Source organism: Nocardia inohanensis NBRC 100128, from assembly GCF_001612945.1.
In the GTDB taxonomy this organism is placed as follows: Bacteria; Actinomycetota; Actinomycetes; order Mycobacteriales; family Mycobacteriaceae; genus Nocardia; species Nocardia inohanensis.
This window is the reverse complement of record NZ_BDBK01000001.1, coordinates 171850-285226: the sequence shown is the minus strand read 5'-3', so window position 1 is coordinate 285226 and position 113377 is coordinate 171850. Positions and strand designations below refer to the sequence as shown.

Below are 113377 nucleotides of genomic sequence, written 5' to 3'. Positions count from 1 at the left end.
GATTCAGGTCCGCCACTTCGGCGATGGGCGTGGAGGCCCGGAAATACTCGACGAAGCCCGGGGTTTCGTGCACCAGCCGCGAATACGCTTGGCGGGCAAGCTCGGCCAGCTCGTCCAGCACCGCGTACGCGGGTTCGGCATCGTCACCGAGGCCCTCCACATCCAGCAGGGTGGATTCCAGGGTGCCCGCGACCAGCGCCTCCAGATTGCGGAACGCGGTGCCCGGGTCGGCGTACTTGGTCGAGATGACCTCGCCCTGTTCGGTCAACCGCAGCGAACCCCGCACGGCTCCGGCGGGCTGGGCCAGGATGGCGTCGTAGCTGCGACCGCCGCCACGGCCGACGGTGCCGCCGCGACCGTGGAAGAGCCGCAAGCGAATTCCGGTCTTGCGGGCGGCGTCGACCAGGTCGAGTTCGGCGCGGTACAGCGCCCAGTTGGCGGCCAGATACCCGCCGTCCTTGTTGGAGTCCGAGTAGCCGAGCATGACCTCCTGCTGCATGCCGCGCGCGTGCACCAGCCGCTGATAGGCGGGGACTTCCAGTGCGGCGGAGAGGATTTCGGCGCCGTGCCGCAGATCGTCGATGGTTTCGAAGAGCGGCACCACACCCACCGGGCTCGACGGCGCGGTCTCGCCGTCGCCTGGATCGAGAATGCCCGCTTCCTTCAAAAGCAGTGCGGCTTCGAGCATATCGCTGACGGAGGTGCACATGCTGATGATGTAGTTCGGCACGGTGTCCGGCCCGAGGTCGTCCAGCGCGGCCTTGGCGGCCCGCACCACCCCGAGTTCCTTGGCGGCCAGTTCGCTCAGCTTCGCATTGGGTCCGACCAGCGGCCGGCGCGTGGTCAGTTCGGCGGCGAGCAGTTCGACGCGCTGCGCCTCGTCCAGCGACGCGTAGTCGGAATGCACTCCGGCCCAGGCGAACAGCTCGGCCACCACCTGCTCGTGCATCTCCGAGTTCTGCCGCATGTCCAGGCCCTGCAAATGGAATCCGAAGGTTTCCACCGCGCCGCGCAGCGCCGCCAGCTGATCGTCGGCGAGCAGTCCGTCGCCGGAAGCTCGCATTGACGCGTCGACGATATTCAGGTCCGCGAGGAATTCCTCCGGCCCCGCATAAGGTTCGGCGGCGACATCGATACCACCGGGCAGGGTCTCGCCGAGCGACTGCCGCGCCGAGGCGCTCAACCGCGCCCGGATGCCGCGAATGGCCCGCCGGTACGGCTCGTCGGCGCGCTGCGGGGAATCGTCGAAGCCGGCATCGGCCAGCGCCGCCAGTTCCGGCGTGACCGGCACCAGCCGCGCCGATTGGGCGAGCGATTTCTCCAGGTCCACCAGCATTTTCAGGTAGCGTTCGAAGGCCACCGTCCCCGCGCGATGGGTGGCGCGGTGCACCACTTCGGCGGTGACGAAAGGATTCCCGTCGCGGTCGCCGCCGATCCACGATCCGGGGCGCAGGATCGGCCGGGCCAGCAGTTCGTGGGTGGGCCAGCGGTCGCGCAACGCCGCCCGCACCTGACCGTTGATCCGCGGGATCACATCGAAGAGGGTGAGGTCGTAGTACCGCAGCCCGACCTCGATCTCGTCCTGAATGCGCAAGCGCGCCAACCGGATCAGCGCCGCCCGCCACAGCGCGAGCACCTGCCGCCGGATGTCGGTCTCGATCTCGGCGAACTCGGGTTCGTGCTCGCCATAGCGCTGCCGTCGCCGCATGAGTTCCGCGATCCGTGACTGCACATCGAAGATGGTGCGCCGCCGCGTCTCGGTCGGATGCGCGGTGATGACCGGTGAGACCAGCGCGTCGGCCAGCAGCTCCGCCACCTTGTGCCCGTCCGGTCCGGCCGCGTCCAGCTTCCGGTAGGTGGCCGCGAGGCTGGAGTCCTGCGGCGGCTCCCCCGCCGCCACGTGCACCGCCCGCCGCCGGTCCCGTTGCAGGTCCTCGGCCAGATTGGCCAGTAGCAGGAAGTGGCTGAACGCCCGGATCACCGGGATGGCGGTGCGGATGTCCACATCGCGCAGCATGTCGGCCACGGCGCTGCGATCCACCTCCGAGCGTCGTACCTTGAACGCCTCGATGCGCACGCGTTCGATGAGGTCGAAGACATCCGCGCCCTCATGATCACGAATGGTGTCGCCGAGAATGCCGCCCAGGAACCGGATATCGTCGCGCAGCGGCGCGGTGGCCGTCTCGATCTGCTCTTCTCGCAATCCCATCGCCTCTCCATACCGGCGGAACTTCCACTGTCTCAACACCTGTGGGCGTGTGACGGCCCAGGTGGCGGATCTCTCAGCCCATCCGGCGCGGACCGATGTCGAACCGGCTGGGTTCCGGGCCGATCCGCACCCGGCCGTACAGCACCGCCGCACCTTCCGGGGCGGCCATGATCGGTTCGCACAGCAGCTCGCGCACCTCGGGCAGGTCGTCGCAGAGCGCCGAAATCCGTTGCGCCAGTTCGGCCAGCGCGGCCCGGTCCACCGGTTTGCCGAGCTCGCGGCCCGCGACCGTGCCCGAGAGCAACGGGGCCGCGCGCGGTGCGTCGATCAGCTCCGCCGATTCGGCCTCGGTCAGCGGCAGCGCCCGGTACACCCGGTCGCCGAGCAGATCGATGATGGTGCCGGAGAGGCCGAAACTGATCACCGAACCGAAGGACGGATCGTCCTGGACGCGGAACATACAGCCGACGCCCTTGGTGGCCATGCGCTGAATGTGCACCGGGTTGCCGGAGATCTGGGCCAGGTCGGTGTACGCGCGCCGGACCTCGTCCGAACGCCACAGGTCCAGGCGCACCCCGGTGAGGTCGGGGCGATTGCGCCACATCTCCCCCGTCGCCTTGGCGGCCACCGGGAAGCCGAGATCCTCGGCGGCGGCCACGGCGGCGTCGGCGTCGCGGGCCTCCCGGAATTCCACGATGCCGATGCCGTAGCAGCCCAGCAGTTCCGCCGCCTGGAGATCGGTGAGCCAGTGCGCGGCGTCCTCGGACATCCACTCCCCCACCAGTTCCCGGGCGCGCGCGGTGTCGAGGCCGTCCGGGCGGGCGACCGGGGAGATGGGGCGGGTGCGCCAGTCGGCGTAGCGACGCACCCGGGCCAGGGTGCGGGCCGCGCGCTCGGGGTCGCCGAAGGCCGGGATGGAGCCGCGTTCCAGCATGCCGCCCGGCCCGCGGGTGGCGAGCAGGTTCGGCATGCCCTGGTCGGCGACGAAGGTGGTGAGCACCGGTGTGGCGGGGTCGGTCAGCGCGCCGGCGCGGATCGCTTCGGCGAAGGAGGCGACCGCGGTGGGCACCGGGGGTGAGTAGATGACGATGACCGCGTCCACGTCCGGGTCGGAGACCGCCGCGGCCACCGCCGTCAGATAGTCGGCGGGGCTGCCCTGCGGGCCGAGGTCGATGGGCTCGCCGACCTCGAGTCCCTCACCGCGCGCCGCGTCCACCGCGAGCCAGCTCAGCGCGGCGCTGTTGCCGATCACCGCGGCGCGGCGGCCGGCCGGCAGGGGTTGATAGGCGAGCAGCATGGCGCAGTCGAAGAGCTCGGTGATGGAATCGACCTGGATGATGCCCGCCTGCGCGAACAGGTTGCGCACCAGTGCGCGATCCAGGTCCGGTTCGCCGTCCACGCGGCCCCCGTGGCGGCCGCTGTTCACGGCCACAATGGGTTTGGAGTGCGCGACCCGGCGCGCGATGCGGGAGAACTTGCGCGGGTTGCCGAAGGTCTCCAGGTAGAGCAGCACCACATCGGTGTCGGGATCGTTGTCCCAGTACTGGAGCAGGTCGTTGCCGGAGACGTCGGCGCGGTTACCGGCCGAGACGAAGGTGGACAGGCCGAGCTGGCGGGCGGCGGCCTCGCCGAGGATGGCCGCGCCCAAAGGCCCGGACTGGCAGAAGAATCCGATGCGCCCGCGCCCCGGCAGTACCGGCGCGAGGGTGGCGTTGATGGCGACCGCCGGATCGGTATTGGCGATGCCGAGCGCGCTGGGGCCCACCACCCGCATGCCGTGGGCGCGGGCGGCGTCGACGAGTTCCCGTTCGGCGGCCCAGCCGCGCGGCCCGGTCTCGGAGAATCCGGCGGTGAGCACCACCAAACCCTTGACGCCCTTGGCCATACAGTCGTCGAGCACCGAGCCGATCTCGGTGGCGGGCACCGCGATCACCGCCAGATCGACCTCGTCCGGGATATCGCGCACCGTCGGGTACGCCCGCACGCCCCGTACCGAGGTGCGATTGCGGTTCACCGGAAACACCGGTCCCGGAAACGATCCGGAGAGCAGGTTGGCCAGCACCGCGCCGCCCACCCGCCCCGTGGACGGCGTCGCGCCGATGACCGCCACCGATTTCGGCGCGAGCAGATTCCCCACACTGCGCGCCTCGGAGGCGCGCTCCCGCGAATCCCGCACGGACTGCAAGGCTTCGGTGGGGTCGATCGCGAATTCCAGATGCAGCACCGAGCCGTCGCGGCTGCGCTCCACCTGATATCCGGCATCCCGGAACACCTGCACCATGGCGTTGTTCTCGGCCAGCACCTCGGCCACGAAGCTCTCGATATCGTTCTCCGCCGCCGCACCGTTGAGATGCTCCAGCAGGATCGATCCCAGCCCGCGCCCCTGGTGCTCGTCGGCCACCACGAACGCCACCTCGGCGGCGCGCGGCCCGGGCCGTTCCGCCAGGAACTCGTAGCGCCCCACCGCGATGATGTCGTCGCCGAGCTCGATGACCAGCCCGACCCGATCCCGATAATCCACGTGCGTGGTGCGATACAGATCCTTCGGCGTCATCCGCGGATACGGCCCGAAGTACCGCAGATAGCGCGTCCGATCCGAGAGCCGGGAATGGAACCGCTCCATCCCTGCTGCGTCATCGGGAGTGATCGGCCGCAAACGCACCACCCCGCCGTCGGAGGCCAGCACATCCGCGAACCAATGCTCCGGCGGCGGAGGCGGATTCACCGGCGTCCCCGGCAGATCCACCGTGGGAACAAGGCTCCCCGCGGCGGACACCGCCCCGGCAGGACGGGGGCCGGGCTCGGCCGCCGGACCACTGGGGTTCGCGGGCGTGCTGCCGCCGGTGGGCGCGCCATCGCCGGGCGGGCGGGTGGGGTCAGTCACGGGGATCCTCCGGATCCAGGCCGAGCAGACCGAAAGTCGCTCGGCGCGTTGCCAATACGGATGTGTCGAGGGCGCGGCGCGCGCGGTCGGCGCGGTCGTCGCCGGTTTCGCGGCCGCCGCCGGGGCCGTCCCAGCGGTCGAAGTCCACGGGTGCGCCGTCGCCCATGGTGCGGGGCGGCGCGATGGTGGGGGCATAGGCGGTGACCTGGTCGGTCCAGTCCGGGGGGATGGGGGTGTCGGGGTCGATATCGCTGTCCAGGGCGGCGGCGAGCAGGTGGGTCCAGGCGCGGGGGACGACGCGGATGAGCCCGTAGCCACCGCCGCCGACGGCGAGCCAGCGGCCTTCGGCGTAGCGATCGGCGAGGTCGCGCATGGCGATGAAGGCCGCCCGCTGACCGTCCACGCTCAGTTCCAGATCCGCCAGCGGGTCCTCGCGATGGGTGTCGACGCCGCACTGGCTGATCACGATCTGCGGGCGGAACGCCGCCAGCGCGCCGGGCGCGATCGCGTGGAAGCCGCGCAGCCACAACTGGTCCCGGGTACCCGGCATGATCGGGAGGTTGATCTTGGTGCCTTCGGCCTTGCCGCCGCCGGTCTCCTCCGGCCATCCGGTGTTGGGCCACAGGGTCGCCGGATGCTGATGGATCGAAAGGGTCAGCACCCGTGGGTCTCCGTAGAACATGCGCTGCACGCCGTCACCGTGGTGCACGTCCACATCGAGGTAGGCGATGCGGTCGAAACCGTTCTCCAGTAGCCACGAGATCGCCACCGCCACATCGTTGTACACGCAGAACCCGGCCGCGCTGTCCGGCATGGCGTGATGCATGCCCCCGCCGATGCTCACCGCCCGCCGAGTCCGCCCCGCCGCGATCTCCTGCGCGGCCGCCAGGGTTCCGCCCACGATGACCGAGGCCGCCTCGTGCATGTGCGGGAACACCGGATTGTCGGCCGACCCCAGCCCGTAGGGCGGATTCAACGGCACCGCGCCGTTCGGCGGCACCGCGTGCTTGACCGCCTCCACGTAATCGTGGGTGTGCACCCGCAACAGTTCGGAATCCCCGGCCGCCGCCGGCGCGAGCGTCTCCACCCCGTCGAGCAGCCCCAGCCCGCGCGCCAAAGCCATGGTGAACTGCAATCGCACCGGGCGCATCGGATGCTCCGGCGTCCAGGTGTAGTCCAGGAACCTGTCGGTCCACACTACGGTTCCGTCTCGACCCACCGCGCCAGCCATACCTGCCACGCTAGTGCGTACCGGGCGCTCGTACTCTAGTGACACCGCGACGCCGTCATACCGGGGCGAAGGCGCTGTGACCCGAGAAACCCGAGGGGAACACGCAGCCCGTCCTCGGTGTTGTCTCCGTGTTCGCGAAATATGCTGTCGCCCGGTGCAGCCGCCGTGCATGGGTAGAATTCGTGCCGACGAAGGGGTTAACAGGTGAAGGATCTGGTCGACACCACGGAGATGTATCTCCGTACCATCTACGACCTCGAGGAGGAGGGCGTCACGCCGTTGCGCGCCCGTATCGCCGAGCGTCTGGAGCAGAGCGGGCCGACGGTCAGCCAGACGGTGGCGCGGATGGAACGTGACGGTTTGCTGACCGTTGCCGGTGATCGCCATCTCGAACTGACCGACAAGGGCCGGGCCATGGCGGTCGCCGTCATGCGCAAGCATCGGCTCGCCGAGCGCCTGCTGGTCGACATCATCGGATTGGACTGGCAGAACGTGCACGCCGAGGCGTGCCGCTGGGAGCACGTGATGAGCGAGGAGGTGGAGCGCCGCTTGATCCAGGTGCTGAACAACCCCACCACCTCTCCGTACGGCAATCCCATTCCGGGGCTGGACGAGCTGGGCGTGGTCGCCAGCGCGAGCGGCGAGGAGAAGCTGGTGCGGCTGTCGGATCTGCCCGCGGGGCAGACCGTGGCGGTCGTGGTGCGCCGGCTCTCGGAGCACATCCAGACCGACCCCGAGGTCATCAATCAGCTGCGTGAGGCCGGTGTAGTGCCGGACGCGCGTGTGACCGTCGAGACCAAGCCGGGTGCGGTGATCATCTCGGTGCCCGGTCACGACGGGTTCGAACTGTCCGACGAGATGGCGCACGCCGTCCAGGTGAAGTTGGTCTGATACGTGAAGCTGCTGGTTACCGGAGGCGCGGGCTACGTCGGTGGCGTCTGCGCACAGGTCCTGCTCGAAGAAGGCCACGAGGTCGTGGTCGTCGATGATCTCAGCACCGGCAACGCCGACGGCGTGCCCGCCGGGGCGAAGTTCGTGGAGGGCGATATCGCCACCGCGGGCGTCGAGCTCATCGAGGCCGAAAACTTCGACGGGGTACTGCATTTCGCGGCGCAGTCGCTGGTGGGAGAGTCGGTGGTGGCGCCGGAGAAGTACTGGCACGGCAATGTGGTCAAGACCTTGGCGCTGCTGGAGGCCATGCGCGCCGCCGGCACCCCGAGGCTGGTGTTCTCCTCCACCGCCGCGGTGTACGGCGAGCCGGAGCAGGTGCCGATCGTCGAGACCGCGCCGAAGCTGCCGACCAACCCCTACGGCGCTTCGAAGCTGTCGATCGACTATGCCATCACCTCGTACGCGGCGGCGCACGGGCTGGCGGCGACCAGCCTGCGCTACTTCAATGTGGCCGGCGCTTACGCCGGGCTCGGCGAGAACCGTGTGGTGGAAACCCATCTCATCCCCCTCGTCTTGCAGACGGCGCTGGGCCATCGTGAGTCGATCTCGGTCTTCGGCACCGACTACCCGACGCCGGATGGTTCGGCGGTGCGCGACTACATCCACATTCGTGATCTGGCGCAGGCGCATCTGCTCGCGCTCGCGCAGTCGCAGCCGGGTACGCATCGCATCTTCAATCTGGGCAGCGGCACCGGTTTCTCGGTGCGCGAGGTCATTTCGGCGTGCCGCCGGGTGACGGGCCTGCCCATCGCCTCGGTCGACGCGCCCCGCCGCCCGGGTGATCCGGCGGTGCTGGTGGCCTCCAGTGAGCGCGCCACCACCGAGCTGGGCTGGCGGCCGGAGCACACCGATCTCGACGAGATCGTCTCCGACGCCTGGGATTTCCTGCGCCTGCTCGGCGACCGCGCGCACAGCGCCCGCTGAGTCATCCCGAGCGTTTGCTGTCGAAGCAGGTCGCGAGGTTGACGCCGAGATCGGCGGCGGCCTCGCGACCGGATTCGGCCAGCCGGCGCAATCGGTGCGGCCGCATACCCGATTGCAGACCGGCATCCAGCAGCACCGCCACTTTGTGGGCCGGATCGCAGCTCAGCGCCGCCTCGAGGGCCACGCCCGCCAGCGGACCGTCCCCGCGCGCATAGGCGTGATAGGCGAGCAGCGTCGCGGCATAAACCCGATCCGCATCCGGTAATGCCCGGGTGAGTTGCAGCCAGAGCGCTTCCGCGGCATCGGCGTGCGGATCCTCGATGAGCGCGAACATGACATCCCGCACCGTCGAATCCCGCAGCGCCACAGCCACTTCGGCGAGCTCGGCCGCCCCCGGCAGCGCGCCGGCCGCCATCGCGGCGATCGCCTGCACCACCCGCCGCAGCGCATCGCGCGTGAACCGCTCGGGATCAGCGCACCGCAGCGCCCCGGCCGTTCGCGCGGCCGCGGTCTCCTCCTCCCGCGCCAGCTCCCGCGAAACCCTTTCCCGCAATTCGGCATCCACCGCCACCGACGCGGTCAGCTCATCCCGCGACCCGCGCATCGGCCGTCCCTCCAGCACCTGCCGCAGGGTGACCAGCGATGCCGCCGGATCCGGTTGTGTGCCCCGCCGTCCGGGCCCGTTCACACTCCACCACGCCTGCTCGGCACCGATCTCCCGCACCGCCCATGCCCCGGCGAGCGGCACTCCGTCGGCATCCAGCCGATGCTCCAGCGCCGCAATCAGATTCCCGTGCTGCCGTGCCCGCACTCCCCGATGCCGCCGCCCCGGCACCGTGGCCCGATCATCGACGATCAGCGCGATCGCCGAGACGGCTTGCCGCTGTGCACACAGCCGCGCCACTCGATCCACCATCTCCGCCGTGGCGACCCGCCCCTGGCTCTCGAGATCCATCCGGGCCACCACATCCACGGCCGACGCAGGGCCGCCGTCGATTTCGGTGCGCAGCACGGTCACCACCAGCGACCGCTCCGGCATGAATCCCAGCATCGCCGGCACCGCCGCGATGAACTCCCCCGGATCCCGCAACCGCGGTTCGAGATCACGGGGTGACGGGCCAGGCAGGTCGGGCGGGCCGAGGATGGGCTGCGAGCCGGGGGCCGGGGGCGTGGGTTCGGTCGGTGTCGTCATGGCATCGAGGGTGCGCCGGGCCCGGCGGCCGACTGCGAGGGTGACCTGGGATTTTGTTGCGGCTGTGGAGAGTTCGGCGCGCCGGGGACAAATCGGTGTGGCGTCAAGCTTCGAGGCCGGTGTTTGTCGGTGGGCGGTGTTATCTTGCGCGCTCGGCGATAGCCCCACGTCATGCGTGAAATGCATGGCTATGCAACGGTTTTCATTTCTGCCGACCGGTCGGTGCCGCGCTGTTAGAGTCCGCCGAGGTACTCATCGGGAGTACCGGAAGGAAGTAGTACACGCAGATGAAGAGCACCACATTCACCGGCGTCGCGGCCGCCGCCCTGGCAGCGGTAGCCGTGCCCGTCGCCCTGGCCCCTGCGGCTTCGGCCACCACCGAACAGGTCCGGGTCGACAATGTCTCCGCCGGCGAGACCTGCGCGGTGGGCAAGGCCTGCTATGTGCGGGTGCGCCTGACCGGCGACAACCGGCTCGACGATGTCACCATCACGGTGAACGGCACTGTCATCGGTTATGCCGTGCCGGCGCAGGAGACCTGGGACACCGGGGCGGCGACCGCCGAGGTCACCTGGGTGCCGTCGGATTACGGGAATTTCACGATCGTGGCGCGGCAGGGTAGTTCGTCCGCGTCGGTGAATTACGAGCTGAAGCGGCCGGCCGCGCCTTCGACCGGATCGTTCGGGCTGGGCTGAGTCCCGCCGGAACCGGGCTGGGCAGAGCCCGAGTTCCGCGTACCCCGGGCCCTGCCTTCGCATCCCGCTCCCCGATCGCCACCCCTAGGCGGGGCGGGCCTGCGCGAGCATCTCCAGATAGTGCGGGTTGGTCATGATGCCCAGCACATTCCCGAACGGATCCACCACCGATGCGGTGACGAAGCCGGTCCCCGCGCCGCGCTCGGTGATCGGTTCGAATTCCTTCGCGCCCGACTCCAGCAGCCGCGCGAACGCGACCTCGATGTCATCGACGTGCCAGTTCAGGATCTGACCGCCCGGCAGATCCGGCCGGCTCGGCGCGTACTTGCGGTTGATGATGCCCAATTCGGCCTGATAGTCGCCGATGCGGAACTCGTAGTAACCGCCCGGCACCTGGAAATACGGCGGCACGCCCAGCAATTCGGCATACCAGTCCTTGGCCGCCTCGAGGTCGTCGGCGTAGTAGTTCACGGTCGCCATGCCACGCAACATCGTCGTTCTCCTTCAAGCTCTTCCGCTGTGGATGTATCCAGTCTCGCGCTTAAAGTGCGCAACGAATGAGCACTTTTACCGGCAGAATTCCCGAGTATGCGAGCGGATCGATTGGTGGCGACGCTGCTGTTCATGCAGCAGCGCGGACGCGTGACAGCGGCCGAGGTCGCCGCGGAGCTGGAGATATCGGTCGCGACGGCCCGCCGCGACCTGGAAGCCCTGTCCACCGCCGGGATTCCGGTGTATCCGCAGCCCGGCCGAGGCGGCGGCTGGCAGCTGGTGGGTGGTGCGCGCACCGACCTGAGCGGCCTCAACGCCGACGAAGCACAAGCCCTGTTCCTGCTGCTCGGCCCGGTGACCACCGCCGCCCCGGCTACCAAATCCGCCCTGCGAAAGCTCCTGCGCGCCTTACCCCAAACCTTCCGCGACGAAGCCCAGGCCGCCGCCGACGCCGTCGTGGTCGATCCCGCCCGCTGGGGTGAACGCGACGACCAGCCGCCGCCGCTGGTCGCCGAATTACAACGAGCCGTGGTGCGCCGCCGCAAGATCCGCTTCGACTATCGAGCAGCCCGCCGCGACCAGCGGAGTCAGGACGAGCACCGGGTCGGCGAGGGATCTGTCGGTCGGGTCGCCGATCCGTGGGGCCTGGTCGACAAGGACGGCATCTGGTATTTGGTCGCCGGTACCGAGCGCGGGCAGCGGACCTTCCGGGTCGATCGAATGACGGCGGTCGAGGTGACGGGCGAAACCGCCCGGCGCCCGGCCGAATTCGACCTCTCCACGGCGTGGTCGGCGGTAGTCGAGGAGGTCGAGCGGCATCGATCCACGCTCGCGGCGAGCGTGCTGGTCCCGCCGGAGTTGCTGCCCGTGCTGCGCCATCAGCAGGGCCGCCATTGCGAAGTCGACGGTCCGATCCCGGACGGGCGAATCCTGGCTCGTATCACCGCCCCGACACCGACCATGATCGCCCAGCAACTCGCGGGCTGGGGTGCGGCGCTGGAGGTGACCGGTCCGGATTCGGTGCGTGCCGAACTGGCCCGGCTCGGTGCCGAACTCGTCGCACGCTACCGGCCGAGCTGAGCCGCAGCCACGCTCCGGCACCCGTCCGCACGCCGCTGACCACCGGTTTCCTTGCCAATGATTCCATCGGCTTGCGGCCGGTGACCCACGCCGCTAACGCTGCCTATTCATATCAGAACCGAATCACCTTGCAGCACTTTCGAATTCACCAAAATGCCTGGTCCGGCGCTGGTACCGTCCGCCCCGGCGCCCCTCCCCGGCGCCGGAAGGAAGTAGGTAATGACGAAGTCCCTATTCACCCTGGGCGCGAGCATTCTCGGCGCGCTGGCCGCTTCGGCGCTCGCCGCCGCCCCGGCTTCGGCCAGCATCGAAAGCATCGCGGTCACCGGCACCTCGCCGGGTTCCTGGTGCAAGACCGACAGCGGCGGTTGCTCCATCGTCGTCGAGCTCAGCGGCTCCTCGAAGTACTCCGACGCGGAATTCCTGGTCGACGGCGTCTCGCTCGGCACCGCGCCCGCCGTCACGGACCTGCTCGGCAAGACCACGGCAACCAAGGCGTGGAACCCCACCGAGTCCAAGATGTACACGGTGCAGGTCAAGCAGAGCGGGTCGATCTCGACCATCACGTATCTCGTGGGCAAGGGCAACGGCAGCACCGGCGGCTGCTGGTGGATGCCGAGCGGATCCTCGATGCCGGGCTCGGCGGGCACCGGTTCGGCCGGATCGGGTTCGGGCGGTAGCGGTTCCGCGGGCTCGGGTTCGTCCAGTGGATCGGTGAACACGGGTTCGTCCAGCGGCTCGGCCTGCTAGTCGGGTGACCGGGAGCCGAGAGGGTGAACAGGGGTCGGCTCCCTTCCGCGCGATCTCAGCCCTTGCGCACCTTGCTCACCGCGGTGGTGAACAGCGAATCCAGCGCTTCGGCATCGCTTTTGCCGTCGCTGAAGGACATGTAGGTGACATTGATCCGCACATCCCCGACCTGCCCCAGCAGCGTCTGCATGCTGCGCGTGGTGCCCGCCGAGCCGCCGCCGGAGCGTACGGTGCGGCGCAGCGCGATGGTGTCGTCGGCATCCAGCGGCGGCGGCGGATCGAGTTCGGTGGTGATGGTGGCGCTGGTTCCCGAGTGCCCCACCTGCACGGTTCCACAGCGCTGCAATTGATCTCGCAGCCCCGACAGCGACTGGTCGCTGCGGGTCAGTTCGACGGTGAGCGTGGCCCGGGTCGCGTCATCGGTGCCGACCATCACGGCGGGCCCGGCGGCCGGCGCGGCCGGCGCGCACGTACTCGGATCCACCTGCGCCCCCGGCAGTACGCCGTCCAGATCATTGGCCGCCTGCGTGGCGGTTTCGGCGGTCAGGGTGACCGCGGGGTACCGCTTCGGGAATTTCGAAGCGTCCGGCAGCAATCGAGCCAGCGAATCATCCACCTGCGCGGCGGTCACCGGCCCGCGCGCCGACACCGGCTGTCCCGACACCTCGGTCCCGCAGGCGGCGAGCAGACACCCGAGCACGGCGGCTCCCACTGCGCGTACGGGTTTGCGGGACAGGCTGCGAGCGGGTGTGCGGCTGGCTGCCGGCGCGGGCGCGGAGCACCTCGGCGCGAGCACTGAGACCAGCCGCGGACCCGGCGAATCCGGCGCGATCACGTGTCCACTATGCCGAATTTCGGCTGTTCACACCGAATGCCACGCCGCGCGGCGAGTCTTCGGAATGCGGGCTCGCAACACCCGGGAATGCGGGTACCCCACCGGTGTGTTGCAGCCGTGGTGCGGGCAGTGCACGAGCTGCCGAGGCATGAGGGACAATATGAATGGTCCGGTACCGCGCCGAGAGCGAGTAGGCAGTCGCGGCAGATGGGTCGCCGCGTTCCTCGCACCGCGAGGCGGACCACGCAGGAGAGGAGTACGCGATGGCGGACTACGAGTCGCGCATGTATGAGCTGGAGTTCCCGGCTCCCCAATTGTCGTCCGAGGACGGCGCCGGCCCGGTGCTGGTGCACGGCCTGGAGGGTTTCACCGACGCGGGTCACGCGGTGCGCCTGGCCACCACTCATCTGCGGGAGAGCTTGGAGGCCGAGCTGGTCGCCTCCTTCGACATGGACGAGCTGCTCGACTACCGGTCGCGGCGTCCGCTGATGATGTTCAAGACCGATCACTTCTCCGATTACACCGAGCCCGAGCTCAATCTGTGGGCGCTCAAGGACACCGCCGGAACCCCGTTCCTGCTACTGTCCGGGCTGGAACCGGATCTGCGGTGGGAGAAGTTCGTCACCGCGGTGCGGCTGCTGTCCGAACAGCTCGGGGTGCGCCGGACCATCGGTTTGAGCGCGATCCCCATGGCGATTCCGCACACCCGCCCGCTCGGGGTGACCGCGCACGCCAGCGACAGCGACCTGATCGGCGAGCATCAGCGCTGGCCGGGTGAGCTTCAGGTGCCGGGCAGCGCATCGTCGCTGCTGGAGTACCGGATGGCTCAGCACGGCCACGAATCGGTCGGCTTCTCCGTGCATGTCCCGCACTACCTCACCCAGACCGCCTACCCCGAGGCCGCGCAGACGCTGCTGGAGAACGTGGCCGAGAACGCGGGCCTGGAACTGCCCCTGGCCGCGCTGACCCAGGAGGCCGCGAAGGTGCGCGAACAGGTCAACGAGCACATCGCCGGCAATTCCGAGGTCGAGACCGTGGTGGCTGCCCTGGAACGCCAGTACGACAGCTTCGTCACCGCGCAGGAACGCCAGTCCAGCCTGCTGGCCAGCGAGAACGAACTGCCCACCGGTGACGAACTGGGCGCGGAGTTCGAGAAGTTCCTCGCCGAGCAGGCCGGCTTCAACGACGGCGAAGGCGACGCGCCCCTGCGCTAGCCGGACGCGCAGCGCACCGATACCGGCCGCTGATCGGCGGCCCGGTAACGTTGGGCGACGTGCAGCTGTCCGAATTGGTTCCCGACCGTGCCGTGCCCGATGTGGATCCCGACTGGCTGTACGAGACATTCGCGGAATGGGCCGAGGGCGAGGGCTTCTCGCTCTACCCGGCCCAGGAAGAAGCGCTGCTCGAGCTGGTGACCGGGGCGAACGTCATCCTCAACACCCCGACCGGTTCGGGTAAATCGATGGTCGCCCTGGGCGCGCATTTCGTGGCGCTCAACAAGGGCATCCGCAGCTACTACACCGCACCGATCAAGGCCCTGGTCAGCGAGAAGTTCTTCGCGCTGTGCGAGGTGTTCGGCGCGGACAAGGTCGGCATGGTGACCGGCGACGCGGCGGTGAACCCGGACGCGCCGATCATCTGCGCGACCGCCGAGATCCTGGCGAACCTGGCCTTGCGCGAGGGCGCGAACGCGCCCGTCGGCCAGGTGATCATGGACGAGTTCCACTATTACGCCGATCCGGATCGCGGCTGGGCCTGGCAGACGCCGCTGATCGAATTGCCCAATGCCCAATTCCTGCTCATGTCGGCCACTCTCGGCGAGGTCGACTTCTTCGCCGAGGACCTGACTGAGCGCACCGGGCGGTCCACCGCGATCGTCTCGGGTACGGAACGTCCCGTGCCGCTGAGCTTTTCCTACGTTCGCACCCAGATCACCGAGACCCTCGAGGATCTGGTCACCACCAGTCTCGCGCCGGTGTACGTCGTGCATTTCACCCAGGCCGCCGCGATGGAACGCGCGCAGGCGCTGATGAGCGTGAACATGTCCTCCAAAGCCGAGAAGGAGGCGATCGCCGAGGCGCTGGGCGAATTCCGGTTCGCCACCGGATTCGGTAAGACGCTCTCACGGTTCATCCGGCACGGTATCGGCGTGCACCACGCGGGCATGCTGCCCAAGTACCGGCGGCTGGTGGAGAAACTCGCGCAGGACGGGCTGCTGAAAGTGGTGTGCGGCACAGACACCTTGGGGGTGGGTATCAATGTGCCCATTCGCACGGTGCTGCTGACCGGGCTGACCAAATACGACGGGGTGCGCACGCGGCGATTGAACGCCCGTGAATTCCATCAGATCTCGGGGCGGGCAGGCCGCGCCGGATACGACACTTTGGGCACCGTGGTGGTGCAGGCTCCCGAGCACGAGGTGGAGAACGCCCGGCTCATCGCCAGAGCCGGTGACGATCCCAAGAAGCTGAAGAAAGTCCAGAAGCGCAAGCCGCCCGAGGGTTTCGTGTCCTGGTCGGAGGAGACCTTCGATCGCCTGGTCGCGGCCTCGCCCGAGCCGATGCAGTCGCGATTCAACGTCACCAACGCCATGCTGCTGAATGTGATTGCGCGCAAAGGCAATTGCTTCTACGCCATGCGGCATCTCCTCGAAGAGAATCATGAACCGCGCGCCGCGCAGCGCAAACACATTCTCAAAGCGATCCGGCTGTATCGCGCGCTGCGGGACGCGGGTGTGGTGCAGCAGCTCGACGAGCCCGACGAATTCGGCCGGCACGCCCGGCTCATGGTGGATCTGCAACGCGATTTCGCGCTGGATCAGCCACTGTCCCCCTTCGCTTTGGCGGCCTTCGAACTCCTGGACAAGGAATCGCCGACCTACACCCTCGATGTCATCTCGCTGATCGAATCCACCCTGGAAGATCCGCGCCAGCTGCTCATGGCCCAGCAGCACAAGGCGCGCGGGGTGGCGGTCGCGGAAATGAAGGCCGACGGCATCGAATACGAGGAGCGCATGGAACTCCTCGAAGAGGTCACCTGGCCCAAACCCCTGGCCGAACTCATCGAACCCGCCTTCGAGACATATAAGGGCGGGCATCCCTGGGTCTCGGAATTCGAGCCCTCCCCCAAGTCCGTGGTGCGGGAAATGGTGGAGCGCTCGCTGACCTTCGCCGAGTTGGTCTCGCAATACGAGCTGGCGCGCTCCGAAGGCGTGGTGCTGCGCTATCTCGCCGACGCCTATCGCGCGCTGCGCCGGACTGTGCCGGAGCAGGCCCGCACCGAAGAACTCGACGACATCACCGAATGGCTGGGCGAGCTCATCCGCCAGGTCGACTCGAGCCTCCTCGACGAATGGGAGCAGCTCACCAATCCGGGCGCGGAATCCGACGATCAGCAGGTCGCTTTCGGCGCGGAGACGGTCCGGCCCATCTCCGCCAACGAGCGCGCCTTCCGGGTCCTGGTGCGCAACGCCATGTTCCGCCGCGTCGAGCTGGCCGCGCTGCAACGCTGGGCGGCCTTGGACGAGTACGAGGACAACCTGGACTGGGAAACCGACCTGGCTCCTTATTTCGCCGAGTACGACGCCATCGGCACCGGACCGAACGCGCGCGGCCCGAAGCTGTTCCAGGTCGAGCAACGCCCCGGCTTCTGGCATGTGCGCCAGGTGCTCGACGATCCCGCCGGTGATCACGGCTGGTCCCTGAACGCCATCGTCGACCTGGCCGAATCCGATGCGGCGGGCGAAGTGGTCTTCGACGAACTGAGCATCACCGCGGGCTGATTCGCCCGGTTCCACCACAGCGCCGTCCCACCGGGGCGGCGCTGCGCGTTCACGCTTTCGTCAGATCCAGCACCGGATTACTGCACCGTCCGGGCGGTACCGTGACGAAGTCGACCGGCCGTCGGTTAGTTTTCCGCGGCCCGGCACGTGTAGTGTCGCCCCCTGTTGCCTATCGCCGCCTCAGCGCCCGATCGAAAAGAGTTCCCTTAGATTGACCGGCCGAAACCTGCCCGAATCGCCCTGCCTCGTCGTCGACCTGGACCGGGTGCGCGCGAACTACCGCGCCCTGCAAGCCGCGCTGCCGCAAGCGCGAATTCGCTTCGCCGTCAAGGCCAGTCCGCTACCGGAGATCATTCGGCTACTCGATGACGAGGGCGCGGAGTTCGACGTCGCGTCCATCGGAGAGATCGAACTCTGCCTCGCGCAGGGCGTCGACCCGGCCGTCATGTGCTACGGCAATCCCATCAAGAAGGCCGCGCAGATCGCCACCGCTTATGCGCTGGGTGTGCGGCGCTTCGCCTTCGATACCGAGGACGACGTGCAGCGCATCGCCGAGCACGCGCCCGGGTCCGAGGTGGAGTGCCGGTTCCTGGCTTCCGCGCCGCAATCGCAGACGCCGTTCGGGACCAAGTTCGGTTGCGCGCCGGGCGAAGCCGTGCACCTGCTGGTGCGGGCGCGCGATCTCGGGTTGCAGGTCGCCGGGCCGTACTTCCACGTGGGATCGCAGCAACTCGATCCCATCGCCTGGCAGATCGGCATCGAGCAGGCCGGGGCCATCTCGGAAGCGTTGGCGGTCAAGGACATTCCGGTCACCTCCGTGAATATCGGTGGCGGCCTTCCCATTTCGTACGCCGACCCGGCTCCCGGTGTCGGCGAACTCGGTGCGGTGATCGCGGCAGCGGCCGCCGCCCATCTCCCGGAACACACTGCGCTCGTCGTGGAACCCGGTCGCGCCCTGGTGGGCAATACCGGTGTGATTCACGGCGAAGTGGTGAATGTTCGCCGAGCGCCGGACGGGCGGCGCTGGATATACCTCGATATCGGCCGCTACAACGGCATGGCCGAAACCGAGAACGAGTACATCGCATACCGTTTCCAGACCGATCGCGATGACGATCCGATGGACGAAGCGGTAGTCGCCGGGCCGACCTGTGACGGCGACGATGTACTGTATCAACGCACACGGGTCCTTCTTCCGACCACGTTGCGAGCCGGTGATTCAATTCGAATCCTCGAAACCGGTGCTTATACGGCGAGCTATTCGTCGGTGTCCTTCAACGGTTTTCCGCCTCTGACTGTTCATGTCATTGGCGCTGAGCGAGAGTGAGTTTAGCCATGACGGCAGAATTCACCGGCTGGCATGTGCTGGCCGAGTTCGGTGGTGTCGACGCTGATCTCTGCGACGACATCGAACGACTCGAAACCGCGCTTCGAAAATCGTTGGTCGCCGCGGGGGTGACCATCTGCGATGTCGTGCGCAAGAAGTTCGAGCCGCAGGGTGCCACCATCCTGGCTCTACTGTCGGAGTCGCACGCCTCGATTCACACCTACCCGGAATCGGGTGACATCTTCGTCGACGTGTTCACCTGCGGCAGCATCGGCGCCGGCGCTACCAAGGCCGTCGAACTGCTCAAGGACGAGCTGTCGCCGAAGTCGGTGAACATGGAGGTCATCCAGCGCGGCCACAACGCTCGCCGGATCCACGAGCCGGTCGGCGAGGGCCTGACCCGGGTGTGGAACATGTCCGACGTCATCGTCGACACCAACACCCCGTACCAGCACATGGTGATCGCGGAGACCGAGCAGGGCCGGTCCCTGTTCTCCGACGACGACCGCCAGTCCACCGAGTTCTCGCAGCTCACCTACCACGAGGCCATGCTGGTCCCGGGGTACGCGCTGGCCGAGAAGCTGGAGAAGGTCCTCATCATCGGCTCCGGTGAGGGCGTCGCCTCCCAGATGTCGGTGGCCGCGGGCGCTTCGCTCGTCGACCACGTCGACATCGACCAGCTGGAGGTGGAGCTGTGCGCCGAGCACCTCCCCTACGGCTACACCCAGGCCGACCTGGCCGAGGCGGTCGCGCAGACCGGCCCGATCAAGATGCACTACGCCGACGGCTGGGACTTCCTCGCCAAGGCCGAGGCAGCCGGGGTCCGCTACGACCTCATCTGCATCGACCTGCCCGATGAGCGCGTCGAAGACGCCCAGCACAACCGTCTCTACGAGGACGACTTCCTCAACCGCTGTAAGGCCCTGCTGTCCGAAGGTGGCGTCCTCGCCGCCCAGGCCGGCTGTCAGACCATGTGGCGCAACGAGACCCTGAAGCGTTCGTGGACCCGCTTCCACAACCTCTTCGAAACCGTCGTCCCCTACGTCTCGGACGAGCACGAGTGGACCTTCATCTTCGGCACCCCGAAGGCCCTCGAGGACCCGGTCGCCAAGATGACCACCACCCTCTCGACCCTGCCCTACAAGGCCGAGACCATCGACGAGCGGGCCCTGGTCCGCGGCGCCATCGAACCGCACGCCCTGCGCGTCGGCGTCAACGCCTAGTCGATACCGTTCCCCCGCAGCGCCCCGCACGAATTCGTGTGGGGCGCTGCGCTTTTCACCCATGCGAACCATCAGGAAAATCGGATGAACCACGGTCGGGTACGGCACGGGCCCGGATCGGCCTGCACTCCGGCGGATCGGGATTCCTTCGTGGCGGCGGCCGGTGCCGGGAAATTCGACTCCCCGGTCACGATTTGATTTGCTCGAAAGTAACGAGTGGGACGCAGGCGCGATAATCGACCCAGAACAACACCTACTCAGGAGGTCGAAATGCTATCTGCGAAGCGGATTGCTGCCAGCGTCTTCGTTGCCACCGCGACCGCGGGTGGCATGCTTGCCGGTGGCGGGTCGGCCCAGGCCGACGTACCGGTGTGGCAAGCCAACTGTCACGTGTACAACATCTTCAATACCGGCGGGATGGCCAATTGCGAGCTGCCCACTTGGCATCAGGTGAAGCTCACGTGCGTTGCCTGGCCGGTGCCGTTCACCTACTGGAAGTACGGCCCGATCCAGTACGGGCAGAACCAGTCGTGGGCCAGCTGCGATTCGCTCGGCGCGCTGGTGAACGTCGAGGTCATCCAGGCGTAGGCCGGATGGGCATGAGTCTCCCCTGGTCGTCGGCGTCACTGTCTGGGACAATTCTCTTCATGTGGCGGACATTGGCGCGGCGGCCGGGGGATGTTTTGCGGGCTCGGATGGAGTGGGGGATTCGGGACGAGTGCTCGGTGCTGGTCCACGCGCCCGTGGGAACGGTGTGGGAGATGATCTCCGATGTCACGCGCACCGGCGGATGGAGTCCGGAAAACCGTGGGGCGCTGCGTATTACGGGACGCACGGAACCGCTGCCGGGGAGCTGGTTCCTCGGGTTGAATCGCATCGGGCCGGTGCCGTGGGTTACCCCGTGCGAGGTGACGGTGGTCGATGCGCCGCGGCAGTTCGAGTTCCGGGTGTACGGGATCGGCACGTGGTGGGGGTACCGGCTGCGGGCGGTGGACGGCGGCACGCTGGTCACCGAGTACCGGGATTGGCCGGACTCGTCCTTGCTGGCCAAGATGCTGCGCTGGTCGGGGCCGATCGGCAAGCCGCGCGACAATCTCGCCCTGGCGAACATGTCCCGTTCACTGCACCGGCTCCGCGAGGTCGCCGAAGCCGGCCGGCGCGCATAGCCGGGCGATCGGCGCTACTGCGCAGCGCGCAGCTCAGCCGCGAACGCGTAGTCCCGCCGCCAATCCTGGCCGGTCGGAGCGAGCACGACCCTTTCGACTCCGGCAGCCTCGTACGCGGCCAGTTCCTCCGCGGCCTGCCGCGGATCCGGCGACAATGCCGGGGCGACAACGCTGACCGCCGGCGCAGGCCGCCGGTGCCGCTCAGCGAGTTCACGCAACTCGCTCATGAGGCCCGGTAGCTGGTCCAGACCCGGATTGATCGGCATCCACGCATCACCGTAGGCGGCGGCCCGACGCCGCGCCCGCGCACTGTTCCCCGCGATCAGCACCGGCGGCATCGGCGCACCCGGCGACAATGCGACCTCCACTCCGCTGTCGAGCGTAACCGTCTTACCGCCAACCAGTTCCGGCAGAATCGCCAGCGCACGATCGGTCCGAACCCCGCGCTCCTCGAACGGCACACCCGCTGCGCGCCAGCCGATATCACCGTGCGCGGGATTCCCGGTTCCGACCCCCAGCAACAGCCGCCCATCCGAAATCTGTTGCAGCGTGGCGATCTCCTTCGCCGCCCACGCGACCGGTCGCAACGCCACCAGCATGGAGAGGAATCCGACCCGAACCCGGTCGGTCACCGCCGCGGCCGCGGCGAGCGCGACCACACTGTCGAGCATCGGCGCACTCGCCACGAGATGATCTGTGACCCACAAGGATTCGAGCCCGCCGGCCTCGGCCGCCCGCGCGCTGTCCCGCACCTCCCGCCCACCGGACGCAGCCGCATCAGGTCCCGAAGTGGGCAGAAATACGCCGATCCGAACTACCACGATTGCCTCCGCTTTCACGAGCCGTTGATTCGCCACCAACGCTAAGCCGCGCGCCCGAGCGTTCCAATGTGCGATTCGCTCGGCATCATGCCCGAGACGCTTACCCCGGGAATCGGAGTTTTGCTCCACTCCGACCGCTCTTCCGTCAGAAAAGTGATCGCAGGCAGGGTTTAGTGGAGCAAAACTCCATGGGCCGTCGTCGCCCGAGGGTTGACTTGGAGTGCGCTCCAAGTCGTAGCGTCGATCGGGTGAGCACGGCTCACGGCAAGCATTCCGGCACTACCAGGAGGACCCTCGAATGATCGCGACCAGGAAACTCGGCAAACTGACCGTGGGCGCGCAGGGACTCGGATGCATGGGCATGAGCTCCGCGTACGGCGTGCACGACAACGACGACGAATCGATCGCCACCATCCATCGCGCACTGGATCTCGGTGTGACACTGCTGGATACGGCCAACGTGTACGGCCCGGAAACCAATGAGCGACTGGTGGGACGTGCGATCGCGGACCGCCGCGACGAAGTGGTACTGGCCACCAAATTCGGAATCGTCTGGGGCGAAGGCGGTTCCATGGGCGCCCGCGGCGACGCGGCCTACGTGAAGCAATGCGCCGACGAATCCCTCTCCCGGCTGGGCGTCGACCATATCGACCTCTTCTACCAGCACCGAGTCGACCCGAATGTGCCCGTCGAGGAAACCTGGGGCGCACTGTCCGAGCTGGTACAAGCCGGAAAGGTCCGCTACCTGGGAATCTCCGAAGCGTCCGCGGACACCATCCGCCGTGCCCATGCCGTCCATCCGGTGACGGCCCTGCAATCCGAATGGTCCCTCTGGACCCGCGACATCGAAACCGAAATCGTCCCCGCCTGCCGCGAATTGGGCATCGGCATCGTCCCCTTCTCACCCCTCGGCCGCGGCTTCCTCACCGGCGCGATCACCTCAGCCGCAGACCTCCCCGAAGACGACATGCGCCGTCGCCTCCCCCGCTTCGCCGACGGCAACCTCGACCAGAACCTCGCCATCGTCGAAACCCTGCGCACCCTAGCCGAGGAAAAAGGCGTCACCGCAGGTCAATTGGCCCTGGCCTGGGTCCAGAGCCGAGGCGACGACGTGGTCCCGATCCCGGGCACCAAACGCCGCACCTACCTGGAGCAGAACACCGCAGCCACCGAAATCACCCTCACAACTGAGGATCTCGCCCGAATCGAGGCCGCCGCCCCCGCCGATTCGGTGGCCGGCGCGCGGTATCCGGAGGAGCTCGCCCGCGCGGCCGGAAAGTAACCGCGCCGACCTCGGCGCAGCCCTGGGTATGGCCGGTCTGCTTGCCGCTCTCGACGAACTGGCCCCGGAACCGGGTAGCCGCTGGTCAGAGCGGGCTAACATGTACTACGACCTCGTGTGGTCAACGCTGTCCGGTACCGCCCGTTCCGCATTGGAGGCAATGATGACCACGTCTCAGCGTGAGTTGCGTTACCACATCGAAGGCTGCTCCGACGTGGCCGAATTGGAGCGGTGGACCAGGCGGGCGGCGGTTGCCGAATCCATCGCGGAAGTATTCGCCTGACGGGGTTGGAGTATCGCGGGCATGCGGATTTCGGTTGCGGCGGACGAGGACGCCGGTGTGGCGGGGGCGGTCGTGGCGGAGCTACGGGAGCGCGGGCACGAGGTGATTGTGCACGGTGCATTGGCTCCTGGTGAACGCGACGACTGGGCGTGGGCGAGCGAGCTCGCGGCGCGGGACGTGGCTGAAGGCCGGGCAGAGCAGGCCGTGGTGTGCTGCTGGACGGGCACCGGTGCATCCATTGCGGCCAATAAGGTTCCGGGGGTGCGGGCAGCGCTGTGCGTCGATGGCTATACCGCGGGCGGGGCACGAAAGTGGAACGATGCGAATGTGCTTGCTTTGAGCCTGCGGCTGACGTCACGGGCTCAATTGGGCGAGATCCTCGATGCCTGGTTCGCGGGTACGCCGAGCACCGATCCCGTCGATGCCGCGAATATCGCGCATGTCGACGGGATCGGTTAGTGGCGGCGAGGAGTCGTCAATCCTGGGCGAGGTGCGCGTATTCGGTGCGTAGTTCGCGTTTGAGGATTTTGCCGCTCGGGTTCTTGGGCAGCGCTGTCGCGAAGGCGATGTGTTTGGGGACCTTGTAGCCGGCCATGCGCTGTTTGCAGTGGGCGAGAACGGATTCCGTGGTGGGCTGGGTGCCGGCGCGCGGGACGATGATCGCGGTGACGGCCTCGATCCAGTGCGGGTGCGGGAGGCCGACCACGGCGGCCTCGGAGACGTCGGGGTGCTGGTAGAGGATTTCCTCGACCTCGCGGCTGGCCACGTTCTCGCCGCCGGTTTTGATCATGTCCTTTTTGCGGTCCACGACGCTGAGGTAGCCGTCGGTGTCGAGGACGCCGAGGTCGCCGCTGTGGAACCAGCCGTTGCGGAAGGCTTCCGCCGTCTTCTCCGGGTCGTTCCAGTAGCCGAGCATGGCGTGCGGTGAGCGGTGCACGATCTCGCCGACCACGCCGGGGGCGAGGGGCACATCATCGTCGTCGACCACGCGGGTTTCTACGTTCAGGCCCGCGCGTCCGGCGGATCCGGGTTTGGTGAGCTGGTCTTCGGGGGCGAGAATCGTTGCGAGCGGGGCCAGTTCGGTTTGGCCGTAGAAGTTGGTGAGAGCGACGCCGGGGAGGCGCTGGGCCAGTTCCTGGAGGACTTCGACCGGCATGATGCTCGCGCCGTAGTAGCCCTTGCGCAGGGACGACAGGTCGTAGGTGTCGAAGTCGGGGTGGCGGAGCAGGGAGACCCAGACCGTGGGCGGGCAGAAGAGTTTGGTGGCGCGTTCGGTCTGCACGGTGCGCAGGATGGTCGCGGGGTCGGGGCCTTGCAGCACGATGCTGGTCGCGCCCAGGTAGATGTCGGGGGTGAGGAAGCAGTGCAGCTGGGCGCAGTGGTAGAGCGGGAGGGCGTGGATTTCGATGTCGTCGGCGGTCATTCGGCCGTCGATGACGGTGGTGACGTATTGGGAGATGAGGCTGCGGCTGGAGAGGGTCGCGCCCTTGGGGCGGGACTCGGTGCCGGAGGTGTACATGATCTGGATCGGGTCGTCGTCACCGACGTGCACTGCCGGTTCCGAGGCATCGGGGTGGGTTTCCCAGGCCGACACGTCTTCCCAGTTCGCGGCGGCGGGCGCGCCGGACAGGGCGATCCAGCCGCGTAGTCGAACGGTATTGCCGTCCAGCTGTTTCAGCGCCGCTTCGGCTTCGGCGGCCAGCGCGTCCTCGGCGACCAGGGCGATCGCGCCGGAGTGCTGGAGGATGTAGGCGACCTCGTCGGCGGTGAGCATGAAGTTGATCGGCACCGAGATCGCGCCGAGCCGGGCCAGTGCGAAGTACAGCAGCACGAACTCGCGGCAATTGTGCGAGTAGAGGGCGACCCGATCGCCCTGTGTCACACCGCGATCGGCGAGGCTGTGCGCGACCCGGTTGACGGCGGCGTCCAGCTCGGCGAAGGTTTCGCGCCGGTCCCGCCAGACCAGCGCGGTTTTCTCCGGTTGCCGGGCGGCGCTGCGCCGCAACAGATCCCCGAGGGACTGGCGGCGCGCGGCCGCGACGGTACTGGTGGGATCGGAAGGCACGGCGTTGTCCATGCGATCACGTTCTACCGCACGAATGTGTCCCGTGTCATAAAGTCCCGGTCAGCAAGACCAGATCCCGCCGCCAGGCCGCGCACTTCTCGGCGTATCGGGGCAGGTGATCGGCGGCGAAGGCGACCGCCGACCAATCCTCGGGCAGTACCTCGGCGATCCAGGAGTAGGTCCACGCGTACACCTCGCGGTCGCCCGCGTGCACCGAGACCGGAATCAGGTCGTATTCGTCGTCCTCGAACGCGTCGAGCACCCGCCATTCGCCGGCGGTGAGACCGGTCAGCAGGAAGCCCGCCGTCGACCCGCTCGAAGCCGACACGAGTCCCGGATACGCCCGGCCTGGCAAGGCCGCCGCCCGCCGTCCCGGCAGCACCGCCGGGGTGAGATCGGGTGCGCGCCCGAGCAATTCGACGAGCACCTTCGGGAATTGCAGGGTCCCGTAGACGAACAGCGCGTCCTGCGCGTGCGGCAGCCGGCGTCCCCAGCGTCGATCCGAGGTCACCTGTCCACCGACCGCGCCAGGATCGCCCCGTCGTGCGAGTTGATGATCTCGATCTGATGGCCGTGCGACCGTTTGAGCTCGCTCAGCCGCCGCTGATTCTCCCGATAGGTCTCCCCCAGTACCGCATTGGTCTCGTACACCCGCCACCAGAACGGTGTGCGCGGCCGCACCGGATCGATGGAGCTCTCCACGAAGAACGCGTCACCCGCGTGCAGCAGCCAGCCGTCGCCGGTATCCACGGCCACACCGGCGTGCCCGCGCGTGTGGCCGGGCAGCGGGATGACCAGGATCTCCGGCGGCAATCCGGGCAGATCGCGCACGGCCCGGAAACCGAACCATTCCTCGCCGCCGGCGACCTCGTTCACCATCCACTTGGGTCCGTGACCCCAGTGCGCGGCCCGATAGCGCGTCTTCTCCGACAGCGACGGAGTGGCGGTGGCCGCGCGGAACTCCGACCCGTGCACGTGCACCGTCGCCTCGGGGAAGTCCGCCAGGCCGCCGGAGTGATCGAGATCGAGATGGGTCAGCAAGATATGCCGCACATCGCGCGGGTCGTAGCCGAGCGCTTCGATCTGCCGGATCGCGGTCTGCTCCTCGGAGAGTTTCGCGCCCATCAGGAAACGGCTCGGGCCCAGCATCTTTCCGGGCTGCCGCACGCAGCCCAGTCCGAACCCGGTGTCCACCAGGACGAGTTCGTCACGGGTCTCGATGAGCAGGCAGTGATCGCACACGCCGAAGGACATGGTGCCGCAGTTCAGATGGTGAATCCGCATGGCCCGAGCGTCTCAGAAGGTGCTGAACCGGTCAATTCACCGGAACTCTCACAGGGCGTTACCGGAACTCTCGTGGACTCTCAGGGGCGTTGCCCCTGAGCCCCAACTGCGCAGAGAGTGCGTGGAGAGCGTCGCCCCTTCACCACTCACTGCGGCCGGTTGGCGCGGAAGATGGTGGCGAGGTGCTCATAGTCCTCGGTGCGGGCGGTGGAGGCCCGGAAGGCGAGGCCGAGGGTGCGGCCGGGGGCGGGGGCGGCGAAGCGGGCGACTTCCAGAGTGCCGCGCGAGGTTTCGGCGGCGACCGCCATTTCGGGGATGAGGGTGACGCCGAGATCGCCTGCCACGCACTGCACCACGGTGGCGAGGGAGGCGGCGCGGGTGTCGCCGACGGTGCTGGGGTGGGCGTCGTTGGAGCGGCACAGCTCGAGGGTCTGGTCGCGCAGGCAGTGGCCCTCATCCAGGAGCAGCAGCGGGAGGGTGTCGAGGTCGGCGGCTTTCAGGTCGTCGCGTCCGGCGAGCTGGTGGCCGCGCGGGACGACGAGGACGAATTCCTCGGTGTAGAGCGGGATTTCGACGAGGCCGGAGGCGTCGGTGGGCAACGCCAGCAGGGCTACGTCGAGCACCCCGGAGCGCAGGCCGTCGAGCAGCCGGGCGGTCTGGTCCTCGATGACATGCGGCACCAAGGCGGGCAGCTGGGTGCGCAGTTCCGGGAGCAGGGCGGGCAGCACGTAGGGGGCGACGGTGGGGATGATGCCCATGCGCAGCGTTCCACCCAGCCCGGACCCCGCCGCGGACGCGACAAAACGGTCAGCGGCTTCGAGGGTCGCCATCGCTTGCGGCAGAAGCCGTTTCCCGGCGGGCGTGACCAATACCCTTCGCGTGCTGCGTTCGATCAACTGAAGCCCGAGTCCGTTTTCCAGTGATGCCAGAGCCTGCGATAACGTGGGCTGGCTCACGCTCAGCCGGGCCGCAGCGGTACCGAAGTGCCGGTATTCCGCGATCGCTACGAACGCACGCAGCTGCGACAGGGTCGGCTGATAAGTTTGATCAGTCACGCCTATCAGTATAGTGCGACCGATCACCTTTACCTTTTACCGAGGTATAGGCATGATCGTTTGCAGAAGTCACGACACGATCGACACGACTACGAAGAGGAGCAAGCATGGCCCTGCTGACCATCGGCGACCAGTTCCCCGCCTACAACCTGAAGGCTGTCATCGGCGGTGATCTCTCGAAGGTGAACGCTCAGCAGCCCGACGACTACTTCACCCAGATCTCGAGCGACGACTACGCCGGCAAGTGGCGCATCGTGTTCTTCTGGCCGAAGGACTTCACCTTCGTCTGCCCGACCGAGATCGCCGCGTTCGGCAAGCTGAACGACGAGTTCGAAGATCGTGACGCCCAGGTCCTGGGTGCGTCCGTGGACAACGAGTTCGTGCACTTCCAGTGGCGCGCACAGCACGAGGACCTGAAGACCCTCCCCTTCCCGATGCTGTCGGACCTGAAGCGGGAACTGGCCACCGCCACCGGCGTGCTGAACGCCGACGGCGTCGCCGACCGTGCCACCTTCATCATCGACCCGAACAACGAGATCCAGTTCGTGTCCGTGACCGCGGGTTCGGTGGGCCGCAATGTGGACGAGGTGCTGCGCGTGCTCGACGCCCTGCAATCCGACGAGTTGTGCGCCTGCAACTGGAAGAAGGGCGACCCGACCATCAACGCCGGCGAACTGCTGACCGCGTCGGTCTGAGTCCCGTTCTAAGAGGAGCTGTTTCGCTGTGACCATCGAGAACCTGAAGAACTCGCTACCCGAGTACGCCAAGGACCTCAAGCTCAACCTGTCCTCGATCGCGCGCACCACCGTGCTGAACGAACAGCAGCTGTGGGGCACCCTGCTCGCGTCGGCCGCCGCCACCAAGTCGGCGACCACGCTGCGGGAGATCGCGGAAGAGGCCGCCGACACGCTGTCGGCGGAGGCGTACAACGCCGCCCTGGGCGCGGCCTCGATCATGGGCATGAACAATGTGTTCTACCGCGGCAAGGCGTTCCTGGGCGGTCGCTACGACGACCTGCGTGCCGGACTGCGGATGAACATCATCGGCAATCCCGGTATCGACAAGGCCGATTTCGAGTTGTGGTCCTTCGCGGTCTCCTCGATAAACGGCTGCCAGCACTGCCTGGAGGCGCACGAGAACACGCTGCGGGAAGCGGGCGTTTCGCGTGAGGTGATCTTCGAATCGCTGCGCGTGGCCGCCATCGTGGCGGGTGTGGGTCAGGCTGTCGCCTCGACCGAGGCGCTCGCCACCGCGGCGGTCTGAGCCTGCGCTGAGCCGTCAGGGGCCGTGCACCGGAATCGGTGCACGGCCCTTTTCGTGCATTAGCCAATGGTTAGCGGCAATCGGGTCACCGGTCGGCAACAATGCCCGGATCGTCCGGATTACGCCCATAGACTCCCCCGCATGCCGCGTTCCCGGACCGCTTCCCGTCGCCGCTGGAACAAGCTCTTCGCCACCGCGGTGGTCTTGATCGCGATCGGTGCGACCGGAATGGGGCTGTGGCTGAATCACACCGAACCGCGCCGCACCGAGCAGCCGCCCGCCGCCGATCCGACCGGTACCCCACTGCCCGATACCGAGCGCGCCCGCGCCGATCTGGACCGGCTCACCGTCGCTTGGAATCGCAATTGGGAATCCTATGATCGCAATGCCTTCGGCCCCGGCTGGTCCGGGCGGGGCGGGGAACCGGAACTGGCGAACGGGTGCACCGCGCGCGAGGACGTGATGAAGCGGGATCTCACGGAAGTCCGGCTGGCGGAGAGCAATTCGTGCCTGGTGCTCTCGGGCACGCTGCTCGATCCGTACAGCGGTGAACGGCTGCCCTACAACCGGTTCAAGGCATCGGATATCGAGATCGATCACGTGGTGGCCCTGGGTGACGCCTGGCGTTCGGGCGCGTCGGGCTGGAGCGCCGGGCAACGCGAGAGCTTCGCCAACGACCTCGGAAATCTGCTGGCCGTGCAGAAGCAGGCGAACCAGGACAAAGGCTCGAAGACCCCGGACCAGTGGCGGCCGCGGGAGGCCTACTGGTGCGATTACGCCCGCCGCTGGGTCGCGGTGAAGGCGCGCTGGCAGCTCACCGTGCAACCCACCGAGAAGAGCGCCCTGGCGGAGATGCTCGACAGCTGCACCCCGCGCGCGATCCGGTAACCATGGGTAAGCTCGGGACCCATGGGCTTACCCGAAAGCGACGGCGCACAGGTCGAAGTGGTTCGCGTGTTCACCGATCCGGCCGGACGGTTCGGCAATCCACTGGGCATCGCCCGCGCGAGCGAGGTGGCCGATGTCGATCATCAGGCGCTGGCCGCCCGCGTCGGACACAGCGAGACCGTGGTGGTGGATCCGCCCGCCGACGACCGCGCCCGCATGCGCATCTACACCCCGACCGTGGAGCTGCCCTTCGCCGGGCATCCGAGCGTCGGCGCCGCGTGGTGGCTCAGCGATCAGCGGACCCCGGTGCGCGTGCTCGACGTGCCCGCCGGACCGGTCGAGGTCGAGATCGACGACAGCGGGCTGACCTGGGCCCGGGCCCGCGCCGAATGGGCGCCCGCGTTCGAGTTCCACGAATTCGCCGACGGTGACGAGATGGCGACCCTGGATCCGGCCGATTTCCCGGAGGGTGCGCACTATGTGTGGACCTGGACCGATGAATCGCGCAGCGCGGTCCGGACCCGAATGTTCGCTCCCGCCATGGGAATCGCCGAGGACCAGGCCACGGGTGCGGCGGCCATCGCGCTTACGGCGCGGCTCCGGCGCGGACTGCACATCACGCAGGGGCTGGGCTCGCAGATCTTCACCCAATGGGACTCGGACGGCTGGGTGCGCCTGGGCGGGCGAGTGGTCGCCGACCATCCGGTCGTGCTCTGAACCGGCGGATCAGCGGGATCGACCAGGGCGCGAACCCGCCCAGCAACAAGAGAACCAGCCAGGGCAGCCGCCACCACCAGCGCACGCCCGACTCCATCGGGGTCAGCGGTGCGGTGGTGAACGGGCGGGCGGTGGCGGACCACGCCACGAACGCATCGCCGATGGGCAGCAGGCCGAAGGCATAGCGCTTACTGCCCGGCAGGGTGATCGGCAGACCGAGCAGCTCGCCTTCGGAACCCAGTGCGGCAGCGAGACTTCCGTCGCCGTTGACGCGCGCCGTGCCGAGCGCCACCACGGTGGACGACAGGCTGATGCCCGCCACCAGCGGGCCGGAGTCGATGTCACCGGAGCCTTGGTTCCCCTCCGGATATTCGCGCACGGCGGGACCGAAACCTGCCGGGTAGGAGAGGAATCGGTCGCGGAAGCCGGCGTACTGCGCGCGGGCGAACTCAGTGTCGATGTCGGGCAGGAAACGATCGATCACCGCCAGCGAAGTCGCCCGCGCACCCTCCAGCAGCCTCCCCTCGTCCGCCGAAACCCGGTGCGGCACAAGACCGGTATCCGGATCGAGCCGAGCCTTGACGGCATCGAGCCAGGACCTCGTCACCGAATCGAATCGCGGCGTGAGCAGATGGTCGTGCAGCCGAAGCGAGGCAATCGCGACGGTCGAGTCCACCGGCCAGGCTTGCCCCGGATACGCCTGTAGGAAGGGCGTTTTCGTAGATCCGGTGAACGCCGCCGCGATTTCGGCGCTCGTTTCGCCGAACCGCCGCACCTCCTCGGCATCGCTTGCCCCGGAGAGCGATACGACTCCCCCGCGCAGCCAGTTCGTCCATCCCGCCCAGAACACCCCGTAGGCGGGTTGCAGCCGCGCACTGAAAGGCGCACGCCCCCGGTCGGATTCGAGCCGGTCCAGCGCCCACCGCGCTTCCCGCAATGCCTCCTCCCGATGCTCCGCGGACGCTCCGGCCTGTACCCAAGCCAGGCCGTAGAGCGCGTGCGCGAAGAAGTACCCCTCGGGAAACTGCGTCTGCGCCGATTCCCCCGCGCCGTCGTCCAATGCCGAACGCAGGAAAGACAATTGCCGCCAGGTCCCCGCCGGCTGCTCATCCGTTCCGGGCTGGGGCCACAGGAACCGTGTGGCCGCGACGAGCACGGCCAGCGTCACCACCAGTCCACAACCCCGCAGCAGCCCGCGCACCAGTCGCCCGCCCACACCCAACCCCCATCGCGTTCCGAACCGCCCCGACGGTACTCAGCGGTGCGTCAGCTCGCGACGCCTTATTCGCCGCTCGATCGCGGCGATCCGTTTCCCGGCAAGCGGATGCGTCCCCTGCAACGGGTGCAGCAGCCGCGCGAGGTACCGCTCCAGACCCGGCTCGTTCAAGAATTCTCGCTCCACCGGCAGCTCGGAGTATTCGAGATGCTTGCTCAACGCGGGTCCGTATCCGACATCCACCGTCACCTGGTCCGAGATGGATTCCAGGCGTCTATGAGTGACCTGCCGGATGATCGGGGATACGGCCGCGAGCGCCGCGAGCAGCAACGCCGTTCCGGTCCCGACCGGCTGTCCGACCAGGCAGGCGAGGTATGCCAGCGCCGACCATTGCACGAATGCCGGCGGTAGCCACGCGATCGGGTCGTCGAAATCCTTTCCGAACAGCCTCCCCAACCACAGGACGGGTATACCGGGTAGGGCCAGCACCGCCCACAGCGGGAACGCCGTCGCCCTGCTGAGGGTCCGCAGCCGGTGACCGTGCCGGTCGAAGTAGTGCCCGAGTTCATGAGCCAGGACCGCCCGCATCGCATCGGGTGACAGCGTGCGGACGGCCTTGCGCGAGATCGTGACCAGGCCACCGTTCGCCGCCGCCGTCACCCGGTCCTCGTCCGTCACCATCAGCCCCGGCGCGGCCCGCGGGCGAATGCCGGTGAGCTGTCGGACATCCCGCCAGGCTTCGTCCAGTGCCAGGGTGGACCCCGCGGGTAGCTCCGGCAGGTGGCGACCGGCTCCGAAGAGCATGGCGAGGAACAACAGCCAGAGCACAACCAGCGACCACAGCACGATCAGCACCAGCACCACGATGCGGCCGAGGTGATGGTCGAGCCAGCGCAACAGCAGCACGTTGAGTACCGCTGCGGGCAGATTGGCGGCGACGACGACGATCGTGAGCAGCAGGCCGCGCAGACCTACCCACCATCGGTAGACGGCACGACGAGCCGGGCTCGCCGATTCGAGCCGGGGCGGGGTCATGACTGCGGGCCTCGGTCGGATCTGGACTCGCGCAGGCGAATTCGAGCTTCGACGGCCGCTGTGCGCATTTCCGGTTGCGGATGGGTCGCCGTCGCCAGCTCGCACAGGCGGAGAAAGCGGCCGGTCAGGCCGCCGGTGTGGATGGGCGGCCAGGGCGAGCCGGGCGGGTCCTCGGCGCGAAAACGCAGATAGACCAATAGATCCGGGCCGTAGCCGAGGTCCGCGGCGACCCGGTCGGCCACGGTTTCGCCGTGCCGGTGCAGGGCATGGCGCAGGATCGGTTCCAGGGCGGCCAGGGTGATCAGGGTGCAGGCGAGCGAGACGCCGAGGATGTGGGCCACCACGCCGGTGAGAAGGGCGCAGAGACCTGCCTTGCGGAACATTCGGACTTCGATCGCGTAGCAGCCGGCGTCCGGCAGCAGGTACAGCCGTTCCAGCCATCCTATGCACGAAACAGCCAATGCCGCAGTCATTCTCACCGGGAAGCTGAGAGCGGATGCGAGCAGGCGCAGCCGATCGCCGGTGCGGGCGAGGTAGTGGCCGAGTTCGTGCGCCAGCACGCCGCGCAGGGCCCGGGTACTGAGGGTGCGGGCGGCCTCGCGGTCAACCGCGACCACGCCGCCGACGACGAAGGCTTCGGTGCCGCCGCGTTCGTGTTCGTTGACCCACAGCGAGTTTCGCCGGGTCGGGGTCAGGCCGGCCGCGGCAAGCACTTCCGGCCAGATCCTGGCCAGTTTGGCCGGGTCTTCGTCGCCGGGTGGGCGCAGGAACAGCCGGGCGGCGGTGCTTGAATTCAGCAGCAGCAGTGCCACGGCGGCGACGGCCCACAGACCGAAGAGCGCGTACGCGACGCGGTGACCGTAGCGGTCGCCGATCCGCAGGATGACCAGAACGGTGAGTGCGGCGGCGGGCAGCGCCATCGGCAGGGCGAGTGTCGCCGAGAGAAATCCGCGTATCCGCAACGACATTCGATAGCCGGCGAGCCGGCGGCGGCGTACTGATCTTCGTCGAGATCGAAACATGAGCAATCCCCCCGAAATCCACAGTGCCATCGGTCTCGGCGAGCGGACCGGAAGGTTCATAACGGTTCGGCGGGGATATGGAAACGCGGGTACGCGGGATGGTTGCGGGCGGAAAATCGGTTGCCGTTTCTGTCGGTGGGCGATGAGATTCTGGGTACCGCGACGTCTTCATCGGCAGTTGCCCGTATTCCCGATCGGAAGGAAATCTGCCGTGGAAACCACTACCGGACCCGCTGTGTCCGGGCTTTCCACCGGACCCCTCGCCGGGCGGCGAGAGTGGATCGGGTTAGGTGTGCTCGCTCTGGCGTGCCTGGTCTATGCCATGGACCTGACCGTGCTGCACCTGGCCGTTCCGCAGATCAGCGCAACCTTGCACCCCACCGGCACCGAATTGCTGTGGATCATCGATGTCTACGGGTTCATGCTGGCGGGTCTGCTGATCACCATGGGCACCCTCGGTGACCGGATCGGGCGACGGCGACTACTGATGATCGGGGCCGCGCTGTTCGGGGCGGTGTCGGTGCTGGCGGCCTTCGCACCGAGCGCGGAGACGCTGATCGCTTGCCGGGCGCTGCTCGGGATCGCGGGGGCGACCATCGCGCCGTCCACCCTGTCATTGATCTTCAATATGTTCCGTGACGCGCGGCAACGTTCGCTCGCGGTCGGCACCTGGGTCACCGCGTTCTCCGCCGGTGGGGTGGTGGGGCCGCTGCTGGGCGGGCTGATGCTGGAGCACTTCTGGTGGGGGTCGGTGTTCCTGCTGGCCGTGCCGGTCATGGTGCTGCTGCTGGTGCTCGGGCCGCGGGTGCTGCCGGAGTTCCGGGACGATAATGCCGGGCGGCTCGATTTGACCGGTGCCGCATTGAGTGTGGTGACGATGGTCGCGTTGGTGCTGGCCATGAAGAAGGTGGCGCAGGACGGGTTCGGGATGGTGCCGCTGCTGGCGGTGGTCGTGGGTGCGGTGGCGGGGACGCTGTTCGTGCGGCGGCAGCTGCACCGGGCCGACCCTATGCTCGATCTGCGGTTGTTCCGGCTGAGCACCTTCCGGACCGGGTTGTCGATCAATGTGATCGCGGTCTTCGTGATGTTCGGGTACTTCCTGTTCGTCGCGCAGTACTTCCAGCTGGTGCTCGAGATGTCGCCCACGCAGGCCGGATTGGCGATGGCGCCGTCGAGTGCGGGGTTCATCGTGGGATCGCAGGCCGCGCCGCGGCTGGTGCGGGTGATCCGCCCGGGGTATCTGATCGGGATCGGAATGACCGTCGCGGCAATCGGATTGGCGCTGCTGACGGGACTATCCGTGCACGGGACGCCGACGTTGGCGATCGCGGCGTCACTGCTGGTGGCCCTGGGGATGGCCCCGGTGTTCGGGATCACCACCGAGCTGGTCGTCGGTTCCGCTCCGCCGGAGCAGGCGGGGGCGGCGTCGGGACTGTCCGAGACCGGGGCGGAACTCGGTGGGGCGCTGGGTATCTCGATCCTGGGCAGCATCAGCATCGCCATCTATCGATCAGATCTGAACGACACGCTGCCGCACGGGCTACCCGGTGCGGAATCCATTCGCGACACTTTGGGTTCCGCCGTGGAAACAGCGGGCACCCTGCCCGGCCCACTCGGCTCGGCGGTGCTTCAGGCCGCCCGCGCAGCCTTCATGCACGGCGTGCACATCACCGCCGGTATCGCGGCCGCGGCGGCTCTGGTCATCGCGGTCCTGGCCGTGGCCAAGCTGCGGCAGATCCCGGCCGGGGAGCTATCCGGCGCGCACGACCACCAGTAGCGGGCCCTCACCTGGGGTACGAAAGCGGCCCGGACACATCGTGTCCGGGCCGCCGCACCGGCTGATTCGCGCCTACGCGTCGAGGGCGCGGGCGAAACCGGCCGCCATCTCGGCGACCTGCTCCTCGGTGATGACGAAGGTCGGGGAGATCTGCAATGCGCCCTGACCGGCGGCGCGAGTGGAGATGCCGTGGGCGCGCAGGGTTTTCACCATGGGCAGCGCTGCGGCCGGATCGGCGAGCTGGACCGCGGCGACCGCGCCCAGACCGCTGCGGACCTCGGCGACGCGCGGGTGCGCGGCGAGCGGCGAGAAGTGCTCGTGCAGCAGCGATTCCAGGTTCTTGCTGGCATCCAGGAGGTGCTCACGCTCGATGATGTCGAGGTTCGCCATGGCCGCGGCGGCCGCGCCGGCGTGCCCGCCGTAGGTGTAGCCGTGCCGGAACCAGACGCCGCCGGAGTAGAACGGCTCGGCCACGCGCGGGGCCACGAAGACCGCGCCCATCGGGACGTATCCGGAGGTGAGGCCCTTGGCGGTGGTCATCAGATCCGGTTCGAGGTCGAATCGCGAAGAGGCGAACCAGGATCCGCCGATGCGGCCGAAACCGGTGACGACCTCGTCGGCCACGAACAGGATGTCGTTCTCGCGGCAGATGCGGCGCACCTCGGTCAGGTAGCCCTGCGGCGGCAGATAGACGCCGCCCGCGCCGATGATCGGCTCGGCGAAGAACGCGGCGATCCGGCCCGCGCCCACCTCGTCGATGAGCGCCTGCAACGAGGCCGCGTCATCCCACGCCACGGTGCGGGCATCGGCCATGAACTCGCCGGTGTAGCCCTCACGGTTGACCGGGATGCCGGCCAGCGCGGTGCCCGCGACATGCATGCCGTGGTACGCCTTCTGCCGGCCCACGATCAGGGTCTTCTCCGGCTTGCCCAATTCGTTCCAGTAGCGGCGCGCCAGCTTGGCGGCGGTATCGATGCCGTCGGAGCCGCCGGAGGTGAACAGCACCTTGCTGCCGGGCACGGGGGCGATCCCGGCGAGCCGCTCGGCCAGGTCACGCAGCACCGGGGAGGCCAGGTCGCCGAAGTTGGAGTAGTGGGCGATATTCGTCAGCTGCGCCGCGACCGCATCGGCGATCTCGCGGCGGCCGTGCCCGACATTGGTGAACCACAGACCGGCGGTGGCATCCAGGTAGCGGGTGCCCGCCTCGTCCCAGATATACGCGCCGTCACCGCGCGCCACCACGAACGCGCCATCGCGCTCCACCGCACCCATATCCGCGAAGCCATGCCACAGCGAACCCATCCCGCACCTCCGTCACACCGACACCAGCCCGCCCTGTCACGCGAGCCGACCTCCCTCCATCACACCATCACAACCGTGAGCAGCGCGAACGACCCCCGACTTCGCAGGTCCCGCCCGCGCCTCGGGAAACGGCCGCGACCACGCCGTACCCGCCACACGACCGCCGTCACCGCCCGCTACGCCGTAATACGATTCACCCCGCCGCGACCGCGACGAGCATGAGCGCCGTGCCCAGGTCCATGACGACGTGCGGCACCACGGCCAGCGGACCCGCGCCGACCGGGTGCGGGAACAGGTGGCGCAGTGCCCGTCGCGCACCGGGCACCGCCATCACCACCGCGTCCACCGCGAACACGCCCGCCAGCGCCAGCATGACGCCGGGTGCGGGCCCGCCGGAATGCCCGTGCGCGCCGTGCCCGCTCATGGCGTACCACATGACGGCAGCCGCCAGCACGTGGTAGCCGAATGCCGCAACCCCAGCTCCCGGCATTCGAACCTCGTTGCGCCACTGCACGATCCGACCCAGCAACAGCATCCCGTACACCACGGTCATGGCGGTCAGCACCCCGCGCACCGCGTGCGGGTCCGCCGTGGCCGGAAACACCAGCATCGCCACCATCACCAGGCACATCATCAGGTGTGCCGCATCGGATTCCCGATCGCTCACCCGCACCGCCGCCAAGCGCGCCAGCACGATCATCGCCGCGAAACCGAAGGCGGCGACCGCCACCCAGCGCACCATCCCGTACTCCTGTAGGAATACCGCCACACCCACCACCTCTCAGCGCGGTGACCGGACACCCCCTCCATGCTCGCATCGCCACCGCCGGCGGGGCCCGCCTTTTCCCTGCCGAAAGCACTCCGTGACACCGCCACTACCGGGCCCGGTTTCCGCCCCGGCGAGACGGTGGCGCCGGCCGTGACGGATAAGACGACCGATTCGCGCCCCGGAAACCCTTGCAAGCCTTCGGTCTTGTGACCCACGATCCAGCCGACCCGTTGACCGAACTGAGAGCCGGCCTCGACCTGCTGCGTTTCTCGGTGGACGCCGCGAATTCGACGATGAAGGGCATCTTGCAGGAGATGCGCGCCTTCGATGCCCGGCTGCGCGCCCTGGAGGCCAAGACCGGCGACCTGCCCGACCGGACTTGACCTTCAACCTGCTCGAAGCCCGATCATGACCGGGTGCCCAATTCCGAGTTGATGCCGATCGGTTCGTTCGCCCAGCGCAGCGGGCTGACCGCGAGCGCCCTGCGCTTCTACGCGGACTCCGGTCTGCTCCCACCCGCCGCGACCGACGAGGTCTCCGGGTACCGCTACTACAGCCCCGACCAGGTCGAGCGGGCTGTCACCCTGCGCCGTCTCCGCGCGATCGATATGCCCCTCGCGGCGGTCGAGACGGTCCTCGACACCGGCCCCGGCGAGGCGATCCGGCTGATCGACGAACACCTCGCCAAAGTCGCCGAGGATGCCGCGCGGGCGCATCGCACGGCCGCCGCCGTCAAAGCCGGTCTCGCACCGGACCACACGCAACCCCTCGCCGCCCTCAAGGGCCCGATCCTGGCCGCCGCCGTCGAACAGGTGCTGACCGCCACGGCGGCCGACGCCGAATTCCCGGTCCTCGGCGGATTGCTGCTGGAGGCCACGCCCGAAGCGATCACCTTGACCGCGACGGACCGCTTCCGCCTCGCCACCCGGACCCTGGTCCCGATCGAACCCGCCGATCGCTCCTGGTCGGCGACCATCGACGGGCGAGATCTGCGCGACGCGATCCCCGAAATCCGCCGCGCCACAGTGGTTCATCTCGAAACGAACCGCCACGGCATCGTCCTGCGACCGGAAAACCGTGCCGTGCAGCACTGCCGCCTGCTACCGGAGACCTTCCCGGATTATCGCGCGATGCTCGCCGCCCTCCCCGAAGTCACCACTCGCGCAACGCTTTCCAAGGACCTCCTGCTGCGCGCCCTCGAAGGGCATTCCGGCGACCGCGTCCGCCCGCTCCCGGACCACGACGTGTGGTTCGAGGTGATCACGCTGTATCCCGCGATCAGCACCGCCCTGGGCCCGGACGTGATGATCGACCTGCGCGGCCCGGACCGGCCGGCCACCATCCGCTCCGCCGACCACGGCGACCTCACCACCCTGGTCATGCCCACCGAACCGGAACCCGTGCCGTAGGTCTCGCGAACGACCCGCCTGGCCGGATTTGTTGAACTGGTAGGGACAATTTCCAGATACGGTCGAGCGGCATCGCCATCGCGGGAGGGAGCTCGGCAGCATGAGTGGATTCGGAAAGCGGGACGGGTGGAACACGGCCGCGCCCCTGGGGCCGGAATCGTTGACCTGGAAGCATTTCGGGGATATCCGGTCGATGCTGATCCTGGGGCGAGCGGGCACCTTGCAGAATATGCATCCGGTGCTGGATCAGGCGCTGCGGGAGCATTCGAATTTCTTCACCGACCCGATGGACCGGTTCGATCGGTCGATCAAACCGATCCACGCCATGATCTACCAGCCGCGAGCGAGTGAGAATGCCGCCACCGTGCGCGATTTCCACAAGCCGATCAAGGGTGCGGACGAACGCGGCGGGCGGTATCACGCGCTGGATCCGGACGTGTTCTGGTGGACGCACGTGACCTTCTACGAGTCGATCATCGCCACCCAGGAGTTCTTCGGGACGCCATTGAGCGCGGCGGAGCAGGAGCAGCTGATCGCGGAGGGGCTGACCTGGTGGCGGCTGTACGGCATGAGCGAACGCCCGGCCTTCGGAGATGCGGAGAATTACCGGCGGTATTGGGAGTTCATGTGGCGAGAGGTATTGGAGCGCAATGCCACGACGAAGTTCGCCGCCGGGATTCACCTGGCGAAAGTCCCTGCACCGAAGGGGATTCCGCATGCAATCTGGAGGGTGATGCGCTTACCGGTGATGGGCATCGGCGTGTGGATCTCCAACGCCACCATGCCGCCCGAGGCCCGGAAGATACTGGGCTGGAAGTGGTCTCGCCTGGATCAAGCCGCCTTCGAGGTGTTCCGGCGCACGGTGCGAATCGGCTGGGAGCTCGCGCCGGAGCGCTTGCGCTATCTCCCGGACTCGTGGGCCGGGATGCGGCGATATCGCACCGATCCCGCTGCCTACCTGGCGGATTCAGCGCATACGGAAGACCGGGCCGTGGGGGCGGAAGGGTAGCCCGGCACCGGCCGGGATCAGGAAGGCGTGCTCGCGGCGGATGCGCACCACATCGCACATGCCGTCGGTGATGACCAGCACGGGAGCGTCGGCGGGAAAATCGTCGGCGCGCTCGAGCAGCCGGATACCGGGTTGCAGGATGGTGCCGCCGCGCCCGCGAACCCTTACGCGGGAGGCGATTTCGTCGACCGGAAGGTACCCGGCGTCGTGGGCGGCGGCATCGCAGAAGACGACCCGGGCGCGCGGCACGTCACGGGCGCGGGCATAGGCGGCGATCGCGCCCAGCCCCTTGCCCATCAGCTCCGCCGACATCGAGCCGGAGGTGTCGAGGACGACCCCGAAGGTCGGCAGGCGGACCGACTCCTCGGGGCGCGTCCAGGCGGGGCGCGGAATATCCGGCGTGGACGACTGACGACGGGAAGCGCGGGCGTAGCTGCGATGCTTTTCGACAGCGGGGACGTGTTCGTCGAACCACTGCGCCAGCTGCGCATCCCACGGCAGCGGCGGCTGATCGAGGGCACGGATCTCCTGCTCCAGACCGGCGGGCAGCAGGCCGCGGCCGCCGGACTGGTGGTAGGCCAGCCCGGTGGCGAGCGCATTGCGGTAGTAGTCATCCAGGTTCAGATAGCGGCCGGGCGCGTCGCCGTGCGGCAGCGGTTCGCCGAAGATATCGCCGCGACCGCGACCGCGCAGGGTGGCGAGCTTGCGCAACCGGCGCAGGTCACCGGCGATGCGGTCGTAGATCTGTTCGGCGGAGAGACCTTTCAGCTCCGGGTCGTAGAGCAACCCGGACGGCAGCTCGCCGACGCCCATCTCGACCAGCCAGCCATTGACCACGTAATCGCAGGCGACATTGAAAAGGTAGTGGTCGCGCCAGCCCGCGCGTTCGCCGTGCCGCAATGCGGCGTGCAGCATTTCGTGGGCGAGCACGAAACGCCATTCCTCATCCGAGAGGCCGGCGTACGGGTTGATGTAGATCTCGGCGGCCTCGGCATTGACGGCGGCGATCGAAATATCCCAGCCGCGCGCCACATCCGGATCGGCGACGATCTTCATGCCGGCGGCCAATCCGCCCAGCAGCGGATACGAGGAGACGAACCAGTTCAGCGCGCGATCCCAGATCCCCAGGTGCTGCTGCTTACCGCGGGTGACATCGCGACCCGCGGCTGCCAGGGCAGCGCGAGCGGCCTCGCCGATACCGGTGGCGAAGCGGGTGCGATGGTCGGCGTGCTTGGCGGTCTCGGGGGTCCCGATGAAGAAGTCCGGGTACGCGTCGCAGCGGTACGCCTCGGGAACGTCTGTGTTCCACCAACGTTCGGTCAGGGCGAGCTCGTCCGTTCCGCCCGGCGGCGGCGGCAGCGGCACCGGCGGGCGGCCCAGTTTCAAGGTCAGCAGATACTGGTCGATCAGCGCGCAGCAGGCCGCCCGGTAGATCGCATGCGGCTGCCGGGGTGCGTGCAGCCGGCTGCGCGCATGGGTGTTCTCGGCCAGCACCCGCTCCGGAATCCCACGCGGATCCAAGTGCCCGAATCCCGCGTGCAGCAGCAGATGTGCGAAGACCCAGGCCCAATCCTCGCTCGTGCCACGGATTTTCGGGTTGACCATGATGGACCCGGCCGGGTGTATCACCGCCCACACCTGCGGCGGCAGCTCCTCCACCTCGTAGGTGCCGTTGCGCAGCTGCCGGAAGATCGGGTTGCCGTGCACCAGATCCCAACCGGCCCGCCGGTTCTCCACCCACGGGTCGGCCGCCCGGCGTTTACGCGTGGAACGTCCAGCCACGTCTACCGCCGAGCCGCCAGCCGCGGCAGATCGCGGGTGACCTCGACCAGGAACCAGGACGGCAGCACCGGCATGCCGTCGTCATCGGAGGCGATGACCAGCTGCGCGCACTCCACCGAGATCTCGGCGAGCTCGGTGAGCATCGTCTTCGACCGCAGCACAAAGCGTTTCAGGCCGGCCGAGACGTGTTCACGGGACGCGGGCAGCTCCTTGATCAGTCGCGCGCGGAAGGTCTCGGACAGGAAGTACAGCAGATCCCGGTCGGCGGGCTCACGCGGCCAGGACGCGTCGCCCTTGATGACCGCCTCCAGATCGAAGGCGTGCCGCACCGTCTTCACGAACGCCCGGAACGCGGAAGCGTGTGCGGTGCTGAGGGTTCCGGATGCCAGCACCCACAGGGCGGTGTCGTCGACGCCGTCGCCGTAGGAGTGCAGGGCGTCGGAGAGCATGTGCCAGCCGCGCGGGGTGGAGAACGGCTGCTCGGTCTTGGGCGGCGCGGACCACAGGTGGTCGGGGCGCTGCACGATGTATTCGATCACCCAGGGGTGAATGTCGTTGCCCGCGGCCCATTTCAGCCAATCGTCGACATCGGCGCGCAGATGCACGTGCACCATGCGATTCACCAGCGCGGAGGCCATCGGCCGCGCCAGCGCATTATCGGTGGCCCGGTTTCCCGCGCCGATCACCACCGACCCGGCGGGCAATTCGTAATTCCCCACCCGGCGATCCAGGATCAGCGAATAGAACGACTTCTGCACCTCGGCGGGCGCGGCATTCAACTCGTCCAGGAACAGCACGTACGGTTCGGCCCGGGCGATCATCTCCGGCGGCGCGAACCGGCTGCGATCGGCCACGATCTGCGGCACCCCGATGAGATCCTCCGGCGCGAGCTGCGTTCCCAGCAGGGTCACGCACTCCAATCCGAGCGCATCGGCGAATGCCCGCACCAGCGAACTCTTTCCGATTCCGGGAGCCCCCCACAGAAATACCGGCCGCACCACCGCAACATGCAACAGCAACTCCGGCAACTGATCCGGGGTCACCGCGACAGTCGCTTCCAAACGCTTCCTTCCAGCTTCGACCAGGTGCGTTCAGGGTAGGGATCCGGCCGGAATGCCCGCCAGCGATTTTCGGTTTGCATCCGGTACCCGGGTACGGGCTTAGCATCGGAAGACAAAGGGGCGAGCAAGGCGGAGGTGCAGGTCATGACCGGTGAGACGGGTGCGGCGAACTGGGTGGCGGTCGATGCGTGCACCCTGCCGAGCGCGGCGCAACCGCTGCGAGTCGCCGAATTCGACGAGCTGTTCGCGAACGCGCTGCGCGCCGTGCAGCGGGTCTCCCCGACCCGGCTGCGACTGCGGCTCGACGCCGCGGCGGAGTCCGAGGCCCGGCAACTGGCGGGCCGCGAGACCGCGTGCTGCTCGTTCTTCACCTTCGAATTCAGCACCGGCCCAGCGGGTTCGATATGGATGGAGATCGAGGTACCGGCCGCCCGCACGGCGGTACTCGATGCTTTGGCGACGCGCACCGCGGCGGGGATGCCCTGATGAGCGGGCTGCGGAGCGGTCAGCTGGCGGCGGCCGCGGGCGTGAACATTCAAACCCTGCGCTACTACGAGCGGCGCGGCCTGCTCGCCGCGCCGGAACGCTCACTCGGCGGCCATCGGCTCTATCCGGAGCAGGCCGTGGGCTTGCTGCGCACCATCAAAGCCGCCCAGCGCCTCGGCTTCACCCTCGACGAAGTCGCGGACCTGCTCGAAACGGGCCGGTTCGCCGCTCGCCGCTCCCCCACCCCGGGCTTGCAGGTCAGCGCCAGAACCAAACTCGCCGAGATCGACGCGAAGCTCGCCGAGCTGACCGCCGTGCGCGACACCCTGCGCGCCGCCCTGGAAGCCGGTTGCGACGATCTGCTGGAGTGCCGCGAAACCCCCGGCTGCCCGGTGCCTTTCACCGATCGGTGAGCAGATTCGAAGCCGATCCCGCCGTCCGCGAAGCTGCTCGCCGCGAGCTCGGGCAAGGTCCCCGTTAACCTGACGGCATGCGTATCGTGCTCGACGATCTGAGCGGACCGGAGGTTATCGCGCTGCTCGAAACCCACGTGGCGGAGATGCTGGCGAACTCACCCGAGGAGAGCATGCACGCGCTCGAGGTGGCGGAGTTGCGGAAGCCGGAGATCACGTTCTGGTCGGCTTGGGACGGTGACGAGCTGGCCGGGTGCGGGGCCTTGAAGGAATTGGATCCCACGCACGCGGAGATCAAGTCGATGCGGACTGCCGAGAGCTTCCGAGGGCGAGGGGTGGCATCGCTGTTGCTGCGGCACATTCTGGAGCAGGCCCGGGATCTGGGATACCAGCGAGTCAGCTTGGAGACCGGCGCTGCGGAGTTCTATCAGCCCGCGATCCGGTTGTACGAGCGGTACGGGTTCGAGCACTCCGGGCCGTTCGGCGACTACGCCGAGGACCCGCACAGTGTGTTCATGAGCCGGACGCTGCCCTGATCAGGCCGCGGCGCTGCGGCGGTCCCGCCAGCGTTTCGCCAGGTCACCCAGGGCGATGACGGCGATGGTCAGCACCACGAACGCGACCACCAGCACGACCAGTCCGATGGTCATGGACAGATAGCCCTGGGTGCGGGGATCGATGAACGGATACGGATACCAATCCACGATCGGCCCGCGGATCAGCGTGTACACCCCGTAGGCGATGGGATAGGCCAGCCAGACTCCGGCCAGCCGCGCCGTCACACCCAGGCTCACCGGCACCAGCACCCAGTCGATGAAGAGCACCAGCGGCATCACCCGATGCAGGACGTCATCGGTCCACTGATGCATGACGCCCACGGCCACGTTCTGCAAGAGCAGGGCGTAGACGATGCCGGTGATGACTATGTACAGCGTGCCCGCGCCGCGAATCAGCTGCCAGCGCCGGCCCTGCGGATCGCGCAGGGCGATGACCAGCAGCACCGCGATCGCGATCAGGTTCGACTGGATGGTGAAGTAGCTGAAGAAGTTACCGATGGTGCCGCCCGCGGCCAGATGCGTGGCGGTCCAGACGGTGGCCGCGATATCCAGGACGGCGGCGGCGAACAACAGCGCCCGGCCCCACAGCGGATGGACCGCAACCTCGCTCATGCAGCCGATGGTCGCATACGGTGGCGAACTTTCGGCGAATCGCGGTCCGGCGTGGTGTCGGCCACCGGGCGGACCGGCCGGGCCGCGGCTTCGCTAGGCTTGACGATGCAATGACCAGGACCGCCGCCACTTTTCGCGACCTTCGTACCCGCCTGGCCGATCTCTCGATCCGCGACGAACACCGTTTGCGTCGGCGGCTCGACAAGGCCCGCGGCTCCGACCTCACCCAGCTCGAAGGCGAAATCGATGCCGCCGCGCAGCGCGTGCAGCACCGGCGCGCCGCCGTGCCCGCCATCAGCTATCCCGAACAGCTGCCGGTCTCGGCGCGCCGGGACGACATCGCCGAGGCGATCGCCGCGCACCAGGTCGTGATCGTGGCCGGTGAGACCGGCTCGGGTAAGACGACGCAGATTCCCAAGATCTGCCTGGAGCTGGGGCGCGGGATCCGCGGCACCATCGGGCATACCCAGCCGCGGCGATTGGCGGCCCGCACGGTGGCCGAGCGGATCGCCGAGGAGCTGGGCACCGAACTGGGCGATGTGGTCGGCTATACGGTGCGCTTCACCGATCAGGCGTCGGATCGCACGCTGGTCAAGCTGATGACCGACGGCATTCTGCTGGCCGAGATCCAGCGCGATCGAATGCTGCGGCGCTACGACACGATCATCATCGACGAGGCGCACGAACGCAGTCTCAATATCGACTTCCTGCTCGGATATCTGAAGCAGCTGCTGCCGAAGCGGCCGGACCTGAAGGTGATCATCACCTCGGCGACCATCGATCCGGAGTTGTTCGCGCGGCACTTCTGCGATGAAAAGGGTTCGCCCGCACCGATTGTCGAGGTTTCCGGGCGCTCGTATCCGGTGGAGATCCGGTATCGCCCACTGTCGTTGGAGCTTCCGGTCACCTCGGAGGATCCCGACGACGAGGACACCGAGATCGTCGACCGCGATCCCACCGACGCCATCGCCGATTCGGTGCGCGAGCTCCAGGCCGAGGGCGACGGGGACATCCTGGTTTTCCTCTCGGGCGAGCGCGAGATCCGCGACACCGCGGATTCGCTGCGCGACTTGCGTTTGCCGCGCACCGAAATCGTCCCGCTGTACGCGCGGCTGTCCGCCGCCGAACAGCACCGGGTGTTCGAGGCGCACACCGGCCGGCGCGTGGTGCTCGCGACGAACGTGGCCGAGACCTCGCTGACCGTGCCCGGCATCCGCTACGTCATCGATCCGGGCACCGCGCGCATCTCCCGCTACTCCATGCGCACCAAGGTGCAGCGGCTGCCCATCGAACCGGTGTCGCAGGCTTCGGCGCGGCAGCGCTCGGGTCGCTGCGGTCGCGTCGCGGACGGTATCGCCATCCGGTTGTACTCCGAGGACGACTTCGAATCGCGTCCGCAGTTCACCGAACCGGAGATCCTGCGCACCAATCTGGCCGCGGTCATTCTCCAGATGACCGCGCTCGGGCTCGGCGATATCGAGAGCTTCCCGTTCGTGGAGGCGCCGGACAACCGCGCCATTCGCGATGGCATCGCGCTGCTCGAGGAGCTCGGCGCACTGGGCCGCAAGGACGACGACCGGGCCGACCTTCCCGACGCCGGGCTGGTTCTCACGCCCATCGGCCGCGAAATGGCGCAGCTGCCGGTGGATCCGCGGATGGCCCGCATGCTGGTGGAGGCGCAGCGCGGCGGCTGCCTGGCCGAGGTGCTGGTCATCGTCGCGGCGCTGTCCATCCAGGATGTGCGCGAACGACCGGTCGAGCATCAGCAGGCCGCCGACACCAAGCACGCGCGGTTCACCGTCGAGGGCTCGGATTTCCTGGCCTACCTGCGTCTCTGGGACTATCTGGGCGATCAGCGCAAAGCCTTGTCGTCCAACCAGTTCCGGCGCATGTGCCGGGACGAATTCCTGCACTACCTGCGCATTCGCGAATGGCAGGACCTGCACGGGCAGCTACGCACCATCACCCGCGGGCTGGGCTGGCACACCGACAGCTCCAATACCGAACGCTCCACCCTCGATTCCGATTCGCTGCCTTGGGATATCACCTCGATCCATCAGGCGCTGCTGGCGGGCATGCTCTCGCATATCGGCGTGCGGGAGGCCGAGACGCGGGAGTTCCTGGGCGCGCGCAATGCCAAGTTCATGATCTTCCCCGGCTCCTCGCTGGCCAAGAAGCCCCCACGCTGGGTGATGGCCGCCGAACTGGTGGAGACCTCGCGGCTGTGGGGTCGCACCGCGGCGCGCATCGAACCGGAATGGGCCGAACGCCTCGCCGGGGATCTGGTGAAACGCACCTACTCCGAACCGCATTGGTCGTCCAAGCGCGGTGCGGCGCTGGCCTACGAGCGGGTCACCCTGTACGGAATTCCCCTGGTGACGCAGCGGCGCGTGGATTTCGGGCGGATCGATCCGGAGCTTTCGCGCGAGCTGTTCCTGCGCCACGCCCTGGTGCAGGGCGAATGGCAGACGCGGCACGAGTTCTTCGCCCGCAATCGCGAATTGCTCGAAGACGTGGCCGATCTGGAGCATCGCGCCCGCCGCCGCGACATCCTGGTCGACGACGAGGTGCTGTTCGAGTTCTACGACAAGCGAATTCCGGCCGATGTGGTGTCGGTGCGGCATTTCGACAGCTGGTGGAAGAAGGCGCAGCGCACCGATCCCGCGCTGCTGGACTTCACCGCCTCCACCATCGTGAACGAGGATGCGGCGCTGCTGGATCCGACCGCGTACCCGGACAGCTGGCGGCAGGGCGAGCTGACCTTCCCGCTCACCTACCAATTCGAACCCGGTCAGGCCGATGACGGTGTGACCGTGCATATTCCGATCGCGCAGCTGGCGCACGTGCGGGCGGTCGGGTTCGACTGGCTGGTGCCCGGAATGCGCGAAGAGCTGGCGGCGGCGCTGATCAAGACGCTGCCGAAGCAGTTGCGGCGCATGGTGGTGCCCGCGCCGGACTTCGCGCAGGCGGCCCTGGCCCGGTTGACGCCGCGCGCGGAACCGCTGCGCATCGGGCTGGCGCGGGAGCTCTCGCAGCTCGGTTCGGTGACGATCACCGCCGGTCAGCTGGATCCGGCCGGGCTCCCCGACCATCTGCGGATGACCTACGCCGCCGTCGACGCGGCCGGGGAGATCGTGGCGCGCAGCAAGGATCTCGCCGAGCTGAAAACCAAGCTGGCCACGCAGGTCTCGAAGTCGGTGGCGCGGGCGAACAACGCGGCCGAACGCGCGCCGGCCACGGTCTGGACCTCCGAATCGCTGGGCACCCTGGAGAATTCGGTGAAACGCCAGGTCGGCGGGCAGACCATTACCGGATACCCGGCGCTGGTCGCCGAGTCCGGCGGGGTGGCGGTGCGCGTGCTGAGCTCGCCGGGCGCGCAGGCGGCGGCCATGCGGGTCGGCACCCGGACGCTGCTGCTCAATGCGATCCAGACCAGCCCGCGCGCGGTCACCGCCAGCCTGAAGCCGACGGATCGGCTTGCGCTGAGCCAGAATCCGTACGGCTCCCTGGACGCGCTGGTGGAGGATTGCCGGGCCTGCGCCGCCGATGAGCTGATCGCGGCCAACGGCGGGCCGGTGCGCAGTCCCGACCAGTTCAAGGCATTGGTCGAGAAGGTGCGGCCGCAATTCACCACGGCGGTGGCGAATGTGGTGCGCACGGTGGTGCCGGTGCTGGCCGAAGCGCATCGGGTGCGGGCCGCGCTCACCGAGACCCGCGCTGCCGACGCGGTCTCCGATGTCCGGCATCAGCTCGACGATCTGGTGTTCGCGGGCTTCATCTCCGAATGGGGCAGCGCCCGATTGCGGGAACTGCCACGGTATCTGGAGGCGGCCCGGCTGCGCTTGGAGACGCTACCCGCCTCCGCCAACCGTGATCAGGCGGGCATGGTCGAGCTGGATCGGGTGCACGCCGCCTACGACCGGCTCGTCGAGCAGTTGCCCGAGGGGCGCAAGGGCGGGCGCGATGTGGTCGAAATCTGGTGGATGATCGAGGAATTGCGGGTCAGCCTGTTCGCACAGCAGCTCGGGACGCCGTTCCCGGTGTCGGCCAAGCGCATCGAGAAGGCCATCGACGCGGCGCGCCGCCCACCACAGCAGCAGCAGCGCCGCTGATCGACTCGACGAAAACGGCCCGGCATCGCGATCTCCGCGCTGCCGGGCCGTAAGTCTCGGTGAACGTCCTATTCGGCGGTGGCCCCGACCGCGTTCTCCTCGCGATGCTTGCGCAGCTCGGCGATCTCGCGTTCGAAATCCTCGGCGGAGGAGAAGGAGCGGTAGACCGAGGCGAAGCGCAGGTACGCCACCTCGTCCAGATCCCGCAGCGGCCCGAGAATGGCCAAGCCGACCTCGTGGCTGGGCACCTCGGGGGAACCCTTGGCGCGCACCGCATCCTCCACCTGCTGGGCGAGCAGGTTCAGGGCGTCCGAATCCACCTCGCGGCCCTGACAGGCACGGCTCACACCGCGGATGACCTTCTCACGGCTGAACGGTTCGGTCACGCCACTGCGCTTCACGACCGACAGGATCGCGTTCTCGACCGTGGTGAACCGTCGCCCACACTCCGGACAGGCACGCCGCCTCCTGATGGCGGTGCCTTCCTCGGCTTCACGCGAGTCGACCACCCTCGAATCGGGATGGCGACAGTACGGGCAATGCATCCGGAATCCTTCGTCGATGCCTCGAGCTCCTCAGCAACCACAAGGATACCGGGGCGGCCGCAGTTCGGTTGCGGCCGCCCGGATACCAGGCTCGATTCGGGCCGTCAATGGGTGCCGGTTCAGTTCGTCAGCTGCCACTCGGCGGTCAGGTCGGCGAGCAGATCCGGGAGCCGCGCGAGCAGCCGGCCGTGCGCCAGTTTATCCGAGAACGGTTCGGCCAGAACGGGTCTGGCGACGGCTTGGTTCGCCGAGAGTTCCAGATAGCGGGGCAGCAGATCGTTGGTGATGTAGTTCCAGCGGGTGTCGCGGTCGGCCCAGTTGAAGTTGGGTAGTGGGGTACGCAGCGACATGCCGCCCGCGGTCAGGACGGTGGGGGCGAAGACGCCGGGGGCGCGCACCCCGGGGACCGCCGCCTTGCCGGCCACCGTGCTGACATAGGTCATGACCCGGCCCATGACGCCGCGGCCGTGCGAGGTGACATCCCATTGGTCGGCGATGATCTGGTTCTGTTCACGGTCGGTCATCCGGACCGCGGCGTCGGCCAGGCCGTCCGGGGCGCCCGCGGCGATCTCCCGCCAGGCGGTGACGGCGTTCTCGTCCAGCACGCCGGCCTGGTACATCTCCTCCACTCCGGCCAGGCCCGCCGATACATAAGCCTCGTGCATGGGGACCTGGTCGATGAAGATGTGCTTCTGCATGATCAGCAGCCGGGTCTGGTACCAGGTCAGGTCCTCGGTGGTGAGGCGTTCGCCTTCGGTGCCGAGCAGGCGGATGTCCGCGGGGAGGATGTTCAGCAGTTCGGCCGGGGTGCCGCGCATGAGGTCGGCGACCGCGCTGCCCAATTGATGGACGCCCGGGACGCTGATGATGCCGCCCACGTCGCCCATATCGAAGAAGCCCGAGGCGAAGGAGCCGCCCGCCAGACCGGCCAGGCCGACCCAGTAGAAGTCGGGATGCTGATTGTTCAGGCGCAGGTAGTTCACATAGACCTGGATGAAGGTGGCGGAGTTGGCGGCGACGCCGCGGGCCGGGTCCCAGCCCGCCAAGTCGATCTCGGCATTGCGGGTCGCCGTCACCAGCCAATACTGGTGCAGCAGTGTCGCGTACCGGCGCGGGGCGACGCCCGCGGCTCGCGCCTGGTCCAAGGCCGTGCGCAATTCCGCCTGGTCCAGCGGCAAGGCCGGATTCAATCCGCCGCCGGACCCGTCGCCGTTGAGCGACGGGAGATCGAGGTATGCGGTGTAGGCCGCTTCGGCTTGCACGACCGGTACCGAGACCGTCGCGAATATCAGGCCGGTCACCACCGCGGCCGTACCGATGATCCGGCTTGCGATGCCGCGCCGGTTCCTGCCCTGCGCCATCGCGCCCCCTGTTGCGAAGCGCGCCGACCCATTCGGGACCGGCGCGACTGTTCCCACTGTCACAACTCGGGCACGCTAGCAACGCGTTTCAGTTTTCAATCAACATTTCCGGCCGCAGTCGGCCGGTCACCGGGTTCGGACGAATCCGCTAAGTCCCGGCTATCGCACGGGCACGGGAACCGGAGCGGTGGCGTGCACCATTTCGACTGCGGGCGGGGTGGTTTCGGCGCCGAAGTCACCGGCGCGCAGCTGCGCGAGGGCGATGAGACCGGCCACCGCCAGGGCGGTGAGCAGGGCGCTCAGCGCGAGGGCGGCGAAACCCAGCTGGGCGCGCTGCACGCGGTTCAGCGGATGCGCACCCCCGGCGTGTCCCGCGACGCGACGCGCCACCACGTGGCCGGTTCGAACACCCGCGCGAGGGCGCGGCGCGGACTGCACGCGACTCCGGCACGGGCGGCGATGACCCGCCGGCTGCCAGGACGAACCCGCGACGGGTCCGGTGCGACGACCGCCACGCAGCTCCCGGGGGATGCTGTCGAAGGCGAGATCGCTTCCCAGGGCATCGAATTCGCTGACCACCGTACGCATCGAACAAACCTCCAAGTAGGACTGACCGGATGACGCTGGACGATTGACTCGCTCATGTGTTCGAAGAACTGATGTTCGAATTTTTACCACGGCCCACCGACAATGTCATCCGCCACGCCGACATGCGTCGAACAGATGTTTGATCACAGCGCCGGCGCGGACTACAGTCGAGGCACGAGTTCACCGGAGGCGTGATCGACACCGATCAGCTATCGCCCCGGGAACGAATTCCGGTGAGGCACAGCAGTGAACGGGAGGACAGCGGCGGTGAGCGAACACGGTGGCGTGGACGGTGAGAACGGGCCGCTCGGCCTGCCCGGAGAGGGCACCGAAACCTCCGGCGCCGGGACGGATCTCACGGTCCGCCAGCGCAGGGTACTGGAGGTCATCCGCACATCGGTGAGTGATCGCGGCTATCCGCCCAGCATCCGGGAGATCGGGGACGCCGTCGGGCTCACCTCGACTTCCTCTGTGGCACACCAGCTCCGCGCCTTGGAGCGCAAGGGCTACCTGCGCCGGGACCCGAACCGCCCGCGCGCGGTGGACGTCCGCGGCCTGGACGAGACCGCGATGCGCGCCACCGGCGGCGTGACCAAGCTGAGAGCGGTCGACACCGATACCGACGGTGCCGAGCACCCCGTCCCCACCTATGTCCCGGTCCTCGGCCGCATCGCCGCCGGTGGGCCGATCCTGGCCGAGCAGGCGGTGGAGGACGTGTTCCCGCTACCGCGCGAACTGGTCGGTGAGGGTTCGCTGTTCCTGCTGAAGGTGGTCGGCCAGTCCATGATCGACGCCGCCATCTGCGACGGCGACTGGGTCGTGGTGCGCCAGCAGAATGTGGCCGAGAACGGTGACATCGTGGCGGCCATGCTGGACGGCGAGGCCACCGTGAAGACGTTCAAGCACACCGGTTCCCAGGTGTGGCTGATGCCGCACAACCCCCTGTTCGAGCCGATTCCGGGTAATGACGCCCAGATTCTCGGCAAGGTCGTCACGGTCATCCGCAAGATCTGACCGTGCCGGGGACTGTCGTGACCCGGCGGCCGCCCGCAGACCGGGCGTCGGGTCACGACAGTCATAGAGTTCAACGGCCGGGTTCTCGAACGGTCCGGTTCTCGAACGGCCGGGGCCTCGCACGGCCGGGACCTCGAACTGCGTTGCCGCGCAACGTCACCCGCCGATGCCGCCCCATACCGCTTGCGCGCCGGAATCGCCGACCCGATAGGTCTGCACGGTAGCCGAGACGCTCGCCGCCACCACCAGCACGGCGACGATCGCGAGCATGAAGCGCGGCACCGGCCGGCCCCGCCCTTCGGTCACATGCACGATCACCAGCATGACCGCCGTGAACAACAGCGCCAGCACATAGTTCAGCATCTGATCGCCCAATTCGGCATGCTTCTCGATGGCCGGACTCGCCCCGAGCCGCTGCTCGAGCCACTCCCCCGCCTCCGTGGTCAGCGGCGTCAATGCCGTCACCACCACCGCGAGCACCGCCGCCGGCCAGATCAACCTGCGCCGCGCCGCCGGCCACACCGCGCTGACGATCAACAACAGCGCTGTCAGCGGCACCAGCACCACCATGGCGTGCACCAGCAGCACATGCGCCGGCAGTCCGTTCAGAGTCGACACTTCGGCACCCTCGTTCCCTCGCTCCGCGCGATACCAAGAAGAACGTAAGCCGGGCCTCGCCGGTTCGACGGTGATCCCGCCGAACCAGCTGAAGGTCGCGCCGGGCAGGGCCACAGTGCATCGACCGGGCGCGCGACAAGACTGAGCAGACGCCCGATCGGACCTGACACACGCACCGCCCGGCCTGCTCGGACACCGGTAACTCCGCGCCGGACGCGTCCTCCCGGCAGCGATGACACGGGAAGGCGCGCGGGTCGCACGCCCGATCAGCGGATCAGTGCGGCGGGTTCAGCCCCATCGAACGGATGAGATGGGTGATCTCGGCGCGATACAGCTTGTCGGCGTTCACGATCTGCGTGCGCAGGCGGCCCATAACTTCCAGCGAGACCAATCCGTGCATGCGACCCCAGAGGCGCAGGGCGATCGCGACCGCCGCCGGCGGCAGGCCGGGGAATTCCGCGCGCACGGCCGCGACCAGTTCCGGTCCGAAATCCGCCCAGTCGAAGTCACTTTCGGCATAAGCCTCGGCGGCCGGCCAAGCCCCGGCGACCAAACCGGTCAGCCCCGTGCAGGCGCGCCGCTCGGCCTCGGGCGCGGGACCGGCGGCAGGGGGCTGATAACCGGGGACGGGATCACCGTAGATCAGGCGGAAGCCCTGCTCGTTGGCCAGTGACCATTCCCGGAAGGCGCAGGCCCAGGCCAGGATTCGACCGGCGGCATCGTCGGCGGGCCGGGCGTCGCGAGCCGCCTCCACCGCATCGGCCAGCTGCCCGTAGACGTCCGCGATCAGCGCCGTCACCAGGTCGTCGCGGGTGGCGAAGTAGCTGTAGACGGCATTGGCGGTCATGCCCATCTCCCGGGCGATGGCGCGCAAGGTGATCGCCCCGGGACCGCCCTCGGCCATCAGTCGCAGCGCGGTCTCCTTGATCTCGGCCGTCGTCTCCGAACGCCGTCGCTCCCGTCTGGTCGGCACCGCATTGCTCACGGCCGCAACTCTACAACAGTGTGAGATTACTCAACGTTGTCACAAAACTTCACACCGTATAGGTTTCTCACACCGCATTACTTCAGGCTTCAGGAGGAACCATGTTCATCGGAATCATCGGCGCCACCGGCAATATCGGCAGCCGGGTGCTCGCCGAAGCGGTGGGGCGCGGACATCACGTGCGCGCTTTCACTCGCGACCTCGCGCACGCCCGGGAGGAACAGCCCAATGTCGAATGGCACGCCCTCGACGTTTTCGACAGCGATGCGGTCGCGGCCGCACTACCCGGACTCGATGTACTGATCAGCTGCTATCAACCCGGCAATGCGGCAAAGGATTTCGCCGCGACGGTGGCGATGTCGTCCGCCGATCCGACTTCGTACGCGCGGGTGGCACGGTCACTGGTGACGGCGCTCCACACCCAACCGCGCACCCGGTTGATCGTGGTGGGCGGGGCGGGCAGCCTCGAATTCGAACCCGGGCGCACGCGCGCCGACCTGGACCTCGACGAACTCGAGGACTGGATCCAACAGGTCGGCCTGCCAAGGGAATACGCGGTCGCCGTCAAGGGCGGACAAGCGGGGCTGGAGGTGCTGCGCACCTCGAATCGGCTGTGGACCTACCTCAGCCCGGCGGAGATGATCGGCCCGGGCGAGCGCACCGGACGCTTCCGCATCGGCGGTGACCAGCCGGTCCGCGATGCCGATGGCCTGAGCCGCGTCTCCTATGCCGACGCGGCGGTGGCGCTGGTCGACGAGGTGGAACTGCCTCGATTCGTCCAGCGCCGCTTCACCATCGGGTACTGACGACTACCGATCGCTGGATTCGGACGGGCGCGCCGGTTCGGCCGCGGGGTTCGGCTCCACGATCCGCTGGATGAGGCGGGTCGGGGCGTCGTCGTCGGCCGGAGCCGGACGCGTGGGACCGGGTTCGGACACCGTCGGCGCATTGTGCACGATGCGACGGGTCGGCGCTTCACCCTCGAACGGCTCGTCCTCGAACGCCGGCTGCTCGGCCGGGGCCGGCGCGGGCGTCAGCGGGGCGAGGTTCGCGGGGGCCACGAACCCGAGCACCTCGTACTGAGCTCCGATGGTCAGCGCGGCGGTGGACTTGTCCTGGGAGATGAAGCCCTGGTTCGGGCCGATCACGCGGCGCAGCGATTCCAGCCAGCGATGGTCCAGAACCCGGCAATCCGCCCAGGGGAAATACTCCAGCCCGGTCCGCAGGTAGAAGCGATCGCTGATGTCAGCCTGGCGCAACAGGTCCAGCACCCACGCGTCGATGCTATTGGGCTGAGCGTTGCGGTAGATCCGGGCGTGCGGGGCGATCGAGCCGGACGCGAATTCGTCGAAGGAGTTCAGCAACTCTTCCGGAAACTCATCGATCCGCACGAAACCGACAACGTCGAGACCCTGCAATTGCTCCGGAAGTTGGGCGGCTAACCTGCGCTCGTCATGCAGTTTGAACTTCCTATTGATGTTCTCTGTGCGCATTAATCTCCGACTTCCCAACCTCTGTTCACCGAACAGTAGCATGAAGCCAACCGTTTCAAACCACGTTGATCCAGCGCTCAATTTAGTGCTACAGCGCGTCCCGCAAAGAACCCGTTACCCATAGGCGGACTACGGGCAGTCACCCTCCGCGGCACGCGTATTCAGCGGTCATAGGTTCCGGCAATGATTCGCCCCTGCGCATCCAAGCCCGGATTGCCCGATTCCCAATATCTTCCGTGCACCCATGGATCGAGCGGGACGCCGCGTAGCAACGGCAGATCGAGCGTCGGTGCGGAGGATTGGAAAACCCGCGCCCCGAAAACCGGGCCCGTCGGGTCGGGCCCGTGCACGTACTGCCCCACCCCCGGCACCGGATCCGCGGGATCGGCGGTGGCGAACACGCGCTCGGGCACGCGGTCGCTCGGCACGCCGTCGAGGTGCAGTCCGGTGGCCCGCTCGACCTCGACGCCCGGGCTACCCGCGAAGACGACCGCGTCCACCGCGAGCGAACCGGCCCCGGGCTCGCCCGCCGCCACCCCGCCGTTGCCTGCCGCCACGCCGATGAGGGTGGTGCCGTAGGAATGCCCGACCACGGTATTGCGGGATGGCAGCCCGTCGTGGGTTGCGCGCAGACCGTCCTGGAAGTGGTCGAGCAGCGGAGCGCCGTCTTCCGCGTAGCGATCCCGGGTCGCCGCACCGAGATCCGGTGGCGCGTCGTACCCGTACCAGGCGATCACGGCCGCGCGCGCGGGTGCGGCCCGCTCGGCAGCGGACAACAGCGCCGCCGCGTGAGCGGTGCCCCGGCCGATGTCGCGCAGCGGAGAGGCGGTGCCGGGGACGAAGGTCGCGATATTGCGCGCGGCATCGGGGTTGTTCATCGCGATCGCCCCATGCCCGCGATCATCGACCGCGAGCAGATAGGAGTTACCGGTCTGCGGTCCGAGTGCGGCGGCGACCGACCGATAGTCATCGATTCGCTGCCGAACCGCTGCTCGCTGAGATTCCCAGCGCCGCAGATGATTCCATTCGCGCACCGTGTCGGGCAGCGCCTCCCGGCTCGCCCATCCGGGGTGCTGGACATCGAGCCCCGCGAGATCGCCGGCGGCAGTGGTGCGCAGCCGCTCGAGGTCGGCGCGGTTGTAGTAGTCCCGCGCCACCACCGGCAGCCCGTCCCGATTCCCGATGGCCGGGTCGAAGGCGAAGAGCGCGTCGTGCTCCTCCGGCGTCAGCGATTCCCACCATGCGCACAAGGCTTTCGGCTCCTCGGGCAGCATGGCCTCGCCGTCGAGCACCGCACGCACATCGGCCCCGGGCGCCCTCCCCTGCGGCTCGCCGTCCAGGTACTCCAGCTCCGCGACCGCGGCTGCGAGCCGATCCCCAACCTTCCGGTCGGTATCCCCTGCCACCTGCAACAACGGAGCTAACCGCGCCTGCAAACCAACCGCCACCGAATCGAAATGCCATTGCAAAGCGAGATCCGCCGCCGCATTCCCGGTGTCGACCCGCGGCGGCCGCACCGTCCCGTCCTCCTCGACCACACACCCGTTGGCGGCCGCCTCCCCGCCGATCCCCCGCACCAACGCACACACCTCACTCAAGGCGGCGGCGTCGGCGAGCGCGTCCGCGACCTCCACCAACACCGCCCCGATATGGTTCCCCGCCAACTGCATCTCCAACGCCCGCAACGCCGCCGCCGCACCGGCCTCCCCTTGCCACCCGGCGACCGTCTCCTGCACCCATTGCCCAACTCTCGCCATGGCCCCGCGAAACTCCCGGCCCGCCACCACCACCGCCGCACTCGCCGGCCCCGCGTCCTCCGGATGCCAACCCAGCACTTGGGAAACAAGCGCCCGCCCCACCTCTGCCCCCTCCCCGCCGGCCTCGCACAGTTCAGCGCCACGCTATCCGCACCTCGATCGCTCCTGCCCGCGGAGCAGCGACAGTTTCATGCCGTCCCGGTCAGGTAGTTGTCGAGTTGGGTGCGGTAGGCGTGGTCGGCTTCCTCGTAGGTGCGCGTGCCGGATTCGGTGGTGGCGGCCATGGTTTCGAGGCGGCCGGCCATGTGGTGCAGCAGGGTGCGGAGGGGTGCTCCGGCTCCTGACGCGGCCGCGCCGATGGCCGAGTTGGGCATGGCGCCGGCGGCTTCGGCGATCAGGGCCACCGGGTCGATGGCGGTGATGGTGTCGGCTTCGTTTCGGACGCGGGCCGCCAGTATTCGTAAGGCGTCCAGGTCGGTGTGCAGCATGTCCCCCATGCGAGCCCCCTTTCTGCTCGCAGATTAGCCGCCGGGAGGCGGGCCGGCAGGGCGGGAAGCGCTGGTGTGCATAACTTCTGGGGTATGCACAGGTCAGCTGGATCGGCGGGCGGCGTCGCGGGCCAGGGCGCGGTCGCGTTGTTCCTCGAAGCGGATGACGTCCTTGGCGAGCGAATCGAGATGGGCGGCCAAGTCGTCGCGGGTCTGTTCGCCGGCGGCGCTGAAGTCGTTGCGCTCGAAGATGTTCCATTTGCGCAGGACGGGCAGGATTACCTCGTCGAGGTGCTGGCGCAGGTCGTAGATGCCGTGTTTGGCGATGAGCACGCTGTTGCGGCGGAAGTCGGGCATGCCGGCGCCGGGCATGCGGAAGTTGCGGATGACCGCGGCGATGGCGGCCAGCGCGGCGTCGGGGACGAGGTCGAGGGCCGCACCGCAGATATTGCGGTAGAAGACCATGTGCAGGTTCTCGTCGGCGGCGATGCGGGACAGCAGCCGGTCGGCGATCGGGTCCGCGCAGACCCGGCCGGTATTGCGGTGCGAGACCCGGGTGGCCAGCTCCTGGAAGGTCACGTAGGCGACGCCGGGCAGCACGGTGTGGTCGCCGGTGCCGTTGGGATTGTCCACGCCCTGGCCCATGCAGGCCATGCGGGCCTGTTCCAGGGCGACGGGGTCGACGCCGCGGGTGACGACCAGGTAGTCGCGCAGCGCGATGCCGTGGCGATTCTCCTCGGCGGTCCAGCGGTCCACCCAGGTGCGCCAGGCCCCGTCACGGGAGAAGGCGTCGGAGATCAGCCGATGGTAGGAGGGCAGATTGTCCTCGGTGAGCAGGTTGGTGACCACGGCCGCGCGGGCGACCTCGGAGAGCCCGGATTGTTCCGGGCTCCAGTCGATTCCACCCATGGCGGCGAAATTGCGGCCCTCGTTCCAGGGCACGTAATCGTGTGGATGCCAGTCCTTGGCCAGGGACAGGTGCCGGTTCAGGTTGGCTGCGGCGACCGGCTCGAGTTCGTGCAGTATCTGCGCGGGGGTCATGGTCTTCGCCACGGTCGTGTCCTACCTTCACGTCGACGGCTGAATCCCTGTTCGCGAGCCTACTCGCGTTGTCCGGCCGATAGCTCGCGCCCGAAACAAGACGACCGTTCCGCACGACTCATGGCGGCGGGCCCCCGACCGACCTCGCCGACGCGGTCACACCTACTTGGCGGGCTGGGTGGCGGGCAGGCCCGGCAGCCCTGCGGTCGGCTCGCCGGTCCCCGTCTTGCTTCCGATGTCCTTGTAGCTGAACACCTTCCACTGTCCGTCCACCTTCATCAGGTCGACGTACTCGGTGACCGATCCGGTGGTGGGTTCGCCTTGCCCGGGAGCATTACCGGTCAGCTTCACCACCGCGAGCACGCGGATCAGATTGTCGTTCTGGCTGATCACCGCCGAATCGGCGACGCTGCCGGTCATGCTGGCGTTCGCCTCGGTGAGCAAGCTCAGCAACGCTTTGGTCTGCCGCACCTGCTCTTTCAACGTATCGGTGGTGGCGGCCGTCATGGCGGTATTCCATTTCGCCATGCCTTTGTCGTTGACCGCATCCACCGTGTAGGCGGTGGCGAGAAAGCTCGCACCGGCTTTCAGCGCGGCATCCCGGTCGTCGGCCTGCGCGCGGTATCCGCTCGCGGTCTGCGCGAGATCGTCGCGCGCGGCGGCGAAATGCCATGCGCCGAAACCCGATCCGGCGGCTATCACGGCAATCGCGGCGGCGATGGCGACCACGACGGGCATCCGCACCCGGTCGCCGGACGCCTCGGTCTTGTCTTCTTCGGTCTGCATCAGTTCAGGTCTTTCGCAGTCAGCGTGGGGTCTGGTCGGGTGCGGGGGCGGCGGTGCCGGTGGCCGGGGCGGCGGGCGGGGTTCCGCCGGCCGGGCCGTAGCCCTGGATCTTCCATTTGCCGTCGATCTTGCGCAGGTCGATCACCGCCGAGCTGGAGGTGACGCTCGGGGCCGCGCTGTCGGGGCTGGTGCGGCCGGTCGATTCGATGACCGCCAGCAGAGTCACCGCATCCTCGGCCTGCGACACCACGCCCACGTCCTTGACGGTGCTGCTCATCTCCATGTGTGCCGAAATCAGTTTCTGGAGCACGTTTTTCCATTGCCCGAGCTGATCGTGCATGGAGTCGGTGGTGCTCGCCAGCACCGCGCTCTCCCACCGATCCAGGCTGCCGTCGTTGACGGTGAACATGGTGGTGAGGAACTCCGACCCGGCCTTGGATGCCGCGTCCCGGTCACCCGCGAGCGCCTGCGCCGCCGCCACAGTATCGGCGGCTTTGCCGTGTTCGTAGGCGAAATACCCCAGGCCGGAACCGATTCCGCCCAGCAGTACCGCCGCCGCGATTCCCGCCGCCAGCCGGCGTCGCGCGTTCAGCACGATCTCCCGCTCCCGCCAGGACCGATTCGTCTTCTTGTTCATTGCGCAACGCCTCCTATCGCGGCTGTTCGACGGTGGTGGGCCCGGGCGGCTGGGTGGCGGTCAGATCCCCTTTGAGCGCCTGATCCCCGCGCCCCGAGTCGATGGCCTTCCATGCCCCGTCGATATATCCCAGCTCCACCCACACCGCCGAGGTGGTCTTGACGGCGTCGGCGGTCTGGAAGTTCTGCGTGCTCTCCTCCAGCTGCGCGATCACCCGCACCCCCTTGCCGGTCTGGGTGGCGCACGCCGCATCGGCCACGGTGCTGCTCTTACGCAGCTTCCCGGCTTTGATCAGCTCCGAATTATCCTGCGCCACTTTGTCGGTGGCGAAATAGTCGTGCACCGGCCCGGCGGTCAGCGCGGCCATGCGCGCCGTCCACTCCTCCGGCTTGCGATAGTCGAAGTTGTTGGCCGCCAACAGGAAATCGGTGCCCGCTTTGATGGCGGCCGTGCAATCGGCCTCCTTGCGACGGTAATCCGCCAGCGAGCCCCCGAGATCATCACCGCGCGCCGACAGGTCCCAGTTCCGGTACCCCATCACCCCCAGCACGGTCGCGACGACCAGCACGGCCGTCGCCAGGCCGAGCAGGGGAATCCGGATTCCCCCCTCGTCCACCTCTATCCAGCGTGACTTCATCTGTACCCTTCCCGAAGTCGGATCAGTGCGGAATGTCGACCAGCAACCGGAACCCCTTGCCCTCGGGGAACGCGGCGAGCAGGCCGTCCATGGTCTTGCCCAGATCGACATCGGAGTGCTCCAGCGGATCGAGCAGGTACGGCCGGATGATCTCCAGCGCGGGCCCGCCCTTCTGCATGAGCACCTGGAGGTAGCCCATCAACCGTTTGAGCAACGGAATGAACGGAATCACCTGGGTGCCACCGGAATCCACAGTGATGCCGATGAAGGTGTCGAGCAGCGCGGGCAGTTCCGGCGCCATGGTGGTGGCCAGCCGCTCGGCCGAGGAGCGCAGCAGGGTCAGCTTCTCCCCCTGCGATTCCTGCGCCGCGCCCGCCACGAATCCGAGCAGCCGCTGAATCAGCTCCCGGTTCTGCCGCAGCGTGGTGGAGAACATGGAGCCGGAGTTCACCAGCTTCTCGATGCTCGGCCCCACCCCAGCGATGGCCGTATCCGCCCCGTGCAGAATGGTATTGATGTGATCGGGATTGATCTGCGCCATCACGCCCTGGATCCCACCCAGCGCCCGGCCGATGGTCAGCGGCTGCGTCACCTGCGCGGCGGGCACCATCGCGCCATCCGAGAAGTACGGCCCCGCAGTCGATTTGGGCGCGAAGTTGATGTACTGCTCCCCCACCGCGGAGAGGTTCGCGACGGTGACCTGCGCGTCCATCGGAATCCGGTGCTCCGATTCCACCGTCAGCCGCGCCAGCACCCCGTTCTCCGCCTTGAGCAGCGCCTGCACCTTCCCGACCTGCAACCCGTTGAGCGTGACCGGCGAAGTCTGCATGAGCCCACCGGAATTGGGCAGCACCACGCTGATCCCATATACCCGCGCACCGGGTTTGAAGCCGAAGACCCCGTAGGTGAGGTAGAGCGTGGCGCTGACCGCCATGAGCACCATCGCCAGCCCCGAGACCATGATCTTGCGGGTCATCGCATCAACCCCACCAGTTTCAGGACCGGATTCACCCGGTCGCGGAATGCCTGCTCGTTGGCCGCGACGATGCGGGCGTCGGTCTCCGCGTCCCCGGTCAACGCGCTCGCGGGCGTCTGCGGCGCGACATCGGAGAGTTCGATGCGCCCGCGCGCCGAGAGGAACGGCACGATCTTGTTGCCCAGTAGCGCGTTCACCGACTCCAGCGTGCGCGGCACCTGATCCGGCGCGGCCATCAGCGCCTGCGCCAGCGGCGTCCACACATCCAGGAAGCGGTACAGGCTCTGCACCCGCGTCTTGGATTTCGGGTTGGCGGGATCGATCAGGTACTCCCCCGCCCACGCCGCGACATCACGAATGGATTCGATGAAGTACATGACGTCCGGCAGCACCTTCTCCACGATGGCCAGCAGCACCGGCGCATCGTCGAACAGGAACTTCCACACGTCCTCCGCCTGCCGGAAGGTATCCAGCGCGGCGGTGGCGTTATTGAGGATGGTGGACAGCTGCCCGGTGCTCTGCCCGATGCGCTCGATGGAGACCGACAGCTTGGCCATGAAGTCCTGGAAGTTCCCCGGATCGGCCGGGAACGCCTGGTTCACGCTGGTCACGAAGCTCTGCACGAACGGAATATTGCCGCCGGTGACCCAGCTGACCACGGCCGACATGTACTGCTCGACGGTGCTGGCCTGTTTGGTCTGGGTGATCGGGATGACCCCGCCCTGCCCCAGCGTCCGCCCCGAATGCTGGGCCGGGATGGTGAGTTTGACGAAGGTGTCACCGAAGAGCGTGGTCTGCGCCATCTCGACCTCGGTCTCGGCGGGCAGCTTCACATCCTGGTCGATGACCAGCACCGCGGTCGGCTGATAGTAGGGCTGCTGGTCGGCCGGCAGCGACGGCACGGTGGCGTCCGGCCGCGGCCGCACGCTCACCGATTCGACCACCCCCACCTGCGCGCCGTTGAGCTCCACCTTGGTCTTCAGGGGCAGCGACAGCACATTGCCGAACTCCACCCGCACCTGATAGGTGGGTTTGCCGTATTGCGTGCCCGGCAACGGCATATCCAGCGGCCGGACCGCGCAACCCGATACCGTCGCCACCGTCAGCATGCCGAGAGTGGCTGTGCGCCAATAGTTCCGCATGATTCTCACTTCCCCCCGGTCGCGAGCAGCAGCTGGACCAGTCCCAGATCCATCGATCCGCCGTCGCTGAAGTCGCGATCGCACGGCTGATACCAGGGTTTGACCATCGAGCACACGTCCCGCGCCAGTGACGGGTCGATCCGGAAGCTCGGCGGAATGTATTGGATCTTGCCCATGCCGAGGTTCTGATCGAACAGGTTCGCCGCGCCCTGCACCCCGTCCGGCACGGTCTTCAGGAAGTCGACGAAATCGCCGGTGTGGTCGAGGATCTGGAAGACGGTCGGCATGGCCCCGTCGAGCCCGGCCATGATGACCCGAATCCATTTGTACGCCAGCAGATTGGCGATCGGCGGCACCCAGATCGCGATGTCGTGCAGGATGGCGCTGACATCGGGCAGCATCCGGTTGGCGATATTCAGGGCGTCGGTGGCGGCGTCGAGCAGGAATTCCGAATCCGAGACCCCCTGATCCAAATTCTGGCTGATCTTGCGGAACTCCTTGAGGATCGCCCCGAGCAGATAGTTCGCGCCCGCCGCCGAATCCCCCAAGATCTCCGACACATTGCGGATGGCCCCGTTCAACGGCACCGCATTGTCGCTGACCTGCTGGGCGATTCGCGCCAGCGAGTCGCCCAGCACATTCGGCGCGGCCTCCTGCATCGGAGCGTCGTGCGATTTGCCGGTGAGGTCCTCGGAGAGGTTCGCCACCGCCCGCATGGCCTCGGTGAAACCGACCGGAGTCTTGGTGCGGTCCTTGGGAATACAGTTGCGGTAATCGAAGGTCCCGCCGCCGTTGTAGGCCGGTCCGAGTTCCACCCGCCGGTCGGTGACGATGGAATTGGCGATGGTGACCGCGCCCAGTTTCTGCGGCAGCCGCACCTTGCGGTCCACCGTCATCCGCACCAGCACCCCGTCGTCACGGGGTTCGATGGACTCCACGTTCCCGATCTGGATGCCCAGCATGGTGACCTTGTTGCCCTCGTAGAGCCCGACCGCGTCCCGGAATTCGGCACAGATGCTCAGTGGCGCCTGATTGGTGTCGTAGTACTCCTTACCGGTGACGGCGACGACCAGCCCCATGACCAGCGCCACCGCGCCGACCCCGGCGGTGAGCCTGCCCTTGCGGGTGCGGGGAAGAATGCGACCGCGAAAGGCGCGCAATGGATTCGGCACGGCTCAGCACCCCGGCTTCCCGGCCGGGCAGAGCGGCGTATCGGTGATGACGGCTCCCGAATGGTCGATCTTGACGTAGGGGTTGTCGCTGTTGCGGGCGAACCACTCCAGCAACTTGGCCAGGTTCTGATTCATCCCCGCCAGCGCGTCCTTGTTGTTCAGCAAGTCGGCGACGGATTTGTCGATGGAGTCGTAGAGCGGCAGCAACGCCGGGCCCAGCTGTTTGTCCGCGGCGTCGAAAATCGGTGTGACATAGTCGTATGCGCGCCGCAGCTGGGCGACCATATTGATGAGCCCGTCCCGATTGCTCGCGATGACGCGGTACAGATCCAGCACATGCTGTCCGGCCAGCTGCAACCGGTCCAGCTTGTTCATCAGCATCTCAAGGTATTCCTTGGCCACATCGAGGGTGCGCGCGAATTCGCTGCGGCGCTGCACGATAATGGTCGAAAGGCTGTTGACGCTGTTCAGGATGCCGTTCAGCGCGTCGGGCTGCTGTTCGAAAGCCCCCGCCAATTTGGCGATGGTCTCGCGTAGTTTGCCCGCGTCCAGCGCGGTCAGCGCCGGGGTCGCCTGCTCCAGCGCCGAGGACAGGTCATAGGGCGTGCGGGTGCGTTCGCGCGGAATCACCTTGCCCGCGGCGGTTCCGGCGCCGGCCGGTTCCACCGTGACGAAGCGGCCGCCGATCGGAGTCAGCAGCCGGATCGTCACCCGGGAATCCACGCCCACATGCACTTTGGAGTCGAGGCCGAACGCGATCTCGGCATGATCACCCACCAGGGTCACACTGCGCACCTTGCCGATGGAGATCCCCGCGACCCGCACATCGTCACCGGTCCGCACATCGCCGGAGTTGGCGAACTCGGCCCGGTACACCGTCTCCCCGAACGGGATGACGAAGGCTCCGACCGCGGCGACCAGGGCCGCGACCGTCACCAGAATGGCCGCGATGCCGATCCGGAATTCGAACTTGCTCTGCGCCGCGGTGCTGCGAATAGTCATGCGCGGCAGCCGGATCCGCGGGACCGAAAGCCTTTCGAAGGCGAAGTTCGGAGTGGGCAGGTTCATTTGCAGCTCTCCATCCGCTCGATGCCCATGACGACGGTGACCGGGATGGGCAGTCCGCTCAGGCAGCTCCACTTGTCGCCCGCCTCGGGCTCGAGGATGAGGCTGTTCATGGTCTGCGCGGCGGTCGGCACGGCGGCCAGCACCTGCCGGATGAAGGTCACCATGTCGGGGCCGAGCAGGGTGTTGTACAGGCGTTCCATGCCCGGGAAGTTGTCGTAGTAGACCCCGGCGAGCCGGTCCAGCATCGGCATGGCGGCGTTCAGGCCCGGAATCGCCTTCTCGATCAGGCTGTTCAGCGCATCGAGTTTGCCGTACACGCTGTCGACCAACCCGAGCACCTGGTCGAGCATGCGGTCGATCTTGGGTGACTGCCCTTCGAACCGGTTGAGCAGCCCGGACATATTGTCCGCCAGCAGCATGACCACCGGTTCCTGACCCGAGGCCACCGCGATGATCTTGTCCAGGCTGTCCATCACCGGCCCCAGCCCGCGCCCGTCGCCGGAGGCCACCAGCAGCAGGTTCTCCAGGAACTTGTCCACCGACCCGGAGGAGAGCGTCTCGAAGATGGGCCGGACGGCATCGAAGAGCTCGGAGATGTCGAAGGCCCCGTGCGTGCGTTCGATGGGAATCGTGCTGCCCGCGGCCAGCTTCCGGCCGGGCGCGACCTTCTGTTGCAGGGCCAGGTAGCGGTCGCCGATGAGCGAGGAGAACAGCACCGACGCCTCGGTGTTGTCGTACACCTCCTGTCCCTCGGCGACGGTGAACTCCACGTAGGCGACGGTGCCGTCGAGGGCGATGGTGGTGATCTTGCCGACCTGTACGCCCGCCATGCGCACGTCCGAACCCTGCTTCAGACCGGAGACATCGGCGATGTGCGCGGCGAAGCTCCGGGTGGCGCCCTTCACCGGTGTTTGCAGCGCGGTCCAGATCATCGCGCCCATGAGTGCGATCACGATGCCGACGACGGTGAGCCGAATGGCCGCGGTACGAACGTTTTTCACCGTTGACCCCCCTCGCCGCCGAAGAGCCCCGCCGGAATCGGCAGGCCGGGAATCTGCGGCAGCGCCCCGACCCCGGGGAGCTGCGGGCCGGTCGCCGCCGGGCCGGCCGCGACCGACTTGGGATCACCTGCGAGATAAGGCAATCCGGCCAGGAGCAGCTGGATCTTCATCGACACCGTCCCATCGGGATTGGCGACGAAGGATTTGTCGATCTGATCGAGCAATTGCGGAATCCTGGTGTAGAAGCTGGTGAGTCCGCCGGCCGCACCGCCGATCGGGTCGAGCACGCTGATCAGGGCGTCGACCACCGAGGAGAAGCCGGGCTGCGGGAAGATCTGCAAGGCGTCGCCGATGACCTGGGCGATCAATGTCGCGACGGCCTCGAGGTCGTCGTGATGCCCGGTGAGGAAGGCCAGCCGCGCGGCCTGCGCACGAAATCCGACCAGCACATCGTGGGAGACGCGCACCAGATCACCGCTGGCGGCGGCCCCCTGTTGCAGGCTCGGTCGCGCGTCCAATCCGACCAGCATCTCGTCGCCGACCTTCATCCGGCCGATATCGATGGCGGTGGAGATCATCTTGCCGATGCCGTCGGCACTGCCCTCGAAGTTCAGCACCTTGCCGATGCGCCCGATCGGTTCGGCGTCGATCTTGCCGAATTGCTCACCGACGGTGCGGACCACGGTGGTGACGGTGACGGTCTGGCTGTCCCGGGGCAGCGTGACGGTGGCCCCGTTGCTCAGCTGTTTGCCGCGCGGACCGAGATAGAACAGCTCCAGCGCGGTCATGCCGAGGGTATTGGAGGAGACGAAGCGGGCCTTGACATTGTCGGCGAGGAATTTCGCGTTCTGCGGTTCCAGCGAGAGCCGCACGAATTGGCTGTCCGCGCCCCGGGTTTCGATCTTGCTGACCTGTCCGATGCGCAGCCCGTCCATTTTCACGTCGGCGCCCTCGACAATGCCCTCACCGACCTGCTCGGCCGCGATGTTCACAATGAACTCGGGCGTGAAACCGCCCTTCACATAGGTGGTGAACAGCAGCGACACCGTCATCAGCACGGCACCGCCCACCACCCCGGTGATCAGCAGCTGCCACGGTTTGGGGCCGCGCCCGTTGATCGCCTGGTATTTCCCGATTCCCATGCGCTAACCCGTAATTCGTATATCGCTGACGAGCATTCCCCACAGTGCGGTGGTCAGCGTCAGATCCAGAATGATGATCAGCACCAGGCTGGCGCGAATGGCGCGCCCGGAGGCCACCCCGACGCCCTCCGGGCCGCCCGAGGCGTAGAAGCCGTAATAGGAGTGCACCAGGATGATGACGATGACGAACACCACCGCCTTGAACAGCGAGAGGAAGACGTCCTTCGGGTTCAGGAAGGCTTGGAAGTAGTGGTCGTAGGTGCCGCCCGCCTGCCCGTGCACCACCTTGATGAAGAACGCCGTCGCGAAGTAGCTGCACGCCAGTGACGCCAGGTACACCGGGATCACGATGAGCACGCCGGCGATGACGCGAGTGGTGACCACGAACGGAATCGGTTCCACCGCAGTGGCTTCCAGCGCGTCGATCTCCTCGGAGATGCGCATGGAGCCGATCTCGGCGGTGATCCGGCAGCCGGCCTGCGCCGCGAAGGCGATGGCCGCGATGAGCGGCGCCAGCTCGCGGGTATTGGCGAAGGAGGAGATGAAGCCGGTGAGCGGGCCCATGGCCATCATGTCCAGCAGCCGGAAGGCTTCGATGCCGATCATCGCCCCGGTCATCAAGCCCATGAAGACCACCACGCCCACGGTGCCGCCGCCGACGATGACGCGGCCGTTGCCCCAGCCGATATCCATGAACACCACGCCGATCTGGCGGCGATAGCGATGCAGGGTGCGCGGTACGGCGCGCAGTACGTGGTAGGCGAAGGCGAATTGGTGCCCGAGCCCGACCAGCGGGGTGGCCACATTCGCGGCGCGTTGGGCCGAATGCAGGCCCAGCGCACGGTATTTGGACGGAATGACCATCAGATACCCCCGCTCTCCGGGAACCAGATGGTGAGCAATTGGGTGATGAGCACGTTCGCGGCGAAGGTGATCATCACGCCCAGCACGACGGTGGCGTTCACGCAGTCGGCGACGCCCTTGGGGCCGCCGGACGCCTCGAATCCGCGCTGACTCGCCACCAGTACCACCAGAATTCCGAAGACCGTCGTCTTGATGACGGCGATGATCAGGTCGGTGGTGCTGGAGAACGCGGCGAAGGAATTGAAGAAGGCCCCCGGCACCCCGCCCTGCACAAGGGTCATGGTGTAGATCGTCGACATGCCGACGAAGACCACCAGAATGCACATCAGCGGACCGACCAGGAACATGGCGGCCAGACGCGGCGCCACCAGCCGGTGATTGGGATTGATGCCCAGCGTGCGAATGGCGTCGATCTCCTCGCGGATCTTGCGCGCCCCCAGGTCGGCGGCGACCGCCGCACCCACCGCGCCGCCCATGAGAATGCCCGAAATCATCGGGGCCGCTTGGCGAATGACGCCCAAACCGCCCGCCGCGCCGGCCTGTGAGGTCGCGCCGACCTGCGCGGCGAGCGACCCCGCCTGGATCTGAATGATCGCCCCGAGCGGGACCGAGATGAGGATGGCGGGCCAGCCCGACACGCTCATCATGAACCACGCCTGGGTGAGCGTTTCGCGCCACGGGTGCCGGAGTTTCGCCGCGTCGCGCACCAGCCCGTACACCGAATCACCGGCCAGCAGCACGAATCGGCCGAAGGTGCCGATGGAGCCCAGCAGCGTGGTCCAGGCCCACAGCACCAGCCCGACCAGCGGGTGCAGCACCGGCGGCACCGAATCACGCAGGGCGGGCCCGGATTCGGGGTCGAGTTCGGCCGCTTCGGGATCCTGATCCGGATTGTCGTGTTCCCGTTCGGATTCAGGCATCTGAACCGCCATCGCATTCATAAGAGCCCTTTTCGAACAGCGCAAACGTGCATCGTTTCCCCTCCGGCTTTACTGTCTGAGACAGACAGGTCACCGACTCTACTAGCCGCGGACCGCGCTGTCCGCCGTTTCGATCAAGCTCGGGCGGCTAGGGTTGCCACCACTCGACCACCGGCTGCACGACAGGGTCACCGTCGCGCACCATGGTCAATTCGCCAATGGTGAGATGCACCGAAATCGTTGTGCCCGCGCCCACCCAGGCCCCGCCGCCGCCGGAGATCCCGATCCGGATCGGGGTGCCGGTGGCCAATTCGTAAGCCTTGAAATACGATCCGCACACGACGAAGAGAGTCTGCGCGGTGGAGCCCACCACCGTGGCCCGATTCCATTCGTCGCACCGCGCTGACCTGCCGTCACCACTGAACCAGCCGTATTGATTCGCCGATTTGTCGGCGAAGCCGGGGCGCGCGCTCGGCGGCGCCGCGGTATAGGCGGCGTCATCCGGGAGAGTCGGGAACACCGGCTCGGCCGGCCGCGCCGCCTTGGGTGCGGTGGTCTGCTCGGCATGTGTGGTGGGCACCGGGGAGGAGCTCGCGGCGGGCGCTTCCGCCACCACGATGATCGGCGGCGGCGCGCCCGGATGGGTCCGGAACCACATCGCCAGGCCGCCTCCCCCGGCGACCGACGCGGCGGCGATCAGCAATGCGGACGCGTAGGCGAACCTCGGCCCCGGCGGCTTGCGCGAGCCTTCCACCGGCCCTCCCTGGAGATTTGATACACACCGACTGAGACAGTTGTTAGCATACTGTGACCCATCACCTAGGCAAACGCAAATTGCGATCACGATCACGCGGAGGGGCCATGAAAATACATATGAGAGCGGCTATTTCGATAGCGGCCGCCGCAGCAGCACTGTCTCTGACACTGACCGGGTGCGGTGGCAGCAATGTACGCAGCAGCGATGTCACCATTACCGTTGCGCCCACCACCGGCACCGGCGCGACAACCGCCGCCGGAATTCCCGCGGCCCTCACCGCCGAACAGCTGGACAAGAAGTTGCAGGACCTGTTCGGCAAGGGCAAACAGGTCTCCGATGATCAGCGGCTCGCCATCGTGGCGGGCGGCGAGAAGTTCCGCTCGGATCTGCCGGAACTGTCGAAGGCGCTGTCGGAGAACCCGAATGCCGCGTTCGGCGTGGTCGCCGGGTCCGTGGTGATCAACGGCGAGGTGCTGGAGGCCGAGTTCTGGCTGGACAAGGACGGCAATGGCAATCGGCGATCCGCGCCGCTGAATCTGACCCCGGTCAACGGGGAGTGGAAGATTCCGGTCAGCGAGATCTGCGGAATTCTCGCCCAGACCGATTACAAGTCCCCGGCCTGCACCTCCTAGGCCCGGGCTTTTCGGAGGGGAGATCCGATCGTGTTCCAATGGATGGGGCGCTGGACCTATCGCGCCCGCTACGCCGTCATCGCCGGATTCGTTGCGCTGATGGGGGTTTCGGGGATTTTCGGGCTCGGATATCAGGACGAGCTGACCGCGCAGGGGTTCTTCGACGACAGCAGTGAATCGGTGGCCGGGACCGAATTGGCCGACGACACCTTCGGGCGGGACTTCGACGGCGATGTGATCGCGCTGTACACCGCGCCGGCCGGGAAGCACATCACCGATCCTGATATCGAAGAGGCGGGCAAGCGGCTCACGCAGACGCTGCTCACCGATTACCGGACGCAGATCAAGGACGTCAGCGGATATTGGAACGGGAGCCTGGGCAAGACCCGGTTCATCGACGAATCCAAGACCCGGGCGTTCCTGTCCATCGGATTACAGGGCGAGGGCGATCAGGACAGCGTCGGCCACTACCACCGGATCGCGGACAAGCTCGGCATTCCCGGGCTGTCGGTGCAGATCGCGGGGCGGGTGCCGGTGGCGGACGCGGTCGGGCTGACCATGCAGGCCGATATCGATCGCATGCACTTGATCGCGTTGCCGGTGGTGGCCATTGTGCTGTTGTTCGTCTTCGGCGGGGTGATCGCGGCCTCGCTGCCGATGATCGTGGGCGGGCTCACCATCGCCGGGGCGTGGGGGGTGATGAAGGTGCTCACCGGGGTGATGCAGGTGCATCAATTCGCCGACGCGGTGATCTCGCTGATCGGGCTGGGGCTGGCCATCGACTACGGATTGTTCGTGGTGAGCCGGTTCCGGGAGGAGATCGCGGAGGGCAAATCCACCGAAGAAGCTGTGCGCGTGACGGTTTCGACCGCCGGGCGGACCATCGTGTTCTCGGCGACCATCATCGTGGTGTGCGTGGCGGGGGTGCTGATCTTCCCGATGACCTTCCTGCGCTCGGTGGCGCTGGGGGCGCTGACGGCGGTGGTGCTGGCCGCATTGCTCTCCATCACGGTGCCGCCGGCCATGCTCGCGGTGCTCGGTAAGCGCGTGGACGCCTTCGGCTTCGAACGGTTCTCGCGCACCAGGACCAGCGCGCAGATCGATGCCTCGTTCTGGTCGCGGCTGGCGAGCTGGGCGATGCGGCGGCCGTCGCTGCTGGCGTACCCGATCATGCTGGTGCTGCTCGGGTTGATCCTGCCGTTCACGCACGTGGAGTTCGCGGGGCTGACCGAGAAGTATCTGCCGCCGGGGAACGAAACCCGTTCGGCGCAGCAGGATTTCGATGCGGTGTTCCCCAAGGAGCGGGTGTCGCCGGTGAAGCTGGTGATCGAGGGCGCGGATCGGGCCACCGTCGGCGCGATCATCGAGGCGGCGAACAAGGTGCCGGGACGGACGGGGAATTTCGAGAAGCCGTTCTCCAATGGGGTGGCCAAGGACGGGGTGAACATCAAGGTCTATCAATCCGGGCTGGCCGATCCGAAGAACGCCGATGCGGTGATCGCCGGATTGCGGGCCATCGATCCGCCCGCCGGGGTGAGCATGTATGTCACGGGTCTGCCGGTGCTGGAAAGGGATTCGATTCACGGCGTGATCGACCGATTGCCCTGGCTGCTCGCCGTTCTGGTGCTGGCCTCGTTCCTGATGATGTTCCTGGCCTTCGGCTCGTTCGTGCTGCCGCTCAAGGCGGTAGTGGTGAGCGCGCTGAGCCTCACCGCCACGCTCGGTTTCCTGTCGTTCGTCTTCTACGACGGGCACGGGGCCGGGCTGCTGGACTTCACGCCGCAGCCGTTGAGCTTCCCGGTGCTGGTGATCATCGTCGCCATCATCTTCGGGCTCTCCACCGACTACGAGATCTTCCTGATGTCGCGGATGGCCGAGGCGCGGGCCAAGGGCGCGGACACCCCGGAGGCCATCCGGTACGGGACCGCGCACACCGGCGGCATCATCACCGCGGCGGCCCTGGTGCTGATCGTGGTGACGGGGGCGTTCGGGCTCTCGGATCTGGTGCTCATGAAGTACATCGCCTACGGGATGATCGTCGCTCTGATCTTGGACGCCAGCGTGATTCGCCTGCTGCTGGTGCCGTCGATCATGCGGATTCTGGGCGATCGCTGCTGGTGGGCTCCGGCGTGGGCGAAACGGCTACAGGCCCGGATCGGGATGGCGGAGTACGAGACCGGCGGGGATGCCCCCGACGCGGAAACGACCGCACAGGAAGTGACGGTATGAAATACACCGGATGGTTCGCATTGTCGGCGGCGCTGCTCGTCGCGGGAGGTCTGCTCGACGCTCCCGTCGCAGCCGCGCCCGGCTCCACCGCGACGATCGACTGCAAGGCGACCCGTACCGACGGGTCGTGGCTGGAAGTCAGCTGCTACAACAATGATTCGTCGGCGGGCGTGGTGGACGTGTTCTACGTGTGCAGCACACCCCTGGATTTCGATCGGCAGATCGTGTTCGACGAACCCGGCAACTACATCGCGGCCGGTTCCACCCTGCGTCTGTCGCGGGACTGCGGCGCGGATCAGCGGGTGGTGACCTACCAGGTGCTGGGCTACACCGAGTTCCAGCAGAACGACCTGACCGAACGGCAGCGGCAGATCCGGGAGCAACGAGACCGGGCGGTCGGCCGGTAGCTTCGCTTTGCGCCGACCCAAACCGTCTGGGACACTTTTCTCGGTGCTCGTCGCGGACGAGCGGGAAAAGGGGAGATGCGATGGCGAAACAGGTGGCGGAGAACGGAATCGACGCGGACGCGATCAGCGACCGCCTACTCGAAGCGGCGGTCGCGTATATCGTCGACCAGGTCACCGGCGAGGCGCTCGTCGAACACGCGGATTCGATTCTGCGCGATACCTTCGCGGTCGCCGAGACCATGAAGGTCTCCGAAGTGCTGGCTCCGGAATCGGTGCAGCAGACCGCATTGTCGATCATCGAATTGCTGAACAGCAGCGCACTGAACCGGCAGTTGTTCGAAGCACTGGCGGATGCCCTCTACGACCTGTCCGCCAATGACGAATTCCGGCTGGGCGAGGTGGTGGACCGCGAGGGTGTCGCCACCCTGATCGCGACCGTGCTCGGCATGCACACCATGTTCGAGCGCGGTCTCGACCGGTTCGCCCAGAGTCCCCTGGTCGGCACCGTCGCCGCCACCTTCGTCAATCGCATCGTCGCGGGCGCGGCCGATGCCGCCCGCACCCGCGCCGAGAAGATCCCGGTCGTGAAATCCGCACTCTCCCTTGGTGATCGGACGGTCGGCAAGATGCTCAATGCCGGCGACCGGGCATTCGGCGAGCGCCTCGGGGAGGCCGGCGCCGCGGCCGCGCAGTACGCGGTGAAGCGCACCAACCACGCCATCCTGACCGTCATCAAAGAGACGCCGCTGAACGAGGCGGCCCTGGAAGTCTACGACCTGTTCGCCAACGAACCCGTCAGCGATCTGCGCGAATTCATCGAAGTGGAGGAATTGCGCGCCCTCATCGGCGCGACCTTCGACCTGGTGACCACCGTGAAGAATCGCGACTACCTAGCCGAATTGATCGGCGACGCGACCCGAATCCTGCTGGGATACTACGGCGATTACACGGTGGCCGGCCTCTGGAAGGAAGTCGGCGTCACCCCGGAACTCCTGCGCGACGAATTCGTACGCTACGCCCCGCCGGTAATCGAATTGGCGAAACAGGACGGAGTGCTGGCCGGATTGATCCGCCGGCGAGTAGCACCGTTCTTCCGCTCCGACACCGTCCGAGAAATCTTGCAATCCGCCTGAGACACCGATACCCCAACCCCGGCCACTCCCCCGTGGTGTACCCACCGGGGGAGTCCTGCCCTCCGAGGCGACCCGCCCCACTCTCCTGTTGCCCGACGCCTGCCCCCTGTAGTCTCGGAACGCGGGTCGTCTCCTCGGAATTCCGGTTAATGTCGATCTGCGTGTTCGCGATTCACATCTCAATCGATCCGCATCGTCGCGGATGTCAGTAGGTCCGCGATTCAAGGAGAGTTGATGGCGGCAGTCTCCGCCGATCCTGTTCCCGGGAGTGACGTTTCCGGTATCGAAGTTCCCGGTGGGGACGGTGCCGGGCCCGGAGTGGTCCGCAGAGCGCTGCCCACCGTGGTGTGCACCGGCATCATCGCCGCGGCGGTGGTGTGGCAGCGGGAGGCCGTCGAGACCGGTATTCATACGTTGCTCACCGCCGATCCGAAGTGGCTGGCGGTGGCGTTGCTGGCGACGCTCGGGTTGTGGCCCACCTCGGTGCTCATGCTGCGCGGGTCGATTCCCGCGCAGACCTGTTCGCGGCGGCTGTTCGCGCTGCAACTGGCGGTGCCGGCGATCGGGTTGATTCCGGCGGCGGCGCTGCTCATCCGGTTGCGGTTCCTGCGCAAGGCGGGGCTCAGTCATACGACGGCGGTGGCGTCGATGACGCTGTTCGGGTTCGCGGCGTTCGCGGTGCGGATTCCGCTGGTCGTGGTGGCGTTGCTGGCTACTCCCGCGCTCATCGATCGCACGGGCGCGCAAGCCCCCTGGCACGATTTGGGTTCGAAGCCGGCCGGAATCTGGCATGCGGTGATCGACAACCCTTGGCACACAGCGGCGATCGGCGCGGCGGGGGCGGTGATCGTGACCGGGCTGGTCACGGCCGGTGCGCTGATGCTGCGCCGGCGGATCGCCGCGCAGGGTGGGTGGCGGGCGCTGCCGGCCCGCCTGCGCCGCACGCGCCGCGATGCCACCTCCGCCTGGAAATCGGTGGCGGGTACCGCCTTCCGCCCGCGCCGCGCCGCCGCACTCTGGTTGTGCGCGCTCGCGCAACCGCTGCTCATGGTGATCGCCCTGTGGGCGGTGCTGCACGCGGTCGGCACGGATCTGAGCCTCGCCGACACCTTCGTGGTCGAGCTGGTCACGGTCGCGCTGGCGCCGCTGCTGCCCTCACCGAACGGCGTCGGCAGCAAGGAGATCACCATTGCCGCCGGACTCACCGCCGTGGCCGGGCTCTCCGCGGGCGTGGCCGTCGCCGCCGCACTCGGCTTCCGCCTGCTCACCTTCTGGTGCCAAATCCCGCTCGGCGTAGCCTCTTTCGCCTGGCTGAGCCATCGGCGAGCGATCTAGGCGTCACGGGGCAGGGTGTCGTAGTCACCGCTTCGGTTCGAGGCGGTGTGTTGTTAAGGTGGCGATGTGAGTTCTCCGGAGGCGTCCGAACGGTAGCCGCTCGGCCTGAGTGCCGGGCGGCGTTGTGAGTGTGGTTCCCGCGGGTTGCCCAGCGACCGGCGGCATTCGAGCATTCGCAATGCCGGAAGGGTCGCTTCTTGCTGTCGGGCGATGAATCGCTCGATTCCGCAACCGTTCAGGGTGTCGCCAGGTCAGCGGCGCTCTTTTTTCCGGGGAGTTCTCTCTTATGCCCGTTGTGGTGTTCGTGCTGGCTGTCGCGGTGTTCGCGCAGGGCACGTCCGAGTTCATGGTGTCGGGATTGCTGGAACGGATTTCGAGCGATGTCGGTGTTTCGCTCGGTACCGCTGGATTACTGACCTCGCTGTTCGCGGCCGGGATGGTGTTGGGTGCGCCATTGATGGCGATGGCGGCGGGCCGCTTGCCGGTCAGGTATTCGGTCGCCGCGTTCCTGGCATTGTTCTGTGCCGCTCATATCGTCGGCGCTGTCGCGACCGGGTTCGGGGTATTGCTCGTGACTCGCGTCGTCGCGGCGGTTGCCAATGCCGGGTTCTTGGCGATCGTATTGGCCGCGCTGCCGGGGCTGGTCGGCCCGGCGTTGATCGGCCGAGCGACTTCGGTGGTGGTGTCGGGGGTGACTGTCGCCTGCATCGCCGGTGTTCCCGCGGGGACCTGGCTGGGGCAGGTTTGGGGTTGGCGCTCGACGTTCTGGGCGGTTGCCGTCATCAGCGCGGCGGTGCTCGTGCCGGTGTGGGTGATGCTCGGTCGCGATGCGCGTAACGATGATCGGCCGCAAGCGCTTTCGATGTGGCGGGAATGGGCCGTAGTGGTGAGGCCGCCGGTTCGGGTCGCCGTGATCGCGGGCATCCTGGTCAACGCCGCCACCTTCGCCGGGTTCACCTACCTCGGCACCATCACGGTCGGCGCCGCCGGGAATGCCCGGTGGGTGCCGCTCGTACTGGCCTTGTTCGGTATCGGATCGTTCGCCGGCGTCACGCTGACCGGCCGCTTCAGCGACAGCCATCGCCGCGGCATCATCACCGCCGGAACGGTTGTGCTCGTAGGGGTTTGGCTGCTGGCAGCGCTGACCGCGCACTCACTGATCGCGGTGATGGTGATGTCGGTGGTGACCGGGGCCCTCGCATTCGGGATCGGGTCGACGCTGATCGCGACGATTGTGCGGACCGCCGCGCCGGCCGCACCGCGTATCGCCGGCGCCTTGGCGACCACCGCCTTCAATATCGGGGCGGTGCTCGGCCCGGTCTCCGCTGGTCTGGCCGTCGATCACACCGGCCACCCCGCCACGGCGTGGTGGTGCAGCGTCGTTTTCACGACCGCTGCGCTAGGCGTGGTCCTGACCGGTCGTCGTCGGCGCGGTACCGGCCCGGTCGAGCGGGTGCGCGCCGACGCGTGAACCCGGTCAGTTCTTCTTGCAGTCGATGGTGGCGAACTTGGCGACACCGCGCCATTCGGTCTGCGCGACACCGGCAGCCTGCCGCTTGCCCTTGGGCGCGTTCACCGTCACCGCGGGCAGGGCCTCCCCCGCCCAGGTCTCCGCGGTGCAGGTGAAGGTCTGTACTCCCGCCTGGGCGGGCGCGGCCGCCACCGCGTACATCGGGGCCATCGCCATGACGGCGACGGGCAAGCCAAGCAAGAACCTCGAACGCACAACAGCTCCTAATCTTTGGTGAGCGGGCCGATAGCGCCAGATTCTCGCATGGCCGTGGCGGTCCCGCGCGACACTCGCACGATCTTGCCGCTGCTGCGCTCCGGGGTGGGCGGCGCGCCGGTACGTTGGAGTCGACGCCCACGAAGGAGTCCTCTTGCACCTCATCGGCCTCATCCTCGGTTACGCCCTGACGCTGTTCCTGCTGGTGCTGCTGGTCCGGCTCATCCTCGATTGGATCGGGGTGCTCGGTAATACGCCCGCCTGGGCCGATCGCGTGCGCCCGGTCGTGTACCGGCTCACCGAACCGGTGATCGGCCCGGTGCGAAAAGTGCTGCGGCCCATCCGCGTCGGCGATGTCTCCATCGATCTGGCGTTCACGGCCGTATTCATCGTCGTGCTGGTGCTGCGGGCGGTCGCCTTCAGCCTCTAGCCCTGCCGCCGCACCATCTCGGTGATCCAGATCGGGGCGAAGGGTGAGGTGCAGTTAGGCGGGGTCGGGTAGTCCTTCAGGACTTCCAGGCGCTCGCCGATATCGAGAGCGCGGGCCCGGTATTCGGGGTGGGCGATGCCGATCTGGGCGAGGGTGGTGTTCATCGCCCATTGCAACCGCTCCGGTGCGTCCTTCATGTGTTTCTCGATCAGCTCCAGCAGACCGGCGAGGTCGAGTCCTTCGGGATTCTTCGCCACGCGATCAGCGGTCAGCGCCCAGCCGGCGCTCGCGACCACCGGGTCGGGATCGGCGAACCAGGCTTGCCGTAATTCCTCGGCATGCGGGTTCTTCTTCACCACGTAGCCGATCAGCCAGTCGAGGACTTTGGGGGTGCGGGCGGCGCGCACCATGGCATCCAGCTCCGTGCGCTCGAATGCCTTGGGCTTGCAGATCAGCAATGCCAGCAGCTTGGCCGCGCTGTCATCGGTGCGCCACAGCTGCCGGGCCAGTTCCGGCTGGGTTTTCAGCTGTTTCGCGAGCGCCCGCAGCTTGGTCAGGTTCACGCCGTGATCGTCGCCGTGCTTCTCGTTCACCGCGCGGATCTTCGGTTCCTCGAGTGCGGCCAGTTCGGCCAGCACCTGGTCCAGGGTCGTCTCGGCCACCCGGCCACCCTACTTGGCCGCGCCGCGAATCTGGGTGAGGAATTCCTGGTTGGTCTCGGTCTGCCGCAGACCGGTCAGCAGCAGTTCGAGCGAATGCTGCGGTTCACGTCCCGCGAGGGTTTTGCGCAGCGACCGGGTCGCGGCCTGCTCCTCGGCGGTGAGCAGCAGCTCGTCCTTCCGGGTGCTGGATTTGTCGATGTCGATCGCCGGGAAGATGCGCCGGTCCGCGCAGTGCCGGTCCAGCTTCAGCTCGGCATTACCCGTGCCCTTGTACTCCTCGAAGATCACCGTGTCCGCGAGCGAACCGGTCTCGACGAGGGCGGTGGCGATGATCGTGAGCGATCCGCCGCCTTCGATATTGCGGGCCGCACCGAGGAACTTCTTCGGCGGAGCCAGGGCTCCGGCGTCGACGCCGCCGGAGAGGATCCGGCCCGATCCGGCGGCCGCCAGGTTGTAAGCCCGCGCCAGCCGGGTCAGCGAATCCAGCAGCACCACCACGTCGCGGCCCGCCTCGACCAGCCGCTTGGCACGCTCGATGGCCAATTCCGCCACCGCGATATGCTCGTGCGCGGGCTGATCGAAGGTCGCCGCGGCGATCTCCGCCGGCACCGCCCGAGCCAGCTCGGTCACTTCCTCCGGCCGCTCCCCCACCAGCACCAGCATCAACTGGCATTCCGGGTGATTCTTCGCGATCCCGTGCGAAATAGCCTGCAATACAGAGGTTTTGCCCGCCTTGGGCGGCGCGACGATCAAAGCCCGCTGCCCTTTCCCGACCGGCATCACCAAATCCGTAGCGCGAGTGATCAACTCATGCGTCTCGGTCTCGAGCCGCAACCGCTCCTGCGGATAGATCGGCACCAGATCCTGAAACCGCGCCCGCTCCAGCGCTTTACCGGGCGCCATGCCATTGACGGCGTCAACCGTCACCAACGGAGCCATCTTGACCCCGTCCTTCCTGAATCCCATTGTCCCGGTGACGGTATCGCCCCGCCGCAACCCGAACTCCCGCACCAACCGGGTCGGTACATGGGCATCCCCGGGCCCGGCGAGGTACCCGTCGACCCGCAAAACAGCGTGGTTGTCCTTGATGTCGAGGATGCCGGTGACCGCAGTCCCCGACCCACCCTCGACCGGATCTGCCTGATTATGAATAGTCTTGTCCTGCATGATTTTTCCCCCTCGGGAAGAGTCCGGCCCGCAACACGAGCCGGGATGATGTACGCCCGGTATCCGCCCGGAGCCGTACCGAATGAAAGAGACCACGACACTGAACCGTGGTGATGAACTGGATTCTCGTGGGAGGGAGTCTTCACCTACATCCACAAGCTGGATACCGCTCCAACGGTAGCGCCAACTTCGACAACACGCAACCGTGCCGAGCTATTCCATCGGGTAGGGCGCGACTTCGGGCAAGGTGGAATAGACCCGATCGCGGATGGATTGGAGGACGGTATGACCAGTGCTGAGCTGTTGGTGGATGCCTTCGGGCGGGTACGGGAGAACGTGCACGGGGCGGTGGCGGGGTTGAGCCAGGAGGAGTTGGGGGCTCGGGTGGAGCCCGGGGCCAATTCGATCGCCTGGCTGATCTGGCATTTGACCCGGGTGCAGGATGACCATGTCGCGGAGGTGGCGGGGCTCGAACAGGTGTGGACCGCGGCGGGGTGGGCCGAGCGGTTCGAGCTGCCGTTCGATGATGCCGCCACCGGGTACGGGCACGGGTCGGCGGAAGTGGCCGATCTGGGTGGCGTTTCGGCGGAGCTGCTGCTCGGATACTTCGACGCGGTGCATGCGCAGACGATCGAGTACGTATCCGGGCTGACCGATGCCGACCTGCCCCGGATCGTGGATACGCGATGGGATCCGCCGGTGACGCTGGGGGTGCGGTTGATCAGCGTGGTGGATGACGATATCCAGCACTCGGGGCAGGCCGCGTTCGTGCGCGGGGTGCTGCTGCGGCGCAGGTGAACCGGCGCCCCTTTCGCGAATCAGCTAGACCGTCGATACTCGCTGCCGCGGCCAGCCGTAGACGACGCCGGTGAGCCGCTCGCTCAACCGCCATAGATTGGACGCCTGGAACCGGCTGTAGGCCAAGGGATTCCGCAGCGTGCGGCGCGGGTACCCGAAGGTTTCGAAGCCGGGCCCGAAGTAGGCGTTCCCCGGCAGGTCGGGCATGGTGGCGGCGTACAGCTGCGGCAGCGCGCCCATCCGGTCCGATTGCGACATGGAGTGGATCATGCGCTGCTGCACGGCGGCCAGCCGGGCAGCCGGCCCTTTCTCGCCGTCGGAGTTGTAGAGGTTGGTGTCGGAGAGCCCGGGGTGCGCCGCCACCGCGGTCAGCACGGTTCCGGCCGTCCGCGCCCGGCGATCGAGTTCGGCGGTGAACAACAGGTTCGCGAGCTTCGACTGGCTGTAGGCGAGCCACCGCTGGTAGACCACATTCCAATTGGGATCGAGCCAGTTGATCGCCCCACCCCAGGCGGCGATCGAGGAGACGGTCACCACCCGCGGCGCGCCGGAGCGCAGCAGGGCGGGCAGCAACAGACCGGTGAGTGCGTAGTGACCCAGATGGTTTGTCCCGAACTGCCCGTCGAATCCGTCCGCGGTCCGCGAATTCCGTGGCAACGCCATCACTCCGGCATTGTTCACGAGCAGGTCGATCCCTGTCCCCCGCACGTCGAGATGATCGGCCGCCCGGTGAATCGAGGTCAGATCGGCCAGATCCAGCGGCACCACTTCGGGTTTGGGCCCGGCGGCCGCCGCCCGCACCTGTTCCAGCGCGGCTGCGGCTTTGACTTCGTTGCGGCACGCCATCAGCACGTACGCGCCTTTGGCCGCCAATGCTTCGGCGGTCCGCAACCCCAATCCACTATTGGCTCCGGTCACCACCGCCGTCTTCCCGGACTGGTCGGGAATGTCGGCGGCGGTCCAGCGGCGCGGAATGATCGGGCTGGAATTCGGTGTCGGCTGGGACATCCGGGCACGCTCCTCGGGTTGCGATTGCCGTCTGAGACAATCTACGCGATCGTGTTAGGATGCGACAGTTCCGGCAGCCGTCGGCTGCCGTATCCGAGAGCGAACGAGGGGGCCGCGAGTGGCGAGCTACCGAAACGGTTACAGCACAGCGGTCGACACCCGGCCCGGCGCCTTCGAGCGCCTGCTGCGCCATCTGGGCGCACAACTCATGGCCTGGCTCGGACCGAAGGTCGAGCGGGCGGCGCGCTTGCTGTTCAAGGAGTTCGTGCGCGGCGCGATCGCGGTGGCGGCCCTGGTTTTCGCGGTGATCGCCGCCGCTTACGGCCTCGCTTACTTCTTCTCGTTCCTGGTGGATCTGCTGGATATGCGCCTGCCGCACTGGGCCGCGCTGCTGATCACCGCCGCCGGCATGCTGATTCCGGCCGGTATCGCCGCCCTGCTGGCCCTGTGGCAGCTCTACAAGATGCGGACCGTCCGCGCCACCGTCGCCGGCGCGGCCTACGCGGGCACGACGGCCCGCACTTACCTGCGCGGAACCCGCAGCGGCGCAGCCGGATTCTGAACGAGGAAGCCGAGCCATGCTCACCACAATCATCATCATCGCGGCCGTGCTGCTGGTCCTCGGCGCGATCGGTGCCGCGATCGGCGCCCTGATCGCGCGCAAATGGGCCGGGGAAGTGCTGGCCGGCAAGGGTTTCGAAGTTCGACCACTGACCGCCGCGAATGTGGACGAATTCCTCGAAAAGGACGCCACATTCACGGTGACCGTCGGCCGCGAATTCCCCTATCCGGCCCACCGGGTATGGGATGCCTTGCAGCTCGACGGCATGTTCTCCTGGATTCCGCTGGTCAATGGCGTTCGCTACCGCGACGGCGACCGCCGCGCGGGCGCCCTGCGCACCCTCGACGGTGTGCTGGCCGCCGCCGAGGAACGAGTCATTGCGCAGGACCGGAATTCCCGGCTCACCGTAACCGGCACCCACATTTCGATTCCCTTCCTGATTCGCTCCTTCGCCGAGGACTACCGGCTCACCGAGACCGCGGGCGGCACCCTGCTGACCTGGACCATTGCCGCCCGCCCCCGCGTCGGCACCTTCTTACCACTGCACTGGGCGGCTCCGTTCGCACGCCCATTCGCCCGCCTGGCTCTGAAGGGATTGGCGGCCCGCATCTGAGTGTCGTCCGATCCCGCCGGCACTTTCGGGCTAGCCTCGCAGGCGCTTCCCAATTTCTCACCAGTGCTTGCAAATTGGTCGAAAAGGATGAATAAGTGCATACGCTCGAAAGCTTCTCCACTCGCACCGGCGGATTCCGCAATGTGGTGGTGACGGCCGTGGAAATGACCACGTCCATCGCACCGGATACCGAAGGCACCTGGCAGGGACTGCTTTCCGGAGCCAGCGGCATCAAAACCCTGACCGACCCGGAGATCACGCGACTCGGACTACCGGTCACCATCGGCGGCAAACTGGTCGCCGATCCGACTCTCGAGGTGGATCGGGTCAAGAAGCGCCGCATGTGTTACGTGCAGCAAATGGCGTATGTCATGGGAAAACGCCTGTGGGAGACCGCGGGTGCGCCCGAGGTCGACAAGGATCGGCTGGGCGTGTGCATCGGCACCGGACTGGGCGGTGCGGACAGCATCGTCGACGCCAATGACGCCATGCGTGATCACGGCTATCGCAAGGTGTCGCCGTTCGCGGTGCCGATGAGCATGCCGAACGGCGTATCCGGCGTGGTCGGCTTGGATATCGGCGCCCGCGCGAGCCTGGTCACCCCGGTCTCGGCCTGCGCGTCCGGCAACGAGGCGCTCGTACACGCCTGGCGCTCCATCATTCTCGGCGACGCCGACATGGTGGTGGCCGGTGGCGTGGAGGGTTACATCAATCCCGTCGCGATCGCCGGATTCTCCATGGCCCGCGCGCTCAGCACCCGCGGTGACGAACCGGAGCGCGCCTCCCGCCCGTTCGACAAGGACCGCGACGGTTTCGTATTCGGTGAAGCCGCGGCACTGTTGCTGATCGAAGCCGAGGACCACGCCCTGGCGCGCGGCGCGAAACCCATCGCCAGGCTGCTCGGGGCGGGCCTGACCGCCGACGGATACCACATGGTCGCACCGGATCCCGAGGGTCTGGGCTGCGCGCGGGCCATGCGCCGGGCCATCCAGACCGCCGGGGTGAGCGCCTCGGAGGTCGATCACGTCAACGCGCACGCCACCGGCACCTCGATCGGGGATCTGGCCGAGGCCAAGGGCATCGCGGCCGCGGTGGGCAACCATCCCTCCGTCTACGCGCCCAAGGGCGCACTCGGGCATTCGGTGGGCGCGGTCGGCGCGCTGGAGGCCATCATCTCGGTGCTCTCCCTGCGGGATCAGGTGATTCCGCCGACGCTCAACCTCGAAAACCTCGACCCCGAGGTGGATCTCGACGTGGTGCACAACAAGCCGCGCCAGGGCGAGGTCGAGTTCGCGCTGAACAATTCGTTCGGTTTCGGCGGTCACAATGCCGCCGTACTGTTCGGCCGCTACTGAGCGATTTCCGTGGATCCCCCCAACTCGGGATCCACGGAAAGCCTCACCCTCCTTCGTACTTCTCCAGCTTCCGCGCCAGATAGTCGTCGATGCGGGTCAGCGCCCCCGGCCTGGTCACCTGCTCCCGGAATGCGGTCAGCCGGTGCGGCTTCAGCACGCGCGCCGCCAATCGCGCCCCGCCCGGCGACACCCGCGTGGCCAGATACCACGCGCGCGCCTCGATGGGCGTCGGCACGACGGCGGGATTGCGCCCCGCCACCCGGACGATGGTGCGCGCGATGCTGTCCGGGCCGTGCGCCACGAACCGCTCCGCCAGCGCGGTGACGCTCAGCGTGCGCGCGGCCGCCGCGGCGTCCTCCCCGTCCACCTCACCGTCCTCGTAGAGCCCGGTGGCCACCAGCGAGGGGCAGATGGCGGTCACCCCCACACCGGTCCCCGCGAACTCCAATCGCAGTCCCTCGGTGAGCATCTGGGCCGCGGCCTTGGTGGTGCAGTACGGCGTGCTCATCGGTATCGGCGTGAAGGCCGCCACGGAGGTGACATTGATGATCCGCCCGCCGCGCCCCGAATCCACCATCTGCCGCCCGAAATACGTCGACCCGTGCACCAGCCCCCACACGTTCACCCCCATCAGCTTCTCCCAATCCTCGGGCGTGTGCTCGAGAAACGGCCCGGCCGTGGTGTATCCGGCATTGTTGACCAGCACCCGGGGCGCGCCGAATTCGGCGTGCACATCCTCGGCGAAGCTCTCCATCGCCGCCGCGTCGGCCACATCCACCGCGAAAGGCGTTGCGTCGCCGCCGAATTCCTCGATCGTCTCGACGGTCTGTTGCGCCCGCAGCTTGTCGATGTCCGCGGCGATGACAATGGCCCGCTTGCGCGCGAAGCGTTGCGCCACCGCCCGCCCGATACCGCCGCCGGCGCCGGTGATGACGACGACGTCGTTCTCGAAGCCTGCCATGAGGTATCCCCTGATTCCGCGGCTGCGACGCTGTACTCTTATGGTTGACCCTTACTGTCCCAGACAGTGTACACTCTGTCTCTCCAGAGGGAGGAGCGGACCCGGGATGAAACCCTTCCATCCGGAGATCGCCGTGGTGACCGGCGCGGGCAGCGGTATCGGGCGCGGGCTGGCCAAGGCGCTGGCGGCCCGCGGCGCGGAGGTGATCGTCGCCGATATCAACTTCGCCACCGCGAAAGACACCGTGGCGCTGATCCGTTCGGCGGGCGGCTCGGCCCACCCGTACGCCGTGGACGTCGGCGACCTGCCGTCCATGGAGTCCTTCGCCGACTACGTGAAGACCGCGCACGGGGTTCCGGACATAGTGGTCAACAATGCCGGAATCGTGGTCGGCGGGCCCTTTTTCGACATCCGCGCGGGCGATCTGCGGCGCATCGTGGATGTGAACCTGATGGCGGTCGTGCACGGCTGCCGGCTGTTCGGTGCGCAGATGGTCGAGCGCGGCCGCGGCGGACAGCTGGTCAATGTCTCCTCCATCGCCGCCTTCTCCCCCATGCGCCTGGGCGTGCCCTACAACTTCACGGCCGCGGGGGTGAAGCATCTCAGCGAAACCCTGCGCCTCGAACTGGCTTCCGAGGGCATCGGCGTCACCGTGATCTGCCCCGGGTTGATCGCCACCAATCTGGCCGCCACCGCCACCCTGGCCTCGCTCAGCGGCGAACAGGTGGCCATCACCCGCAAGATCGTGGTCAAGGCCATGACGCTGTTCGGCATGCACCCGGACAAGGCGGCGCGCCGGATCCTCGACGCGGCGGCGCGCAATCGCGCATTGCTGCCCTTGCGATTCGAATCCTGGCTGGTCTACCACCTGACGCGAGCCTTCCCACGCACCAGCCGCACGGTCATGCGGTTGACCACCGGCCCGGAAGTAGAGAAAGTAGTGCGGTTCGTGATCGACCATCCGGCCGTCATCGGCATCGCACGGGAGGCGGCCGAACGCATGCCACAGCGACCGGGTCTGCAAACCTATTGGGAACCACCGGAATACGACGACCCGCCACCACCACCCATACCGTTGAGGAGATGAACCGATGGACGAGCAACGGCCCACCCCCGCCGAACCACCCACCGGCAAGAACCTGTTGATCCTCGCCATGATGGCGCTGGCCATCATCGGCACGCTGGTCGCGACGAGCATGATGGTGGGCGGCTAGGGGCGGGCGACGGCTCAGGCGGCCTCGCCTTCGACGCGGTAGCCGGGCAGCCAGCAGCGGGCCAGGTGCAGGATCTCGATATCGGCATCCAATTGCGCCGCCACCCCGACGATTCCGCCCAGGACGCGGCCCAGCATCACCAGATCGGGCAATTCCGGCGGGATACGAACCGCGAACGTGTTGTTCAGCGACATGTTCTTGGTGTCCATGGCGCGAACCATGTTCTCCTGCAAGAACCTCCGGCTCACGTGCAGGCGATCGCCGGCGAACTCCGCGACGACCGGGGCGACCAGGTTCTTGATCGGATCCAGGTCGAGTTCGTGGCCGGGCCGCACGAAGCCGTTGGCGCGCAGGCAGTTCAGCAGCAGGTCCCACTCCTCCTCGACGGCGTAGCGGGCCAGTTCTCCCACCACCGGCGGCAGCCCGTCCGGCAGTGCGATGCACGCGCCGAAGTCGATGATGCCCAGGCGGCCGTCGGCGAGCAGCTGATAGTTGCCGGGATGCGGATCGCAGTGCATCAAACCGACCAGTCTCGGTGAGCTGAGCGCGAATTCGGCCAGCAGGCTACCCGCCAGATCCCGCTGCGCCGCCGTACCCGCCGCGATGACGCGCGCGAGCGGCGTGGCATCCATCCATTCGGTCACCATCACCTTGGGCGCGCTCGCCACCACCTTCGGGACGAAGAAGCGGGGATCATCGGCGAACGCGGCGGCGAAGCGGCGCTGGTTGGCGGCCTCGATGCGATAGTCGAGCTCATCGGCGGTGCGCTCGACGAACTCCTCGATCAGCGCCTTCACATCCACGCCGGGCATGAAGACGCCGAAGGTGCCCGACAGCATTTGCAGCAGTTTGAGATCCGACATCAAGGCCACGTCCGCGCCCGGATACTGGATCTTCACCGCGACCACGCGGCCGTCCTTCCAGACCGCCCTGTGCACCTGGCCGATGCTGGCGGCGGCGACCGGCTGCTCCTCGAAACTGGCGAAACGGTCACGCCAGCGGGTGCCGAGCTGCTCGTCCAGCACCCGATACGCCTGCCGGGTCGGCATCGGCGGGGCCTGATTCTGCAAGCGCACCAGCGCATCCCGATAGCGGTCGGCGAACTTCGGCGGGACCGCGGCCTCGGCGACGCTCAGCGCCTGGCCGAGTTTCATCGCACCCCCCTTGAGCTCGCCCAGTACCCGGAAGACCTCCTCGGCGGCCTTGTCGATCAGCGCCTCGTCGACGGCGCCGCGCTCGGCCCCCGTGAGGATCGCCTTGCCGGTGGCGGTCATCCGCCGCGCCATGATCCCCATCGGCAATGCGGCCAGTTTCGCCGATCGCGCCAGGCCCGTACGCCTCTTCCCCGCCATGGTGTGCCTCGCTTCGTTCCGGGTGCCCGAGTGGGCACACCCTGAAACTAGATTGTCTCAGACAGTGCGTCAATCGCGCTGTGAGGCAATCGATCAGGCGGTGGCGATACCGCGGTCCCCGGACTCCTCGTCCTCGATTCCGACCAGTTCGCCGAAGCGCGCCACCACCTTCTCGTGGTAGAGCGCGAACAGATCCTCGAACAGCGACAGCTGCGCCGCCGACGGACCGCTCTCGGATTCCCACACCGCCAGCAGCGCCCGCCAGACCAGCACGTGCAGATCGGGCGAGGCCGCGAAGTACGCCCGCACCGCTTCCGGCACCTCGAACAGCATGTCCCCCACCGAGTTCAGCACCGCGCGCTGCATGGTGTGCCCGAGCGCGCCGAGCAGCGTTCGCACCACCTCGATCTCGATCTCCAGCATGCGCGCGAGCGCGGGTTCCGCGGCACGCGCCAGGGTTTCGAGCTCGTCCACCGCGGCGCGCAGCATGTCGAGCTCGACCGCAGGCTCGGTGTCGGTGAAGTCCAGCAGCGCCTCGAGCACGATGGCCCGCTCCGCGGCCACGATATTGCGGAACATGTCCGCCGCCAGCTGCGGCGAGGGCATGGAGAGCCGGAACATGCGGCGGTAGACGTCCAATCCCCCGGCATGCCGGACATCCCGCACGGTGAAGCCGCGGCCGCGATGCGCGTCCACGAACCCGTAGGACTCGAGGCGTCCCAGCACCAATTGGGCGGTGGCGCGGTTAATGTCGAATTCCTCGGCGACCTGCCGGACCGAAGGCATGAGATCGCCCGGCGCGTACTCACCGGTCACGACCCGGCGAGCGAGCTCGTCGGCGACGTCGGCCACGACCGTCTGGGCGCCCATCCCGTCACCTTTCGACAACTATCGGATACGTCCCAGACAGTTTAAGCTCTGGTATGCCAAACTGCACGTGGCGCACTGCACAATGAGGTGAGCAATGGCTAGACGGCGAGTCGGGGGTCGCACGGGGGACAGCGGGGGCACGCCGCCGGTGGGGCGGGCCGTCCGCAATGCCAAGCTCGCCGGCCTGCCGATCGCCTATGCCGGACGGCAGGCGGCCGGAGTGGGCAAGCGCGCGCTCGGCCGGTCCGCCGCCGAGGTCGATCTCGAGATCCAAATGCGCACGGCACAGCATATTTTCGAGGTGCTCGGGGAGTTGAAGGGCTGCGCCACCAAGCTCGGGCAGATCCTCTCGCTCTACGAACTCGCGCTGCCCAAGGACTTGGCGCAGCCGTACCGGACCGCATTGACCCAGTTGCAGGATTCCGCGCCGATCATGATGCCCGGCGCCGTGCACACGGCCATGGCGGCGTCGATGGGGCCCGACTGGCGGCGCTGCTTCCTGGAATTCGACGATCGGCGCGCCGCGGCCGCCAGCATCGGTCAGGTGCATCGCGCGACCTGGCACGACGGGCGGCAGGTGGCGGTGAAGGTGATGTATCCGGGCGGCCGGGCCGCGGTACTCGACGATCTCGCGCAGCTGCGCCGAATCTCGGTGCTGGCCAGCGTATTCGCTCCCGGCACCGATGTGCCCGCGGTGACCGAGGCGCTGTGCAAGTGCGTCGCGGAGGAGCTCGATTACGCGGCCGAGGCGCGGCACCAGCGGGTGTTCGCCGCCGCCTACGCCGGCGATCCGGAGTTCGTGGTGCCCGCGGTGATCCATCAGTGCGAGGACGTAATCGTCAGCGAATGGCTCACCGGCACACCGGTTTCCCGCATCATAGAGTCGGGGGCGCCGGAGGAGCGCAGCCGCGTCGGCATGCAGATCCTGCGCTTCATCGTCTCCACCTGGGAGCGCACCGAGCTGCTCTACTGCGATCCGCATCCGGGCAATTTCCGGATCCTGCCCGACGGACGTTTGGGCACAGTCGATTTCGGCGCGTGCGTGCCGTGGCCGGAGGCCGGGTTCGAGAACCTCATGGTCGATCTGATGGATGCCGCGCTCAACGGCGGCATTCCGGCCCTCGATGCCGCCGTCCGCGAGCACGGGATCGTGCAGCCGGGGCGCGCCTACGATGTCGAAGCCCTGGCCGAGGGCCTGGCCATCGCCTGTGAACCCTTGGCGCAGCCCACTTTCCGGCTCACCACCGAATGGCTGCGCGGACGGGTCCGGTATGTGCTGGCTCCGCGCCTGTCGAACGTGCACCGGCAGGTGGGGCTGCCCGCCTACATCACCCCGTTCTCGCGGGCCTTCCTCACCGGGCTGGCCGTGCTGTGCCAGCTGGAGACCGAAGGGCCGATCCGCGGCGAGGTCGCGCATTGGGCCCCCGAACTGGCGGCGGTCTTCGAACGCTTCGACGCCCGGCACGGGCAGCCCACCGATCTGGCCATCGCGCGGCAGGCCCGCACCGTCGCGCCGGGCCGCCGGTTCTCCGTGGTCAGCTGAGGTCGCGCCGGTCGAGCCCCGGTTTTCGGTCATAGAACGGTTCTATGCACCCATCGGCTCACAATGGCTACCGGGGGCACTGTGAGATCGCGATGCTGGATGCATGACCACATTGACCTTCCGCAACCACACCGAATCCTCGCGATCGGGTAGCGGGACGTCGGCGGCGTTGCGGCGCGCCGATTCACCCCGGGGTGAGTCGATCGGTTCGAACAGCCTCGCCAAGCTGGCCCCGAACTGGTTCGCCGTGGTCATGGGCACCGGGATCGTGGCCAATGCCGCGGCGACCCTGCCCCTTCAGTTCCCCGGCATGCGGGGTGCGGCCACCCTGGTGTGGGCCGTGGCCGCCGCCTTGCTGGCCGTGCTGGCCGTCGCCTGGGTGCTGCACTGGCGGCGCTACCCAGACCAAGCGCGCGCCCACGGCATGAATCCGATCATGATGCAGTTCTACGGCGCTCCCCCCATGGCCCTGATGACCATCGGCGCGGGCGCACTGCTGTTCGGCTCCGAGGTGATCGGGTTGCGGGCCGCGGTCGCGATCGACTGGGCGCTGTGGTCGGCCGGTACCGTGCTCGGCCTGCTCACCGCCGCCGCGATTCCCTACCGCATGTTCACCCGGCACAGCTTCGAGCAGGATGCCGCGTTCGGCGGCTGGCTCATGCCCGTCGTGCCCCCGATGGTTTCCGCCGCCCTCGGCGCGCTGCTGATCCCCCACCTGCCCGCCGGTCAGCCCCGGCTCACCATGCTGGTCGCCTGCCTGGCCATGTTCGGCCTGAGCCTGATCGCCGCGTTCGTGCTGATCACCATCCTGTGGTCGCGGCTGCTGCACCACGATCCGCTGCCCATGGGCATGGTCGCCACCGTATGGCTGGTGCTGGGCCCGCTCGGCCAGTCGGTGACCGCCGCCGGTGCGCTGGCCAATGTGGCTCCCGGCGCCGTGCCCGAGCGCTATGCCGCCGGCTTCGAGGTCTTCTCGGTGCTGTTCGGCATTCCCACCTGGGGTTTCGCCATGCTGTGGCTGGCCCTGGCCATTGCCGTGACCTGGCACTTCCGCCGCGAGATGCCCTTCAATATGACCTGGTGGGGCTTCACCTTCCCCCTGGGCACCTGCGTCACCGGCAGCAGCGCGCTGTTCGCCCGCACCGGGGCCGATCTGTTCGCCGTGGTCGCGGTGGCGCTGTACGGATTGCTGGTCGGGGCCTTCGTGATCGTGGCGGGCAAGACCGTTCACGGTGTGCTGCACGGCGATCTGCTGCGGGTGCGCGGATAACCGGAGACTTCCGCGAGACCCACACTGGGGCGTGCCGATGAGGGGGAGGCACGCCCCAGTTTCCCTGAGCTCGTCACCCGATGAGGCAGGTGACGCCCGCGCCGGGGTGGTCGACCGGCGCAAGATCTACTATCTACGTCCGTAGATAGTAGATAGCAATGCGAAACGGCGCAACCACGTTTCGCCCGGAAATGGCGGTAACCTACTAACCTGGGCAGTAACACGATGGTGTGCAGCAGCGCGGCGCACGGTGGATACAGGAGGGAAAGCCTATGTCACCCTGCCGTTTTCGATCAGCCGCCGCCACGAGCCTGTTCGCGATACTGGTGCTGGTGGTGACCGCCTGTTCGTCCTCCTCCGGCACCGGCGGGGAGCCGGGGAAGTCCACGCCCGCCGCACCCGTGATCAGCGTGAGCCCCGCGCCGGGCGCCGCCGACGTCGATCCGGCCGCACCCGTCCAGGTCAAGACCAGCAGCGGCATTCTCAGCACGGTCACCATGACCAACGAGGAGGGGCGGGTCATCGACGGCAGCCTCACACCGGACAAGAGCGCGTGGCAGCCGAATATCCCGCTCGGGTACGGCCACACCTACACCGTCACCGCCGAAGGCGTCGGGATGACCGGTACGACCGGGCCGGTGACCAGCAGTTTCAGCACGCTCACGCCGTTCAATCAGACCAAGGTGTATCTGAACACCACGGGCGGCGCGGCACTGGCAGAGGGCGGCACCTACGGGGTCGGGACCGTGGTGGCCGCGCATTTCGACGAGAACATTCCGGACCGGGCCGCGGCGGAGAAGCGACTGGTCGTCACCACCGAACCGAAGGTGGAGGGCGCCTGGTACTGGATGGACGATCGCAACGCGCACTGGCGGCCACGCGAGTACTACCGGCCCGGGACGCGAGTCACGGTGGCGGCCAATGTGTTCGGGCAGGCGGTCGGGCCGGGGCTGTACGGGCAGGAGGACAGCCGGGTCTCGTTCGTGATCGGGGATTCGCATGTGGCGATCGCCGATGACAACACCCATCAGGTCGACGTTTTCGAGAACGGGAACCTGGTGCGCACCATGCCGACTTCGATGGGGATGGGCGGCAGCACCACCGTCGGGGGCAAGACCATCACCTTCTGGACCCAGCCCGGGGTGTACACGGTGATGGACAAGGCCAATCCGGTGATCATGGACTCCTCCACCTATGGGCTGCCGGTCAATTCGCGGCTGGGGTACAAGGAGGCCATCGGGTGGGCCACGCGGATCAGCACCGACGGAATCTATTTGCACGCACTGGATTCCACCATCTGGGCGCAGGGCAGCACCGATGTGTCGCACGGGTGCCTGAACCTGAGTACCGAGAACGCGCGCTGGTTCTTCGATTTCGTGCTGCCCGGGGATGTGGTGGAGGTGCGCAATACCGGCGGCGCGCCCCTCGAGGTGTGGCAGAACGGCGACTGGAGTGTGCCGTGGGATCAGTGGACCGCGGGGAGCGCGCTGCGGTAGATCAGGCGACCGCCACCGGTGGGCGGGCGCGTTCGCGGGCGGCCAGTTGGGCGGTGCGCGCGAGATACCAGGCGGCGACGGCGAATTCGGCCGCGACGGTGCCCCAGACCAGGGTCCACACCGAATGCGTGCGCAGGGTCAGGGCCAGCGCCGTGGCGGCCACGGCGGTGCCGATGATCGCGCCGACCATGATGCCGGCGGTGTCCTGGCGCACCGGCAGGATCGCGGTGGTGACGAAAGACGTGGTGGCGGTGGCGAACAGGATGAACACCTCCACGCGCAGCAGCGGGACCACGCCGGCGAAATCGTCGTCGTAGATGAGGTGCACCGCGAACGGCGCGGCCACCCAGATGCCGGCGACCGCGACCGCCGCCACCGTGACACAGGCTGCGAGGGCGGTGATCTCGTGCCGCCAGAATTTGGCGTCGGCGCGTTCGTGCGCCATGCGCGGCAGCAGCGCCAGGCCGATCGGGTCGAGGAGCGATTGCACGGCGCGGACCAATTTGTCTCCGGCCGAATACAACCCGAGCGAGGCGGCGTCGAGTACCGAGGAGTAGACGGTGGCGGTGCCCTGGCCGTAACTGGTCACCAGCAGCCGGGAGGCGAGAATCGGCGCGCCCTTGCGCAGGATGAGCCGCACACGCGTCGGGCGGCCCGGATTGCCGAAGTGGCGCAAGGCATCCCACCAGGTCAGGGTTACCGTCACCGCCGAGGAGGTGAGCAGGCACAGCAGCACGGTGGTCGGGCTCGGGAACTTCGAGAGCAGCGCGACCAGCAGCCCGAGATAGGTCACCCGCCCGGCGATCTGATACGACATGGACGCGGCGAACCGGCCCTGGCCGATCAGCAGCCAATCCTCCGACATGGACAGGAACCCGCCGACGAACAGGCCCAGCAGCATCATCCAGAGATGGGTGCCCAACCGGAACGACCACCCGGCCCCGAGCACCACCGCGAGCACGCCGAGCCCACAGGCGCGGACCGCGCAGTAGCTGCCGCGCAACTCATCCAAGCCGTCTTCCTCGAGCAGCGCCGCCATGAACGCATTGATCCCCAGATCGACCAGCAGCGACCCGATGAAATACGCCGACATCCCGATGGCCAGCAACCCCACCCCGCCGACCCCCAGCACCCGCGCCGTCAACGGCACCGTCACCGCGGTCACCAGATACTGCCCGTACTTCCCCAGGCTCACATACCCGATATCGCGCAGCACCCCGAGGATTCCGCCCGCCCGCACCCGTTCCAGCATCGCACGACCCATCGTCGATCCGGCCTGACCTGCACCGCTACCGGCGCCCCGATGCCGACGCCGAAATTGTCACCCTGCCACCGGTTTTCCGCCACCGGAATGCACCCGTTGGCCGGAAGTCGCAAGCGGTCGGGCGGCGGGCGGATCCCGGCCGGTACCTCATTGAGTGGGACACGGTCCCGAATACCGTGGGCAAGAACCGACCGTGTTCCACAATGTGACGGTCGCCCACCGAAAGGTTGCACCGCCGATGAAGAGCACCCGCATCGTGCTGGCCTCCCGTCCGACCGGTATGCCCGAGCAGGAGAACTTCCGCACCGAAACGGTCGAATTGCCCGCACCGAAACCCGGTGAGGTCCTGCTCCAGACCCTCTACCTCTCCCTCGATCCGTACATGCGCGGCCGCATGAGCGATGCCCCCTCCTACGCGCCGCCGGTCGAAGTGAACGACACCATGTGCGGGGCAACGGTCTCCCGGGTGGTCGAATCGACCGACCCCGCCTTGAAACCCGGCGACTACGTGCTGGGTTACGGCGGCTGGCAAACCCATTCGGTCGAGCACACCAGCTACCTGCGCACACTGGATCCCGGCGTCGCTCCGCTCACCACCGCCCTCGGCGTTCTCGGCATGCCCGGCTTCACCGCGTACTCGGGTCTGCTCACCATCGGCCGCCCCCAGCCCGGCGAGACGGTAGTGGTCGCCGCGGCCACCGGACCGGTCGGCGCGACAGTCGGCCAGATCGCCAAAATCAAGGGCGCCCGCGCGGTAGGCATCGCCGGCGGCCCCGAAAAAGTGGCCCTGCTCCGCGACCGCTTCGGCTTCGACGTAGCCCTCGATCACCGCGCCCCCGACTTCCCCGACCAACTGGCCGCCGCCACTCCCGACGGCATCGACGTCTATTTCGAGAACGTCGGCGGCCCGGTCTTCGACGCCGTCCTCCCCCGCCTCAACAAATTCGCCCGAATCCCGGTGTGCGGCTTGGTAGCCCAATACAACGACACCGAGCTCCCACCCGGCCCCGACCGCATGCCCCTGCTCATGTCCCTCATCCTCCGCAAGAGCCTCCAGCTGCGCGGCTTCATCCAAACCGAATTCCTCGACCAATCCGACGAATTCCAGGCCGCCGTCGGCACCTGGATCGCCGAAGGCCGCATCACCTACCTGGAAGACGTAGTCGACGGCCTCGACAACACCGTGGAGGCCTTCCGCGGCCTCCTCACCGGCAAGAACCTCGGAAAGCTGGTCATCAAGATCGCCGACTGAGCCCCGTCAGTGCTTCATGACCGCGATGTAGGGGCGCAGGCCGAGGGTGATGTCCACGCAGACGCCGAGTAGGACGTCGCGTTCTATCCGGTCGAGGGGGCGGCGGGCCATCAGGCGGGTGCCGAGGAGGGGGACGGGCAGGGGTTGTCCGGCTCGGTCCCACCAGATGTAGGTGTCGGTGAGTTCGCCGGCGATGCGGGCCGGGGTCCAGCCGCCGGGGGTGCGGATGACGTCGAGCCGGCCGGCTTCCTCGCCCATCCGGTCCAGGATGCGCAGGCGGTACAGGTCCGGGGTGTGCGCGCCGTCGGGCATGGGCACGAAGTGGAAGAGGGTGCCCGCGGTGGCGCCGACCGCGGTGGAGGTGTCGGCGCGCTGGATGGTGGCGATCGGCGAGCCGTCGGGGCGGGTCAGTACGGTGGGGGCGCTGTCTTTGGAGTGGATCCAGAGGGCGGAACCGTCGGCGTAGGTGAGGCGGTGGCGGCCGGTGCCGCCGTTCTTGAAGCCGAAGAGGGTGCCGAGTTTGGCGGTGAAGCCGTCGCCGGCGCCTTGGACGGCGGTGGCGAGGGGGTCGCCGGGGGCGCTGCGGAAGGTTATTCGCAGGGCGTTCGTGAGCGAGTGGACTACTCGGCCCTCGATCATGGTGGAGCCGTCCCGTGGGTCCGACATGCGGTAGATGGTAGGCCCGACGGGACGGCGGCACCGGTACTTTGCGGGGCTCAGTCGTGGGTCACGAACTCGGCGAAGGCGGGGGTCGGGATTTTCAACTGGGCGTGGATATCACCGCCCAGCCCGTGGTGGGCGATGGCGCCGCCGTAGTTCTGCTGGTAGCTCTGCCAGAGCACGACGACGCTGATCACTCGATTCGCACCCGGGAGCGCGGGATCGGGGAAGGGGTTGGGGAGGACGGATCGGTAGGTGGCGGTGCCGGTTTCGTCGGTGACGAAGACGTTCGGGACGCCGAGCGGGCCGGGGCGGGTGGGGGCGTCGGGGTCGAGGTCCTTGGCGCGCAGGGACATTACCGTGTATAGGGAATCGGGGATGAGATCGGTGAACTCGAAACGGAATTCGGCGGAGCGGGCGTCCTCGGCGACGGTGACCTCGAGGGTGCCGCGGGCCTTCAGCCAGTCGCCGAGGGTCACCGGGGTGGTGAGTTTGCGGCCGTCTTCGGGGCGCAGGTCGGGGATGGGGGTGGCGTGGAAGGGATAGCTGGGGCGCCGCACCGAGTGGGCGTCGGGCGCCTGATCGGGGGCGAAGACGATCGGATAGTTGTTGGCGGGCAAGGGCAGTGGGAGGGTGTACAGCTCGGTGGCGGCGTCCGCGGCGGAGAGTTCCTCGCCCAGGTCGCGCACGATCGTGTACGGCAGGTTCTCGCCGAACTTGGGTAGCGGGGTGTCGGCGGCGACCAGGGCATTGCCCCAGCGGCGAGTCACCGCGCCGTCGGGGCCGGGCTCGTTGAGGAAGCCGACGACGATGAAATTGCCTGCCGCGTCGACGGCTTCGCTCGGCGGGTAGAGCGGGCCCTGCGTGGTAGGGGTCAGGTCGTAGCGCTGGTTCACCATACGGAGACAGCCTCTTTCTCGGTCAGGATGCGGCCGGGAGCGCCGGGAGTGGCGGCGACCCGGTCGGACAGGTGCGGCCAGCGGCCGGCGGAACGCGCGGTGAGTACCGGGTCGTCGCCGCGGAAGGCGGGATGAGCGACGGCTTCCAGGAAAGGCAGATCGCTGGCGTGATCGCCGTAGCCGTAGGTGTTTTCGTAGGCGATGGCGTGCTCACGCAGGTATTCGGTGACCGCGCCCGCCTTGGCCGCGCCGATCATGGGCCGCCGCACCTCGCCGGTCAGGACACCGCGCTCGTCCACCACCGGCTCCGTGGCGATGACGTGATCCGCGCCGAGAGCCGACGTGACGGGGGCGATCGCCGCGGCGAAGGAACCGGAGAGCAGTACGGTGGCGCGGCCCGAATCACGATGCGCCCTGAGCGCTTCCACCGCATCCGCATAATAGGCCGCACCACTCGCCGCGAACTCCGCGAACCACCGCTCCCCCGCCGCGGCCAGTTCATCGGCGCGCACACCCCGATAGTTGCGGTAGTACAGCCGATTCACCTCCTCGCGTGGAGTCCCCGCCGCCGCCCGCTGTTTGATCTCCGCGGTCAGCCGCGCGTATTCCGTTCCGTCGTCACCGTTTCCGGCGAGCCAGAATCGCAGGAACGAGAACATGCTCTTGACCGTGATCAGCGTTTCGTCGACATCGAAGAAGGCCGCGCCGCTCATGCCGCCGTACCCAGGTACGCCGCGATCGCCTTGGCCGCCTTGTGCCGTTCGATCTGCGAGATGCGCTCGTTCGGCAACGCGGCGTAGGAAATTCGCGTGGTCGCCACCACATTCCCGGCCTGCCGCACCTGGACCTCGATACCGAATTCCAGCTTGGCCGGATCCTCGATCGACACCGGCGTCAGCACCGCGTGCACGGTCGCGGGCAACGGGAACAGGAACGACTTGAACTCCAATTCGATGCTGTTCCAGACGATGTAGAAGTGCTGCTCCGGCCAGCGCCGGCCGTACTCCAGCTCGAACGCGCCCAGGAACAGCTGCCGCACCGCCTCCACGATCACGATGCCCTGCACGTGCTCGCCGGTCTGATGATCCAGCAGCAGCTCGTTGTCGCCGTGAATCCGCAGATCCGCCGAGAACTCGGTGGCCGACTCCTGAATCAAGTTGGCCAGCAACACATTCGAGTGCTGATACTTGTGTACCTGGTGGCGCGGCGCGGGCTCGGCCACCTCCCCCGACACCCGCAATCCCGCCGGGGCGTGAATGGCCGCCACATGCTCGAGGTAATCGAGGTCGTGGCGGGTCACACCCTGCCCGAGCAGCACGGTCACCGGCTGCTCGGCGCCCCGGAACCGGCCGCCGCGCAAGGCGGCCACCAGCCCGGACACGGTGAAGGCCCGGTCGTCCACGGCAATGCCCCGGAAGCGGTCGGCGACCAGCAGCAGTTCGCTGATCGCCGGGGCTTCCGTCACCGGGTACGCCGAAGAGAGTTGGGCTACAGACATTGATTCCTCCGCGAGAAAGACGCTTATGGCGACGCGTTCGCCGCCATCCGGTCGTCACCCGGAGCACCCCGCCGTCGTGGAGGGTTGCCGCCCAGCCAGCCGGGGCTTGACGCTGGAACTCATGACCGTGATCGGAAAGTTATGCGGGACAGGGGTTTACGAACAACAGTTCAAACCACGGTGGAGAAAACTCGCCGGGTGGAGGTGTAGGCCAGCGCCGCACCTGCCAGCGCGAGCGCCGCGATGGCCGCCGCGACGGCCGAATACCCGTGATGCGCCACCAGATTCGCGATCTGCGGCCCCGCGCTCGCACCGACGAACAGCGCGAAGGTGTACAGCGCCGTAGCCGCGCCGCGCGCCGGACCCGCCTGCGCGGCAATGGCTTGCACGGCCGCCGGGGCGGCGACGGCGATAGCCGCGACGACCACGAACAACCAGACCGCGACCCAGATCCCGCCCAGGGGCACCGCGGTGATCGCCGCTGCCACACCGGCGGTCGCCAGGGCGGCGATCAGGCGGCGGCTGGGTTCGATCAGCGCCAGGCGGCTCGCCAGCACGGGGACCGCGATCATGGCGGGAATCGCGCTGGCGCGCAGGGCCAGCAGGGCGCCGCTGCCGGAGCCGATCCCGTCCGGCGGCGACAGTTGGATGCCGGTGTAGATGCCGACGAACGAACCCAGCACCGCCAGGCAGCTCAGGTACAGCAGCACCAGCTGCGGCTGCCGGAGCAATCGCGCGAACGGTGCGAACACCGCCCGCACCGTCGGGGCCGATTGCGCGTTCTCGGGGCGGCCGCCTTGCAGCACCACCCGCAGCAGGACCGCCGACAGGGCGAACGCGATCGCGCCCGCGACGAAGATGGCGTGCCAGCCGAGCGCATTGCCGATCAACTGCGCCAGCACCTGCGCCACCACACCGGCCGCGAGGAACGAACTCGTCAAGCAGGTCAGCGCGAAGACCCGGCGTTCGGGCGCGATGCGCTCGCCGAGATACGCGAAGGCCGCGGGCGCGAAGAACGACGCGGTCAGCCCCTGCAAGATCCGCGCCGCCAGCCCACTCCCCAACCCCGGCGCGAGTGCGACGACCAGCGAACTGACCACGGTCGCGAGCAGCCCGCCCACGATCACCGGCCGCCGCCCCCACCGATCCGACAGCGGCCCGGTCACCAGAAACCCCGCCCCGTACGCCAGCCCGAACGCCGTCGTGGTCCAGGTCGCCGCAGACTTCGTGGTCCCCCAGTCCTGCGCCAGCCGGTTCAATACCGGCAGCACCACATACAACTGGCCCACCACCAGAATCCCGACCGCACATACGGCCCCGACGGTCCGCCCGGTCGGAGCCCAGGCGGGGGCACGTTCAATTTCGGTGGTCATCGAATCCCTTTCGCAGGCAACGAGGTCCACGTCTATCAACGACGACCCCCGCCCAACGAGGGTTAGGCGCGGCCTGAGGAAATCCCACAACACGACCGGTCCGCATAAGCTGCGACCATGACGACTATCACCCCGCCCGGCCGCGGCCGCGCGCTCTTACTCGCTGCCGGCATGCTCGGCGCGGGCGCGACGCACTTCGCCGCCCCGAAGTTCTACGACGCTCTCATTCCGCCGGAGCTCCCCGGCGAGCCGCGCACCTACACCTATGTCTCCGGTGCGGCCGAACTCGGCATCGGCGCGCTGATCGCGGTGCCCCGCACCCGTCGCCTCGGCGCCCGCCTGGCCATGCTGCTGCTCATCATCGTCTTCCCCGGTAATGTCCAGATGGCGCGGGATTGGCTCACCAGCAATCGCCCCCTCCCGCTCAAAGCCGGTGCGCTGCTTCGCCTTCCGCTGCAAATCCCGATGATCACCACCGCCCGCAAGGTCGCCCGCGCCGCCTGACGTCCAGGCCGGCGCACTCCCCCGTTTTCCGGAGCAGCTCACCGTCCCTCCGCCCCGTGCGTGCAGCCGAGCCGGTGGGATCGTGAGCCGGTGGGTTCAGGCTTGCTGGTCGAGCTTCGCCGTCACGGATGCGGGGACACCGACGCCGCGTTTGGCGACATCGGTGGTGAAGCGGCGGACCAGTGGATCGCTGGGATTGCCCAAGAGGCACATCAAGTCCCGTTCGATCGGCGGCGTGAGGCGGCGCAGGACGGCAGCGAGACCGCCGGGAATCGCGGTGGTGGGGACCAGGGCGGGACCGAGACCGGCCGCGGCGAGCTGAGCGGCGGTGACCGCTTGGCGGGTGCGCATGGCGATCGCCGGGGTCAGTCCGCGGCGCGTGGTCTCGGCATCGAGCCACTGGGCGAGGCCGTTGGCGGGGTCGTAGTGGACGAGCGGTTCGTCGCAGAGCTGTGCGAGGGTCACCCGTTTGCGTTCGGCGAGCGGGTGACCGGTGGGAAGTACGGCGACGATCTCTTCGGTTCCGATGATCTCGGCAGGTCCGGCCCAGCGCGTCGGGCGCGGGCCGATCGCGACATCCGCGGCGCCGGATTCCACCAGCCGCGCCAGTTCGTCGGCGCTGGTCGCCTCGGTGAGCTGGAGGCGGACCAGGGGGTTTCGGCGCAGCCAGGTGCGCAGGACCGGCGCGAGCAACCCCGCCGTCATGCTTTCCGCGCAGGCCACCCGTAATTGCCCGCCCGCGCCCCGGGCGGTCGCCTTCCCGGTGCCCACCACCCGGTCCGCCGCCGCCAGCGCGGCCCGCGCATCGGCTTCGACGGCGCGGCCGACCGGTGTGGCTCGCACCCCACGCGGCAGCCGTTCCACCACGGGCGCACCGATCTCCTTCTCCAGCGCCGCCAGTTGATGCGACAGCGCGGGCTGCGACATGTGCAGCGCCGCCGCCGCTTCCGTGATCGATCCGGCATCCAGCACCGCGACCAGGCATTCGAGCGCACGCAGGGTAGGCATTCGGTGATTCTATGGCTTTCATCGAAAACATTCGCATCACGACGGGATGAGACGGCGGGCCGCGAACGCTGACGATGTCATGACAACTTTGCAGAACCAGAAGATTCTCATCATCGGCGCGCACTCCGGCATCGCCCAGCAGCTGGCCCACGATGCGAAAGCGGCAGGCGCAGAGGTTATTTCGGTCGGCCGCCCGGAAGTGGATCTGACCGATGAGGATTCGATTCGCGCCCTGGCCGCCCGCGTCGGCGAGCTCGATCACCTGGTCTCCCTCGCCGCTGACCACGCCAACGGCCCCGTCACCGAACTCGACCGCGACGCCGTGCACCGCGCCTTCGACGCCAAGGTGATCGGCCCGATCCTGCTGGCCAAGCACTTCGCCCCGCGCTTCCGCCCGGGCGGGTCGATCCTGCTGTTCTCCGGCGTCGCCGCCTGGCGGCCCGCTCCGGGCCGCTCGGTCATGGCCGCCACCAATGCCGCCGCCGCGACCCTGGCCGAGGCCCTGGCGGTCGAACTCGCGCCGCTGCGGGTGAATGCCCTCTCCCCCGGCATCATCGACTCCGGCGCATGGGACGGCCCGGGCAAGGCCGCGTTCTTCGAAGCCGTGGCGGCCCGCAATCCGGCCCGTCGCGTCGGCACCACCGCCGATATCTCCGCGGCCGCCCTGCTGGCTCTGACCAATCCGTTCCTCACCGGCACCACCCTGCACGTGGACGGTGGCGGCCGGCTGGCCTGATACTTCAGGCGGCTCAGGCGAGGATGAACATCAGCATCTGCGAGATCCCACCCCCGTCACGCCACCACGAGTACCCGAACCACACGCCCGGCGTGACTTCGCGTATCTCGTCGTAGACCTGTGGGAACGGCGACGGCGCGTAGTTGAGCGCCCACACCGGCCCGCCGTCCAGAATGGCCGCTCCGGAGTAGACGTCGGCCGGTATCGCCTCGATGCCGGCCGGTGTCAGCCGGTTGAGCAGATACCCGCCGTCCGGTCCGGTGAAGAAGGTCTTGCCGATCCACAGTGCCGGTGCGATCGGCTTGACGTCACCCCGCGCCACCCAGCCGTCCTTGATGCCCATCGGCACCGCGCCGCGCGGGGCGTCTCGGAAGATATTGTCCTGCTGGGCATTCGAGCAACGGAAGCGGAGCGCGTCGATGGTCGCGGCGCGATTGCCGGTATAGAGCGCGCACCCGCCGCCATAGTCCGCATCGGCGTGCGCGGCGGGCATGGCGACCGGTAGGGATATGAGGATTGCGCCGAGCGCGAGCGGGAGCACACACCTGGCGAGCGTGTTCCGGAGAAACTCAGAAAACATGTGCATCTGGGGCCTCCATCGGATGTCCCCGACCCATCGCGATAGTAGATCGCGCGCGATGCATCGAACCGGCCCGAAACCGAATCGAGACCGGATAGGCAACTTCATGGCACACCACACGGCGGCGGGCCCGGCGATAGTTGACAGATGACCCCGAGGCGGCCCCGATCACCGTATGTGCGGTGGCTGTGGCTGGCGGCCGCCGCGATCGTCGCGCTACTCGCGGCGAAGGCGGCCGCGACGGAGAACAACCCGACCGGGCCGATTCCATTGATGATCAAACCGCCGGCAACCATCGCCCCGGCCGCACCGGCGGCCACCGAATTGGCCCAGCGGATGCGGGAGGCGATCCGGACCGCCTGCCCCGGCGCGGCGGTCGGCATCGATGTGGTCGACCTGGCCGGCGGCACCGTGATCGCGTCCCTCGATGCGAGCGCCCAGTTCTACACGGCCTCGGTGGTGAAGCTGCTGATCGCCCTGGATGCACTGAAAAGCGCCGACTGGCAGCCGGATTCGGCCGCCGCCGACCTGCTCACCGCCATGCTCTCGACCAGTGACGACGATATCGCCGACGCGCTCTGGGACGAGGGCGGCCGCGGCGAGATCATCGAACGGATGACCGGCCTCATCGGATTACCCGGCACCATACCGCCCGACGACCTCGATCAATGGGGCGAAACTCGTACCACCCCAAGGGATGTCGTCACCGTACTCACCTATCTCAGCACCCGTGCCCCGGCCGCGGCGCGCGATCTCATCCTCACCGCGATGCGCGACACCGAACAGGTGTCCGCCGACGGCACCGACCAGTTCTTCGGCATCCCCGACGCCCTGCCCGGCCATCGGTGGGCGGTCAAGCAGGGCTGGATGTATCTCGACGACTCCCTCACCCTGGCCACCACCGGTCTGGTGGCCCCCGCCGCCGGTCAACCGCTGCGCTACGCCGTCGTCATCCTCACCACCCAGCCGGTCGAAACCCCTTGGGCCGACGCCGAATCCGCGCTCACCGCCGCGGTGACGCTGATCCAGCCGGCCCTGATCTGAGCCGCCTCAGTCCAGCCAGCGCCGCACCCAGCCCCGAGCGATGCGCCGCCCGCGCTCGGGCGATACCCGATCGGGTTCGGTGAGCACCGCGATCGAGAGCCCGTCCAGCAGCCCCAGCAGTTCGGTTGCGGCATCGGCGGATTCGGCGGCGCGCACCGGATTGGCCGCTGCCAGCAGACGAGCCAGCAGCTCCGCGGTATCGGCCCACTGCTCACGATGCAGCGCGGCGATACCGGGATCGTGAGCGGCCCGCGCGACCAGCGCCAGCCACATGCGCGACAGCCGGTGCTCGGGCGTCGGGGTGAGCAGCAGTTCGGTCACCCCGAGCAGTTGTTCACCCGGTTCGAGCTCGCCGATCCCGGATTGCCGGAACCGTTCGACGGCCTGATCCCGCACGTGATACCAAGCCGCCGTGAGCAGATCGGTCTTGGTCGAGAAGTAGTACTGCACGGTCCCGATGGAGACGCCCGCGCGCTGCGCCAGATCGCGGATGCTGACCCCCTCGATGCCGCCCTCGGCAATGGCGTCCGCCAGCCGGTCCAGCAGTTGATTGCGCCGATCCGTGCTGTCGGTGCGGCTATCGACCATTTCGGCCCCTCTGCGTGCGGCGGGAAGCATTCTGAACACGATCACCCTAATACATTCGTATTATATAGCAGAATAACTGCACCTTAACAAGTCATACACTCGTATGGTACCGTCATTTCAAGAGAGCGGACCCGAACCGAACGGAACTCCCATGAACGCCGATCTCGCCACCACCTCCGCCGCCGACGGATTCCGGAGACCAGCCGCATGGGAGCCCCACCACGCCTGCTATCTCCCCTGCCCGCGAACTGCTGCCGGGCGGCGGCAATATCCACTGTGCGACCCGACAGGTCCCCGACCCGATCCGAGCCGATCATGACGCTTCCCGTGCCCCGCAAAGGTCTCCGAATCCTCTGGCTCGCATTGGATATCGGCGTCTCCCCCGCCGCCTTCTACCTCACCCAGGCCGCCGGGTTCGGCGTGGTGCGGGCCCTGATCACCGCCGCGACGGTGGCGACCCTGTGGCTGGCCGTGGGGACCGTCCGGACCCGTCAGCTCGATGCGGTCGCGCTCACCATGATCGTCACCTATGCGCTGATGCTGGCCATGGCCCTGGCCACCCGCGACCCGCGCCTGGTGCTGCTGCGCGATCCGGCGATCAGCGCCATCACCGGCCTGATCTTCCTGGCCAGTGCCCGCACGGCGGTCCCGGTCACGGCGTACCTCGCGCAACGCCTGCACGGCGTGGAAACCTTGTCCCTCAGCGAGATTCGCGGGCATCGGCGGCGGACCGGGCTCTGGGGCGCGGTGCTCACCGGCGAATCGGCCCTGCGCGCGGCGCTGGTGTTCCTGCTCCCGATCCCGGTCGCGGCCGGGGTATCGCCACTGCTGGAACTGATCGTGCTGGCGATTCTGGGCGGCTGGACCTACCGCCAGCACCGGCGCGATCGGAAACGGATCGCGGAAGCCGGTGAACTCGTACCGGCTCGGTGAGAATCAGCCGATGACCGTCGAACCGCTCTTCGCCCGTGCTCGGATGGCCGCCGGTGCGCTCTTCACCCGCGAGCGCGAGGTGTTCCTGGTGCACAAGACCTACGGCAACGGCTGGGATATTCCGGGCGGGTATGTGGAGCCCGGTGAATCCCCCTCCCGCGCCTGCCATCGCGAGGTGCTCGAGGAGCTCGGCCTGGATCACGCACCGCGCCGCCTGCTGGTGCAGGACTGGGCGCCCACCGACACCGAACGCGACCGGATCCTGTTCGTCTTCGACTGCGGCGCAATCGAAGACGAACAGGCGATCGTCCTGCAAGCCGCCGAATTGGACGACTGGGCGTGGACGTCGATCGACGAGATCGAGGATTACGTGATTCCACGCCTGGCGCGCCGGTTACGGCAGGCGTTCGCAGCGGCCGAGCGCGGCACGACCGGCTACCTCGAACACGGTGTGCCGCTCAACGATGCGTGAGCGGCGGTTCCCGATCCGCCCACGGCACCGCCGTTTCGAGCTCGGCGGCCAATTGCAGCAGCAGATATTCGCTCCCGGGCGGGCCCACGAACTGGGTGCCGAGCGGCAGGCCCGCGGCCGTCCAATGGGTGGGGACGCTCATGGCGGGGCGGCCGGTGATATTGGCCAGCTGGGTGAAGGGTATCGCCGAGAGGTTCGAGGTCACCAGCTCGCGATAGAAGTCGGTGCGCGGGAGCATATTTCCGGCCCCCAGCTTGAGCAGCGGCGGCAGGGCGCGTTCCAGCGCCGGCGGCGTGCGGTTCTGGCCGATACGTAGCGGCGGTTCGGCCAGGGTCGGGGTCAGTAACAGGTCGTACTGCTCGTGGAACTCCGCCAGCGCCCGGGTGTAGATGTTCCACCGCGCCTGCGCCCCGACCAGCTGCGGTGCGGACACCGACCGCCCCACCGCCGCGAGAACCTGGGTGTCGATATCGAATTCGCCGGGCCGCGCGCCGGTGCGACGGCAGGCTTCGGCGAGTTCGGCGGCGGCGACGGCGGTCCACACGGTCATGAAGTCCATCGCCATCTGCTTGCCGTCGATCGCGGGCGCCCCGGATTCGACGCGATGCCCCAGGGATTCGAGCAGCTCGGCCGCATCCTCCACGGCGCGAACGGCTTCCGCGTGCACCGGTGTGCCCAAGGGTGATTCGTGGCTGAACCCGATGCGCAGCCGGCGGGGCGCATCGGTGACGGCATCGAAGTAGGGGCGGTCGGGGCGCTCGATGTGGAACGGCGCGGCGGCATCCGGTACCGCGAGAACATCGAGCATGCGGGCGGTATCGCGCACCGAGCGCGAGAGTACGCCCTCCGAGGCCGCGCCGAAGAGCGGATCGCCCAGCTCCGGGCCGCTGGACACCAGGCCGCGGCCGGGCTTGAGCCCGAACAATCCGGTGTGCGCGGCGGGAATTCGAATCGAGCCGCCGCCGTCACTGGCTCCGGCCACCGGCACGATCCCGGCCGCCACCGCCGCCGCCGAACCACCGGACGAACCACCCGGCGTGCGCCCCAGATCCCACGGATTGCGGGTGGCCCCGAAGGTCCGGGTCTCGGTGATGCCCTTGCTGCCGAACTCCGGCGTCGCGGTCTTCCCGAACACGACCAGTCCCGCGTCCAGCCACCGCCGCACCGCGATACTGTGCCTTTCGGCCGGAATCCGGCGCAGCGGACCGGTTCCCGCCGAGGTCGGATACCCGGCGAAGTCCTGCATCAGGTCCTTGATCAGGAACGGCACCCCCGCGAACGGCCCGGACCGATCCGGCCGATCGGCGAGTTCCTTGCCCACCCGGTCCATGAGCAGGCTCACCGCATTGATGGCGGGACCGACCTGCGCGTGCCGGTCCAGCGCCACTTGCAGTAGTTCGGTGGGGTGCACCTCGCCGCGGGCGACCAGTTCGGCCAATCCGACGGCATCGTGGGCGCGGTATTCGTCGTACCTCATCGTCGTCTCCTCACGCGCGGGTTCCCGTTCGGCCCGGTTCCATCAGGCTGGCACCAGCGTGCCGGTGACGAATGCCGAATCTCGAAACCCAAATCGGTAGCCGGAGTCGGCGATTCGATCGCAGCGTCGCGAATCTCCGGGTCTCCGCTGGAAAGTCGGGCACCGGCGCGGCACGCGCTATTCGTAGCGCGGGCCGACCAGTGCGATGGCGGTCTCCACCGCGACGGGGATGATCTCGTCCACGTCGCGTCCCGCCTCCACGGTGGAGGCGATGAGTTCGCGGAAGCCGCCGTACAGAATGGTCGCCATCTGGCGGGTGGGCGGGTGCAGGCCGGCGGAATGGAAAGCCGGTGTGGCGGTCAGGTTCTGGATCAGGTCGATGAACGCGTCGGCGGCATCGTGATGCAGTTGGCTGGCCCGCTCACCGAGCGCCGGGGTGTCGCGAATCCAGGCCAGAGTGATCGAGGTGTCCTGTTTGGACGCCGCGATCCATGCCTGCACCGCCTGCTGCACCTGAACCCGCCAGGACGCCGAGGCATCCACCGCCGCGTAGATCTCCCGCACCGTGTCGTTGTTGCGTTCGCTCAGCAGCGCGATGAAGCACGCCTGCTTGTCGGCGAAGTGCTCGTAGAAGGTGCGTCGCGAGGTGCGGGCGGCCCGCACCACATCGGCGACCGTGGCGTCCTTGTAGCCGCGTTCGCGCACCGCCTCGGCCATGCCCTCCAACAGCCGCCGCCGGAACGCGGATTCGGCGACGGCGCTGCTGGTCGGCTCGGCTCGGGTCACGACGACCAGGGTAGTTTCTCCCTTTCCGCCGCGACTGTCCGGTGTGCGAAGCGAATCGTGCCGTCCTCGATCCGCCCGTGCCGCAGGGTGAGCACGTCCTGCGCGTAGTTCATGCCCAGTCGCCACGGGGCCCGCGATCCGGCCTTGGGGAAGCGGTCGATGGCGCGCAACACGTATCCGGCCTGGAAGTCCATCAGCGGGGACGGGGTCACGCCGGGGTCGGGCCACGGCGTGAAGTAGCTGTAGCCGTTGCGGTCCAGGTGCCGCAGCATGCGGCAGACGAATTCGGCGACCAGGTCGGCCTTCAACGTCCAGGAGGCATTGGTGTAGCCGATGGTGAAGGCGAAATTCGGGACGCCGCTGAGCATCATGCCCTTGTAGGCCATGGTGTCCGGCAACTCGATGGTCCGGCCGTCCACCTCGAGGGTCATCCCGCCGAAGGCCAGCATGTCCAGCCCGGTGGCCGTCACGATGATGTCGGCCTCGAGCTCCGCACCCGATTCCAGGCGCAGTCCGGTCGGGGTGAACCGGTCGATGCGATCGGTGACCACCCCGGCCTTGCCCGCGCGGATGGCCTTGAACAGATCCGCGTCCGGCACCAGGCACAGTCGCTGATCCCACGGGTCGTAGACGGGGTTGAAATGGGTGTCCACGTCGTACCCGTCCGGTAGCTGCTTCACCGTCTGATCGCGAATGAACTTGCGCATCATGGCCGGTCGGCGCTGGCTCAGCTGATAGATGAGCGTGCTGACCGCGACGTTCTTCCACCGGGTGATGGCGTAGGCGCGGCGCGGGCCGAGCAGTTCGCGCAGCCGGGTGGCGACGGCGTCGACGCTGGGCAGCGACATGATGTAGGTCGGCGAGCGCTGCAACATGGTGACCTGTGCGGCCTGCTCGGCCATGGCCGGGACCAAGGTGACGGCGGTGGCTCCGCTGCCGATCACCACGACCCGTTTACCGGCGTAGTCCAGGTCCTCCGGCCACTGCTGCGGGTGCACGACTTGCCCACGGAAATCATTGATTCCGTCGAATTCGGGGGTGAATCCGCGGTCGTACCGGTAGTAGCCGCTGCACACGTACAGGAACGAGCAGGTGATCTCCGAAGCGGTGCCGCCGTGGTCGAACCGCACCGTCCAGCGCGCGTCCTGGCTCGACCAGGAAGCCCGGGTCACCTTGTGCCCGAATCTGATTCGCTTGTCGATGCCCCCGTCGGCGGCGGTCTCGCGAATGTAATCCAGGATCGCGGGCCCGTTCGCGATGGCCTCCGCCGCCACCCACGGCCGGAATCGATAGCCGAGGGTGTGCATGTCGGAGTCCGAGCGCACACCCGGGTACCGGAACAGATCCCAAGTGCCGCCGCTGGTTTCGCGCGCCTCCAGGATGACGTAGGTGCGCCGCGGGAACGCCTGCTGAAGGTGATGCGCCGCCCCGATGCCCGAGAGCCCGGCGCCGACGATCACCACGTCCAGATGTTCGGTCACTTCGAGGTTCCCTTCGCCGCCCGGCCGCGCGCTCGCTCCATGACGAAGGCGAGCACGTCGAAATAGTGGGTGGGGCTCACCCGGGTGAGAATGTCGAACAGGTAGGCGTCGGGGCCGACCAGAATCCTCGCTTTGCCCTTTTCGACTCCGCGGCAGATGATTTCGGCCGCCTTGTCCGGCGAGGTCATGGTGATGGCCTCGAATTCGTCGGCCAGCTGATCCTTGGTGCGGCCCCGGCCCTCCGGATCCTTCCGGATGCGGGCATTGCGCGCGATATTGGTGGTGATGCCGCCGGGGTGCACGGTCACCGCCGACACCCCGGTTCCCCGCAGCTCCTGCCGCAGTGCCTCGGTGAACCCGCGCACCGCGAATTTCGCCGCGCAGTAGGCACTTTGGTACGGCATCCCCGCCAGACCGTACACGCTGGAGGTGTTGACGATCGCGCCGCTGCCCTGCTCCACCAGGATCGGCAGGAAGGCCCGGGTGCCGTTCACCACGCCGTCGAAGTTGATCTGCCGCAGCCATTCGTCGTCGGCGGGCACGCTGTCGATCACCGAGGAGGCCACCGCGACCCCGGCATTGTTGAATACCGCCGCCAGCGGCGCGGTCAGCCATTCGCGCACCTCGTCGGCGAAGGCGACCTGTTCGGCGGCGTCGCGCACATCGAGCACGCGGGTCAGCACCGGGCCGGTGAGCGAGGCGGCGGTCTGCTTCAGACCGTCGGCATCGATATCGGCGATAGCCACCGGCGATCCGCGCCCCGAGAGCAATCGGGCGAGGCCGCGCCCGATGCCGGAGGCCGCGCCGGTGATCATGACCGGGTGGCCGGAGAGGGGCCTAGAGGTTCGGGGCATCGGTGCTCCTGGATTCGGCGGTGCGGATGTGGGTGTCGACGAGGTCCGCGAGCGTCGGCCACAGCGCGGCCGGCAGATCGTGGCCCATACCGGCCAGGGTGTGCAGCCGCGCACCCGGAACAGCCTGGGCGGTAACGCTTCCGCCGGTCGGGTTGACCATTCGATCCCGATCGCCGTGTAAGACCAGCGTAGGCGCGGTGATGGTGCGGAGTTCCCGGGTTCGATCGCCGGATTTCAGGATTCCGGCGAGCTGGCGGCCCACGCCGGCGGCGGGGCGCGGGTCGCGATCCCAGGTCCGGCCCGCGACCGCGGCGACCAGTGCTTCGTCGAACGGGTAACCGGCGGAACCGATATGGCGGTACATGCGCACCGCGGCCGCGATGTGCTCGTCCCGGGTGCGGGCGGGTGCGGCGAACATGCGCATCCAGGTGGAGAGCGCGGGCCGCCCCACCCTGGCCGCGCCGGAGGTGGAGAAGATCGAGGTCAGCGAGCGCACCCGGTGCGGTGCGCGGGCGGCCACGGTCTGCGCGATCATGCCGCCCATGGACATGCCGACCAGATGCGCCGATTCCCAGCCCAGCGCGTCCAGCAGTCCGGTGGTGTCGGCGGCCATCGAACCGAGGTCGTATTGCTCCGGGTGCCAGCGTTTCCGGAGCAGATCCACCGGGCCCGGCGGCCGGAACGTGGCATGGGTGGATGCGCCCACATCGCGATTGTCGAAGCGGACGACCTGGTAGCCGCGGGCGGTGAGCAGCCGCACCAGGCCGTCGTGCCATTCGTGGCGTTGCTGCCCGAGTCCGGCGATGAGCAGTAGCGGGGTGCCGTCGTCGTCGCCCAGTTGCTCATAGGCCAGGGTGATGCCGCCGCCGACCTCGGCATGGCGATCGGCGGTCATGCGTTCACCTGTTCGGCGCGAGTTCCGGTGTCTGTCAAAGGTTTCGGTGTGCGCCGGTAGACCACCGCGCGGCCCTTCTTCGCGGGAACCAGTGCGACGCCGCGGAAATGGGTGCGCTCGTCCGGTGCGTCGGTGGGCTCCAGCGTGAAATCCCGCAGTAGCGTGCGCAATACGATATTCATCTCCATGGTCGCGAAGGCCGCGCCGATGCACCGTCGCGCGCCGCCGCCGAACGGGATCCAGCTGAACGTGCCGGGCCGTACGCCCACGAATCGATCCGGATCGAAGGTGCGGGCGTTCGGGAACAGTTCTTCGTTGTCGTGCATGAGCCGGATGCTGACCATCACGTGCTGTCCGCGCGGGATGCTCCAGCGACCCAATTGCATGGTCTCCGCGCGCACCTTGCGCGCCGTGGCGTCGATGACCGGCCGCACCCGCTGCACCTCCAGCAGGGTGGCCTCGCGCAGCGCCGAACCGCCCGAATCGACTTCCGCGACAAGGCGTTCCAGGATCTGCGGATGCCGCCGCAGGCGTTCGACGGTCCAAGCCAGGGAGGTGGCCGTCGTCTCGTGCCCGGCCGTGAGAAGTGTCAGCAGCTCGTCGGCGATCTCCTGATGGGTCATGGCGGAGCCGTCGTCGTAGCGCGCCTGCAAAAGCATGGCCAGCACATCGTGGCGCTCGCTCAGCGCGGGATCCTGCGCTCCCCGCCCGATCAACCCCGCCACGATCTCGTCGTACTGCCGCCGATACTCCGCGAACCGCCCCCAAGGCCCGTACCGCCCCAGGAACTTTCGCGGCACCGGAACGGCCGCCAGCGCCGACCCGACCAGCACCAGCTTCGGCAGCAGCTCCCGCAATCGCTCGAATTCCGCCCCCTCGGCCCCGAACACGGCCCGCAGAATCACATTCAGGGTGATCCGCATCATCGAGTCCATCGTCGAGAACTCGCGCCCCGACGGCCAGGAAGCCATCTCCTTGACGGCCTCCTCCTCGATCAATTCCTCGTACACCGCCAGCCGCCGCCCATGAAACGGCGGCGCCAGCAGCTTGCGCTCCTTCTTGTGCTCATCCCCCCGCAACGCGAAAAGCGAACCGGGCCCGAGGAATTGCCCCAAATTGGCATCGATATTGTCCGCGACATCACTCCCCGCCGTGAACAACGTCCGCACCTCGGACGGCTCCGAAATCACCACCGTCGGCCCGAACCGAGGCATCCGGATCATGAACGCCGACCCGTACTTCCGATGCATCCGCCGCCAAGCCCGCGTCCGCCCCGTCAAGATCTCCACGGCCTGAACGAATCCGGGCGTCGAAGGCCCCTCCGGCAATTTCACTGTGGTCATCAGCCACTCCCAGCCTGGTACCCCTATGTACCGCCCTCACGGTACGCTCGTGTACCAACTGTGGCAAGGGTCACTCCCCACCGACCCGCCCGAACCACTACCCGACGACCAGCGTCCCGGTCATCCCCGAGTGATACCGGCAATAGATGGAGTAGCTCCCCGCGTTCGCCGGCACGGTGAACGTCTTCGACTCGCCCCCTTCGACCTCCACATCGAACAGCCCGGCCTGCGTAGAGGTAACACTGTGCTCCACCTTGTCCTTGTTGACCAAAGTCACCGTCGCACCAGGCGCAACCGTCACCGGCACCTGAAATTTGTTGCCGCTCATAACGATTTGCCCAGCCCCGGCCCGCGCGGCAGTCGTGCCGCCACCGTCCCCACTATCCGAACCACCACACGCGACAGTCGCGACCAGCAACAACAACGCCAGCAACCAGCCGACTGCGGAACGGCGAACCCGGACCCCGGATGTGATGCGCATCGTTTCCTCCTACGAGAACCCCCACCACATCCACGTACAACCCTCCGCCACAGTTCAATCCCCAGCCGATGCATCAGGTCGCCGCTGACGAACACCGCCCTCGCCGCTACACCATCGTGTCGGTGGTCGGGAGACCGAACGCGTGCGTGCCGTACATGACGTAGGCGCGTTCGGCATCGTTGGCGGCGTGCACGCGGCCGGCGTGCGCGTCCCGCCAGAAGCGCTGCAACGGAGTGCCATTGGTCAGCGCGGTGGCGCCGGCGGCCTCGAAGAGCCGGTCGACCGAGGCGATGGCGCGGCCGGTCGCGCGCACCTGGTCGCGGCGCGCGGCGGCCCGCACCTCGAACGGAACGTCCTTGCCCGCGACGAGGTAGGCGTATTCGTCGGCCACGTTGCCCGACAGTTGACGCCAGGCGGCGTCGATATCGCTGGCGGCCTCGGCGATGCGGACCTTGCCGAACGGATCGTCCTTGGCGTTCTCACCGGCGTAGGCGGCGCGTACACGCTTGCCCTGGTGTTCGATGTGCGCCTCGA

113 protein-coding genes and 1 riboswitch (2 of these 114 running past the window's edge) are annotated in these 113377 nt (G+C 67.8%); of the genes, 49 read left to right on the top strand and 64 right to left on the bottom strand.

The window, feature by feature from the left end; translation table 11 throughout:
* The 3 genes from ppc to NI1_RS01320 all read right to left on the bottom strand — a co-directional run.
* A protein-coding gene (gene ppc / locus NI1_RS01330; RefSeq protein ID WP_067813255.1) for a phosphoenolpyruvate carboxylase crosses the window boundary here: on the bottom strand, positions 1-2209 show its 5' portion. The gene continues 560 nt to the left of window position 1, outside the view; 2209 of the gene's 2769 nt are visible here — the first part of the coding sequence; it begins with the start codon at positions 2207-2209; its stop codon lies off the left edge, out of view.
* Positions 2210-2282: 73 nt separating this feature from the next.
* A complete protein-coding gene (locus tag NI1_RS01325; RefSeq protein WP_084522449.1) occupies positions 2283-5093 on the bottom strand; it encodes a bifunctional acetate--CoA ligase family protein/GNAT family N-acetyltransferase in 2811 nt (936 codons plus the stop codon).
* Positions 5086-6324, bottom strand: a complete 1239-nt coding sequence (locus NI1_RS01320; protein WP_067813252.1) for an acetoin utilization protein AcuC — start codon at positions 6322-6324, stop codon at positions 5086-5088. The genes NI1_RS01325 and NI1_RS01320 overlap by 8 nt, the downstream gene beginning before the upstream one ends.
* Positions 6325-6528: 204 nt before the next feature.
* Here NI1_RS01320 and NI1_RS01315 point away from each other — a divergent pair, with 204 nt between their 5' ends.
* Both NI1_RS01315 and galE read left to right on the top strand, forming a co-directional pair.
* Positions 6529-7215, top strand: coding sequence for an iron-dependent transcriptional repressor DtxR (locus NI1_RS01315; RefSeq protein ID WP_067813251.1), 687 nt, complete (start codon positions 6529-6531; stop codon positions 7213-7215).
* A 3-nt stretch (positions 7216-7218) separates the two neighbouring features.
* Complete coding sequence (gene galE / locus NI1_RS01310) at positions 7219-8199, top strand: UDP-glucose 4-epimerase GalE (protein ID WP_067813249.1); 981 nt, start codon at positions 7219-7221, stop codon at positions 8197-8199.
* Position 8200: 1 nt separating this feature from the next.
* Here galE and NI1_RS01305 read toward each other — a convergent pair whose 3' ends face one another.
* The gene (locus NI1_RS01305; protein WP_169815518.1) at positions 8201-9391 is read right to left on the bottom strand and encodes a DUF4192 domain-containing protein; all 1191 of its coding nucleotides are present in this window, start codon (positions 9389-9391) and stop codon (positions 8201-8203) included.
* A gap of 287 nt (positions 9392-9678) precedes the next feature.
* On the opposite strand from NI1_RS01305, the gene NI1_RS01300 reads away from it, so the two are divergent.
* The gene (locus NI1_RS01300; protein WP_067813247.1) at positions 9679-10086 is read left to right on the top strand and encodes a hypothetical protein; all 408 of its coding nucleotides are present in this window, start codon (positions 9679-9681) and stop codon (positions 10084-10086) included.
* A gap of 84 nt (positions 10087-10170) precedes the next feature.
* Here the strand turns inward: NI1_RS01300 and NI1_RS01295 are convergent, their stop codons facing one another.
* Positions 10171-10578, bottom strand: coding sequence for a VOC family protein (locus tag NI1_RS01295; RefSeq protein WP_067813245.1), 408 nt, complete (start codon positions 10576-10578; stop codon positions 10171-10173).
* 96 nt (positions 10579-10674) lie between these two features.
* Here NI1_RS01295 and NI1_RS01290 point away from each other — a divergent pair, with 96 nt between their 5' ends.
* Both NI1_RS01290 and NI1_RS01285 read left to right on the top strand, forming a co-directional pair.
* Positions 10675-11658 carry a helix-turn-helix transcriptional regulator gene (locus NI1_RS01290; RefSeq protein ID WP_067813243.1) on the top strand — a complete coding sequence of 328 codons (984 nt, stop codon included), beginning with the start codon at positions 10675-10677 and terminating at the stop codon, positions 11656-11658.
* A gap of 219 nt (positions 11659-11877) precedes the next feature.
* Entirely contained in the window at positions 11878-12408 is a 531-nt protein-coding gene (locus NI1_RS01285; RefSeq protein WP_067813242.1) for a hypothetical protein, read from the top strand.
* A 55-nt stretch (positions 12409-12463) separates the two neighbouring features.
* Here NI1_RS01285 and NI1_RS01280 read toward each other — a convergent pair whose 3' ends face one another.
* Positions 12464-13108 carry a DUF5642 family protein gene (locus tag NI1_RS01280; protein ID WP_245663015.1) on the bottom strand — a complete coding sequence of 215 codons (645 nt, stop codon included), beginning with the start codon at positions 13106-13108 and terminating at the stop codon, positions 12464-12466.
* 398 nt (positions 13109-13506) lie between these two features.
* Here NI1_RS01280 and NI1_RS01275 point away from each other — a divergent pair, with 398 nt between their 5' ends.
* The 6 genes from NI1_RS01275 to NI1_RS01250 all read left to right on the top strand — a co-directional run bounded on the left by NI1_RS01275 (position 13507) and on the right by NI1_RS01250 (position 20740).
* Complete coding sequence (locus NI1_RS01275; RefSeq protein ID WP_067813240.1) at positions 13507-14457, top strand: proteasome assembly chaperone family protein; 951 nt, start codon at positions 13507-13509, stop codon at positions 14455-14457.
* A gap of 59 nt (positions 14458-14516) precedes the next feature.
* Complete coding sequence (locus NI1_RS01270; RefSeq protein WP_067815037.1) at positions 14517-17024, top strand: DEAD/DEAH box helicase; 2508 nt, start codon at positions 14517-14519, stop codon at positions 17022-17024.
* 226 nt (positions 17025-17250) lie between these two features.
* Complete coding sequence (locus NI1_RS01265; protein ID WP_067815036.1) at positions 17251-18351, top strand: type III PLP-dependent enzyme; 1101 nt, start codon at positions 17251-17253, stop codon at positions 18349-18351.
* A gap of 8 nt (positions 18352-18359) precedes the next feature.
* The gene (speD, locus tag NI1_RS01260) at positions 18360-19574 is read left to right on the top strand and encodes an adenosylmethionine decarboxylase (RefSeq protein WP_067813239.1); all 1215 of its coding nucleotides are present in this window, start codon (positions 18360-18362) and stop codon (positions 19572-19574) included.
* 270 nt (positions 19575-19844) lie between these two features.
* Positions 19845-20162, top strand: coding sequence for a hypothetical protein (locus NI1_RS01255; protein WP_067813236.1), 318 nt, complete (start codon positions 19845-19847; stop codon positions 20160-20162).
* 59 nt (positions 20163-20221) lie between these two features.
* Positions 20222-20740, top strand: a complete 519-nt coding sequence (locus tag NI1_RS01250; protein WP_169815517.1) for an SRPBCC family protein — start codon at positions 20222-20224, stop codon at positions 20738-20740.
* A gap of 14 nt (positions 20741-20754) precedes the next feature.
* On the opposite strand, the gene NI1_RS01245 is transcribed toward NI1_RS01250, so the two are convergent.
* The gene (locus NI1_RS01245) at positions 20755-21561 is read right to left on the bottom strand and encodes an LLM class flavin-dependent oxidoreductase (protein WP_067815034.1); all 807 of its coding nucleotides are present in this window, start codon (positions 21559-21561) and stop codon (positions 20755-20757) included.
* A 298-nt stretch (positions 21562-21859) separates the two neighbouring features.
* Here NI1_RS01245 and NI1_RS01240 point away from each other — a divergent pair, with 298 nt between their 5' ends.
* Both NI1_RS01240 and NI1_RS01230 read left to right on the top strand, forming a co-directional pair.
* Positions 21860-22843 (top strand): aldo/keto reductase, encoded by a 984-nt coding sequence (locus NI1_RS01240; RefSeq protein WP_067813232.1) that lies wholly within the window; start codon positions 21860-21862, stop codon positions 22841-22843.
* 304 nt (positions 22844-23147) lie between these two features.
* On the top strand, positions 23148-23585 hold the full coding sequence (locus NI1_RS01230) for an RpiB/LacA/LacB family sugar-phosphate isomerase (RefSeq protein ID WP_067813228.1): 438 nt from the start codon (positions 23148-23150) through the stop codon (positions 23583-23585).
* Between the two features lie 16 nt (positions 23586-23601).
* Here the strand turns inward: NI1_RS01230 and NI1_RS01225 are convergent, their stop codons facing one another.
* From NI1_RS01225 to NI1_RS01210, 4 genes are all read right to left on the bottom strand, one after another.
* Positions 23602-25203: an acyl-CoA synthetase gene (locus NI1_RS01225; RefSeq protein ID WP_067813226.1), complete on the bottom strand. Its 1602-nt coding sequence runs from the start codon at positions 25201-25203 to the stop codon at positions 23602-23604.
* A gap of 34 nt (positions 25204-25237) precedes the next feature.
* Entirely contained in the window at positions 25238-25702 is a 465-nt protein-coding gene (locus NI1_RS01220; RefSeq protein WP_084522446.1) for a gamma-glutamylcyclotransferase family protein, read from the bottom strand.
* Positions 25699-26475, bottom strand: a complete 777-nt coding sequence (locus NI1_RS01215; RefSeq protein ID WP_067813224.1) for an MBL fold metallo-hydrolase — start codon at positions 26473-26475, stop codon at positions 25699-25701. Before NI1_RS01215 ends, NI1_RS01220 begins: the two co-directional genes overlap by 4 nt.
* A 146-nt stretch (positions 26476-26621) precedes the next feature.
* Entirely contained in the window at positions 26622-27530 is a 909-nt protein-coding gene (locus NI1_RS01210; protein ID WP_067813221.1) for a hydrogen peroxide-inducible genes activator, read from the bottom strand.
* Positions 27531-27637: 107 nt separating this feature from the next.
* Between NI1_RS01210 and NI1_RS01205 the strand changes: the two genes are divergently transcribed.
* The 4 genes from NI1_RS01205 (at position 27638) to NI1_RS01190 (ending at position 30398) form a co-directional block, all read left to right on the top strand.
* Positions 27638-28225, top strand: coding sequence for a peroxiredoxin (locus NI1_RS01205; protein ID WP_067813219.1), 588 nt, complete (start codon positions 27638-27640; stop codon positions 28223-28225).
* 28 nt (positions 28226-28253) lie between these two features.
* Positions 28254-28793 (top strand): alkylhydroperoxidase, AhpD family, encoded by a 540-nt coding sequence (gene ahpD, locus NI1_RS01200; protein WP_067813217.1) that lies wholly within the window; start codon positions 28254-28256, stop codon positions 28791-28793.
* Between the two features lie 141 nt (positions 28794-28934).
* A complete protein-coding gene (locus NI1_RS01195; RefSeq protein ID WP_067813215.1) occupies positions 28935-29681 on the top strand; it encodes an HNH endonuclease family protein in 747 nt (248 codons plus the stop codon).
* A gap of 21 nt (positions 29682-29702) precedes the next feature.
* The gene (locus tag NI1_RS01190) at positions 29703-30398 is read left to right on the top strand and encodes a PhzF family phenazine biosynthesis protein (RefSeq protein ID WP_067813212.1); all 696 of its coding nucleotides are present in this window, start codon (positions 29703-29705) and stop codon (positions 30396-30398) included.
* Here the strand turns inward: NI1_RS01190 and NI1_RS01185 are convergent.
* From NI1_RS01185 to NI1_RS01175, 3 genes are read right to left on the bottom strand one after another with little or no spacing between them, the layout of a single operon-like run.
* Complete coding sequence (locus NI1_RS01185; RefSeq protein WP_067813210.1) at positions 30325-31614, bottom strand: hypothetical protein; 1290 nt, start codon at positions 31612-31614, stop codon at positions 30325-30327. The two genes, NI1_RS01190 and NI1_RS01185, sit on opposite strands and share 74 nt — an antisense overlap.
* Before the next feature lie 39 nt (positions 31615-31653).
* Positions 31654-32649 carry a M48 family metalloprotease gene (locus NI1_RS01180; RefSeq protein WP_067813208.1) on the bottom strand — a complete coding sequence of 332 codons (996 nt, stop codon included), beginning with the start codon at positions 32647-32649 and terminating at the stop codon, positions 31654-31656.
* Positions 32646-33611, bottom strand: a complete 966-nt coding sequence (locus NI1_RS01175) for a M48 family metalloprotease (RefSeq protein WP_169815516.1) — start codon at positions 33609-33611, stop codon at positions 32646-32648. The genes NI1_RS01180 and NI1_RS01175 overlap by 4 nt, the downstream gene beginning before the upstream one ends.
* 295 nt (positions 33612-33906) lie before the next feature.
* Between NI1_RS01175 and NI1_RS01170 the strand changes: the two genes are divergently transcribed.
* Entirely contained in the window at positions 33907-35448 is a 1542-nt protein-coding gene (locus NI1_RS01170; RefSeq protein WP_067813204.1) for an MFS transporter, read from the top strand.
* 72 nt (positions 35449-35520) lie between these two features.
* On the opposite strand, the gene NI1_RS01165 is transcribed toward NI1_RS01170, so the two are convergent.
* Together NI1_RS01165 and NI1_RS01160 are read right to left on the bottom strand one after the other, a co-directional pair.
* A complete protein-coding gene (locus NI1_RS01165; protein ID WP_067813202.1) occupies positions 35521-36750 on the bottom strand; it encodes an aminotransferase family protein in 1230 nt (409 codons plus the stop codon).
* A 193-nt stretch (positions 36751-36943) separates the two neighbouring features.
* Positions 36944-37519 carry a DUF5134 domain-containing protein gene (locus tag NI1_RS01160; RefSeq protein ID WP_157534883.1) on the bottom strand — a complete coding sequence of 192 codons (576 nt, stop codon included), beginning with the start codon at positions 37517-37519 and terminating at the stop codon, positions 36944-36946.
* A gap of 206 nt (positions 37520-37725) precedes the next feature.
* On the opposite strand from NI1_RS01160, the gene NI1_RS37685 reads away from it, so the two are divergent.
* The 3 genes from NI1_RS37685 to NI1_RS01150 all read left to right on the top strand — a co-directional run bounded on the left by NI1_RS37685 (position 37726) and on the right by NI1_RS01150 (position 39937).
* Positions 37726-37902: a hypothetical protein gene (locus NI1_RS37685; RefSeq protein ID WP_157534882.1), complete on the top strand. Its 177-nt coding sequence runs from the start codon at positions 37726-37728 to the stop codon at positions 37900-37902.
* 33 nt (positions 37903-37935) lie between these two features.
* Positions 37936-38928, top strand: a complete 993-nt coding sequence (locus NI1_RS01155; RefSeq protein WP_067813199.1) for a DNA polymerase III subunit beta family protein — start codon at positions 37936-37938, stop codon at positions 38926-38928.
* A 100-nt stretch (positions 38929-39028) separates the two neighbouring features.
* Complete coding sequence (locus tag NI1_RS01150; protein WP_067813197.1) at positions 39029-39937, top strand: oxygenase MpaB family protein; 909 nt, start codon at positions 39029-39031, stop codon at positions 39935-39937.
* Here the strand turns inward: NI1_RS01150 and NI1_RS01145 are convergent.
* Together NI1_RS01145 and NI1_RS01140 are read right to left on the bottom strand one after the other, a co-directional pair.
* Entirely contained in the window at positions 39896-41719 is a 1824-nt protein-coding gene (locus NI1_RS01145) for a vWA domain-containing protein (protein ID WP_067813195.1), read from the bottom strand. The genes NI1_RS01150 and NI1_RS01145 overlap by 42 nt on opposite strands.
* 2 nt (positions 41720-41721) lie before the next feature.
* Positions 41722-42780, bottom strand: coding sequence for an AAA family ATPase (locus NI1_RS01140; RefSeq protein ID WP_067813192.1), 1059 nt, complete (start codon positions 42778-42780; stop codon positions 41722-41724).
* A gap of 144 nt (positions 42781-42924) precedes the next feature.
* On the opposite strand from NI1_RS01140, the gene NI1_RS01135 reads away from it, so the two are divergent.
* The 3 genes from NI1_RS01135 (at position 42925) to NI1_RS01125 (ending at position 44215) form a co-directional block, all read left to right on the top strand.
* Positions 42925-43266: a hypothetical protein gene (locus NI1_RS01135; RefSeq protein ID WP_067815028.1), complete on the top strand. Its 342-nt coding sequence runs from the start codon at positions 42925-42927 to the stop codon at positions 43264-43266.
* The gene (locus NI1_RS01130) at positions 43266-43679 is read left to right on the top strand and encodes a MerR family transcriptional regulator (RefSeq protein WP_067813190.1); all 414 of its coding nucleotides are present in this window, start codon (positions 43266-43268) and stop codon (positions 43677-43679) included. Before NI1_RS01135 ends, NI1_RS01130 begins: the two co-directional genes overlap by 1 nt.
* 77 nt (positions 43680-43756) lie before the next feature.
* Positions 43757-44215 (top strand): GNAT family N-acetyltransferase, encoded by a 459-nt coding sequence (locus NI1_RS01125; protein WP_067813188.1) that lies wholly within the window; start codon positions 43757-43759, stop codon positions 44213-44215.
* On the opposite strand, the gene NI1_RS01120 is transcribed toward NI1_RS01125, so the two are convergent.
* Complete coding sequence (locus NI1_RS01120) at positions 44216-44848, bottom strand: Pr6Pr family membrane protein (protein WP_067813186.1); 633 nt, start codon at positions 44846-44848, stop codon at positions 44216-44218. It abuts the gene before it with no gap.
* 110 nt (positions 44849-44958) lie between these two features.
* Between NI1_RS01120 and hrpA the strand changes: the two genes are divergently transcribed.
* Complete coding sequence (gene hrpA, locus NI1_RS01115; protein WP_067813184.1) at positions 44959-48960, top strand: ATP-dependent RNA helicase HrpA; 4002 nt, start codon at positions 44959-44961, stop codon at positions 48958-48960.
* Between the two features lie 68 nt (positions 48961-49028).
* On the opposite strand, the gene nrdR is transcribed toward hrpA, so the two are convergent.
* The 3 genes from nrdR to NI1_RS01100 form a co-directional block, all read right to left on the bottom strand.
* On the bottom strand, positions 49029-49505 hold the full coding sequence (gene nrdR / locus NI1_RS01110) for a transcriptional regulator NrdR (protein ID WP_067706896.1): 477 nt from the start codon (positions 49503-49505) through the stop codon (positions 49029-49031).
* Between the two features lie 119 nt (positions 49506-49624).
* Positions 49625-50866 carry a hypothetical protein gene (locus tag NI1_RS01105; RefSeq protein WP_067813183.1) on the bottom strand — a complete coding sequence of 414 codons (1242 nt, stop codon included), beginning with the start codon at positions 50864-50866 and terminating at the stop codon, positions 49625-49627.
* Between the two features lie 159 nt (positions 50867-51025).
* The gene (locus NI1_RS01100) at positions 51026-51454 is read right to left on the bottom strand and encodes a hypothetical protein (RefSeq protein ID WP_067813181.1); all 429 of its coding nucleotides are present in this window, start codon (positions 51452-51454) and stop codon (positions 51026-51028) included.
* Positions 51455-51766: 312 nt separating this feature from the next.
* Between NI1_RS01100 and lexA the strand changes: the two genes are divergently transcribed.
* Complete coding sequence (gene lexA / locus NI1_RS01095; RefSeq protein ID WP_067815025.1) at positions 51767-52468, top strand: transcriptional repressor LexA; 702 nt, start codon at positions 51767-51769, stop codon at positions 52466-52468.
* A gap of 156 nt (positions 52469-52624) precedes the next feature.
* Here the strand turns inward: lexA and NI1_RS01090 are convergent, their stop codons facing one another.
* Positions 52625-53086: a DUF2231 domain-containing protein gene (locus tag NI1_RS01090; RefSeq protein ID WP_067813179.1), complete on the bottom strand. Its 462-nt coding sequence runs from the start codon at positions 53084-53086 to the stop codon at positions 52625-52627.
* A gap of 274 nt (positions 53087-53360) precedes the next feature.
* Positions 53361-54071, bottom strand: coding sequence for a TetR/AcrR family transcriptional regulator (locus tag NI1_RS01085; protein ID WP_067813178.1), 711 nt, complete (start codon positions 54069-54071; stop codon positions 53361-53363).
* A 101-nt stretch (positions 54072-54172) separates the two neighbouring features.
* Between NI1_RS01085 and NI1_RS01080 the strand changes: the two genes are divergently transcribed.
* The gene (locus tag NI1_RS01080; protein WP_067813176.1) at positions 54173-54877 is read left to right on the top strand and encodes an NAD(P)-dependent oxidoreductase; all 705 of its coding nucleotides are present in this window, start codon (positions 54173-54175) and stop codon (positions 54875-54877) included.
* 3 nt (positions 54878-54880) lie between these two features.
* Here NI1_RS01080 and NI1_RS01075 read toward each other — a convergent pair whose 3' ends face one another.
* From NI1_RS01075 to NI1_RS01000, 16 genes are all read right to left on the bottom strand, one after another.
* Complete coding sequence (locus tag NI1_RS01075; RefSeq protein ID WP_157534881.1) at positions 54881-55606, bottom strand: hypothetical protein; 726 nt, start codon at positions 55604-55606, stop codon at positions 54881-54883.
* Positions 55607-55725: 119 nt separating this feature from the next.
* Positions 55726-57423, bottom strand: a complete 1698-nt coding sequence (locus NI1_RS39760) for an alpha/beta hydrolase (RefSeq protein WP_157534880.1) — start codon at positions 57421-57423, stop codon at positions 55726-55728.
* 86 nt (positions 57424-57509) lie between these two features.
* Complete coding sequence (locus NI1_RS01065) at positions 57510-57818, bottom strand: DUF7162 family protein (protein WP_084522440.1); 309 nt, start codon at positions 57816-57818, stop codon at positions 57510-57512.
* A gap of 93 nt (positions 57819-57911) precedes the next feature.
* Positions 57912-58850, bottom strand: a complete 939-nt coding sequence (locus NI1_RS01060; RefSeq protein WP_439957227.1) for an acyl-ACP desaturase — start codon at positions 58848-58850, stop codon at positions 57912-57914.
* Positions 58851-59012: 162 nt separating this feature from the next.
* The gene (locus tag NI1_RS01055) at positions 59013-59636 is read right to left on the bottom strand and encodes a hypothetical protein (protein ID WP_067813168.1); all 624 of its coding nucleotides are present in this window, start codon (positions 59634-59636) and stop codon (positions 59013-59015) included.
* Positions 59637-59655: 19 nt separating this feature from the next.
* A complete protein-coding gene (locus NI1_RS01050) occupies positions 59656-60273 on the bottom strand; it encodes a hypothetical protein (protein ID WP_067813166.1) in 618 nt (205 codons plus the stop codon).
* Between the two features lie 13 nt (positions 60274-60286).
* Positions 60287-60910: a hypothetical protein gene (locus tag NI1_RS01045; RefSeq protein ID WP_157534879.1), complete on the bottom strand. Its 624-nt coding sequence runs from the start codon at positions 60908-60910 to the stop codon at positions 60287-60289.
* 22 nt (positions 60911-60932) lie between these two features.
* A complete protein-coding gene (locus NI1_RS01040) occupies positions 60933-61886 on the bottom strand; it encodes an MlaD family protein (RefSeq protein WP_067813163.1) in 954 nt (317 codons plus the stop codon).
* The gene (locus NI1_RS37680; RefSeq protein WP_169815515.1) at positions 61883-63028 is read right to left on the bottom strand and encodes an MlaD family protein; all 1146 of its coding nucleotides are present in this window, start codon (positions 63026-63028) and stop codon (positions 61883-61885) included. Before NI1_RS37680 ends, NI1_RS01040 begins: the two co-directional genes overlap by 4 nt.
* A gap of 5 nt (positions 63029-63033) precedes the next feature.
* On the bottom strand, positions 63034-64200 hold the full coding sequence (locus NI1_RS01030; protein ID WP_157534877.1) for an MlaD family protein: 1167 nt from the start codon (positions 64198-64200) through the stop codon (positions 63034-63036).
* 3 nt (positions 64201-64203) lie between these two features.
* Complete coding sequence (locus tag NI1_RS01025) at positions 64204-65268, bottom strand: MCE family protein (RefSeq protein ID WP_067813158.1); 1065 nt, start codon at positions 65266-65268, stop codon at positions 64204-64206.
* Entirely contained in the window at positions 65265-66269 is a 1005-nt protein-coding gene (locus NI1_RS01020; protein WP_067813156.1) for an MlaD family protein, read from the bottom strand. The genes NI1_RS01025 and NI1_RS01020 overlap by 4 nt, the downstream gene beginning before the upstream one ends.
* Positions 66266-67411: an MlaD family protein gene (locus NI1_RS01015; protein ID WP_067813155.1), complete on the bottom strand. Its 1146-nt coding sequence runs from the start codon at positions 67409-67411 to the stop codon at positions 66266-66268. Before NI1_RS01015 ends, NI1_RS01020 begins: the two co-directional genes overlap by 4 nt.
* A gap of 3 nt (positions 67412-67414) precedes the next feature.
* Positions 67415-68275, bottom strand: a complete 861-nt coding sequence (locus NI1_RS01010; protein ID WP_067813153.1) for an ABC transporter permease — start codon at positions 68273-68275, stop codon at positions 67415-67417.
* Entirely contained in the window at positions 68275-69195 is a 921-nt protein-coding gene (locus NI1_RS01005; protein ID WP_084522640.1) for an MlaE family ABC transporter permease, read from the bottom strand. Before NI1_RS01005 ends, NI1_RS01010 begins: the two co-directional genes overlap by 1 nt.
* A gap of 148 nt (positions 69196-69343) precedes the next feature.
* Positions 69344-69949, bottom strand: a complete 606-nt coding sequence (locus NI1_RS01000; protein ID WP_067813151.1) for a hypothetical protein — start codon at positions 69947-69949, stop codon at positions 69344-69346.
* Positions 69950-70068: 119 nt separating this feature from the next.
* Between NI1_RS01000 and NI1_RS00995 the strand changes: the two genes are divergently transcribed.
* From NI1_RS00995 to NI1_RS00970, 6 genes are all read left to right on the top strand, one after another.
* The gene (locus NI1_RS00995) at positions 70069-70584 is read left to right on the top strand and encodes an MTB12 C-terminal domain-containing protein (RefSeq protein ID WP_067813149.1); all 516 of its coding nucleotides are present in this window, start codon (positions 70069-70071) and stop codon (positions 70582-70584) included.
* A 30-nt stretch (positions 70585-70614) separates the two neighbouring features.
* Complete coding sequence (locus NI1_RS00990) at positions 70615-72813, top strand: MMPL family transporter (protein ID WP_067813147.1); 2199 nt, start codon at positions 70615-70617, stop codon at positions 72811-72813.
* Complete coding sequence (locus tag NI1_RS00985) at positions 72810-73220, top strand: hypothetical protein (RefSeq protein ID WP_067813146.1); 411 nt, start codon at positions 72810-72812, stop codon at positions 73218-73220. Before NI1_RS00990 ends, NI1_RS00985 begins: the two co-directional genes overlap by 4 nt.
* An 80-nt stretch (positions 73221-73300) precedes the next feature.
* Positions 73301-74353 carry a hypothetical protein gene (locus NI1_RS00980; protein WP_067813145.1) on the top strand — a complete coding sequence of 351 codons (1053 nt, stop codon included), beginning with the start codon at positions 73301-73303 and terminating at the stop codon, positions 74351-74353.
* A 234-nt stretch (positions 74354-74587) separates the two neighbouring features.
* Complete coding sequence (locus NI1_RS00975; RefSeq protein WP_084522438.1) at positions 74588-75688, top strand: lysylphosphatidylglycerol synthase transmembrane domain-containing protein; 1101 nt, start codon at positions 74588-74590, stop codon at positions 75686-75688.
* Between the two features lie 286 nt (positions 75689-75974).
* Positions 75975-77159: a Cmx/CmrA family chloramphenicol efflux MFS transporter gene (locus NI1_RS00970; RefSeq protein WP_067813142.1), complete on the top strand. Its 1185-nt coding sequence runs from the start codon at positions 75975-75977 to the stop codon at positions 77157-77159.
* 6 nt (positions 77160-77165) lie between these two features.
* On the opposite strand, the gene NI1_RS00965 is transcribed toward NI1_RS00970, so the two are convergent.
* Positions 77166-77414 (bottom strand): hypothetical protein, encoded by a 249-nt coding sequence (locus tag NI1_RS00965; RefSeq protein WP_157534876.1) that lies wholly within the window; start codon positions 77412-77414, stop codon positions 77166-77168.
* Between the two features lie 154 nt (positions 77415-77568).
* Here NI1_RS00965 and NI1_RS00960 point away from each other — a divergent pair, with 154 nt between their 5' ends.
* Positions 77569-77844: a YggT family protein gene (locus NI1_RS00960; protein WP_067813138.1), complete on the top strand. Its 276-nt coding sequence runs from the start codon at positions 77569-77571 to the stop codon at positions 77842-77844.
* On the opposite strand, the gene NI1_RS00955 is transcribed toward NI1_RS00960, so the two are convergent.
* Together NI1_RS00955 and NI1_RS00950 are read right to left on the bottom strand one after the other, a co-directional pair.
* The gene (locus tag NI1_RS00955) at positions 77841-78506 is read right to left on the bottom strand and encodes a DNA alkylation repair protein (RefSeq protein ID WP_067813136.1); all 666 of its coding nucleotides are present in this window, start codon (positions 78504-78506) and stop codon (positions 77841-77843) included. The genes NI1_RS00960 and NI1_RS00955 overlap by 4 nt on opposite strands.
* A 9-nt stretch (positions 78507-78515) precedes the next feature.
* Positions 78516-79673 (bottom strand): transcription termination factor Rho, short form, encoded by a 1158-nt coding sequence (locus tag NI1_RS00950; protein WP_067813134.1) that lies wholly within the window; start codon positions 79671-79673, stop codon positions 78516-78518.
* 285 nt (positions 79674-79958) lie between these two features.
* Here NI1_RS00950 and NI1_RS00945 point away from each other — a divergent pair, with 285 nt between their 5' ends.
* Positions 79959-80471 (top strand): mycothiol transferase, encoded by a 513-nt coding sequence (locus NI1_RS00945; RefSeq protein WP_067813131.1) that lies wholly within the window; start codon positions 79959-79961, stop codon positions 80469-80471.
* A gap of 24 nt (positions 80472-80495) precedes the next feature.
* Here NI1_RS00945 and NI1_RS00940 read toward each other — a convergent pair whose 3' ends face one another.
* Positions 80496-81479 carry an oxidoreductase gene (locus NI1_RS00940; RefSeq protein ID WP_067813129.1) on the bottom strand — a complete coding sequence of 328 codons (984 nt, stop codon included), beginning with the start codon at positions 81477-81479 and terminating at the stop codon, positions 80496-80498.
* A gap of 118 nt (positions 81480-81597) precedes the next feature.
* Between NI1_RS00940 and NI1_RS00935 the strand changes: the two genes are divergently transcribed.
* The 3 genes from NI1_RS00935 to NI1_RS00925 all read left to right on the top strand — a co-directional run bounded on the left by NI1_RS00935 (position 81598) and on the right by NI1_RS00925 (position 84009).
* The gene (locus tag NI1_RS00935; RefSeq protein WP_067813128.1) at positions 81598-82041 is read left to right on the top strand and encodes a phage holin family protein; all 444 of its coding nucleotides are present in this window, start codon (positions 81598-81600) and stop codon (positions 82039-82041) included.
* A 16-nt stretch (positions 82042-82057) separates the two neighbouring features.
* Positions 82058-82654: an SRPBCC family protein gene (locus tag NI1_RS00930; protein WP_067813126.1), complete on the top strand. Its 597-nt coding sequence runs from the start codon at positions 82058-82060 to the stop codon at positions 82652-82654.
* 95 nt (positions 82655-82749) lie between these two features.
* The gene (locus tag NI1_RS00925; protein WP_067813125.1) at positions 82750-84009 is read left to right on the top strand and encodes a KasA/KasB family beta-ketoacyl-ACP synthase; all 1260 of its coding nucleotides are present in this window, start codon (positions 82750-82752) and stop codon (positions 84007-84009) included.
* 43 nt (positions 84010-84052) lie between these two features.
* On the opposite strand, the gene NI1_RS00920 is transcribed toward NI1_RS00925, so the two are convergent.
* Entirely contained in the window at positions 84053-84970 is a 918-nt protein-coding gene (locus NI1_RS00920) for an SDR family NAD(P)-dependent oxidoreductase (protein WP_067813123.1), read from the bottom strand.
* A gap of 106 nt (positions 84971-85076) precedes the next feature.
* Between NI1_RS00920 and NI1_RS00915 the strand changes: the two genes are divergently transcribed.
* Together NI1_RS00915 and NI1_RS39755 are read left to right on the top strand one after the other, a co-directional pair.
* Positions 85077-86057 carry an SDR family NAD(P)-dependent oxidoreductase gene (locus NI1_RS00915; RefSeq protein ID WP_067813122.1) on the top strand — a complete coding sequence of 327 codons (981 nt, stop codon included), beginning with the start codon at positions 85077-85079 and terminating at the stop codon, positions 86055-86057.
* 4 nt (positions 86058-86061) lie between these two features.
* Positions 86062-86184, top strand: a complete 123-nt coding sequence (locus NI1_RS39755) for a hypothetical protein (RefSeq protein WP_281179476.1) — start codon at positions 86062-86064, stop codon at positions 86182-86184.
* 14 nt (positions 86185-86198) lie between these two features.
* On the opposite strand, the gene NI1_RS00910 is transcribed toward NI1_RS39755, so the two are convergent.
* Both NI1_RS00910 and NI1_RS00905 read right to left on the bottom strand, forming a co-directional pair.
* Positions 86199-87536: an ABC1 kinase family protein gene (locus NI1_RS00910; protein WP_067813120.1), complete on the bottom strand. Its 1338-nt coding sequence runs from the start codon at positions 87534-87536 to the stop codon at positions 86199-86201.
* A 93-nt stretch (positions 87537-87629) separates the two neighbouring features.
* On the bottom strand, positions 87630-88406 hold the full coding sequence (locus tag NI1_RS00905; protein WP_067813118.1) for a GntR family transcriptional regulator: 777 nt from the start codon (positions 88404-88406) through the stop codon (positions 87630-87632).
* A gap of 94 nt (positions 88407-88500) precedes the next feature.
* Between NI1_RS00905 and NI1_RS00900 the strand changes: the two genes are divergently transcribed.
* From NI1_RS00900 to NI1_RS00890, 3 genes are all read left to right on the top strand, one after another.
* The gene (locus NI1_RS00900) at positions 88501-89949 is read left to right on the top strand and encodes an ABC1 kinase family protein (RefSeq protein ID WP_245663013.1); all 1449 of its coding nucleotides are present in this window, start codon (positions 88501-88503) and stop codon (positions 89947-89949) included.
* Between the two features lie 103 nt (positions 89950-90052).
* Positions 90053-91219, top strand: a complete 1167-nt coding sequence (locus NI1_RS00895) for a TDT family transporter (RefSeq protein WP_084522436.1) — start codon at positions 90053-90055, stop codon at positions 91217-91219.
* A 272-nt stretch (positions 91220-91491) separates the two neighbouring features.
* Complete coding sequence (locus tag NI1_RS00890; protein WP_067813117.1) at positions 91492-92715, top strand: L,D-transpeptidase; 1224 nt, start codon at positions 91492-91494, stop codon at positions 92713-92715.
* A 1-nt stretch (position 92716) separates the two neighbouring features.
* Here the strand turns inward: NI1_RS00890 and NI1_RS00885 are convergent, their stop codons facing one another.
* The gene (locus NI1_RS00885) at positions 92717-93979 is read right to left on the bottom strand and encodes a lipopolysaccharide biosynthesis protein (protein WP_174564442.1); all 1263 of its coding nucleotides are present in this window, start codon (positions 93977-93979) and stop codon (positions 92717-92719) included.
* 238 nt (positions 93980-94217) lie between these two features.
* Here NI1_RS00885 and curA point away from each other — a divergent pair, with 238 nt between their 5' ends.
* Positions 94218-95231 (top strand): NADPH-dependent curcumin/dihydrocurcumin reductase, encoded by a 1014-nt coding sequence (gene curA / locus NI1_RS00880; protein ID WP_067815009.1) that lies wholly within the window; start codon positions 94218-94220, stop codon positions 95229-95231.
* A gap of 6 nt (positions 95232-95237) precedes the next feature.
* On the opposite strand, the gene NI1_RS00875 is transcribed toward curA, so the two are convergent.
* From NI1_RS00875 to NI1_RS00855, 5 genes are all read right to left on the bottom strand, one after another.
* Positions 95238-95897 carry a hypothetical protein gene (locus tag NI1_RS00875; RefSeq protein ID WP_067813115.1) on the bottom strand — a complete coding sequence of 220 codons (660 nt, stop codon included), beginning with the start codon at positions 95895-95897 and terminating at the stop codon, positions 95238-95240.
* 50 nt (positions 95898-95947) lie between these two features.
* Positions 95948-96790 carry a hypothetical protein gene (locus NI1_RS00870; protein WP_067813114.1) on the bottom strand — a complete coding sequence of 281 codons (843 nt, stop codon included), beginning with the start codon at positions 96788-96790 and terminating at the stop codon, positions 95948-95950.
* Entirely contained in the window at positions 96784-97503 is a 720-nt protein-coding gene (locus tag NI1_RS00865) for an HAD family hydrolase (RefSeq protein ID WP_067813112.1), read from the bottom strand. The genes NI1_RS00870 and NI1_RS00865 overlap by 7 nt, the downstream gene beginning before the upstream one ends.
* On the bottom strand, positions 97500-98288 hold the full coding sequence (locus NI1_RS00860) for an AfsA-related hotdog domain-containing protein (protein ID WP_067813110.1): 789 nt from the start codon (positions 98286-98288) through the stop codon (positions 97500-97502). Before NI1_RS00860 ends, NI1_RS00865 begins: the two co-directional genes overlap by 4 nt.
* 14 nt (positions 98289-98302) lie before the next feature.
* Positions 98303-98415: riboswitch (SAM riboswitch) on the bottom strand.
* A gap of 43 nt (positions 98416-98458) precedes the next feature.
* On the bottom strand, positions 98459-99661 hold the full coding sequence (locus NI1_RS00855; RefSeq protein ID WP_067813108.1) for an MFS transporter: 1203 nt from the start codon (positions 99659-99661) through the stop codon (positions 98459-98461).
* A gap of 117 nt (positions 99662-99778) precedes the next feature.
* Here NI1_RS00855 and NI1_RS00850 point away from each other — a divergent pair, with 117 nt between their 5' ends.
* Entirely contained in the window at positions 99779-100165 is a 387-nt protein-coding gene (locus NI1_RS00850; protein WP_067813104.1) for a DoxX family protein, read from the top strand.
* A 96-nt stretch (positions 100166-100261) separates the two neighbouring features.
* Here the strand turns inward: NI1_RS00850 and NI1_RS00845 are convergent, their stop codons facing one another.
* Entirely contained in the window at positions 100262-101173 is a 912-nt protein-coding gene (locus tag NI1_RS00845; protein ID WP_067813098.1) for a LysR family transcriptional regulator, read from the bottom strand.
* A gap of 79 nt (positions 101174-101252) precedes the next feature.
* Between NI1_RS00845 and NI1_RS00840 the strand changes: the two genes are divergently transcribed.
* Positions 101253-101909: an SDR family oxidoreductase gene (locus NI1_RS00840; RefSeq protein WP_067815007.1), complete on the top strand. Its 657-nt coding sequence runs from the start codon at positions 101253-101255 to the stop codon at positions 101907-101909.
* Between the two features lie 13 nt (positions 101910-101922).
* Here NI1_RS00840 and NI1_RS00835 read toward each other — a convergent pair whose 3' ends face one another.
* Complete coding sequence (locus tag NI1_RS00835; protein ID WP_067813097.1) at positions 101923-102495, bottom strand: hypothetical protein; 573 nt, start codon at positions 102493-102495, stop codon at positions 101923-101925.
* Positions 102496-102636: 141 nt separating this feature from the next.
* Between NI1_RS00835 and NI1_RS00830 the strand changes: the two genes are divergently transcribed.
* Entirely contained in the window at positions 102637-103533 is an 897-nt protein-coding gene (locus NI1_RS00830) for a serine hydrolase (protein ID WP_084522435.1), read from the top strand.
* 6 nt (positions 103534-103539) lie between these two features.
* Here the strand turns inward: NI1_RS00830 and NI1_RS00825 are convergent, their stop codons facing one another.
* On the bottom strand, positions 103540-104121 hold the full coding sequence (locus NI1_RS00825) for a TetR/AcrR family transcriptional regulator (protein ID WP_169815514.1): 582 nt from the start codon (positions 104119-104121) through the stop codon (positions 103540-103542).
* A 315-nt stretch (positions 104122-104436) separates the two neighbouring features.
* Between NI1_RS00825 and NI1_RS00820 the strand changes: the two genes are divergently transcribed.
* Positions 104437-105054 carry a VC0807 family protein gene (locus tag NI1_RS00820; RefSeq protein WP_067813095.1) on the top strand — a complete coding sequence of 206 codons (618 nt, stop codon included), beginning with the start codon at positions 104437-104439 and terminating at the stop codon, positions 105052-105054.
* A 10-nt stretch (positions 105055-105064) separates the two neighbouring features.
* Complete coding sequence (locus NI1_RS00815) at positions 105065-105526, top strand: NUDIX domain-containing protein (protein ID WP_067815003.1); 462 nt, start codon at positions 105065-105067, stop codon at positions 105524-105526.
* Here the strand turns inward: NI1_RS00815 and NI1_RS00810 are convergent.
* From NI1_RS00810 to hsaA, 8 genes are all read right to left on the bottom strand, one after another.
* Positions 105513-107003 carry an amidase gene (locus tag NI1_RS00810; protein ID WP_067813094.1) on the bottom strand — a complete coding sequence of 497 codons (1491 nt, stop codon included), beginning with the start codon at positions 107001-107003 and terminating at the stop codon, positions 105513-105515. The two genes, NI1_RS00815 and NI1_RS00810, sit on opposite strands and share 14 nt — an antisense overlap.
* A 177-nt stretch (positions 107004-107180) precedes the next feature.
* Positions 107181-107789 (bottom strand): TetR/AcrR family transcriptional regulator, encoded by a 609-nt coding sequence (locus NI1_RS00805; protein WP_067813093.1) that lies wholly within the window; start codon positions 107787-107789, stop codon positions 107181-107183.
* On the bottom strand, positions 107786-109270 hold the full coding sequence (locus tag NI1_RS00800; protein ID WP_067813092.1) for a flavin-containing monooxygenase: 1485 nt from the start codon (positions 109268-109270) through the stop codon (positions 107786-107788). The genes NI1_RS00805 and NI1_RS00800 overlap by 4 nt, the downstream gene beginning before the upstream one ends.
* Positions 109267-110124: an SDR family NAD(P)-dependent oxidoreductase gene (locus tag NI1_RS00795; RefSeq protein ID WP_067813091.1), complete on the bottom strand. Its 858-nt coding sequence runs from the start codon at positions 110122-110124 to the stop codon at positions 109267-109269. The genes NI1_RS00800 and NI1_RS00795 overlap by 4 nt, the downstream gene beginning before the upstream one ends.
* Entirely contained in the window at positions 110108-111019 is a 912-nt protein-coding gene (locus NI1_RS00790) for an alpha/beta fold hydrolase (protein WP_067813086.1), read from the bottom strand. The genes NI1_RS00795 and NI1_RS00790 overlap by 17 nt, the downstream gene beginning before the upstream one ends.
* Positions 111016-112362 carry a cytochrome P450 gene (locus NI1_RS00785; protein ID WP_067813085.1) on the bottom strand — a complete coding sequence of 449 codons (1347 nt, stop codon included), beginning with the start codon at positions 112360-112362 and terminating at the stop codon, positions 111016-111018. The genes NI1_RS00790 and NI1_RS00785 overlap by 4 nt, the downstream gene beginning before the upstream one ends.
* Positions 112363-112459: 97 nt before the next feature.
* On the bottom strand, positions 112460-112843 hold the full coding sequence (locus tag NI1_RS00780; RefSeq protein ID WP_084522433.1) for a cupredoxin domain-containing protein: 384 nt from the start codon (positions 112841-112843) through the stop codon (positions 112460-112462).
* A 106-nt stretch (positions 112844-112949) separates the two neighbouring features.
* Positions 112950-113377, bottom strand: the end of a protein-coding gene (gene hsaA / locus NI1_RS00775; protein WP_067813082.1) for a 3-hydroxy-9,10-secoandrosta-1,3,5(10)-triene-9,17-dione monooxygenase oxygenase subunit. The gene runs 736 nt beyond the window's last position; only the last 428 of its 1164 coding nucleotides appear in the window; the start codon falls outside the window, past its right edge — the gene reads right to left on this strand; it ends in the stop codon at positions 112950-112952.

Coding starts and splice junctions, on each gene's coding strand:
- NI1_RS01320 (WP_067813252.1), bottom strand. CDS start 6,324: ATGGCTGGCGCGGTGGGTCGAGACGGAACCGTAGTGTGGACCGACAGG.
- NI1_RS01305 (WP_169815518.1), bottom strand. CDS start 9,391: ATGACGACACCGACCGAACCCACGCCCCCGGCCCCCGGCTCGCAGCCC.
- NI1_RS01300 (WP_067813247.1), top strand. CDS start 9,679: ATGAAGAGCACCACATTCACCGGCGTCGCGGCCGCCGCCCTGGCAGCG.
- NI1_RS01295 (WP_067813245.1), bottom strand. CDS start 10,578: ATGTTGCGTGGCATGGCGACCGTGAACTACTACGCCGACGACCTCGAG.
- NI1_RS01290 (WP_067813243.1), top strand. CDS start 10,675: ATGCGAGCGGATCGATTGGTGGCGACGCTGCTGTTCATGCAGCAGCGC.
- NI1_RS01285 (WP_067813242.1), top strand. CDS start 11,878: ATGACGAAGTCCCTATTCACCCTGGGCGCGAGCATTCTCGGCGCGCTG.
- NI1_RS01275 (WP_067813240.1), top strand. CDS start 13,507: ATGGCGGACTACGAGTCGCGCATGTATGAGCTGGAGTTCCCGGCTCCC.
- speD (WP_067813239.1), top strand. CDS start 18,360: ATGACGGCAGAATTCACCGGCTGGCATGTGCTGGCCGAGTTCGGTGGT.
- NI1_RS01255 (WP_067813236.1), top strand. CDS start 19,845: ATGCTATCTGCGAAGCGGATTGCTGCCAGCGTCTTCGTTGCCACCGCG.
- NI1_RS01250 (WP_169815517.1), top strand. CDS start 20,222: ATGTGGCGGACATTGGCGCGGCGGCCGGGGGATGTTTTGCGGGCTCGG.
- NI1_RS01240 (WP_067813232.1), top strand. CDS start 21,860: ATGATCGCGACCAGGAAACTCGGCAAACTGACCGTGGGCGCGCAGGGA.
- NI1_RS01230 (WP_067813228.1), top strand. CDS start 23,148: ATGCGGATTTCGGTTGCGGCGGACGAGGACGCCGGTGTGGCGGGGGCG.
- NI1_RS01225 (WP_067813226.1), bottom strand. CDS start 25,203: ATGGACAACGCCGTGCCTTCCGATCCCACCAGTACCGTCGCGGCCGCG.
- NI1_RS01215 (WP_067813224.1), bottom strand. CDS start 26,475: ATGCGGATTCACCATCTGAACTGCGGCACCATGTCCTTCGGCGTGTGC.
- NI1_RS01205 (WP_067813219.1), top strand. CDS start 27,638: ATGGCCCTGCTGACCATCGGCGACCAGTTCCCCGCCTACAACCTGAAG.
- NI1_RS01195 (WP_067813215.1), top strand. CDS start 28,935: ATGCCGCGTTCCCGGACCGCTTCCCGTCGCCGCTGGAACAAGCTCTTC.
- NI1_RS01190 (WP_067813212.1), top strand. CDS start 29,703: ATGGGCTTACCCGAAAGCGACGGCGCACAGGTCGAAGTGGTTCGCGTG.
- NI1_RS01180 (WP_067813208.1), bottom strand. CDS start 32,649: ATGACCCCGCCCCGGCTCGAATCGGCGAGCCCGGCTCGTCGTGCCGTC.
- NI1_RS01165 (WP_067813202.1), bottom strand. CDS start 36,750: ATGGGTTCGCTGTGGCATGGCTTCGCGGATATGGGTGCGGTGGAGCGC.
- NI1_RS01150 (WP_067813197.1), top strand. CDS start 39,029: ATGAGTGGATTCGGAAAGCGGGACGGGTGGAACACGGCCGCGCCCCTG.
- NI1_RS01135 (WP_067815028.1), top strand. CDS start 42,925: ATGACCGGTGAGACGGGTGCGGCGAACTGGGTGGCGGTCGATGCGTGC.
- NI1_RS01130 (WP_067813190.1), top strand. CDS start 43,266: ATGAGCGGGCTGCGGAGCGGTCAGCTGGCGGCGGCCGCGGGCGTGAAC.
- NI1_RS01125 (WP_067813188.1), top strand. CDS start 43,757: ATGCGTATCGTGCTCGACGATCTGAGCGGACCGGAGGTTATCGCGCTG.
- NI1_RS01120 (WP_067813186.1), bottom strand. CDS start 44,848: ATGAGCGAGGTTGCGGTCCATCCGCTGTGGGGCCGGGCGCTGTTGTTC.
- hrpA (WP_067813184.1), top strand. CDS start 44,959: ATGACCAGGACCGCCGCCACTTTTCGCGACCTTCGTACCCGCCTGGCC.
- nrdR (WP_067706896.1), bottom strand. CDS start 49,505: ATGCATTGCCCGTACTGTCGCCATCCCGATTCGAGGGTGGTCGACTCG.
- NI1_RS01105 (WP_067813183.1), bottom strand. CDS start 50,866: ATGGCGCAGGGCAGGAACCGGCGCGGCATCGCAAGCCGGATCATCGGT.
- NI1_RS01100 (WP_067813181.1), bottom strand. CDS start 51,454: ATGCGTACGGTGGTCAGCGAATTCGATGCCCTGGGAAGCGATCTCGCC.
- NI1_RS01080 (WP_067813176.1), top strand. CDS start 54,173: ATGTTCATCGGAATCATCGGCGCCACCGGCAATATCGGCAGCCGGGTG.
- NI1_RS01075 (WP_157534881.1), bottom strand. CDS start 55,606: ATGCTACTGTTCGGTGAACAGAGGTTGGGAAGTCGGAGATTAATGCGC.
- NI1_RS01065 (WP_084522440.1), bottom strand. CDS start 57,818: ATGGGGGACATGCTGCACACCGACCTGGACGCCTTACGAATACTGGCG.
- NI1_RS01060 (WP_439957227.1), bottom strand. CDS start 58,850: ATGACCCCCGCGCAGATACTGCACGAACTCGAGCCGGTCGCCGCAGCC.
- NI1_RS01055 (WP_067813168.1), bottom strand. CDS start 59,636: ATGCAGACCGAAGAAGACAAGACCGAGGCGTCCGGCGACCGGGTGCGG.
- NI1_RS01050 (WP_067813166.1), bottom strand. CDS start 60,273: ATGAACAAGAAGACGAATCGGTCCTGGCGGGAGCGGGAGATCGTGCTG.
- NI1_RS01045 (WP_157534879.1), bottom strand. CDS start 60,910: ATGAAGTCACGCTGGATAGAGGTGGACGAGGGGGGAATCCGGATTCCC.
- NI1_RS01040 (WP_067813163.1), bottom strand. CDS start 61,886: ATGACCCGCAAGATCATGGTCTCGGGGCTGGCGATGGTGCTCATGGCG.
- NI1_RS37680 (WP_169815515.1), bottom strand. CDS start 63,028: ATGCGGAACTATTGGCGCACAGCCACTCTCGGCATGCTGACGGTGGCG.
- NI1_RS01025 (WP_067813158.1), bottom strand. CDS start 65,268: ATGAACCTGCCCACTCCGAACTTCGCCTTCGAAAGGCTTTCGGTCCCG.
- NI1_RS01015 (WP_067813155.1), bottom strand. CDS start 67,411: ATGGGAATCGGGAAATACCAGGCGATCAACGGGCGCGGCCCCAAACCG.
- NI1_RS01010 (WP_067813153.1), bottom strand. CDS start 68,275: ATGGTCATTCCGTCCAAATACCGTGCGCTGGGCCTGCATTCGGCCCAA.
- NI1_RS01005 (WP_084522640.1), bottom strand. CDS start 69,195: ATGCCTGAATCCGAACGGGAACACGACAATCCGGATCAGGATCCCGAA.
- NI1_RS00995 (WP_067813149.1), top strand. CDS start 70,069: ATGAGAGCGGCTATTTCGATAGCGGCCGCCGCAGCAGCACTGTCTCTG.
- NI1_RS00985 (WP_067813146.1), top strand. CDS start 72,810: ATGAAATACACCGGATGGTTCGCATTGTCGGCGGCGCTGCTCGTCGCG.
- NI1_RS00980 (WP_067813145.1), top strand. CDS start 73,301: ATGGCGAAACAGGTGGCGGAGAACGGAATCGACGCGGACGCGATCAGC.
- NI1_RS00975 (WP_084522438.1), top strand. CDS start 74,588: ATGGCGGCAGTCTCCGCCGATCCTGTTCCCGGGAGTGACGTTTCCGGT.
- NI1_RS00970 (WP_067813142.1), top strand. CDS start 75,975: ATGCCCGTTGTGGTGTTCGTGCTGGCTGTCGCGGTGTTCGCGCAGGGC.
- NI1_RS00950 (WP_067813134.1), bottom strand. CDS start 79,673: ATGCAGGACAAGACTATTCATAATCAGGCAGATCCGGTCGAGGGTGGG.
- NI1_RS00945 (WP_067813131.1), top strand. CDS start 79,959: ATGACCAGTGCTGAGCTGTTGGTGGATGCCTTCGGGCGGGTACGGGAG.
- NI1_RS00940 (WP_067813129.1), bottom strand. CDS start 81,479: ATGTCCCAGCCGACACCGAATTCCAGCCCGATCATTCCGCGCCGCTGG.
- NI1_RS00930 (WP_067813126.1), top strand. CDS start 82,058: ATGCTCACCACAATCATCATCATCGCGGCCGTGCTGCTGGTCCTCGGC.
- NI1_RS00920 (WP_067813123.1), bottom strand. CDS start 84,970: ATGGCAGGCTTCGAGAACGACGTCGTCGTCATCACCGGCGCCGGCGGC.
- NI1_RS00915 (WP_067813122.1), top strand. CDS start 85,077: ATGAAACCCTTCCATCCGGAGATCGCCGTGGTGACCGGCGCGGGCAGC.
- NI1_RS39755 (WP_281179476.1), top strand. CDS start 86,062: ATGGACGAGCAACGGCCCACCCCCGCCGAACCACCCACCGGCAAGAAC.
- NI1_RS00910 (WP_067813120.1), bottom strand. CDS start 87,536: ATGGCGGGGAAGAGGCGTACGGGCCTGGCGCGATCGGCGAAACTGGCC.
- NI1_RS00905 (WP_067813118.1), bottom strand. CDS start 88,406: ATGGGCGCCCAGACGGTCGTGGCCGACGTCGCCGACGAGCTCGCTCGC.
- NI1_RS00900 (WP_245663013.1), top strand. CDS start 88,501: ATGGCTAGACGGCGAGTCGGGGGTCGCACGGGGGACAGCGGGGGCACG.
- NI1_RS00895 (WP_084522436.1), top strand. CDS start 90,053: ATGACCACATTGACCTTCCGCAACCACACCGAATCCTCGCGATCGGGT.
- NI1_RS00890 (WP_067813117.1), top strand. CDS start 91,492: ATGTCACCCTGCCGTTTTCGATCAGCCGCCGCCACGAGCCTGTTCGCG.
- NI1_RS00885 (WP_174564442.1), bottom strand. CDS start 93,979: ATGGGTCGTGCGATGCTGGAACGGGTGCGGGCGGGCGGAATCCTCGGG.
- curA (WP_067815009.1), top strand. CDS start 94,218: ATGAAGAGCACCCGCATCGTGCTGGCCTCCCGTCCGACCGGTATGCCC.
- NI1_RS00875 (WP_067813115.1), bottom strand. CDS start 95,897: ATGTCGGACCCACGGGACGGCTCCACCATGATCGAGGGCCGAGTAGTC.
- NI1_RS00870 (WP_067813114.1), bottom strand. CDS start 96,790: ATGGTGAACCAGCGCTACGACCTGACCCCTACCACGCAGGGCCCGCTC.
- NI1_RS00865 (WP_067813112.1), bottom strand. CDS start 97,503: ATGAGCGGCGCGGCCTTCTTCGATGTCGACGAAACGCTGATCACGGTC.
- NI1_RS00860 (WP_067813110.1), bottom strand. CDS start 98,288: ATGTCTGTAGCCCAACTCTCTTCGGCGTACCCGGTGACGGAAGCCCCG.
- NI1_RS00855 (WP_067813108.1), bottom strand. CDS start 99,661: ATGACCACCGAAATTGAACGTGCCCCCGCCTGGGCTCCGACCGGGCGG.
- NI1_RS00850 (WP_067813104.1), top strand. CDS start 99,779: ATGACGACTATCACCCCGCCCGGCCGCGGCCGCGCGCTCTTACTCGCT.
- NI1_RS00845 (WP_067813098.1), bottom strand. CDS start 101,173: ATGCCTACCCTGCGTGCGCTCGAATGCCTGGTCGCGGTGCTGGATGCC.
- NI1_RS00840 (WP_067815007.1), top strand. CDS start 101,253: ATGACAACTTTGCAGAACCAGAAGATTCTCATCATCGGCGCGCACTCC.
- NI1_RS00835 (WP_067813097.1), bottom strand. CDS start 102,495: ATGCACATGTTTTCTGAGTTTCTCCGGAACACGCTCGCCAGGTGTGTG.
- NI1_RS00830 (WP_084522435.1), top strand. CDS start 102,637: ATGACCCCGAGGCGGCCCCGATCACCGTATGTGCGGTGGCTGTGGCTG.
- NI1_RS00825 (WP_169815514.1), bottom strand. CDS start 104,121: ATGGTCGATAGCCGCACCGACAGCACGGATCGGCGCAATCAACTGCTG.
- NI1_RS00820 (WP_067813095.1), top strand. CDS start 104,437: ATGACGCTTCCCGTGCCCCGCAAAGGTCTCCGAATCCTCTGGCTCGCA.
- NI1_RS00815 (WP_067815003.1), top strand. CDS start 105,065: ATGACCGTCGAACCGCTCTTCGCCCGTGCTCGGATGGCCGCCGGTGCG.
- NI1_RS00810 (WP_067813094.1), bottom strand. CDS start 107,003: ATGAGGTACGACGAATACCGCGCCCACGATGCCGTCGGATTGGCCGAA.
- NI1_RS00795 (WP_067813091.1), bottom strand. CDS start 110,124: ATGCCCCGAACCTCTAGGCCCCTCTCCGGCCACCCGGTCATGATCACC.
- NI1_RS00790 (WP_067813086.1), bottom strand. CDS start 111,019: ATGACCGCCGATCGCCATGCCGAGGTCGGCGGCGGCATCACCCTGGCC.
- NI1_RS00785 (WP_067813085.1), bottom strand. CDS start 112,362: ATGACCACAGTGAAATTGCCGGAGGGGCCTTCGACGCCCGGATTCGTT.
- NI1_RS00780 (WP_084522433.1), bottom strand. CDS start 112,843: ATGCGCATCACATCCGGGGTCCGGGTTCGCCGTTCCGCAGTCGGCTGG.